This is a genomic window from Pseudomonas fuscovaginae SE-1, assembly GCF_000364705.1.
Classification (GTDB): domain Bacteria; phylum Pseudomonadota; class Gammaproteobacteria; order Pseudomonadales; family Pseudomonadaceae; genus Aquipseudomonas; species Aquipseudomonas fuscovaginae_A.
Genome location: NZ_AQOH01000312.1, coordinates 1 through 112,936, shown reverse-complemented (window position 1 = coordinate 112,936; position 112,936 = coordinate 1). Strand labels below are relative to the sequence as shown.

Below are 112,936 nucleotides of genomic sequence, written 5' to 3'. Positions count from 1 at the left end.
GGCTTCAGTCGCCTGGCCGAGTTGCTGGCCCTGTGCGTGCGCCATCGTCCGCGTTTCGCGGTGGTGCCCGATGCCACCGCTGCCCGTCGCCTGCAGGAGGATCTGCGCGTTGCCGGCCTGTCCACCGAGGTTCTGGTCGGGGAGCAGGGGTTGTGCGAGGTCGCTTCGCACCCTGAAGTCGACGCCGTGATGGCGGCGATCGTCGGGGCCGCGGGCCTGCGTCCGACCCTGGCGGCGGTCGAGGCCGGCAAGAAGATCCTGCTGGCGAACAAGGAGGCGCTGGTGATGACCGGTGCCCTGTTCATGCAGGCGGTGCGCAAGAGCGGTTCGGTGCTGTTGCCGATCGACAGTGAGCATAATGCGATCTTCCAGTGTCTGCCGGGTGATTTCGCCCGTGGGCTTGAGGCGGTAGGGGTGCGTCGGATTCTGCTGACCGCATCCGGCGGCCCGTTCCGGCAGACGCCGCTGCCCGATCTCGAGCATGTCACGCCCGATCAGGCCTGTGCCCACCCCAACTGGTCCATGGGGCGCAAGATTTCGGTCGATTCGGCCAGCATGATGAACAAGGGCCTGGAGTTGATCGAAGCCTGCTGGCTGTTCGACGCGCGCCCTGATCAGGTCGAGGTGGTGATTCATCCGCAGAGTGTGATTCACTCCCTGGTCGATTACGTCGATGGTTCGGTGCTTGCCCAGTTGGGCAATCCGGATATGCGCACACCGATCGCCAATGCATTGGCCTGGCCTGAGCGTATCGATTCCGGCGTGGCGCCGCTGGACCTGTTTTCCGTGGCCCGTCTGGACTTCCAGGCTCCGGACGAGCAGCGTTTCCCCTGCCTGCGCCTGGCGCGGGCGGCGGCGCAGGCGGGTGGCAGTGCTCCGGCGATGCTCAATGCGGCCAACGAGGTGGCTGTTGCGGCGTTTCTCGAACGGCGCATCCGCTACCTCGAGATCGCGAGTATCATCGAGGAAGTGTTGAATCTGGAACCTGTTGTCGCGGTCGATGGGCTCGACGCGGTATTCGCAGCGGATGCCAAGGCGCGGGCATTGACCGAACGGTGGTTGAGTCGCAACGGGCGCTGAGCCTGGCTGGGCGCCCTAGCGATGCGGCACTTGATAGGATTGCGGAGAAAGTAGATGAGCGCACTCTATATGATCGTCGGCACCCTGGTGGCACTCGGGGTGCTGGTCACTTTCCATGAATTCGGTCACTTCTGGGTGGCGCGTCGCTGCGGCGTCAAGGTGCTGCGTTTTTCCGTGGGCTTCGGTACGCCGCTGCTGCGCTGGCGTGATCGCCAGGGAACCGAGTTCGTCGTGGCGGCAATCCCGCTGGGCGGTTACGTGAAGATGCTCGACGAGCGCGAGGCGCCTGTCGCGCCGCACGAGCTGGACCAGGCGTTCAACCGCAAGTCGGTGCGCCAGCGTATCGCTATCGTTGCCGCCGGTCCGATCGCCAACTTCCTGCTGGCTATCAGCTTCTTCTGGGTGCTGGCGATGCTCGGCAGCCAACAGGTGCGTCCGGTCATCGGTGCTGTCGAGGCCGGCAGCATCGCCGCGAAGGCCGGTCTGGCGGCAGGGCAGGAAATCGTTTCGATCGATGGCGAGCCGACCGCCGGCTGGTCTGCGGTCAACCTGCAGCTCGTGCGTCGCCTGGGTGAGAGCGGTACGTTGCGGTTGCAGGTCCGCGAGGCGGGCTCGAGCGTCGACTCCCCGCGGGAGCTGGCGCTCGACCGCTGGTTGCAAGGTGCCGACGAGCCGGATCCGATCAAGTCCCTGGGTATCCGCCCCTGGCGCCCGGCCCTGCCGCCCTTGCTCGCCGAACTGGATCCGAAAGGCCCGGCCCAGGCTGCTGGCCTGAAGACCGGTGATCGCCTGCTGTCCTTGAATGGTGACGCGGTCAGCGACTGGCAGCAGGTGGTCGACTGGGTACGTGTGCGTCCTGATACCAAGATTGTGCTGCATGTCGAGCGTGATGGTGCTCAAATCGATGTCCCTGTAACCCTGGCATCCCGTGGTGAAGGCAAGGCCGCCACCGGCTACCTGGGCGCGGGTGTCAAGGCGGCGGATTGGCCGCCGCAGATGCTCCGTGAAGTCAGCTACGGGCCCGTCGCGGCGATCGGCGAGGGCGCCAGACGTACCTGGACCATGAGTGTCCTGACCCTGGATTCGCTGAAGAAAATGCTGTTCGGCGAGCTCTCGGTAAAAAACTTGAGCGGACCGATAACCATTGCTAAAGTGGCGGGCGCTTCAGCCCAGTCGGGCGTCGCTGATTTCCTGAATTTCCTGGCTTATCTGAGCATCAGCCTGGGGGTTCTGAATCTGCTGCCCATCCCGGTACTGGATGGGGGGCATTTGCTGTTTTATCTGATCGAGTGGGCACGTGGTCGCCCCTTGTCGGAACGAGTACAAGGTTGGGGGGTACAGATCGGTATCAGTTTGGTGGTCGGGGTCATGCTGCTTGCCCTGGTCAACGATCTGGGTCGACTGTAACGCGTCGCTAAAATTGCGAATCTGCCGCATCTTGCGGCAGTTTGTTTATTGCCAGTTGGAATAAGAAAGGACTTCATGAAACGTCTGCTGCTAACTGCGGTTCTCACCGTATTGATGATCGCCGAAGTTCACGCCGAGTCCTTCACTATCTCCGATATCCGTGTCAACGGCCTCCAGCGGGTGTCCGCCGGTAGCGTGTTCGGTGCGTTGCCGTTGAACGTCGGGGATCAAGCGGATGACCGTCGCCTGGTGGAATCCACCCGTGCGCTGTTCAAGACCGGTTTCTTCCAGGATATCCAGCTGGGACGCGACGGTAACGTCCTGGTCATCACGGTCGTTGAGCGTCCCTCGGTGGCCAGCATCGATATCGAAGGCAACAAGGCGATTTCGACTGACGACCTGATGAAAGGTCTGAAGCAGTCCGGCCTGGCCGAAGGCGAGATCTTCCAACGTGCCACCCTCGAAGGCGTGCGTAACGAGCTGCAGCGTCAGTACGTCGCCCAGGGCCGCTACTCGGCCGAGGTCGAGACCGAAGTGGTGCCTCAGCCACGCAACCGTGTCGGCCTGAAGATCAAGATCAACGAAGGTACCGTTGCCGCGATCCAGCACATCAACGTGGTGGGCAACACGGTATTCCCGGACGACGACCTGATCGACCTGTTCGAACTCAAGACCACCAACTGGCTGTCGTTCTTCAAGAACGACGACAAGTACGCCCGTGAAAAGCTGTCCGGTGACCTGGAGCGCCTGCGTTCCTACTACCTGGACCGTGGCTATATCAACATGGATATCGCCTCGACCCAGGTGTCGATCACTCCGGACAAGAAAAGCGTCTACATCACTGTCAACATCACCGAAGGCCAGAAGTACAAGGTCCGCGACGTCAAGCTCAGCGGTGACCTGAAAGTGCCCGAGGACCAGGTCAAGTCCCTGTTGCTGGTCGAGCCGGGCCAGGTGTTCTCGCGCAAGCTGATGACCACCACTTCCGAACTGATCACCCGCCGCCTGGGTAATGACGGCTACACCTTCGCCAACGTCAACGGTGTACCGACGCCGCACGACGATGACCACACCGTCGACATCACCTTCGTGGTCGACCCGGGCAAGCGTGCCTATGTGAACCGTATCAACTTCCGTGGCAACACCAAGTCCGAGGACGAAGTGCTGCGTCGGGAAATGCGTCAGATGGAGGGCGGCTGGGCCTCGACCTACCTGATCGACCAGTCCAAGACCCGTCTGGAGCGCCTGGGCTTCTTCAAGGAAGTCAACGTCGAGACACCGGCCGTGCCGGGTGTCGATGACCAGGTCGACGTGAACTACGCCGTGGAGGAGCAGGCCTCCGGTTCGATCACCGCCAGCGTCGGTTTCGCCCAGAGCGCGGGTCTGATCCTCGGTGGTTCGATCACCCAGAACAACTTCCTCGGTACCGGTAACAAGGTCAGCATCGGCCTGACCCGCAGCGAATACCAGAGCCGCTACAACTTCGGCTACGTTGATCCCTACTGGACCGCCGATGGCGTCAGCCTGGGCTACAACGTGTTCTACCGCACCACCGACTACAAGGACCTCGACGTCGACGTAGCCAGCTATGCGGTGGACAGCCTGGGTGCCGGTGTGAGCGTGGGCTACCCGATCAGCGAGACTTCCCGTCTGACCTTCGGCCTGACCGCCCAGCAGGACAAGATCAAGACCGGCCTGTACACCGTCGACGAGATCTTCAACTTCGTCAACGAGAACGGCAGCAACTACCTGAACTTCAAGGCGTCGGCCGGCTGGTCCGAGTCGACCCTGAACAAGGGCGTGCTGGCAACCCGTGGTCATTCCCAGAGCCTGACCCTGGAAACCACCACGCCGGGCAGTGACCTGTCGTTCTTCAAGCTCGATTATCGTGGCCAGGTGTTCACGCCTCTGACCGACACCTACACCATGCGCTTCCACAGCGAGCTGGGTTATGGCGACGGTTACGGCTCCACCCATGGCCTGCCGTTCTACGAGAACTACTATGCTGGTGGTTTCAACTCGGTCCGCGGCTTCAAGGACAGCACCCTCGGTCCGCGCGGTACGCCGAGCCGTGGTGTGGGCGTGACCGGTAACGTGGGTACCATCGCCGACTCGGACAACGACCCGCTGCCGTTCGGTGGCAACGTGTTGATCCAGGGTGGTGCCGAGTTGCTGTTCCCGCTGCCGTTCGTCAAGGACCAGCGCTCCCTGCGTACCTCGCTGTTCTGGGACGTGGGTAACGTGTTCGACTCCAAGTGCGAACAGGTCAAGAACACCAACGGCACGCTGTCGCAGACGCAGTGCAACGACATCAGTTTCAGCAACCTGGCCAGTTCCGTGGGTGTTGGGGTGACCTGGGTCACAGCGCTGGGTCCGTTGAGTTTTGCCTTGGCGATGCCGGTCAAGAAGCCGGATAACGCCGAAACTCAGGTGTTCCAGTTCTCCCTCGGCCAGACCTTCTAAGGCTCTGCCACCAGCTAATGACAATGGATTTTGTAGGAGTTTATCGTGCGTAAGTTGACCCAACTGGTGCTGCTGGCAAGCGTTCTGGTAGCGACCCCGGCCTTTGCCGAAATGAAAATCGCCGTGCTGAACTATCAGATGGCCCTGCTGGAATCCGACGCGGCCAAGAAGTACGCCGTGGATGCCGAGAAGAAATTCGGTCCGCAACTGACCAAGCTCAAGGCTCTGGAAAGCAGCGCCAAGGGTATCCAGGACCGTCTGGTCAGTGGTGGCGACAAGATGCAGCAAGGCGAACGCGAGCGCCTGGAGCTCGAGTTCAAGCAAAAAGCCCGTGACTTCCAGTTCCAATCCAAGGAACTGAACGAAGCCAAGGCCGTTGCCGATCGCGACATGCTCAAGCAACTGAAGCCGAAGCTGGACAGCGCTGTGGAAGAAGTCATCAAGAAAGGGGCCTACGACCTGGTGTTCGAGCGTGGCGCGGTGATCGATGTCAAGCCTCAGTACGACATCACTCGCCAGGTCATCGAGCGCATGAACCAGCTGAAGTAACCCATGACTGCGACTATCAAGCTCGGCCAGTTGGCCGAGATCCTCGGCGCCACCTTGCGTGGCTCCGAGGAGAAGGAAATCACTGGGCTGGCCACCTTGCAGGAGGCCGGCCCAGCTCAATTGAGCTTCCTGGCAAACCCCCAATACCGCAAGTACCTCGTGGACAGCCAGGCTGGCGCGGTCCTGCTCAAGGCCGCTGATGCCGAAGGCTATGCCGGCGATGCGCTGGTAGTGGCTGACCCCTATCTGGCTTATGCGCGCATTTCGCATCTGTTCGATCCGAAACCCAAGGCGGCTCCCGGTATCCATCCGAGCGCCGTGGTGGCGGAGGATGCAACGATCGACCCGACGGCCAGCATTGCCGCCTTCGTGGTGATCGAGAGCGGTGCGCGCATCGGTGCGGGCGTGACCATTGGTGCCCACTGTTTCATCGGCGCGCGTTGCGAAATCGGCGACGGTGGCTGGCTGGCTCCACGGGTGACCCTCTATCACGATGTGCGCATCGGTAAACGCGTGGTCATCCAGTCGGGCGCCGTGCTCGGTGGTGAAGGTTTCGGTTTCGCCAATGAAAAGGGTGTCTGGAACAAGATCGCGCAGATTGGTGGTGTGCTGGTCGGCGACGACGTCGAGATCGGTGTGAATACCGCCATCGATCGGGGCGCATTGGCCGATACGATCCTTGGCAATGGCGTCAAGCTCGACAACCAGATCCAGATCGCCCATAACGTCCAGGTGGGCGATCACACCGCCATGGCCGCCTGCTGCGGTATTTCCGGCAGCACCAAGATCGGCAGGCACTGCATGCTCGCCGGCGGTGTCGGGCTGGTGGGGCATATCGAGATTTGCGACAACGTGTTCCTGACTGGAATGACCATGGTGACCCACTCGATTACCGAGCCGGGCGCCTATTCTTCCGGTACGGCCATGCAGCCGGCAGCCGAGTGGCGCAAGAGCGCGGCCCGCATTCGCCAGCTCGATGACATGTCGCGACGGCTGCGGCAGTTGGAAAAACGTGTCGGGAACGTGACCCCGGACGCGCATGCTTCATCTGAAGGCTGATACCATTTCCATATCAAGTAGTCGTTAGACTGCCTCCTTGATTTGCTAGAGGGGCTCACCCTGCCGGGGTGTGCCCCCCATCTTTACTACAGGCTTCCCCACGAAATGATGGACATCAACGAGATTCGCGAATACCTGCCTCACCGTTACCCGTTCCTGCTGGTGGACCGGGTGGAGGAACTGGATTTCGAGGCCAAGAGCATTCGTGCCTACAAGAATGTCAGCATCAACGAGCCGTTCTTCAATGGTCATTTTCCGGCGCATCCGATCATGCCGGGCGTGCTGATCATCGAGGCCATGGCTCAGGCTGCCGGTATCCTGGGATTCAAGATGCTGGGAGCGAAGCCTGCCGACGGTACCCTGTACTACTTCGTCGGTTCCGACAAACTGCGCTTCCGTCAGCCTGTGGTGCCGGGGGACAAACTGGTTCTCGAAGCCAAGTTCTCCAGCCGCAAGAGCACGATCTGGAAGTTCGAGTGCCGCGCGCTGGTCGATGGCAAGCCGGTCTGCTCGGCCGAGATTACCTGTGCGGAACGGGCAGTATGAGTCTGATTGACCCTCGTGCAATCATCGATCCGACGGCCATCCTGGCCGAAGGTGTCGAGGTCGGCCCCTGGTCGATCATCGGCGCAGGTGTGGAAATCGGCGAGGGGACAGTGATCGGGCCGCATGTGATCCTCAAGGGCCCGACCCGGATCGGCAAGCACAACCGCATCTACCAGTTTTCCTCGGTAGGCGAAGATACCCCGGATCTCAAGTACAAGGGCGAGGCGACCCGCCTGGTGATTGGTGACCACAACGTCATTCGCGAAGGTGTGACGATTCACCGTGGCACCGTCCAGGACCGTTCGGAAACCACGCTGGGCGACCATAACCTGATCATGGCCTATGCTCACATCGGCCACGACAGCGTGATCGGCAACCACTGCATCCTGGTCAATAACACCGCGTTGGCCGGGCATGTGCACGTCGACGACTGGGCGATCCTCTCCGGCTACACCCTGGTGCACCAGTTCTGTCATATCGGTGCCCACAGCTTTTCCGGGATGGGCACCGCCATCGGCAAGGACGTTCCCGCCTATGTCACGGTATTCGGCAACCCGGCCGAGGCCCGCAGCATGAACTTCGAGGGCATGCGTCGTCGCGGTTTCAGCGAGGAGGCGATCCATGCCCTGCGTCGCGCCTACAAGGTGGTCTATCGCCAGGGCCTGACCGTGGAACAGGCAATTGCCGAACTGGTCGAGCCTGCCGCCCAGTACCCTGAAGTGGCGGTGTTTCTCGAGTCGATCCAGTCCTCGACTCGCGGCATTACCCGCTGATCATGGCCGGCCTGCGTATTGCGTTGGTCGCCGGCGAAGCGTCCGGCGATATTCTCGGCTCCGGCCTCATGCGTGCACTCAAGGCCCGTCATCCCGAGGTCGAGTTCATCGGCGTGGGTGGGCCATTGATGGAAGCCGAAGGGCTGGTCTCCTATTTTCCGATGGAGCGGTTGTCGGTGATGGGGCTGGTCGAGGTGCTCGGGCGTCTGCCGGAACTGCTCAAGCGCCGCAAGCTGCTGATCCAGACACTGATCGCCGAGAAACCGGACGTGTTCATCGGCATCGACGCTCCCGACTTCAACCTCAATATCGAGCTCAAGTTACGTCGTGCCGGGATCAGGACTGTGCACTACGTGAGTCCGTCCGTCTGGGCCTGGCGCCAGAAGCGGGTGCTGAAGATCCGCGAAGGCTGTGATCTGATGTTGACGCTGCTGCCGTTCGAAGCGCGCTTCTATGAAGAGAAGGGTGTGCCGGTACGATTCGTCGGCCACCCCCTGGCCGATACGATTCCGTTGGAGGCCGATCGCGCGGCTGCCCGCGCCGAGCTCGGTTTGCCGGATGGCCCGCTGGTGGCGTTGATGCCAGGCAGTCGTGGTGGTGAGGTTGGACGACTTGGCGCCTTGTTCCTCGATGCGGCCGAGCGTTTGCGCGCCACTCACCCCGGTATCCGCTTTGTCATGCCCTGTGCCAGCCCGCAGCGGCGTACCCAGGTCGAGGCGTTGCTGGTCGGCCGCGACTTGCCGTTGACCCTGCTCGACGGTCAGTCCCACAAGGCCCTGGCGGCTTGCAACGCGGTGCTGATCGCTTCCGGTACCGCGACTCTGGAGGCGCTGCTGTACAAGCGTCCGATGGTGGTTGCCTATCGCCTGGCGGCGTTGACCTTCTGGATTCTCAAGCGCCTGGTGAAAAGCCCCTACATTTCTTTGCCCAACCTGCTGGCCCAGCGCCTGTTGGTGCCCGAGTTGCTACAGGATGACGCCACGCCCGAGGCGTTGGCGAAAACCCTGTCTCCGCTGATCGAGGGCGGCCAGGAGCAGACCCGCGGTTTCGACGAGATCCACCGGACCTTGCGCCTGGATGCTTCCAACCAGGCTGCCGATGCGGTACTGGCGTTGATCGCAAAACCCGTATGAGTGATGCCAAGATGCAGATGGGACTGGATTTTTCTCTGGTGGCCGACGCCGGAGAGCTGGTGGCCGGTGTCGATGAGGTCGGCCGCGGCCCGCTCTGCGGTGCGGTGGTGACGGCGGCGGTGATCCTCGATCCCGGTCGCCCGATCCTCGGCTTGAATGACTCGAAGAAGCTGACCGAGGCCCGCCGTGAAAAGCTCTTCGACGAGATTCAGGAAAAGGCCCTGAGCTGGTGCATCGCCCGGGCCGAGGTCGAGGAAATCGACGAGCTGAACATTCTCCATGCGACCATGCTCGCCATGCAGCGGGCGGTCGAAGGGCTGCACATCCAGCCCCGCCTGGCGATGATCGACGGCAATCGCTGCCCAAGGCTGGCGATGCCGGCGGAGGCGGTGGTCAAGGGAGATAGCAAGGTGCCGGCAATTGCGGCCGCGTCGATCCTGGCCAAGGTCAGTCGCGACCGTGAAATGAGTGCTTTCGAAAAAATCTATCCCGGCTACGGTATCGGCGCTCACAAGGGCTACCCCACGCCGGTGCACCTGGAAGCCCTGAAACGCCTGGGGCCGACGCCGATCCACCGGCGCTCCTTCGCCCCCGTACGGCTGGCCTGGGAGGCCCGCGGGCGGGTTTAGTCTGCTGTTGTTTTAGCCAAGGCCCGGTACAATTCCGGGCCTTGTTGTTTTCAAAGATTTGGACAGGATCACTATGCCGGCTTCATTCGTTCATCTGCGCCTGCACACCGAGTTCTCCCTGGTCGACGGTCTGGTCCGGATCAAGCCGCTGGTCAAGGCCCTGAACGGCATGGGCATGCCCGCCGTGGCGGTGACCGACCAGAGCAACATGTGTTCCCTGGTCAAGTTCTACAAGGCCGCCATGGGGGGCGGCATCAAGCCGATCTGCGGGGTCGACCTGTGGCTGTCGAACAAGGATCCCGAAGCGCCGCTGAGTCGCATCAGCCTGCTGGCTATGAATGCCGTGGGCTACCGCAACCTCACCGAGCTGATTTCCCGCGGCTACACCGATGGCCAGCGCAACGGCCTGATCATCATTGAGCGCGAATGGGTGGCCGAGGCCGCCGAAGGCGTGATCATGCTGTCGGCGGCCAAGGAAGGCGAGATCGGCATGGCCCTGCTCGCCGGCAACCCGGAGATCGCCGAGGCCCTGGCGCTGGAGTGGATGGCGATCTTTCCGGATCGTTTTTACCTGGAAGTGCAGCGCACCAACCGCGTCAACGACGAGGAACACCTGCATGCCGCCGTGGCCCTGGCCGACAGGATCGGTGCGCCGCTGGTGGCGACCAACGACGTGCGTTTCATCAAGCAGGACGACTTCGACGCCCACGAGACCCGCGTGTGCATCGGTGAAGGCCGCGCCCTGGACGACCCGCGCCGCTCGCGCAACTACAGCGACCAGCAGTACCTGAAAAGTGCCGAGGAGATGGCCGAGCTGTTCAGCGACCTGCCCGAGGCGCTGGAAAATACCGTGGAGATTGCCAAGCGCTGCAATATCACGGTGCAGTTGGGCAAGTACTTCCTTCCCGACTTCCCGACGCCCAATGGCATGGGCATCGACGACTACCTGCGTCACGTCTCCCACGAAGGCCTGGAAGAGCGCCTGGCGGTGCTCTGGCCCAAGGACACCACGCCCGACTACGAGGAAAAGCGCCAGGTCTATCTGGACCGCCTGAAGTTCGAGCTGGATATCATCATCCAGATGGGGTTTCCCGGCTACTTCCTGATCGTTATGGACTTCATCAAGTGGGCCAAGAACAACGGCGTGCCGGTCGGCCCCGGCCGGGGCTCGGGTGCCGGTTCCCTGGTCGCCTACGTGCTGAAGATCACCGACCTCGACCCGTTGGCCTATGACCTGCTGTTCGAACGTTTCCTCAACCCGGAACGTATTTCCATGCCCGACTTCGACGTCGACTTTTGCATGGATGGCCGTGACCGGGTGATCGATTACGTGGCCGAGGCCTACGGGCGCAACGCGGTAAGCCAGATCATCACCTTCGGCACCATGGCGGCCAAGGCGGTGGTACGTGACGTGGCGCGGGTCCAGGGCAAGTCCTACGGCCTGGCCGACCGCCTGTCGAAGATGATCCCCTTCGAAGTCGGCATGACCCTGGAGAAGGCCTACGAGCAGGAAGAGATCCTGCGCGACTTCCTCAAGACCGACGAGGATGGCCGGGAAATCTGGGAGATGGCCCTCAAGCTCGAAGGCGTTACCCGTGGTACCGGCAAACACGCCGGTGGCGTGGTGATCGCGCCGACCAAGCTCACCGACTTCTCGCCGATCGCCTGTGACGAAGAGGGCGGCGGCCTGGTGACCCAGTTCGACAAGGACGATGTCGAGGCCGCCGGTCTGGTGAAGTTCGACTTCCTCGGCCTGCGGACCCTGACCATCATCAAGTGGGCGATGGAGACCATCAACCGCGAGCAGGCGAAGAACAACCTGCCCGACGTCAACATCGACTTCATCCCGCTGGATGACAAGAAGACCTACGAGCTGCTGCAGAAAGCCGAAACCACGGCGGTGTTCCAGCTTGAATCGCGTGGCATGAAGGAACTGATCAAGAAGCTCAAGCCCGACTGCCTGGAAGACCTCATCGCACTGGTGGCCCTGTTCCGTCCGGGCCCGCTGCAGTCGGGCATGGTGGACGACTTCATCAACCGCAAGCACGGCCGTGCCGAACTGGCCTATCCGCACCCGGACTACCAGTACGAGGGCCTGAAGCCGGTATTGGCGCCGACCTACGGCATCATCCTGTACCAGGAACAGGTGATGCAGATCGCCCAGGTGATGGCGGGCTACACCCTCGGTGGCGCGGACATGCTGCGCCGGGCGATGGGTAAGAAAAAGCCCGAGGAGATGGCCAAGCAGCGCGGCGGCTTCATCGAAGGTTGCGCCAACAACGGCATCGATGCCGACCTGGCGGGCAACATCTTCGACCTGGTGGAAAAATTCGCCGGCTATGGCTTCAACAAGTCGCACTCGGCCGCCTACGGTCTGGTTTCCTACCAGACCGCCTGGCTCAAGACCCACTATCCGGCGCCGTTCATGGCCGCGGTACTCTCGGCGGATATGCACAACACCGACAAGGTGGTGATCCTGATCGAGGAAGTGCGCAGCATGAAGCTGCGCCTCGATGCGCCGGACGTGAACAACTCCGACTTCAAGTTCACGGTCAACGACGATGGCCGTATCGTCTATGGCCTTGGGGCGATCAAGGGGGTGGGGGAGGGGCCGGTGGAGGCCATTGTCGAGGCCCGCGCCGAAGGCGGGCCGTTCAAGGATCTGTTCGACTTCTGCGAACGGGTCGACCTCAAGCGCATCAACAAGCGCACCCTGGACGCGCTGATCCGCAGCGGTGCGCTGGATCGCCTGGGGCCGTACTTCCATGACGAACTCAAGGCCTACCAGGCCAACATCGACCGCAACCGAGCGGTGCTGTTGTCGGCGCTGGAGGAAGCGATCAAGGCCGCCGAGCAGACCGCCCGCACGGCCGACAGCGGCCACGCCGACCTGTTCGGCGGGCTGTTCGTCGAGGAGGATGCCGATGTCTATGCCAGCCATCGCAACGCCCGCGAACTGACCCTGAAGGATCGCCTGCGGGGCGAGAAGGACACCCTGGGCCTGTACCTCACCGGTCACCCGATCGACGAATACGAAGGTGAGATCCGTCGCTTCGCCCGTCAGCGCATCATCGACCTTAAGCCGGCACGCGATACCCAGACCGTGGCCGGGATGATCATTGCCCTGCGGGTGATGAAGAACAAGAAGGGCGACAAGATGGGCTTCATCACCCTTGACGACCGCTCGGCGCGGATCGAGGCTTCGTTGTTCGCCGATGCCTTCATGTCGGCCCAGGCGCTGTTGCAGACCGATGCGATGGTGGTGGTCGAGGGTGAGGTCAGCAACGATGATTTCTCCGGCGGCCTGCGCCTGCGGGTCAAGCGCGTGATGAGCATGGAGGATGCCCGTACCAACCTGGCCGAGAGCCTGCGCCTGAAGGTCCAGGGCGCCGCGCTCAAGGTCAATGAGTTGCGCTGGCTGGGCGAGCTGCTCAAGCAGTACCGCGGCGCCTGCCCGATCACCATGGAGTACACCGGCCCCGACGCCAAGGCGCTGTTGCAACTGGGTGACGGTTGGAAAATCGACCCGGCGGATGGTCTGATTCAGGCATTGCGTGACCAGTTGGGACGAGACAACGTCTTTCTCCAATACCGTTGAGGTGGTGGCGCCATCGGTGCGCCCCGACCTTGGACTTACTTTTAATCTCGACCTGAGCGCGCCATATCCCGTAATGTAGGGCGCGATACAGATCAATCGGCCGGCCAGGCTGTGTAAAAACTACTGTGCTCGACCCAAGACGGACGCTTATGAACCCGAATTTTCTTGATTTCGAACAGCCGATCGCTGACCTGCAAGCCAAGATCGAAGAACTGCGCTTGGTCGGTAATGACAACTCGCTGAACATCGGCGATGAGATCTCCCGACTGCAGGAAAAGAGCAGCACGCTGACAGAAGATATTTTCGGCAAACTGACCAGCTGGCAGATTGCTCGTCTGGCGCGTCACCCGCGTCGCCCCTACACCCTGGACTACATCGAACATATCTTCACCGAGTTCGATGAGTTGCACGGCGATCGTCACTTCGCCGACGACGCCGCGATCGTCGGCGGCATTGCCCGCCTGGACGACCAGCCGGTAATGGTCATCGGCCACCAGAAGGGCCGCGAAGTGCGCGAGAAGGTCCGTCGCAACTTCGGCATGCCGCGTCCGGAAGGCTACCGCAAGGCCTGCCGCCTGATGGAAATGGCCGAACGCTTCAAGATGCCGATCCTGACCTTCATCGACACACCGGGCGCCTACCCGGGGATCGACGCCGAAGAGCGCAACCAGAGCGAGGCGATCGCCTGGAACCTGCGTGTCATGTCGCGGCTGAAGACCCCGATCATCGCCACCGTCATCGGCGAGGGTGGTTCCGGCGGTGCACTGGCGATTGGCGTGTGCGACCAGTTGAACATGCTGCAATACTCGACCTATGCGGTGATCTCGCCGGAAGGTTGCGCCTCGATTCTCTGGAAAACCGCCGAGAAGGCTGCGGATGCCGCCGAGGCCATGGGTATCACCGCCGAGCGCCTGAAGGGCCTGGGCATCGTCGACAAGGTCATCGCCGAGCCGCTGGGCGGCGCCCACCGTGACCCGGCGGCGGCTTCCGCCCTGATCCGTGCCGAACTCAGCTCGCAGCTGGCGATGCTGAAAAAGCTCGACAACGACACGCTGCTGGCACGTCGCTATGAGCGTCTGATGAGCTATGGTCTCTAAGTAGAGCTACCTTGGTAGCGGGCTTGCTCGCTCCTGCGCGGGACTGTAGGAGCCGAGCTTGCTCGCGAACCGCCGCAGGCGGCCATCCAGTGGGGTCGCCTCATGGATGAAATCGCCTTCGCGAGCAAGCTCTGCTCCTACAGGATCTAGGGCGTCTCAATTCATGCGTCAGTCAGATATCGATTTGCCCTCCAGGGTGCTTCAAGCCCTGGCCCCCTGGCGCAGTGCCTCTACCTGGCGGCTGGCCTTCTCCGGCGGCCTCGATTCCACCGTCCTCCTGCATCTGTTGGCCCGTCTGGGCAAAGCCGAATCTCTGCCCGAACTCAAGGCCCTGCATATCCACCATGGTTTGCAGGTCGCTGCGGACAGTTGGCCAGAGCATTGCCAGGCCATCTGCGATTCGCTGGGCGTACCGTTGCAGGTCGTGCGCGTGAGCGTCCAGTTGGGCGCCAGTCTCGAACGCGCGGCGCGGGATGCGCGCTACCTGGCGTTCGCCGGGGTGACCCAGTTGAACGATGTCCTGCTCACTGCCCAGCATCGCGACGACCAGGCCGAAACCCTGCTGTTCCGCCTGTTGCGGGGTGCCGGGGTGCGTGGCCTGGCGGCGATGCCGAGCGAGCGGGAAGTGGGTGGCGGCTATCTGGTTCGGCCATTGCTCGATGTTTCGCGCGCAGAACTCGAGCAATACGCCCGTGAGCATGGCCTGAAATGGATCGAGGATCCGTCGAACGCCGACCAGCAGTTTTCCCGTAACTACCTGCGTCACCGTGTGTTTCCAGGGCTGGCCGAGCGCTGGCCGCAGGCGGTCGGCAGCATGGTGCGCAGCGCGGCCCATCTGCGCGAGGCCCAGGAGTTGCTGGATGATCTGGCCGAAATCGACCTGGACAACGCCCAGGCCCATTCCCGCTATGACTGGCTGGGCATGCCGTCACTGGCCCTGGATGCGCTCGCCGAGTTGTCCGGGGCGCGCCAGCGCAACCTGTTGCGCCACTGGCTGGAGCCGCTGACGCAACTGCCCGACAGCGACCACTGGGCCGGCTGGGAGGACCTGCGCGATGCCGGGCCCGATGCCCGGCCCAAGTGGCGCCTGGCCGAGGGCGAGTTGCACCGGGCCGACGAGCACCTGTGGTGGCTCAGTGGTTCCTGGTTGCGTCAACCGCTGGCGGATATCGAATGGCGGGACCCGCGGCGTGGCCTGGAATTGCCAGACAACGGCGAACTGCTGATCATCGGCGAGGCGCCAGCCGGTCCGTTGCAGGTGCGCTATCGTCAGGGTGGCGAGGTACTGCACCTGCCGGATCGCGGGCATCGTGATCTCAAGCGGCTGCTCAACGAAAGTCGGGTGCCCTGGTTCGTCCGCGGCCGTTTGCCGCTGCTCTACCGGGACGGACAACTGCTGGCCGTGGCCAACCTGGCCGGGCTCGACGGGCGGGCATTCGGCGACTGGCATTTGCAATGGCAGCCACCTTCGAGCGATCAAGGTTTGAGCTGAAAGCCGCTTTCCGGTAGACTACGCTCCCTTCTTGATACAACTTCTGTTGATTCGCCTGAATGACAGCAGTTGCCGATTACCAAGCAGTCTTTGCTGGGCGATTCCAAAAAATGTGTAGCGAGCAACGTACCGGTGTTGTCACGTCCGGTCTGTCCCAACGCGGCGGTTTTTTTGAAAGATGCACTGTGATTAATGCTGGTGATCGGGGGCTTCGGCCTTCCTTCGCTTTCCCGGGCGGTTCGGACCGCTTTAACGCAGACTTCTAGGGTTTTTCATGACGCGCTATATATTCGTCACGGGCGGTGTTGTTTCTTCATTGGGGAAAGGCATTGCCTCGGCTTCATTGGCGGCCATCCTGGAGGCGCGGGGGCTGAAAGTCACCATGCTCAAGCTGGATCCGTACATCAACGTCGATCCGGGCACCATGAGCCCCTTCCAGCACGGTGAAGTGTTCGTCACCCACGATGGCGCCGAGACCGACCTGGACCTGGGTCACTACGAGCGGTTCATCCGCACCACCATGACCCAGAACAACAACTTCACCACCGGCCGCGTGTACGAGCACGTCCTGCGCAAGGAGCGCCGTGGTGACTACCTGGGTGCGACCATCCAGGTGATCCCGCACATCACCGACGAAATCAAGCGTCGCATCATCAAGGGCGCCGGCGATGCCGACGTGGCCCTGGTGGAAATCGGCGGGACCGTGGGCGACATCGAGTCGCAACCGTTCCTCGAAGCCATCCGCCAACTGCGGGTCGAAGTCGGCTCCAAGCGCGCGATGCTGATGCACCTGACCCTGGTGCCGTACATCGCCACCGCGGGCGAGACCAAGACCAAGCCGACCCAGCACTCGGTCAAGGAACTGCGCTCCATCGGCCTGCAGCCCGACGTGCTGATCTGCCGTTCCGACCATCCGGTGGACGTGTCCTCGCGTCGCAAGATCGCGCTGTTCACCAACGTCGAAGAGCGTGCGGTAATCTCTCTGGAAGACGTCGACACCATCTACAAGATCCCGGCCGTGCTGCACGCCCAGGGCCTGGATGACTTCGTCGTCGAGCGTTTCGGCCTGCAATGCAACGGTGCCGACCTGTCCGAGTGGGAAAAGGTCGTCGATGCCAAGCTCAACCCGGAGCACGAAGTCACCATCGCCATGGTCGGCAAGTACATGGAGCTGCTGGACGCCTACAAGTCGCTGATCGAAGCGATGAGCCACGCCGGCATCACCAACCGCACCAAGGTCAACCTGCGCTACATCGATTCCGAAGACATCGAGAACCAGGGCACCGGCCTGCTCGAAGGCGTCGATGCGATCCTGGTTCCGGGCGGCTTCGGCCTGCGCGGCGTGGAAGGCAAGATCACCGCCGTCCAGTACGCTCGCGAGAACAAGGTTCCGTACCTGGGGATCTGCCTGGGCATGCAGGTGGCGGTCATCGAGTTCGCCCGTAACGTGCTGGGCTGGAAAGACGCCAACTCCACCGAGTTCGACCGCAGCAGCGGCCACGCCGTGGTCGGCCTGATCACCGAGTGGGAAGACGCCTCCGGTGCCGTCGAGACCCGTACCGAAGCTTCCGACCTGGGTGGCACCATGCGCCTGGGGGCTCAGGAGTGTCTGCTCGAAGCCGGTTCCCAGGTCCATGGCTGCTACGGCAAGGACGTGATCGTCGAGCGTCATCGCCACCGCTACGAAGTGAACAACAAGCTGCTGCCGCAGATCATGGAAGCCGGCCTGAAAATCTCCGGTCGTTCCGGCGATGGTGCGCTGGTCGAAGTGGTCGAGGTGCCGGATCACCCATGGTTCGTCGCCTGCCAGTTCCACCCCGAGTTCACCTCGACCCCGCGTGACGGTCATCCGCTGTTCAGCGGCTTCGTCAAGGCGGCCCTGGCCCAACACCAGAAGAAGGCGTGAGACTGATGGCCCAGAAGATCATTCGCGTCGGCGACATCGAGATCGCCAACGACAAGCCGATGGTGCTGTTCGGTGGCATGAACGTGCTGGAAAGCCGTGACATGGCGATGCAGGTCTGCGAGGAATACGTGAAGGTTACCGAGAAACTCGGTATCCCCTACGTGTTCAAGGCCAGCTTCGACAAGGCCAACCGTTCCTCCGTGACCTCTTTCCGTGGCCCTGGCCTGGAAGAGGGCATGCGGATCTTCCAGGACATCAAGCAAGCCTTCGGCGTACCGATCATCACCGACGTCCACGAGCCGGCCCAGGCCGCCGTGGCCGCCGAGGTTTGCGACATCATCCAGTTGCCGGCCTTCCTGTCGCGCCAGACCGACCTGGTGGTCGCCATGGCCAAGACCGGGGCGGTGATCAACATCAAGAAAGCCCAGTTTCTCGCGCCCCAGGAAATGAAGCACATCCTGAACAAGTGCGTGGAAGCCGGCAACGACCAACTGATCCTCTGCGAGCGGGGTTCGAGCTTCGGCTACAACAACCTGGTGGTGGACATGCTCGGCTTCGGCATCATGAAGCAGTTCGAGTACCCGGTGTTCTTCGACGTGACCCACGCCTTGCAGATGCCAGGTGGTCGCGCCGATTCGGCCGGTGGTCGCCGCGCCCAGGTCACCGACCTGGCCAAGGCTGGCATGAGCCAGGGCCTGGCAGGGTTGTTTCTCGAGGCGCATCCGGATCCGGACAACGCCAAGTGCGACGGTCCTTGCGCCTTGCGCTTGGACAAACTGGAGCCGTTCCTGAGCCAGCTCAAGGCTCTGGATGAGTTGATTAAGAGTTTTCCGACGATAGAAACCGCTTAATCGGCAAATCTCCGGTAAAGTACCGCACGATTCAGGGCTCTGGACCAAGGTTCAGAGCCTTTTCGTCTGCAAGGCTGCCAATTTTCACACGCTTGCCGGCGAACATGGATTTCCTTCAGCTGCGTCGTTTTCGTCAACTTTGGAGTGTTTACAACAATGGCAAAAATCGTCGACATCAAAGGTCGTGAAGTTCTCGATTCCCGTGGCAACCCCACTGTGGAAGCGGACGTGCTTCTGGACAACGGCATCATCGGCAGCGCCTGCGCTCCGTCCGGTGCTTCCACCGGCTCGCGTGAAGCGCTCGAGCTGCGTGATGGCGACAAGAGCCGTTACCTGGGCAAGGGCGTTCTGAAGGCTGTTGCCAACATCAACGGCCCGATCCGTGAGCTGCTGCTGGGCAAGGACCCTGCCGACCAGAAGGCTCTGGACCACGCGATGATCGCCCTGGACGGTACCGAGAACAAGGCCAACCTGGGCGCCAACGCCATCCTCGCCGTCTCCCTGGCCGCAGCCAAGGCTGCCGCACAGGACCAGGACCTGCCGCTGTACGCGCACATTGCCAACCTGAACGGCACTCCAGGCGTCTACTCGATGCCGGTGCCGATGATGAACATCATCAACGGTGGCGAACATGCCGACAACAACGTCGACATCCAGGAATTCATGGTCCAGCCGGTTGGCGCCAAGTCCTTCTCCGAAGGCCTGCGCATGGGTACCGAGATTTTCCATCACCTCAAGGCCGTGCTGAAGGCCCGTGGCCTGAGCACCGCGGTGGGTGACGAAGGTGGTTTCGCGCCGAACCTGGCGTCCAACGAAGATGCCCTGAAAGTCATCTCCGAAGCCGTTGCCAACGCCGGCTACACCCTGGGCACCGACGTGACCCTGGCCCTGGACTGCGCCGCCAGCGAATTCTTCGAAGACGGCAAGTACAACCTGTCCGGCGAAGGCCAGGTGTTCACCGCCGAAGGTTTCGCCGACTACCTGAAGGGCCTGACCCAGCGCTACCCGATCATCTCGATCGAAGACGGCCTGGACGAGTCCGACTGGGCTGGCTGGAAGATCCTCACCGACAAGATCGGCGAGAAAACCCAGCTGGTGGGCGACGACCTGTTCGTGACCAACACCAAGATCCTGAAGGAAGGCATCGACAAGAAGATCGCCAACTCCATCCTGATCAAGTTCAACCAGATCGGCTCCCTGACCGAAACCCTGGAAGCCATCCAGATGGCCAAGGCGGCCGGCTACACCGCGGTGATCTCGCACCGTTCCGGTGAAACCGAAGATTCGACCATCGCCGACCTGGCCGTGGGTACCGCTGCCGGCCAGATCAAGACTGGCTCGCTGTGCCGCTCCGACCGCGTTTCCAAGTACAACCAACTGCTGCGTATCGAAGAGCAATTGGGTGCCAAGGCGAAATACAACGGTCGTTCCGAGTTTCGCGGTTAAGCCGTAGATGGTAAAAAGGCACCGGATTGTGTCGGAAAAATCGCTATAGTGGTTTTTTCGCAACTAATCTGATGGCTGACAATCACAGGCCTGGGTAAACCAGGCCTGTGCCGTTGGCATATGGACTTCGTCTTGGCTGTCTTTTTTACTGGGTAAACGAAATTCGATGCGCAGCCCCAACTGGTTGTTCCTTGTCTTGCTCCTGCTGCTGGCTGGCCTGCAGTACCGCCTTTGGGTGGGTAACGGGAGCCTGGCGCAGGTGGCCGACCTGACCCAACAGATTGCCGAGCAGCATGCCGAGAACGAGCGGCTGCTGGAGCGTAACCGCGTCCTCGATGCGGAAGTTCTTGAGCTGAAGAAAGGCATGGAGACCGTCGAAGAACGTGCTCGCCATGAACTGGGCATGGTCAAGGACGGTGAAACCCTTTATCAGTTGGCACAATGACTGACTCATCGCTACCGGCCTTCTGGGCCGTGATTCCTGCCGCGGGTGTCGGTGCCCGTATGGCGGCCGACCGTCCCAAGCAGTACCTGCAACTGGGCGGCCGAACCATTCTCGAACACAGCCTCGGCTGCTTTCTCGATCATCCGGGCCTCAAGGGGCTGGTGCTGAGCCTGGCGCCCGATGATCCCTACTGGCCGACCCTGGCCTGTGCCGGCGATACGCGCATCCGTCGTGTCGATGGCGGAGCCGAACGTGCCGACTCGGTACTCAACGCCTTGTTGCACCTGCATGCCCTGGGGGCGGCGGATGACGACTGGGTGCTGGTTCACGATGCGGCCCGGCCGAACCTGTCCCGTGACGACCTCGATACCCTGCTCGCCGAGCTGGCGGACGACCCGGTGGGCGGTCTGCTGGCCGTGCCGGCACGGGACACGCTCAAGCGCGTGGACAAGCGGGGGCGGGTACTGGAAACCGTTGACCGGGCGCTGATCTGGCAGGCCTATACGCCGCAGATGTTCCGCCTGGGTGCCCTGCATCGAGCCCTGGCCGACAGCCTGGTGGCCGACGCCAACATCACCGACGAGGCATCGGCGATGGAGTGGGCCGGCCAGGCGCCGCGCCTGATCGAGGGGCGTTCGGACAACATCAAGGTCACTCGTCCCGAGGACCTGGAGTGGCTGCGCCTGCGCTGGGCCAATCGGCGCTGAGCTCCTGTTCGCGGGCAAGCCCGGCTCCTACAGTACTGCGTCGTGGAAAGAGACTGGAACGATGAACTGTAGGAGCCGGGCTTGCCCGCGAAAGCGCCAGGCCTGACACCGCCAATCCCTCTTCAGGCCTGATACTCCGGCCGTTTCGCCAACCCTTCCCTGAGATAATCCACCAGCTTGCGCACTTTGGGCGACAGGTGCCGCTGTTGCGGGTACAGCGCCCACACCGCGGTATTCGGCGGCTGATGCGCTTCGAGCAGGGAAATCAGCGTGCCGTTGTGCAAATGCTCCAGCACGTAATAGTCCGGCAACTGGCACAACCCCACCCCCTGCAACGCCGCATCGAGTACCGCCTGGCCGCTGTTGCAGCGCCAGTTGCCCTGGACCCGCTGGGAAAACTCGCGGCCATCCTGTTCCAGTTGCCATATATCCGAACTGCCGATCAGGCAGTTGTGTCGGCTCAGTTCCGATAGGCTGTGGGGCCGGCCATACCGCTCGAGGTAGGAAGGGGAGGCGCACAGGTACATTCGCCGCGGCGCCAGCCGGGTCGCCACCAGTCGGGAGTCCTGCAGGCGGCCGAGGCGAATCGCCAGGTCCAGACCCTCATGCACCAGGTCCAGGGTGCGGTTGCTCAACTCGATATCCACCCGCAACTGCGGATACAGCCCCATGAATGCGGTGACCAGTGGCACGATGAAGCGCTCGCCGTAGGCCACCGCGCAGGTCATGCGCAGCATGCCCTTGGGTTCGCTGGTCAGGTCGCCCACCGCCCGCAGGGCCTCTTCGCGACCGTCCTGCAGGCGCTGGCAATGCTGCAGGAAGGTCTGGCCGGCTTCGGTCAGGGTGACCCGGCGGGTGCTGCGATAGAGCAGGCGGGTCTGCAGGCGTTCCTCCAGCCGGGCGATCTGCCGGCTGATATGCGAAGAGGACACGCCCAGGCGCTCCGCCGCCGCGGTGAACTGGCTGCATTCGGCCACGGCGACGAATTCGTCGATCCCTTCCCAGCCGTTTTCGCTCATCTGATTATCCCTGCATGGCAATAATGTTTTGCTTTCGGTCTGATTATTCACCAATGGTCGATGATTTACACTGGGGTCTTTGCCATTCACTTTTCAGGAGTTGCTGGATGATCAAGTCACGTGCCGCCGTTGCCTTCGAGGCGAAGAAGCCTCTGGAAATCGTCGAAGTCGATGTCGCCATGCCCAAGGCCGGTGAAGTGCTGCTGCGTGTCGTGGCCACCGGCGTCTGTCACACCGATGCCTACACTCTGTCCGGTGCGGATCCGGAAGGTATCTTCCCGTCCATCCTCGGCCACGAGGGTGGGGCGATTGTCGAGGCGATCGGCGAGGGCGTGACCTCGGTCGCCGTCGGCGATCACGTCATCCCGCTGTACACCCCGGAATGCGGCAAGTGCAAATTCTGCCTGTCGGGCAAGACCAACCTCTGCCAGGCGATCCGCGCCACCCAGGGCAAGGGCCTGATGCCGGACGGCACTTCGCGTTTCTCCTACAAGGGTGAGACGATTTTCCATTACATGGGCACCTCGACTTTCTCCGAGTACACCGTGCTGCCGGAAATCTCCGTGGCCAAGATCGCCAAGGAAGCGCCGCTGGAGAAGGTCTGCCTGCTGGGCTGTGGCGTCACCACCGGGATCGGTGCGGTGATCAACACCGCCAAGGTCAAGGCGGGCGACACCGTGGCGATCTTCGGTCTGGGCGGCATCGGCCTGTCGGCGGTGATCGGCGCGGTGAAGGCCAAGGCCGGTCGCATCATCGCCATCGACATCAACCCGGCCAAGTTCGAGATCGCCCGGCAACTGGGCGCCACCGACTGCGTCAATCCGAAGGATTTCGATCGCCCGATCCAGGAAGTCATCGTCGACATGACCGACGGCGGCGTGGACTTCTCCTTCGAGTGCATCGGCAATGTGCAACTGATGCGTGCGGCGCTGGAGTGCTGCCACAAGGGCTGGGGCGAGTCGGTGATCATCGGCGTGGCCGGTGCCGGCCAGGAAATCGCCACCCGTCCGTTTCAACTGGTGACCGGTCGCGTCTGGCGCGGTTCGGCATTTGGTGGCGTGCGCGGTCGCAGCGAGCTGCCGAGCTATGTCGACATGGCGCAGAAGGGCGAGATTCCGCTGGATACCTTCATCACCCACACCATGGGCCTGGAGGACATCAACAAGGCGTTCGACCTGATGCATGAAGGCAAGAGCATCCGTACCGTCATCCACTTCTGATTACCCCGCAGGGGCCGGCCTCGCAGGCCGCCCCTGCAGTGCGGAGTTGTGCTTATGTCCCTGGAAAATCTCTCTTGCCAGAAGAGCTTCGGCGGCTGGCATAAACGCTATAAACACCATTCCGATGTGCTCGGTTGCGACATGGTGTTCGCCGTCTATCTGCCGCCGCAGGCCGAGCAGGGCGTGAAGTTGCCGGTGCTGTACTGGCTGTCCGGGTTGACCTGCACCGATGAAAACTTCATGCAGAAGGCCGGCGCCCAGCGCATGGCCGCGCAACTGGGGTTGATCATTGTCGCGCCGGACACCAGTCCGCGCGGCCCCGAGGTTCCCGGCGATCCCGAGAATGCCTGGGACTTCGGCCTCGGCGCCGGTTTCTACCTGAATGCCACGCAACAGCCCTGGGCTCGCCACTACCGGATGCACGATTATGTGGTGCACGAGCTGCCAGCATTGATCGAGGCGCATTTCCCCGCTTCCGACAAGCGCGGGATCAGCGGTCACTCCATGGGCGGACATGGCGCGCTGGTCTGCGCCTTGCGCAACCCCGGGCGCTACCAGTCGCTGTCGGCCTTCGCACCGATCAGCAACCCGATGGATTGCCCGTGGGGGCAGAAGGCGTTCTCGCGTTACCTGGGCGAGGAGCGTTCACGCTGGCGCGAATGGGATGCCTGCGCGCTGATCAGCGAGGCGAGCGAGAAGCTGCCGATCCTGGTGGACCAGGGCGACCGCGACGACTTCCTGGCCAATCAGCTCAAGCCCGAGGCCCTGCAGCAGTCGGCCAGGCAGGCGGGGCATCCGCTGACCCTGCGCCTGCAGCCGGGCTACGACCACAGCTACTTCTTCATCGCCAGCTTCATCGATGATCATTTGAAGCATCACAGCGAAGCTCTTAGCGGCTAATGTCGGACAAAGCAGGTAGAATCACGCCCTGACTAAATCGGGGCGTTTTTTTATGCGTATTGGCCACGGCTATGATGTTCACCGTTTCGCCGAAGGCGACTTCATCACCCTGGGCGGCGTGCGGATCGCACACCACCACGGGCTGCTGGCCAACTCCGACGGCGACGTGCTGCTGCACGCCCTGAGTGACGCACTGCTGGGCGCGGCGGCATTGGGTGACATCGGTAAACATTTCCCCGACACCGACCCGACCTACAAGGGGGCCGACAGCCGTGTGCTTCTGCGTCATGTGGTATCGCTGCTCAAGGCCCGTGGCTGGCGGGTCGGCAACGTCGACACCACCATCGTCGCCCAGGCACCGAAAATGGCGCCACATATCGAATCGATGCGGGCGCTCATCGCCGAGGATCTTGAAGTTGAGCTGGACCAAGTGAACGTGAAAGCCACCACCACTGAAAAGCTCGGTTTCACCGGGCGCGAAGAAGGCATCGCGGTGCACGCCGTCGCCTTGTTGCTGCGCGCATGACGGAACTGGAACTGCTGGGCCCCCGCGCCCATGGCGAGGCGCTGGGCCGTGCGGTACTCAAGGCTACCGCGCAAGATTTCCAGGTCGACGAAGTGCTCGACATTCCCCTGTCCGGCGATGGCGAGCACTTGTGGTTGTGGGTGGAGAAGCGCGGCCTCAACACCGAGGAGGCCGCCCGGCGCCTGGCCAAGGCGGCTGGCGTGCCACTGCGTACGGTCAGCTATGCCGGCCTGAAGGATCGCCAGGCCCTGACGCGGCAATGGTTCAGTATCCAGTTGCCGGGCAAGGCCGATCCGGACATGACGGTCGCGCAGAACGATACCCTGCACATTCTCAAGAGCGTGCGACACAGGCGCAAGCTGCAACGCGGCGCCCATTCGGCCAATGGCTTCACCTTGCGCCTGAGCCAGCTGGAGGCCGACAAGGCTGGCCTGGAGCAACGCCTCGAACAGATCAGCCGGCTGGGCATTCCCAACTACTTCGGTACCCAGCGCTTCGGCCACCAGGGCGGCAATCTTGGCGAGGCCCGCGACTATGCGTCGCGCCAGGCCTTGCCGGAGCAGCGCAACGTGCGCTCGCGGCTGCTTTCCACCGGCCGCAGCTACCTGTTCAACCAGGTACTGGCGGCACGCGTCGCCGATGGCAGTTGGAACCGCGCCCAGGTCGGCGACCTGCTGGCCTTTACCGACAGCCGCAGCTTTTTCCCGGCCAACGAGGCTGAGTGCCATGACCCGCGCCTGGCCATTCTCGACCTGCACCCGACCGGTCCGCAGTGGGGCGAGGGGCCTTCGCCGACAACTGGTGCGACCTTCGAACTGGAACAGGCGGTTGCCGCGCGCGAGCCGCAATTGTGCCAATGGCTGGCCAAGGCGGGAATGGAACACGAACGTCGCATCCTGCGGCTGCCCATTGGCGGGCTGACGTGGCATTATCCGTCGCTGGACATTCTGCAACTGGAATTCGTCCTGCCGGCCGGATGCTTCGCCACTGTTCTGGTGCGCGAGCTGGTTGATCTGGTGCCGGCGGGACAGACGGACAGCTCATGCGTATTCTGATTTCCAACGACGACGGGGTTTTCGCCCCCGGTCTCGCCGCGCTTCATGCTGCGCTGGCGGACCATGCCGAGTGCCGGGTGATTGCCCCGGACCAGGACAGGAGTGGCACCAGCAGTGCGCTGACCCTCGATCGTCCGCTGCATCCGCACACCCAGCCCAACGGCTTCATCAGCCTGAACGGCACGCCCACCGACTGTGTGCACCTGGGCGTCAATGGCCTGCTGGGCTACGAACCGGACATGGTGGTCTCGGGTATCAACCTGGGCGCCAACCTGGGCGACGACGTGCTGTATTCCGGCACGGTCGGCGCGGCGCTGGAAGGCCGTTTCCTCGGCCAGACCTCCTTCGCCTTCTCGCTCGCCTCCCATCAGGTCGACAATCTGGCCACCGCGGCGCATTTCGCCCGTCTGCTGGTGCAGGCCCATGAAGGTCTCGATCTGCCGCCGCGCACGGTGCTCAACGTCAACGTGCCGAACCTGCCGTTGGAACACATCCGCGGTATCCGGCTGACCCGTCTGGGGCACCGGGCGCGGGCGGCGGCGCCGATCCGCGACGTCAACCCGCGGGGCAAGGCCGGGTACTGGATCGCCGCGGCCGGCGATGTCGAGGATGGCGGTCCGGGTACGGACTTCCATGCGTTGATGCAGGGTTTCGTTTCGGTCACGCCGCTGCAGTTGGATCGTACCTTCAACGATGCCTTTGTCAGCCTGGGTGGCTGGCTGGAGGGGCTGGCCTGATGGCGCGCGAAAACGATTTGTTGCGGGGCGGGATCGGCATGACCTCGCAGAGAACCCGCGAGCGCCTGATTCAGCGGCTTTACGAGGAAGGGTTGTCAAACCCCCAGGTGCTGGAGGTGATCCGCCGTACGCCGCGTCATCTGTTCGTCGATGAGGCCCTGGCCCATCGGGCCTATGAAGACACCGCGCTACCGATCGGACACAACCAGACCATTTCCCAGCCCTATATGGTGGCGCGCATGAGCGAGCTGCTGCTGGAGGCCGGGCCGCTGGACAAGGTGCTGGAGATCGGTACCGGTTCCGGCTATCAGACCGCCGTGCTGTCGCAACTGGTCGAGCGAGTGTTTTCGGTGGAGCGGATCAAGGTCCTGCAGGATCGCGCCAAGGAGCGCCTGGTCGAACTCAACCTTCGCAACGTGGTGTTCCGCTGGGGGGATGGCTGGGAAGGCTGGCCGGCACTGGCACCCTACAACGGCATCATCGTCACCGCGGTTGCCACCGATGTACCCCAGGCGTTACTCGACCAACTGGCTCCCGGCGGGCGGCTGGTGATTCCGGTAGGCTCGGGGGAGGTCCAGCAACTGATGCTGATCGTGCGTGAAGAGCATGGATTTTCCCGGCATGTTCTCGGTGCCGTCCGGTTCGTTCCCTTGCTTAACGGGCCGCTGGCCTGAATCCCGGTTGTATTTGTTCAACAAGTGCGCTGAATTCTGTTGAGTGTTATCGGTCCTAGTGTCGGAACTTGCGGGGCAGCGCCTGTTTAAAGTGTGTCGACTTTCGCTGTCGAACTGTACAAGCTGCTCGCCCATGGCAGCTTTGCTGTCCGTAAAACTCCAACGGCCAGTTATACTTGCGTCACACTAGCGCCTATTGTGGGCAGTCCATATTCATTTCAGACAACATAAAGGGAGCGGCGGGTGAGTCTCACAGTCATTCGGCAGCGTATGGGTAAAACGAGCGTTCAGCGCCTGATGATCGGTCTTGCCCTCAGTGCTTTACTGGCTGGTTGCTCCAGTGCTCCCAAGAACGGTGTACGCGTTGTCGACCGCAACGGTAATGTAACTAATTCTGTCAGCGCTGCAGCGCAGCGACCGATGACCACTACTGGTCAGCATATCGTTGTACGCGGCGATACATTGTTCTCGATCGCCTTTCGCTACGGTTGGGACTGGAAAGCCCTGGCCGCGCGCAACAATATCCAGGAGCCGTATACCATCCACGTCGGTCAGGCGATTCGCTTCGACAGCCGTTCAAGTTCAACCCCGGCGGTAGCGACTTCGACCACCAGTTCGTCATCTTCGTCGTCCAGCAGGATCACCGTCACAAGGCGTCCGGCGACGGCCGCCAGCACCTCGACAGCGACGCCAGCGCCGACCGTTGCAGCCACCGCGACCCCGCCTGCGGGGCCGGCGCCGAAGGGTTGGGCATGGCCGGCAAACGGTATTTTGATTGGAAAATTTGCTTCAAACGGTAGTTTGAATAAAGGTATTGATATCGCCGGAGATTTGGGACAGCCTGTTTTAGCTGCGTCTGATGGTTCGGTTGTATACGCCGGAAGTGGGTTACGGGGCTACGGCGAACTTGTCATCATCAAACACAGCGATACCTACGTCAGTGCTTACGGTCACAACCGCAGGCTGTTGGTTCGGGAGGGGCAGCAGGTCAAAGTCGGACAGACAATTGCCGAGATGGGATCAACTGGTACAGACCGGGTGAAACTGCACTTTGAGATTCGCCGCCAGGGTAAACCCGTAGACCCACTGCAATTCCTGCCGCGTCGTTGATCCGTTTTCCAGCCTGTTCTCATGACGTAGTGGGAACAGGTTCCAGCGTTGCCAGGGATAAAGGCGCCGCTCGAGCCTGAGGTCGAACTCACCAAAGGACTATAACAATGGCTCTCAGTAAAGAAGCGCCGGGGTTTGACATCGACGATGAGGTGCTCCTTACGGACTCCGACATTGTCATGGATATGATGCCGGAGGACGATAGTTCTCCACCCCCAGTTCGTGCCAAGACCAAAAATGCTGCCGCTCTCAAGCAGCACAAATACATTGACTACACCCGGGCCCTGGATGCGACCCAGTTGTATCTCAATGAAATCGGTTTTTCCCCCTTGTTGTCCCCGGAAGAAGAAGTCCATTTTGCGCGTCTGTCGCAAAGCGGCGATCCGGCGGGCCGCAAACGCATGATCGAGAGCAACTTGCGTCTGGTGGTGAAAATTGCCCGACGTTACGTCAACCGTGGACTTTCGCTGCTGGACCTGATCGAAGAGGGCAACCTCGGGTTGATCAGGGCGGTCGAGAAATTCGATCCGGAGCGCGGTTTCCGCTTTTCGACCTATGCCACCTGGTGGATTCGCCAGACGATCGAACGGGCGATCATGAATCAGACCCGCACCATCCGTCTGCCGATCCATGTGGTCAAGGAGCTCAACGTCTACCTGCGGGCGGCCCGCGAGTTGACACAGAAGCTCGACCACGAGCCTTCTCCCGAAGAAATCGCCAACCTGCTGGAAAAACCGGTCGGGGAGGTCAAGCGCATGCTCGGCCTGAACGAACGGGTGTCCTCGGTGGACGTTTCCCTTGGCCCGGACTCGGACAAGACCCTGCTCGATACCCTGACGGATGACCGGCCGACCGACCCCTGCGAGTTGTTGCAGGACGACGATCTGTCCCAGAGCATCGACCAGTGGCTATCGGAACTGACCGACAAGCAGCGCGAGGTGGTGGTGCGGCGTTTCGGCCTGCGCGGCCACGAGAGCAGCACGCTGGAGGACGTTGGTCTGGAGATCGGCCTGACCCGCGAACGGGTACGGCAGATTCAGGTCGAGGGCCTCAAGCGCTTGCGTGAGATCCTGGAGAAGAACGGTCTGTCGAGCGAATCGCTGTTCCAGTGACGACAGGTTGATCTTGGCCAGCCGCTTTGCAAGCGGCCTTTGGTGCATGTCTGTGGGAGCGGGCTTGCCCGCGAAGCCTTTTGCGGTGCCCTCAGGGCCCTCATCGCGGGCCTCGCTCCCACAAGGTTTCATCCAGGCTCGTCTCTGCGCGAATCCGGCCCTAGCCGAGCCGGTGTGCTCACGTGAAGGAGCTTCGAGTGAGGTACGGTTGTTTCTGATCACTTGTCCGCGCCGCTTTGCCGCCAGTCATGACTCCACCCCGGCTGGGCGATCAATCGCTCGTAGAGGGTAATGTCCGATGGGTTATCCACTTCCACCCAGCCGCCTCGAATGGCCACGGCAGCGATGGGAGTGCCGCTGGCCAGGAGGCGACTGAGCAGGTTGGTCATGTCCAGCTTGTCTATCTGTTCGGCACTCAGCCCGGCGAGCAGCTCTCTGACGTGCTGCCAGCTTTCGGGGGTGAATTTCAGCAGGCCCATGTACTGACCTTCGATCTGTTGGTGATCGTCGGTGTGCCCACCAATTGCCAGCAATTGGCCGTCGGACTGGCGAAAACGCTCGGCATCGCTCAGTGGATCGTTGAAGCGCGCCGACCATAGCGACCACCAGTCCAGGTCATAGGTGATCGCCAGGGACGCGGGTGAATTGATCAGGCTCTGGATAATATCCGGGCGGTACACGATATCGCCGTAGCACACCAGCATGGGTTCGGCCGCCAGCAAGGCGTCGGCGCGCATCAGGCTGCGGACCATGTTGCTGCTGGCCCAGTGCGGATTGTACAGGCGGCCGTGGCCGTAAGGCTCCAGAGCGTCGTGGCAATAGCCGCTGACCAGATGCACCTCGCTGACTCCGGTATGGTGCAATGCCTCGAGCTGCCACTCGAGCAGCGGTTTTCCTGCCAGTACCGTCAGCGGCTTGGGTTGTGCCGCGGTGATGCTGCCCAGGCGGGACCCGCGTCCGGCGGCGAGAATAATGGCTTTCATATCGACTCACTCAAATAACCACCGGCACAACTGCCGGTCGAGTTCGCTTAAAGAGGCTTCGCGCTCGGGATGCCACATGACCCCGGCGATTTTTTCGCTGACATGCACCAGTGCCTCGCAGGCTCCCTGCTCATCAAACGCCCATGGCCGCAATGTGGCCGGTATGGGCGTGGCAAGCTGGTTGCCGTGGAAGGAGTTGACCGAACGCGGCGCTGATGGCTGGCTCAGCCAAGGTAGATCATCCGTCGTCGGCATGAGCAGATGACGCTGTGCCACATGCACACTGCGATTGGCTTCGGCCAGTTGCCCACCAAAGAACAGATGAATCAACTGCAGCCCCCGGCAGACTCCCAGCACCGGCCACTGCCGGGCGATGCAATGGGCCAACAGTGCTTTCTCGCTGGCGTCACGCAGAGGATCGCTGCCGATATCGTCGCCACCACTGAAAATTATCCCTTCGATGCCATGAGCCTGGGCATAGGCTCCGGTTTCTTCGCCCAAATTCGGTAGCAGTTGCCAGTGATGGCCAAAGCCCAGCTCGGTAAACAGCCGATACCAATCCCTGTCCAGGCTGTCACGGAGTTCGTAGTAGCTGGCGGGTGATGATTGGCGCAGGGTGATGCCGATCTTTCTCATGGGCGATGGCTTTTCATAGTGGCCTCAAGGTCTTGTCCCGACAGTCCAGTGCGATGCGCGTGCTGCGTACCAAGCGGTTGAACAATTGCTCGCCGCAGCCAATGGCCGCCGGGATGCTGAACTCGGCACAGCGTATCGCCATGTGGGAATTGGCGCCGCCATATTGCGTGACCAGCCCGGCAATACCGCGGGTGAAGACCCAGTCATAGCCGGGGTCGGCGTTTTCGATGCATATGATGCGGCCTTGCAGAGAGATTGATGCCGGAGAGTCCTGCCTGAGCTGAATGCCCGGGGCTTCGATGGCTTTCTGGGTAATAAAATTGGGCAAGCTGCGATGCAGTGGCACGACAAAGACGTCGTCGATACCACCGATCAGATGGCCGAGCTTCAACGATATACCTTGTTCATAGCTGTTGCGTGCCTGGGTTGCACGCTCGAGCAGGACCCGGTCGAGATCGTCCATCAATGGCACACTGAGGGTCTCGAGCATGTCGTCGATCTTCAGGAATGACAGGTCTTCGCGTGCCAAGCCGACCTCGCCGCCCCAACTGACAAGCAACTGCAGGGCGTCCGACAGGTCTCGGGTAAATACCAGCTTGGCGTATTCCCGAGCCTGAATAGCCTGGCTGGCGTAGCTCAGCAATTGCTCTGTCGATATTGGCCATCCTTGTTCGTCCAGTAACTGCTGCAGCGCCCGACGCTCGTGTGGTTGCAATTGGAATGTTTCAGTCTGGGCGCTGGCGTCGAATTGTTGCACCGGATCGCTGGCGAACAGGTCATCGCGTTCGTCGTAGCGCAACGAAGTGATTTCATAGGTGCCTGGGCGCAGGTGGCCGAACTTCTCCAGGAACTGCGGCCGCGGTGCAGCCTGGTTGCAGACGGCGGCGTAGTCGCTGGTCAGTTCGGTGGTGACGGTCGCGATGGACTGCTTCCAGGCTTGCAGGCGTTCGGCGCTCAAGGCGCCGCGCCGATTGGCCGAGCGCAGCAAGGCTTCGGCTATGAAACAATGACGGGCCAGTACTGCGAACTGCAAAGTGCCGTGTTCACGACAGTCATGCAGCAGACTGTTGATGTTCTCCACAGTCGCGCTTTGCTGACCGGTACGTGAGAGTTGTTGGCTCTCTCTGGCTCGGATTTCGGCCAGCGCCTGTGACAAGGATCCCGGTCCCTGGCTGGTTATGGCGTTGTATGTCAATTCACCAAGCGAGTGACGATAGACCGCGTATTCATCCCGGGTCAGCACCTCGCCATAACGAGCAGCGAAATCGCTGTCGAAGGTGAAGTCCAGGCAGGTGGGGACGATTTCGAACTCCACTTTGTCGTGCCATTCAGGATTGGCGTGCAGCCGGGCCAGCCAGGCGTTGACCAGTTTTTCGCAGAGTGCCGGGGCAAGGCCCGCGGGCAGGAATGAATTGAAGCTGCAGCGCACGTCGATGTACGGGTGATGGCCTAGAGTCACCATCAACACATGGCGCTTCGGTGAGTAATAACCCATCAGGCTGCGTGCTTCACGCCACGTCGAATCGGTGACCAGCAGTCGATACAGTGATGCCGCCAGTGGTCGCGCAGTGGTGCCGATGATTTCCGCCGGGTTCCAGTCCGGCATGACCCCAAGCACGGTACTTGTCCCATACAGTCCATTTTGCGGAGCCAGACGCTGAGTCAGAAAGCTGCGTACATGCTGGAGTTGGCGAGCAACGCGACGTTCGATGACCGGGTGCCAGGTATTGCTCAGGGTGATGCGCCGTACTTGCAGCACATACACCTGGTGATTGCGGTCCACGGCGAATTCGATATCCAGTGGCACCTGACCACAAAGCGCCTCCAGTTCGCGACAGGCATCCAGAACCGCTTGGATTCGGGAAGAACGTACCAGCTCGCGATCGGTGTCGCGGTAGACCAGCACGGTTTTCTGAATACCGATGCCTCCGGTGATAGTGTCAGTCAGGCCGCTTTCATCATCGTAATTGAGCACGTAGTACGGAGCACCGTGCTCCAGGTCATAGGTCATGACCACGCCGCTCATCTGCAGATCCTTGAGCATTGGCTGTATCAACACCTGATTGCCATCGGTCTGGTGCCCGGCGAACGAGGCTATCACTTGTTCGACAGCCGCGCTCAGTTCTCCGGTCATCGTTGTCGAAACATTCAGGCGACTGGTGAACGCTCCGGCCATGGAACTGGCCGCGCCGTCTTCGTTTTTGGCACTGCTTCGAACGATTACGCTGCCGCCGTGCTCCATCCGGTCAATGGGGGCCAAGGCTCCGGTCGGGTCGCGTTGCCAGTCGGCGACGGTGAAGTAATGCAGTGGCAGTATCTGTGAATTGCGAAGCAAGGGTTGCAAGCGCTTGAGGGTTTCGGATTTGGTGCCGAACTCAATACTCATGGCTGTTTCTCTTGTTGGTCTACGGCGAGCAACGCTAGATGTTTGAGCAAGGGATGGATGATGAAGTAGGGCGGCGTCTGCGCCTGCGACTGCTCTTGAGTCAAGGGCTTGAGGCTGGCCGGGTCCCGGCGCCAGCCGCTCAGCACTTGTACCAGCAGATCGGCGCGGATGGTGTTGTCGTAGACGTAGTCCACATCCAGCCCGGCAGGCGGTAGCGGATAGACCTTGCGCGCCAGTACCGGGCCGGTGTCTATGGATTCATCCAGCAAGAGAGCACTGGCGGCGCACTGGCGTTGTTCAAGGATCTGATAATAGATTGTTGTACTGCCACGGTAGTCCGGCAACCAGCCTGAATGGATATGCAGCACCGGATAGCATTTGAGCAGGGCGGCAGGCACCAACTGGCCGCCGTAGCCGGAATAGACCAGCAGGCCCGGATTGGCCATTTTGACGCAGGCGAGCAAGACCGGGTCGTCCAGGGCGTCGGCCGCGCAGATTACATGAGGCCAGCCCAGGCGCTCCAGGCAAGTACTCACGTCTTCCTTGAGGTCTGGCAGAAACAGGCCATCGGCTTGCGTGGCCTGCCAGGCGCGGTTGGTGTGAGGCGTGCTGTTGGATTGGCCGTAGACCAGCACCTGATCGGGCACGATGCCTGCTGCATGCAGAGCTTGCAGATAGGTGACCGAGCGGGCTGTGCGCGCGCACAGCAAGACCAGGTCCGGTGAACTCATGTACTCAACTCCGTAATCAAATGTTGTTCGTTAGCAAGAATCCAGGCCAGGTAAGCGGCCTGGTCCTTGTCGAGCCGGGCCCTTTGCGAGATCAGGGTATCGTTGAGCTTGAGCAGGGCGTTGAGGTAATAACCGGCACTTGTCGAGCGCCAGCCATGAATCATGCATTCGGCCAGCAGCAGGTAGGGTGTCAGTGCAAGGAAGCCACTACCGGGCAGAGCCCGGTGAGGTGAGACCCGTTCATAGCCGGTGTGCAGGCGCTTGCTGACTTCGAACTTTTTCAGCAAGCGCGGCAGCCAGTATTGGCCTTGGGCATCGTCGGTCAGGGGCTTGGCGCGCAGAGTCAGGCAGATCTGTTCAAGCAGGCCGCTTACCTCGGTGACCGAAGCGCGGGCGGATGCATTCAGTGCGGGCAGTGCGGGCAAAGGCAGCTCCGCGCAGACGGCCTGGCGCGACTCACGCCAGGCCTGGACAAAAACATCGCCTTGAAACTCGGTATAGCGATAGGTCTGCGGATTGCTCAGCAGATCGCCATCGCTGTAGGGATAATTCCGGTTCATGAAGCGTACCCGCTGATCTGCAGAATCTGCGCCACATAGCCAGGCAGGTCCTCTGGCAACTGGCTGTTGTGCAACACCAGGTCCGGCGCTGCGGGTGGCCGGTACTCTATATCCATGCCGACCACGTTGACCTGTTCTCCGCGCAGGGCAGATTGATAGAGACCCTTGTCATCGCGCTCAATGAGGGTGTCGAGCGGCACGTCGACAAACACTTCCCGGTATTTGGAAAAGCGCTGGCGGTTGTCATCGCTGATGTCCTGAAACATCGAAAGAATGCAGCACACAACATCAATGCCCTGGCTGTCCAGCCAGGCGCACAAGGCTTGGATGCGCTCGGCGTTGACCCGGCGCCCCGCCAGGCTATATGCGTCAGCATGCTGATCATGGCGAAACAACGTCCTGATTTCATCGCCATCGACGAACACGGTCTGCGGCCGATTCTGTTTCAGGCTGGCGTACAGGGCTCGCCCAATCGTTGTTTTGCCAGCCCCGGACAGACCGACTAGCCAGATGACCATGGCCTTTATCCTTGTTTTAGTAAGGTTTCGATATTGCACAAAGCCATGACGGCCATCTCGGCAGAAAACCCGTAGCTGTTGACGAAATATTTATGCCGCAAACCTTGGCGAGTCTTGGCTTGAGCTGCCCATAACGACTCATCGGCGAACAGGGCGGGCAGGTTCCAGCGATCTTGTTCGTCGATATTGACGATCTCCTCGCGCAGCAGAATATCTGGCGAGTCATCACCGGTATGGGCATCTTTTTCCGCGTCTGGAACGTTCAGCAATAAAAGGTTCTTGTCCAGGTACAGCGCACCGAACGCTGTACCACCATAGTCTGCCACTACGTAGTCGGCACAGCGGAACAGGTTCAGATTGTCATAGACCGTGACGATCACCGCCGTGAAGTGATAGAGGTCGAGAATAGCCAGAACCTCGGGTTCGGCTTCTACCGATAGCGGGTGTGTCTTGACGATGACATTGTAATCGCGGCACAGAGCGGACATGGCATCGGCATAAAGCCTGATCGACGACAGCTCCATCCAGGTGGGCAACCAGAGCACGGTCTTTTTTGCCGGATCCAGGGTCAACCCCGGTGGCGATACGCCTAGCCGCGCGGGTTCGCGGAAGTACTCGTCATACCGCGGGTAGCCCATCTGGAACGTTACTGCATTGCAACATTGCTTCAGGCGCTCAGCCTGCCAAGGACCGAAACAGAGGATCAGATCGTAGTCGTTGTTCCAGTTGGAAAAGTTGTGCTTTGCCTTTCCCAGGGCGTACATGAAGCGTACACGACGATGACCGAGTACATGGATGATCGGCTGATCCATGTGGTGATACATGCTCAGGTTGGATACGACGATGTCGTAGCGGTACCCGGACGCGATCACCGTTTCGCTGTTGAAGCAGCGGTAGCCGGCAGCACTGGCCAGCGCCAGGGTGTTCGCCCGTTCGTTGTCGGTGCCGTGCAAGACAATGTCGAAGGCCTCGCTTCCCAGCAGTCGCCATACCGCCTGGTAATGGTTGAATATTTCGGCGGCGTGTATAAAAAAAGCGACTTGCGCGAAATCCTTATTTTTCATGGATTGTTTCCTGACGAGCAGAGAACTGATTCAGAGCGTCTATCACGTAGTCCTGTTGCGCTTCACCAAGGGTGGGGTAAATGGGACGTGATAGCGTGCGCTCACAGAGGCCCGCAGCGATCATGGCAGAACTCAATGCCAAGTCTGCATAAGGTCTGTGCCGGGGAATTGGCAGCGGATAGTGGATGTCGGTTTGAACGCCGTGGTGCGTCAGGCGCTTTTTGAGCGCATCACGCCCAGGGCGCTCGATCACGAACAGATGCCATCCATGGGCTGCTCGCGCAGTCCCTTTGGGCAACCTGGTCAGGGTATGGTCGATTCGGTTCGGGTAAGGCTCGGCAAGGGGCATCCGTTCTGGCATCGGCGCCAGCTGGCCGTACAGGTGTATAGGCGGCAGGCCCCGTGTCTTGCTGTGATTCATGGTTTTTTTGAGCAGCAACTGCCCGTTTTTTTGCTGGTTGTTGTCCAGGAGGCCGAGCGCGCCATGGTGACCACGTTGGCCTCCATGAAAGTCGATCCCGCTCGAACGGGTACCCAAAAACATGAAGTGTGATTTTTTTGTTTTGCCGCTACCGCCATACATGACCTCTTGGCAGTAGTACTACCCTGCGTCAAAAAAAAGCCGGATAAGTCTCGCCGTATACGCCCTGATTCAATGTGATGCAGAGATTATGCCACTTGTGCCGAGGCTGGCAGGTTCTCATAGGCCCGGTGGCTGACGTGACTCTTCTTGTTGACGCCCTGCCGGGCCTTGAGCGTGCCCACGCCGGGCAGGCATTCGCGGGTTGCCCGCGAACCGGGCCCGTGTGTCCTACGCCAGATGCAGGTGGTTGTCCCAGAGCCCCGCAGGCAAGTCCAGGGGTTTGGCTGTCAGTTCCTGCTGGCGGCAATCATAGAAGCGGCAGCGGCCCTGGCCGGAAGTGACCACGAAGCCGTCGGGCACCGCGCCTACACCGGCACAGTCGAGCAGGTGGGCATCCAGGCGCAGTTGGCCGCTGTCCAGCTCCCAGATGAAGAATCGGTTGCCTCGTGGCGCGGTCAACGCCACCAGGCGCAGCGCGCTGTGCACCGCGACGCTGGCGGTGTAGTGCCCCATCGCCTGCAACTGCTGCTCGGCGACCGGAAAGGCAGCGAAGGGTTGCCCGGGGCGCTTGATCGCGAGCAATTCGGACGGCTCGTGGGACGGCCCCATGAACTGCTGGCCGGCGACGATGGTGCCGTCGGCGGCCACCCCCAGGTGACGGATACTGTTCATCGGCTGGGCCAGGGTTTCCTTGCTCAGCAGGGTGCCGTCACGCTGCACCAGCACCAGGCTCGGCTCCATCGCATCGAGGTTCATGTCCACCCGGCTTTCGGCTTCGGTACGGATACCGCCGTTGGCGACGATCAGGGTTTCGCCATCGGGCATCCACGAGACCTGGTGCGGGCCGATGCCGTGGGTGGGAATTTCGCCTGCATGAACCAGGCGCTCACCGTCGAACCGGTAGACGCCGAGCAGACCTCGCCCCGGATCGCGGGTGTCGTTTTCGGTGGCATACAGCCAGTCGCCGCTCTTGTGGATCACCGCATGGCCGTAGAAGTGCCGATTCGGTTGCGAGACGAGGGTCTGCAGCAGGCGTCCGTCGCGCAGGTCGATCAGGTAGCTCTCCGTGCCGGGGCGGCGGGCGATGAACACCGCCAGCGGCAGCGACGGATGGTTGATGATGTCGTGGCAACGCTGGCTGACCCGGGTCGCGAAGACCTTCTGGCCGTCGAGTCGATAGCCCACGGCATAGTGTCCGCCGTCGCTGTCGTCGCGGGCAGAGAGCAGCAGCGGGCTGCTGCCTTTGTGGCGGAACAGGGTCCAGCCGCCCAGCGTGATCGCGCTGAGCAGCAGGCTACCCAAGGTCAGGACCTGGCGTCGCAGCATCATCAGTCACCGTCGTTGGCATTGAAGCCCAGTTGGATACCCAGCGCCTTGGCCAGTTCGCCTTCGTGCAGGCGATGGACGACGTTGAGGCTGTCATAGAGGTCGTTGAGCTGCTGGCGACCGGCGTCGTCACCGAGCATCTCGGTCAGCGAGCGCTGGTTGCTGGCGAACAGCTCGAGGGACGCGGCATAGGCGGCATCGATCTTGTCGGCCAACGGCTTCTGCTCGGCCGGCAGCAGGCCGCGCAGGCCCTTGTTGTCGACCCCGACCCAGACGGTGCGGGCGGCCGCCAGGCTGGCTTCCAGGCCCTGCAGCGACGACTGGCTGCGCCAGGCATCGGCCTGAAACGGTTGGGCAATGCCCTTGGCCTGGCGGCCCATCGGCGTGCCGAGCTTCTTCTTCAGGGTGTCCAGCGCGGTGACCTGGACCCGCAGCAGGTCGGCGATGGCCTCGTGGGAGTCGGCGTAGCGCTGGTTCGGGAACTTGCTCAGCTGCGCGAGCATGCCGTCGTTGCTGTTCCAGCGCGACAGGATCTCTTCGGCCAGGGTCTTCTGGCGTTCGCCGATGGCCGTCAGCAGCGGGCAGTAGCGGGCTTTCTGGGCGCTGTCAGCCATGTCGATCTTGCTGTCGAACAGGATGTATTCGTAGGCCGACAAGCCCTGGACCACCACGCTGGACTTGGCCAGGGTGGCGGCATCGATCTGCGGCTGGGCGCTGACCAGTTGCTCGACCTGGCGGCCGACCAGGTTCTTCTTGTCCGGCCAGAACTGCACCTGCCAGGAGCGGTTGCCCTCGGCCAGCGGCCCGATCAGCAACGGTTGCAGTTCGGCCCAGGCTTTCTGGGCATGGAGAAAGTCGGCGCGGGCGGTGTCCAGGCTGGCCTTGCTCTCGCAGAAGGCCAGGGCGCTGACTGCCAGTTGGCGGTCGGCTTCGACCCAGCGGTTGTAGGTCGGCAGGATCACCTGCTTGGCGATGGCCGCCGAGGTGATGGCCTGCGGGTCCTGCGGCGAGCAGGCGCCGATGGCGAGCGCGGCGAGGCTGGTGAACAATAGTTTGGGGCGGAACATGTCCAGGTCCTCTGGTTAAGGATTTCTTATAGCGAATTCAGGAAAGCCAGCAAGGCGGCGCGCTGCTCGGCATTGAACGACAGGACGCGCTGCTGTGCCGGCAGGGCTTCACCGCCGTGCCAGAGCACGGCTTCGAGCAGGTTGCGGGCACGGCCGTCATGCAGGAACCTTGTGTGACCGCTGACCGTTCCGGTCAGGCCGATGCCCCACAAAGGGGGCGTGCGCCAGTCGCTGCCGCCGGCCAGGAACTCGGTGCGGTTGTCCGCCAGCCCGGGGCCCATGTCATGCAGCAACAGATCACTGTAGGGGCGGATCACCTGGCTGGCCAGTTCCGGTTCGGCGGCTGTGGCCGAGGTGGTGAACTGCGGGGTATGGCAGCTCTGGCAGCCAGCCTGGTGGAACAGCCGCTTGCCGGCCAGTACCTGTTGCGCGCCGACGTCACGACGGGCCGGCACCGCCAGGTTGCGGGTGTAGAACAGCACCAGGCGCAGGATGTTGTCGCTGACCTCCTGTTCGCCGTCGGCGCCATTGCCGTTGGGGGCGTTGCGGCAGGCGGTCTGGGTCGTGGTGCAGTCATCGAAGGGCCGCAGTGTCGTGGTGAGGCCCATGTCACCCGAAAAGGCGTGAACGTTTTGTTGATTGAGGTTGGGTTGCCCGGCCTTCCAGCCAAAGCGGCCCAGCACCGTCTTGCCCTGGGCGTCGTCCCAGACCCGGTTCGGCCGGCCGGCGATGCCGTCACGCCGCTGAGCTTTCGCGTTGGCGAGAATCGCGTCCTCGGGGATCGCTTCCAGCAGGCCCAGGCCGATCATCGGCGGCGCGACACGGGCGGAAAAGCGCGTATCCGGGTGCATCGGGCCGTAGCCCAACTGACTGATCAGCAGGCGAGGCTTGCGCAGTTCGACTTCGGTGCCGTCCTTGAAGCGTACCGGCACGGGATCGTATTCGACACGTACCTTGCCTTCCGGCGCGACGCCGGGAATGGCCATGTCCTGCAACTGGCCGCCATAGACCGGCTCGGGCACCACGCCCTGCTGCTCGATCAACTGCGCATGGGCCGGGGCATTGGGGATCGACAGGCGCACCAGCATCGAGACGGCGTTGTCCGAGCCGGCTTCCGGTGGATGGCCGCGCCCGTCCCGGATGTGACAATTCTGGCAGGCATTGGTGTTGAACAGCGGGCCCAGGCCGTCACGGGCGGTGGTGGTCGACGGGGCGATCACCCAGGGGCTGCGAAAGAAACTGTTGCCGACACTGAAGTCCAGGCGGCGACTTGGCGAGAGATTGGCGGCCGGTGCCGAAAAGGCACTGCGATCGCTCCTGTTCACCGTGGTCTCGCCGCCGGAGCGTGCCTCGCCGGGCTCGGGCGCGGTAAAGCGCGCAGCGTCATCGCAGGCACTCAGAAGCAGAGCCAGGAGTAACGACGACAGGCGAAGCGGTGATGAAGGCATGGGCATGGAAACAGGGTTCGGGACAGGGCGCGAATCTTATCGGGCCGGGGCTGGGCAAGCGTTTGCCCAGATCAGTAAATATTGTGCTGAGCCAGTCGTTATCTGTAACGGGACCGCCCGTTCGCGGCTGGTCGGTTCGCTTGTGGCGAGTGGGCTTGCCCACGCTCGGCTGCAACGCAGCCGTAAATCGGTTATCGCGTTCTTCCTGATGCAGCGCGATCTTCGATACTGGGGCCGCGAGGCGGCCCAGCGTGGGCAAGCCCACTCACCACAGGGATATCCGTCTACAGGGCCGTCCCTCTGTTCAAGAGGGACGGCCTGGCTGGTGATCAGAACTCGTGGTCGGCGTTGTCTGGGTTCAGGTCGCTGATGCCCAGCTTGGCGGCAGCCTGTTCGATCGAACCGGTCTGCTTGACCAGCGCGGCGATGGCGTCGCGTACGATCTTGTTGCCCGCATCGTTGCCGGCGGCGATCAACTGGTCGTAGTGCTCGCCCTTGTTGGCATGGTCGACCATGACCTGGATTTTCGCTTCGGTGCTTTCCAGATCGTTCTTGAGCGCGGTATCGGCAGCCGGGTCGACCTTCGCCACCAGCGACGACAGGCTCGGGCCGGTCAGCTTGGTGCCGTCGGTGCGGGTGTACTCGCCCAAGTAGACGTTGCGGATGCCCTTGGCATCGTAGAAGTGCGAGTTGTGAGTGTTGTCGCTGAAGCAGTCCTGTTCGTCTTCCGGCGAGTTGGCTTCCAGGGACACTTTCATCCGCTCGCCCGCCAGTTCGCCGAGCGACAGGCTGCCCATGCCGAACAGCATCTTGCGCAGGCCGCTTTCGGCTGGCTCGGCTTCCAGGCTGGCGCGATAGTTGTCGGCCACGTTCGGCTTCCAGTTGCCGACCATTTCCTCCAGGTCGCTGACCAGCAGTTGGGTCACGGCCTTCAGGTAGGCGCGCCGCCGATCGTTGTGACCACCGGTGGCGCCGGCACCTTCGAGGTAGTCCGAAGCCGGACGGTTGCCCGCGCCCGGGCCGGTGCCGTTGAGGTCCTGGCCCCACAGGAGGAATTCGATGGCGTGATAGCCGGTGGCGACGTTGGCTTCGGAGCCGCCCAGTTCGTTCAGGCTGGCGAGTTTTTCCGGGGTGATCTCGGCCACGTCGATCTTGTCCTCGCCAACCTGGATCTGCTTGTTGGCGATGATGTTGGCGCTGGCACCCGGGTTGCCCAGGGTGTGCTCGTAGGAGGCGTCGACGTAGTCGATCAGGCCTTCGTCCAGCGGCCAGGCGTTCACCTGGCCTTCCCAGTCGTCGATGATGGTGTTGCCGAAGCGGAACACTTCGCTCTGCAGGTAAGGCACGCGCGCGGCGACCCAGGCGGCCTTGGCGGCCTCGAGGGTTTGCGCGTTCGGCTTGGCGAGGAACGCGTCGATGGCCTGCTGCAGGGTCTTCGCGGTGGATTCGGCATCGCTGTACACGGCGAACACCAGGTCGGCGTAGTGCGTGACCACGGCCTTGCCGGCCGCCTCGTCAACCTTGCCGGCAGCGTCGCTGGCAGGTGTGGCCGGAGCGCTGGCGGCCGGTGTCGGCGCGGCGGCTGCGGTTTTTTCCTTGTCCTTGTCGCCACAGCCGGCGAGGGCGATGGCAAGGGCCAACAGGCTGGCGGTGGCCAGAGGCATGCGAATCATGGCGGGTATCCTGCTTCGAGAGGTTGGACGAGTGCGCGCGGGGAAGCGCAAAACCGACACATAATGCGAAAGATATGCATTTTGTGTAAAGGATTAGTCTTTGAAATATTTACTAATAATCTGTTGATTGATTACCGCTGGGTATATGCGTAAGGCGGTGATTACTGGAGCATCGCCGCGTTGCTGCGCTGGGCCTGCTTGAGATAGGCGCCCAGTTCGCGGGCCGGCAGTGGCTTGCTGTAGTGATAGCCCTGGCCCTCATGACAGCCTTCGGCAATGATGTAGGCCTCCTGCTCGACGGTTTCCACGCCCTCGGCGATCACCTGCATGCCGAGGCTCTTGCCCAACTGGATGATCGCCCGGACGATGGTCGCATCGTCGTCGTCCTCCAGCAGGTCCTGGACGAAGCTCTTGTCGATCTTGATCTTGTCCAGCGGCAGGCTCTTTAGGTAGCTCAGCGACGAATAGCCGGTACCGAAGTCGTCGATGGCGATCAGCGCGCCGGAACGGCGAAGGCTCAGCAGGTGCTGGGCAGCGGTGCTGATGTCTTCCATCAGGCCGGTTTCGGTGACCTCCAGTTCGAGGCTGCGTGGCGGCAGGCGGTACATCTGCAGCAGGTTGTTGACCACCCGCGGCAGCTCGGCGTGGTGCAGTTGCACGGTGGACAGATTGACCGCCATGCGCAGGTCGCTGAAGCCCAGGTCGTGCCATTCGCGCAGTTGGCGGCAGGCCTGGTCCAGCACCCACTCGCCGATGGCGATGATCGTGCCGTTCTGTTCGGCCAGCGGGATGAACTGGTCCGGCGGGACCAGGCCGTGTTCCGGATGCTGCCAGCGGATCAATGCCTCGACGCCGACCACCCGGTGGTCGCGATAGCTGATCTGGGGCTGGTAGACCAGATAGAACTGGTTGCGGTCGAGGGCTTCGCGCAGATCCTTTTCCAGCTCGCGGCGGCGGCGCATCTCGCTGTCGACGCTGGCGATATAGAACTGATAGCGGTTGCGCGAGCGGCTCTTGGCCAGGGTCATGGTCTGTTCGGCTTTCTGCAGCAGCTTCTCGGTGCTGTCGCCATCTTCCGGAAACAGGGTGATGCCGATGGTCGCGCGCAGGCGGATTTCCTGATGGTCGAGGGCGAAGGGCGCTTCCAGGTCGTCGAGAATGCTTTGCGCCAGCTCGGCGGCCTCGTAGGGCTGTTCGATATCGGCCTGGACCAGGGAGAACTGATCGCCCCCCAGGCGTGCGAGGGCTCCGAGACGGCCGCTGTGGGCGCGCAGGCGGTCGGCCAGGGCCAGCAGCAACTGGTCGCCGGTCTGGTAGCCGAACTGTTCGTTTATGCCCTTGAAGTCGTCGAGGCCGACCACCAGCACCGCGACCCGGCGCTGCAGGCGGCCGGCGTCGATCAGGATCTTGTCCAGTTGCTGTTGCAGTTGCAGGCGGTTCGGCAGGCCGGTGAGGAAATCGTACTGGGACATGCGCAGCAGGCTGTTTTCCGCCTCGTGACGCAGGTGGGTGTTGCGCTCGATCGAGGCCAGCAACTGGTTGGCGGTATTGATCCAGATCCCCAGTTCGTTGGTTTCGTGGCCCCTGAGCAGTGGCAACTGATTCGCCGCCGGGCGATCCGGGTTGATGTTGCTCAGGTGCTCGATGATCCGCGACAGTGGTTTGGTCAATAGCCAGTGGTAGACCAGATACAGCACCAGTGCCATCAACAGGGCCCGCAATACGCCGGAGATGAAGATGATCACCGAACTGATGATGAAGCTCTGGCCATAGGTGGCGGTATCGAGGGTGATGCTCAGGTCGCCGTAGTATTCGCTGTAGGGGCCACGGCCGACCAGTTGGGTGGTGAAGGTGCGTTCCTGGCCGAGGATCAGGTCGGTAAGCCAGCGGCTGGAGGAAGTCTGCAGGTCGCGGGACTTCTCCGCGAGCATGGTTTCGTTGGGATGACCGATGGAGGCCATGCGCACGGATTGATCCTGGAACAGGCCCTCGATCACCTGCATGCCCATTTCCCGATCAAGGCTGTAGACGGCCTGGGTCGAGGGGTCGCGGAACATGTCGAGGATCCGCTGGGCGTCGCTGGCGACCGCCTGGCGGGTCTTGTAGGCGTCGAACACGATTTGCGCGCAGCTCAGTACCACGCCGACAATCAATGCCGACAACAGCACGACCCGGAGCAACTTCACCGACAAGCTGTTCTTGAGTTCCAGCTTCAAAGGGCTATTCCTTGTTCCGTGCAGGTAGCATCAAGTTGCCATGAGTATTGGCAATCCGGCCCCGGCAGTCAAAGGGACAATGTGGCGGGGGATGATCGGTACGTATGCTTGACCAAAACGCGGTTTCCGTCCCTTTGGGTTCATCAGGTACTGTGTCGGTAGGGGAGCGGTCCAACTTGAGGGCACATCCTTCAATTTAGCTGACTTGGCGCGAGTCGGCTCAGTCGTTTCGGCAATGGCGCGCAAGGCGATGGCCTTTTCGCCGGCAAGCCCGCCTACGCCTGCGATCTGTAGGCGCCGGGCTCGTCCATGAAAGCCTGCTCTCGTTGTCTGCACCCAGCCCTCAAGCCTGGTTCGCTCAGGCATTCGTCCAGGCATAAAAAAACCCGACAAGTCGGGTTTTTTTGAAGGTGGGCTTCAGTCTCAAGCGGTGAAGGTCTTGCCTTCGAACTGCTCGGCGACGAATTTCCAGTTCACCAGGTTCCAGAACGCCTCGACATACTTTGGACGCACGTTGCGGTAGTCGATGTAGTAGGCGTGTTCCCAGACGTCGCAGGTCAGCAGCGGGGTGTCGCCGCTGGTCAGCGGGTTGCCGGCGCCGATGGTGCTGGCCAGGGCCAGGGAGCCGTCAGCCTTCTTCACCAGCCAGCCCCAGCCGGAGCCGAAGGTGCCGACGGAAGTCTTGGTGAACTCTTCCTTGAACTTGTCGAACGAACCGAAGGCGGCGTTGATCGCGTCGGCCAGGGCACCGGTAGGCTGACCGCCGGCGTTTGGCGCCAGGCAGTTCCAGTAGAAGGTGTGGTTCCAGACTTGAGCGGCGTTGTTGAAGATGCCACCCGACGAAGTCTTGACGATCTCTTCCAGAGTCTTGCCTTCGAACTCGGTGCCTGGCACCAGGTTGTTCAGGTTCACGACATAGGTGTTGTGGTGCTTGTCGTGGTGGAACTCCAGGGTTTCCTTGGAGATGTGCGGCTGCAGGGCATCGTGTGCGTAGGGCAGCGGCGGCAATTCGAAAGCCATGGTTATTCTCCTAATCAGGTCAGTTGCGGGGAGCGCAAGGCCGATCACGGGCGGCCCGACAATGCGCCGTGGAGTTTTTACCCCTTGCGGCGCAGGTCTCCGATCATAGCACCGGGGTAGCGGCTTAACCACGCAACAACTGTGTGGGATAAAGGTTCCAGAGCCTTTTGTCCCGTTACCCGGCCGCAATCAGTTGCGCCGCCACGCCGAACATCATCGCCGCCACCAGCAGGTCGAGGACGCGCCAGGTTGCCGGGCGCGCCAGCCAGGGCGCCAGCCACGCAGCGCCCAGGGCCAGGGTGAAGAACCACAGCAGCGAAGCGCTGGCGGCACCGACGACGTAGGCCCCGGGTTCGCTCTGCTGGGCACCGAGGGAGCCGATCAGCAGCACGGTATCGAGGTACACATGCGGGTTGAGCAGGGTCACCGCCAGAGCGCTGAGCAGCACGGCGCGCAACGAGCGTACGCTCTGGCCCTCGCCCTGCTGCAGGCTCTGCCGCGAGCAGGCGCGGCGCAGGGCCTGGCCGCCATACCAGATCAGGAACGCGGCACCGCCCCAGCGGGCGACGGCCAGCAGCGTCGGGTTATGGGCCAGCACGGTGGCCAGGCCGAACACACCGGCCGCCACGAGGATCGCGTCACAGGCGACGCACAGCGCGGCGACCGGCAGGTGATGTTCGCGGCGCAGGCTCTGGGCCAGGACAAAGGCGTTCTGGGTACCGATCGCCATGATCAGCCCGGCGGCCACCAGCAGGCCGTTCACATAACTCTGCCACATGTTGAGGGTGCTCCTCGTTGGTGAATCCTGGCGCGCATTCTCCGGCGCTATCCTGTATAAGAAAAATCAATATTGGTGATCGCTCATTAGGAAAGCTGATGTTCGACTACAAGTTGCTTTCCGCTCTGGCCGCCGTGGTCGAGCAGGCCGGCTTCGATCGCGCGGCGCAGGTGCTGGGGTTGTCGCAGTCGGCGGTGTCGCAGCGGATCAAACTGCTTGAGGCACGGGTCGGTCAGCCGGTGCTGGTGCGGGCCACGCCGCCGAGTCCGACCGAAATCGGCCGGCGCCTGCTCAACCATGTGCAGCAGGTGCGCCTGCTCGAACGCGATCTGCAGGGCCAGCTCCCGGCGCTGGATGAGGAGGGGCAGCCGGAGCGCCTGCGCATCGCACTGAACGCCGACAGCCTGGCGACCTGGTGGGCGCAGGCGATAGGGGATTTCTGCGTCGCCAATCATCTGTTGCTGGAGCTGGTGGTGGAAGACCAGACCGTTGGCCTCAAGCGCATGCGTGCCGGCGAGGTGGCGGCCTGTCTCTGTGCCAGCGAACGCCCGGTAGCCGGTGCACGCAGCCTGCTGCTGGGCGCCATGCGCTATCGGGCGTTGGCCACACCGGCCTTCATGGACCGGCATTTCCCTGGCGGGGTCGATGTCCACTCGCTCGCTCGGGCGCCGGCGCTGGTGTTCGGTCCGGATGACCTGTTGCAACATCGCTATCTTGCCGCGCTGGGGGTAGAGGGCGGTTTCGAACATCATCTGTGCCCCTCATCCGAGGGTTTTCTACGCATGAGTGAGGCCGGCCTGGGCTGGGGCCTGGTGCCTGAATTGCAAGTCCGTGAGCATCTGGCCCATGGGCAATTGGTGGAATTGATTGTGGATCGGCCGGTCGATGTGCCGTTGTACTGGCATCATTGGCGCAACGGCGGCCAGTTGCTGGGGCGCCTCACGGAGCACCTGGCACGCTCGGCCGCACAGTGGCTGGTGCCTCTGGCGTGATCGACAGCGTTTAAGTAGCAGGCAACACGAATCAAGGTATTTGGAGACGACATGAAAATTCTGGTCACCGGCGCGAGCGGCTTTATCGGCGGGCGCTTTGCCCGTTGCGCCCTGGAGCAGGGCTATGCGGTGCGGGTCAACGGCCGCCGGGCCGAGGGCGTCGAGCATCTGGTGCGCCGGGGGGCCGAGTTCGTCCAGGGCGACCTGAGTGATCCGCAATTGGTACGCGAGCTGTGCCGGGACGTCGAGGCGGTGGTGCATTGCGCCGGTGCCGTGGGGCTGTGGGGGCGCTACCAGGAATTTCATCAGGGCAATGTGCTGGTCACCGAGAATGTCGTTGAAGCCTGTCTCAAGGAACAGGTGCGACGCCTGGTGCATCTTTCTTCTCCGTCGGTGTATTTCGACGGCCGTTCGCACCTGGGGCTGACCGAGGAGCAGGTGCCCAGGCGTTTCCGGCATCCCTACGCGGCCACCAAGTTTCTCGCCGAGCAGAAGGTCTTCGGTGCCCAGGAGTTCGGCCTGGAAGTGCTCGCCCTGCGGCCGCGTTTCGTCACCGGCGCCGGCGACATGAGCATCTTCCCGCGGCTGTTGAGGATGCAGCGCAAGGGCCGCCTGGCGATCGTCGGCAACGGCCTGAACAAGGTCGACTTCACCAGTGTGCAGAACCTCAACGAGGCACTGCTGAGTTGCCTGCAGGCCAGCGGTTCGGCGCTGGGCAAGGTCTACAACATCAGCAACGGCACGCCGGTGCCGTTGTGGGATGTGGTCAACTACGTGATGCGCCAGATGCAGGTGCCACAGGTGACGCGCTACCGTTCCTATGGCCTGGCTTACAGCGTTGCGGCGCTCAATGAGGCGGTCTGCGCGCTGTGGCCGGGGCGCCCTGAGCCGACCCTGTCGCGACTCGGGATGCAGGTGATGAACAAGGATTTCACCCTGGACATCAGCCGTGCACGGCATTATCTGGGGTACGCGCCCAAAGTCAGCCTGTGGGCCGCGCTGGACGAGTTCTGCCACTGGTGGCAGGCCCAGGAGTCGGCTGGCCGCTGAAACATTCGATAACCGATGCTGAACCGAATGCCCGGTTAAGAGTCGATCAGAGCGGCGGGCAACGGGTTTATACTCGGGCATTTCGCCATCAACCTGGTTCGGAAAGGTTCTTTCATGCGTAACGATGCCAACGACGATTTCGACGATGTACCGAGCCTTCGGGCCGATGTGGAGGATGACGACGATTTTCCGAGCACCCCCGCCGCCCGTGAGCGTACCCGGGTGGCTTCGCGCAGCACGCCGGTGGTCAAGGTCAAGGCGGCGAGCACCGGCCCGTTGTGGGCGCTGGTGGGCGCGCTGTTCTTCGCCTTCGCCGGGCTGGCCTGGTGGAGCTTCCAGCAGATTTCGCTGATGGAGCAGCAACTGGTGGCCACCCAGGAGAGCTTTGCGCGGATCAGCGAGGAAGCGGCGGGGCGCCTGCAGGCGATCTCCGGCAAGGTGGCTTCCAGCGAGTCGAGTGCCAACAGCGATACCGAGGCATTGAAGCTGCAGGTCCGGCAGCTCGAGGGCAAATTGCAGGAGCAGGATCGCCAGCAGCAGGGTGTTGCCGGCCAGCAGACCGGACTGGATCAGCGTCTGCAGAAAATGAACGCACAGACCGCGGATCTGCAGGCGGCCAACGCTCAATTGCAGGCTCAGCTCAAGAGCATGGCGACCGACCTGGCGGCGCTGAAGGCGGCCCAGTCGGATAACGGCAAGGTCGATGCCGAACTCAAGAGCCATGCGGCGGATATCGCCGCGCTGAAGAAGCAGGGCAATCCGAGTGCGGCGCTGGAGCGCCTGGAGCAGGACATGATCGTGCTCAAGAGCGAGCAGGACAATCGCCAGGCGGCTGGCCAGGGCGCGAGCACGGCGGAGTTCGATGCCTTCCGTGGCCAGGTCACGCGCAACATCAATACGCTGCAGAGCCAGATCCAGAATCTGCAACAGCAGATCAACGCGCGTCCATGAGGGGGCAGTCCAGGAGGGTGTTGTCTGTGTAGCGGCTGCTGGAGTCGTTGCCATCGCTCCTGGAAGCGTGTTTCCAAATATTGCCAAACGGCACTTCAGCAGGGTTTTACGGTCTTATAGGCATGCGTCGACGTTCCTGTCGGCGTATGCCGACCAGCGTCGCTGGCACGGCTTCTTCGCGGTCCGGGAGGCCGCCATGCATCTTCGACTTCTTCTCACGGCAAGCCTGGCTTTGACCCTCTCTGCGTGTGTGCCTTACTACGAGGACGGCGCGAGCTACTACCGTTCCGATGTTTATACGTCACCCGCGCCGGTCTACTACGATGGCGGTTCCTACTACCGTCGGGACTACTACTATGCCCCGCAACCTCGCTATTACGCGCCACAGCCACGCTACTACTCGGCACCGCGTTACTACGTCCCGTCGCCGCGGCCTTATCCGAACCGCGGCTGGGGCTACCCTTACCAGGGCTGGGGCGACCATGGCGGTGGGCGTGGCGATCACGATCACGGCGGACGTGGTCATGGCGGACGGGGGCGCTAGGCTGACGGTTGGGCGTTATCGGTTCAGTAACCCGACAAGTCCGCCAATGGATGCCGTCCTTCCCAGGCCTTGTGGAAATGCGCCTCGACCACCGCTCTCGGGACGGCTGTCACCTCCGGCCAGTGCCAGCGCGGCTGCTGGTCCTTGTCGATCAGCCTGGCGCGCACGCCTTCGCTGAATTCCGGGTGGCGGCAGCAGTTCAGGCTCATCGTGTATTCCATCTGAAACACCTCGGCCAGTGACCGGTGACGGGCCCGGGCAATCTGTTCCCAGACCAGATGTGCGGTCAGCGGGCAGCCGTCCCTGAGGTTCCGCGCCGCCTGGGCCAGCAGGCTGTCGGCGTCCTCGGCGTGTTGGACCAGTGTTTTCCAGGCGCAGCCGACGTCGGCGACGTCCAGCAGGGCGTCAATCCGTTCCCGACGCGGCAGCCACTGCGCCGCCGGACGCTGCTCGCGTGCCTGATGTTCCAGGGCCCTGAGCAGGCTGTTGAGCTGCAGTGCCGCGTGTTCCTGCCAGTTGAGCTGCAGCAGCCCATCGATCAGTTGGTCCTGCTGGTCGTCGCGCAGGATGCGATCGGCCAGCCCGAGGTCAAGTGCGTCGCGGGCGTTCATCCGGGCACCGGTCAGGCCGAGGAACAGCCCCAGCCTGCCGGGCAGCCGGGACAGGAACCAACTGCCGCCGACATCCGGATACAGACCAATGCCGATTTCCGGCATCGCCAACTGGCTGCCGGGGGTGACGATGCGGATGCTGGCGCCCTGCAACAAGCCCATCCCGCCGCCCAGTACATAACCGTGGCCCCAGCAGATCAACGGCTTGGGGTAGGTGTGCAGCGCATGATCGAGGCGATATTCCGCCGCGAAAAAGTCCGCGGCCAGCGTCGGTACTTCCCCGGGCCTGGCCCGGCAGGCTTCGGCCAGGCTGCGCACTTCGCCGCCGGCGCAGAAGGCCTTGGCGCCATTGCCGCGCAACAGTACGCAGGCCATATGCGGATCCCTGGCCCAGGCATCGAGCCGTTCATGCAGGGCGTTGATCATCGGCAGGGACAGGGCGTTGAGGGTGTGTTCGGCATTCAGGCTGGCGATGCCGATCCGGGCGCCATCGCTGCCGATGAGTTCTTCGAAAAGCAGGTTCATCGCGACCTCTGACTGCGGGTTGAATCCTCAGTATGATCCTTGTGTGGGAAACTGCCGGTAATGCGTCGGATCAATTGACAAGCGTGGTAGGCATCCCTAGTGTCCGCCCCATTGTGATTTCCGGACCCCGCCATGACCGACGACGACCGTATCAAACTCGAACCCAGCTGGAAGCAGGCGCTACGGGACGAATTCGACAAGCCCTACATGGCCGAGTTGCGCGAGTTCCTGCGCCAGGAGCATGCCGCCGGCAAGCAGATCTACCCGCCAGGCCCGCTGATCTTCAACGCGCTGAACACCACGCCGCTGGACCAGGTCAAGGTGGTCATCCTCGGTCAGGATCCCTATCACGGCCCGGGCCAGGCCCATGGCCTGTGCTTCTCGGTGCAGCCGGGCGTGCCGACGCCACCGTCGCTGGTGAACATCTACAAGGAGCTGCAGCGCGACCTGAATATCGACATTCCCAACCACGGCTACCTGCAAAGCTGGGCCGAGCAGGGGGTGTTGCTGCTCAACACCACCATGACCGTGGAACGTGGCAACGCCGCGTCCCATGCCAACCGCGGCTGGCAGTTCTTCACCGATCGGATCATCGAGGTGGTCAGCGAGCGCCAGGACAAGCTGGTGTTCCTGCTGTGGGGGGCCCATGCCCAGAGCAAGCAGAAGCTGATCGACTCGACCAAGCACCTGGTACTGAAGTCGGTGCACCCGTCGCCGCTGTCGGCCTATCGTGGTTTCCTCGGTTGCGGGCATTTCAGCCGCACCAACAAGTTCCTCGAACAGAACGGCCTGGCGCCGATCCAATGGGCCCTGCCACCGTTGTAACCTGAGCGGCGTGGCGACTTCAGGCCTGTCTGTTCCAGCGACGGAACAACGGTTCGGCCAGGAACAGCACGAACAGCAGACGCATCACCTGCATGGCGGTCACCAGCGGTACCGACAGTTGCAGGGTCTCGGCGGTCAAGCTCATTTCCGCGATGCCGCCGGGCATCATGCCCAGGGTCAGCGAGCGCAGGTCGAGCTGGCTCAGCGCGCTCAGGGCCCAGGCCGACAGGCTGGCGACCAGCATCGTCAAGGCTGTGCCGATCAGGGTGCGGCCCATGAACGACGGTGCCCGGCGGAAGAACTCGCGGTTGAAATGACAGCCCAGGCCGCTGCCGATCAGCCATTGGCCGATCTGGCTGGCGCCGTCGGGCATGCCGAGCTGCAGGTTCCAGGCGACACTCACCGTCGCGCTCACCAGCAAGGGGCCGAACAACCACGGGTTGGGTTGACGCAGCCGTTGCCAGAGCCAGGCGAGCAGGGCGCCGAGAGGGAACAGCACGGCCAGCCAGCGCCAGTCGACGATCGCGGAGCCGTGAATCGGCACGCCGTCGCCCAGCAGGTACTTGAAGGCTGCCGGTACGCACAGCACCACCACCAGCACCCGCAGACTCTGGCCGGCGGCGACCCGGCTGAGTACCGCGCCGTTGCGCGCGCCGAGGTTGACCATCTCTCCGGAACCACCCGGCATGCTCGAGAAGAACGCCGTGGCGCGGTCTTCACCGGTGCGTCGTAGCAGCCACACGCCGAGCACGCTGGACACGCTGGTGACCAGCGCGCCGAACAGGATCAGGCCGAAATGCGACAGCACCTGCTCCATCACCAGAGGGGTGAAGTGCAGGCCGATACCGATACCGACCACCCACTGGCCGGTCTTGCGCCCACCGGGAATTTCCGCGAGCTGCCAGGGCGTGAGGCAGCGGACCAGGATGATCGCCAGCAGCGAGCCGACCATCCATGGCAGCGGCCAGCCCACCTGGCTGGCGAGGTAGCCGCCAGCCAGGCCGACCAGCGGTGTTCCCCACCAGTGACGAAAAGCTCGATCAGGCATTGGCCAGGTCACGGCGTTGAGTGGAACGCTTGCGCCAGATGCGCAGCAGCGGCATTGTCAGCATGATCACGGTCAGCACCCACACGCCGATGCTGATCGGGCTGGCCCAGAGAATGTCCAGCGCGCCGTTGGAGATCGACAGCGCCCGGCGCAGGTTCGACTCCATCAGCCCGCCGAGAATGAAGCCCAGCAGTACCGGCGACAGCGGAAAATCGAGCTTGCGCAGGATGTAGCCGAAGATGCCGATGCCGATCATCAGGAACAGGTCGAAGGTGGTGGCATGCACCGCATAGACGCCGATCGCGGTAATGATCGCGATCACCGGCACCAGTGCCCAGTTCGGCACCGCGAGGATGCGGGTGAAGATGCGGATCATCGGGATGTTGAGGATCACCAGCATGACGTTGGCGATGAACAGCGAGGCGATCAGGCCCCAGACGATGTCCGGTTGCTGTTCGAACAGCAGCGGGCCGGGGGTGATGTTGTAGAGCGTCAAGGCGCCGATCATCACCGCGGTGGTGCCCGAGCCGGGTACGCCGAGGGTCAGCATCGGCACCAGGGCGCCGCAGGCCGAGGCGCCGATGGCGGTTTCCGGCGCGGCCAGGCCACGCTTGTCGCCCTGACCGAACTTGCCGCCGCTGCCGGCCAGGCGCTTCTCGGCCATGTAGGACACGGCACTGGCCAGGGTCGCCCCGGCGCCGGGCAGTACGCCCATGATGAAGCCCAGCAGGCCGCAACGGAGGTTGACCACGAACACCGAGGCCGCTTCCTTGAGGTTGAACATCATCCGTCCGGTGGCTTTCACGGCTTCCTGGCCGTGGTGGGTTTTCTCCAGCAGCAGGAGGATCTCGCTGATGGAGAACAGGCCCAGCACCAGTACGACGAACTGGATGCCGTCGGTCAGGTGGACGTTATCGCCGGTGAAACGGTACACGCCGCTGTTGGCATCGATGCCGACGCTGGACAGGAACAGCCCGATCAGCGCCGCGATGAAGGTCTTCAGCGGACGATCGCCGGCCATGCCGCCGAGGCAGACGATGGCGAACACCATCAGTACGAAGTACTCCGCCGGGCCGAAGGCGATCGCCCATTTCGCCAGCAGCGGGGCGAACAGCACCATGCCGCAGGTGGCGATGAAGGCACCGATGAACGAGCTCCATGCCGACAGTGACAGGGCAACGCCCGCCAGGCCCTGGCGGGCCATCGGGTAGCCGTCGAGGGTGGTCATCACGGTGGAGGCCTCGCCGGGAATGTTGAGCAGGATCGAGCTGATGCGGCCGCCGTACTCGCAGCCCAGGTAGACCGCCGCCAGCAGGATCAGCGCCGACTCCGGCGGCAGGCCGAGGGCGAAGGCGATCGGGATCAGCAGGGCGACGCCGTTGATCGGGCCCAGGCCCGGCAGCAGGCCGACGATGGTACCGATCAGGGTGCCACTGAGGGCGGTGACCAGGTTGTAGGGGGTGAGCGCAACGCCGAAGCCCTGGCCCAGGTAGCTGAAAGTATCCATGTCAGTTCTCCAGAACGTCGAGCAGTCCGAGGGGCAGCGGTACATCCATGGCCTTGTCGAACAACAGGTAGAGGCCGATGCTCATCAGGCTGATGATCACCGCGCTGGGCAGCCAGCGGCCGCCGTACAGGCGTGCCATCGGAATGCCGACGAGGATGCTGCTGAGGATGAAGCCCAGCGGTTCGAAGGTGCCGGCGAACACCAGCAGCAGGCCGACGCAGATGGCGATCTTGGTCAGGGTTTCGCGATCCAGTGGCGGCTCGTCTTCGCTGTGCTTGAGCGGGGTCGGGCGAAACAGCATGTAAAGCAGAGCCAGACCCATCAGGCCGAGCATCAGCAGCGGGTAGGCGCGTGGCCCCACCGGTTCGTAGGAAAAGGCGGCCTGGTAGGGCCAGGCCATCAGCGCCAGGCCGGCGCAGGCCAGCAGCAGCGCGAAGGCGAAGAGACGTTGCAAGAGCATGAGCGACTCCTGGGCCACGCCCCCGCATTACGGGGTGCGTGGCTGCGACTAGAGGACGGTGGTCACTGGATCAGGCCGAATTCCTTGGCCAGCACCTTGTACTGGGCGACCTGCTTCTTCACGTAGCTGTCCAGTTCCGGACCGGTCATGGCGAAGGGGAAAAGTTCGCGCTGGTCGCGCAGCTTGGCGAACTCCTCTGAGGTCAGCAGCTTGTCGAACGAGGATTTCCACCAGGCGTAGTCTTCGTCGCTGACCTTCGGCCCCAGGTAGAAACCGCGCACCACTGGCCAGACGATGTCGTAGCCCTGTTCGCGGGCGGTGGGGATGTTCTTCATTTCCGGCTCGTCCAGACGTTGTTCGGAGAACACCGCGAGCAGGCGCATGTCGCCGCTGAGGATATGCGGCATGGAGTCGGAGATGTCGGTGCTGCCGACCTGGATATGCCCGCCAAGCAGGGCCGTGGCGATTTCACCGCCGCCCTCGAGGGCCACGTAGCGCAGGTCGCGCGGGTTGATGCCGGCGGCCTTGGCGATCAGCGCGGTCTGCATCCAGTCCTGGCTGCCGACGGTGCCGCCGGAGCCGATCACCACGCTGCCGGGGTCCTTCTTCAGGGCCTTGACCAGGTCGTCGAGGCTCTTGTAGGGCGAGTCGCTTTTCACCGCGATCGCGCCATAGCTGGTGCCGACGGCGGCCAGCCAGCGCACGGCGCTTTCATCGAAGCGGCCGAACTTGCCCTGGGCCAGGTTCAACAGTGAGCCGCTGGACCAGGCCACCAGCGTGCCGGCATCGGCCGGGCGCTGGGCCACCACGGCGTTGTAGGCCACGGCGCCGACACCGCCGGGCATGTAGGTGACGCGCATCGGCTTGGTCAGTATTTTCTCGTTGACCAGAGCGCTTTGCGCCAGCTTGCAGGTCAGGTCGAAGCCACCGCCCGGGGAGGCCGGGGCAATGCATTCCGGACGCTTGGGTTCGGCGGCGAAGGTCTGGCCGGCCAGCAGGGCGAGGCTGGCGGCGAGGGCGAGTTTACGTAGCGACAGGTCCATTGTTCTCTCCGGGGGAGTTGTTGTTATGGGCGTATGGTTTCCACGGGGCAATAGCGTGGCGTGCGGGCGGATGCGCGCATTCGTCAGCGTGGTGCGGGAGGTCGGTCAGGAGGAAGGGAACGAAAAAAACGGGCAGGCGCAAATGCCTGAGGCTGTAGAGGCAGCATCGTGTCGGACTCCGTTATTGTTCTTGTTCTTGACGAAAACGCATCGTGGCGTTTCTCGTGGCCTTGCCATTTTCGGACAGCCGGGCGCTGCTGGCAGCGATAGGCGGAACTGTCCGTGGAGAGACTCTAGCGAGCGAACCTTTCACCAACCTTTCATCCGCCCGGCCCCGATAAACATGGGCCCGGGCGGCTAGCGGCGCTACGTTTATTGGGTAAACTCCGTGCTCGAAAGGGCGTTTGGCCGTCCCAGTCAGAGGTGGAAAATTCATGCGTGTACTCTTGGTCGAAGATCATCTGCAGTTGGCCGAAAGTGTCGCCCAGGCGCTCAAGAGTACGGGGCTGACCGTGGATGTACTGCACGACGGGGTGGCGGCGGACCTGGCTCTGGGCAGCGAGGACTATGCGGCGGCGATCCTCGATGTGGGTCTGCCGCGCATGGATGGTTTCGAAGTGCTGGCGCGGTTGCGTGCACGGGGCAAGAACCTGCCGGTCTTGATGCTGACCGCCCGCAGCGATGTGAAGGATCGGGTGCATGGCCTGAATCTGGGGGCCGATGACTACCTGGCCAAACCCTTCGAACTCACGGAACTGGAGGCACGGGTCAAGGCACTGCTGCGCCGCAGCGTGCTGGGTGGCGAACGGCAGCAGCGCTGCGGGGAACTGGTCTACGACCTCGACACCCGCCGTTTCACCCTCGGTGACCAGTTGTTGACCCTGACTTCCCGCGAACAGGCGGTGCTCGAGGCGCTGGTCGCCCGCCCGGGGCGGGTGATGAGCAAGGAGCAACTGGCGTCCCAGGTGTTCGGCCTGGACGAGGAGGCCAGCGCCGATGCCATCGAGATCTATGTGCATCGGCTGCGCAAGAAGCTCGATGGCCACGCAGTGGCCATCGTGACCTTTCGCGGCCTCGGCTACCTGCTGGAAGCCCGCGATGCATAAGCCGGGCAGCCTGCGTTGGCGCTTGCTGTGGAACCTCGCGCTGTTGCTGGTGGTGCTGATGCTCGCCAGTGGCTGGAGCGCCTACTGGAACGGCCGCGAGGCCGCCGACACCGCCTATGACCGAACACTGCTGGCTTCGGCACGCACCATCGCCGCCGGCCTCTCGCAGCGCGACGGCACCCTCAGCGCCGATGTGCCCTATGTCGCCCTCGACACTTTCGCCTACGACAGCGCCGGGCGGATCTACTACCAGGTCAACGACATTCACCAGCAGTTGATTTCCGGCTACGAGAACCTGCCAGCCCCCCCGCCCGGCACGCCGCGTACCGATGACTACCCGGCCCTGGCACGCTTCTACGATGCGCAGTATCGCGGCCAGCCGGTGCGGGTGGTGAGCCTGCTCAAGGCGGTCAGCGAGCCGAACATGAACGGCATGGCGGAGATCCGGGTGGCCGAGACCGATGAGGCGCGGGTCAACATGGCGCGCAGCCTGATGGCCGATACATTGTTGCGCCTGGGCATGCTGGCGGGGGGCGCGCTGCTGCTGGTGTGGTTCGCCGTGAGTGCCGCGCTGCGCCCGTTGGAGCGCTTGCGCACGGCGGTGGAGGAGCGTCAGTCGGATGACCTGCGGCCTCTGCCGCTGGTCGAGGTGCAGCGCGAGTTGTGGCCGCTGGTGCGTGCTCTCAACCATTTCACCGAGCGCCTGCGCCGGCAGTTCGAGCGCCAGGAACAGTTCATCGCCGACGCCGCCCATGAACTGCGTACCCCCCTGGCGGCACTGAAGGCACGCCTGGAACTGGGACTGCGGGCCTCGGATGCCAATACCTGGCGCAGTACCCTGGAAACGGCGGCCCAGGGCACCGATCGCCTGACCCATCTGGCCAACCAGCTGCTGTCGATGGCCCGGGTGGAGAATGGAGCGCGGGCGATTGCCGAAGGGGGCGCGCAGTTGCTCGACTTGAGCCAACTGGCCCGGGAACTGGGCATGGCGATGGCACCGTTGGCCCATGCCCGTGGCGTGGCGTTGGCGCTCGAGGCGGATGAACCGGTGTGGCTGCGTGGCGAGCCGACCCTGCTCAATGAACTGTTGAGCAACCTGGTGGACAACGCCTTGGCCCACACCCCGGCTGGCGGCAACGTGATCCTGCGGGTCGGTGCGCCGGCGGTGCTGGAAGTGGAGGACGATGGGCCGGGTATTCCGCTGGAGGAGCGTGACCGGGTGTTCGAGCGCTTCTATCGGCGCAACCAGCAGGGCGTGGGTTCGGGGTTGGGCCTGGCGATCGTCGGCGAGATCTGTCGCGCGCACCTGGCACAGATCAGCCTGCATGATGGCGAACAGTGCGGGCTTAAGGTGCGGGTGAGTTTCATCGCCGGTTAGGCGGGGGCGAACCAGGCATCGCCGTTCTCTAGTTGAGCATCATCCGCGCATCATTGAGCTGCTCGACCCAGGCCACATTGTCCGGGGCCAGCCCCAGTTTCCTGAAGGCCGGCAGGCTGGTCGGGTCGACATGGGCAAAGGCCTGCGTCGTGCCCTGATGGCAGAACACCGTGGCGATCTGCACCAGGTCCGGGTAATCGATGATGGCGCTGTCCCGGCCCAGATCCAGGTACTGGCTCGGCAATCTGACCAGCCGCTCCGGGAAGTCCCAGACGCGCAGCAGCTTGTCGCCCAGCACCGGGTGGATGCTGTCGATCACATGGTCCAGGCTCAGCGGGTCGGCCAGCAGTTCGTAGTGATCCTCGGCGTAGGTCAGGATCGGCAATACGCCGATCTGGTGCACCAGCCCGCCGAGAGCGGCCTGGTCCGGCTTGAGCTGGGTGAAGTCGCGGCACAGTACGTAGCAGATCCCGGCAATCTCCAGGCTCTTGCGCCAGACCTCACGCATCTTCTGTTCCACCACTTCCGAGCGGGCGTGGAAGATCTGTTCCATCACCAGGCCGATCGCCAGGTTGCTGCTGTAGTTCACTCCCAGCCGGGTGATGGCGGTATACAGGTCGGTCACTTCATGGCTGGCGCGCAGCAACGGGCTGTTGACCACCTTGATCAGGCGCGCCGACAGCGCGGTGTCGACACCGATCACCTTGCTCAAGGTACTGACGCTGATCTCCGGATCCTCGGCCGCCTCGCGAATCTTCAGGGCGACCTCCGGCAGCGTGGGCAGAACCAGGTCATCGTTATCGATGGCCGCTACCAAGTCCTGTAGGACCTTTTCCGCCAGACTGTTCATTCGTGCTCTCTACAGCGGTGCAATTTAACGCTGGATTTCGCGGTCGCGGTCCAGTTGATAAGGCAGGTCCAGCAGGGTCAGCAACGGCCCTTGCAGGTCGCCCAGGTGGACCGTGCCTTCTTCGGCCGCTTCGGCCTGCAGGACGGCCAGCAGTTCGATGCCACCCTCGGCCCTGGCCGCGATCACCACTTCACCGATCGAACTGTTGTGCGATGGCGAGAACAGCTCGCTGCCTGGTTGCGGCAGTTGTTCGCTGCTCAGCGCCAGGCGATACAGGCGACGCTTGAGCTTGCCCAGGTACTGCATGCGCGCGACGATTTCCTGGCCGGTGTAGCAGCCCTTCTTGAAGCTGACGCCGCCGACGGCCTGCAGGTTGAGCATCTGCGGGATGAACAGTTCGCGGGTCTGTGGCATGACCTGGCCGATGCCTGCACGCACCTGGCCGAGCAGCCAACTGTTGAGATCGGCCTCGCCCAGTTGGCTGGCCAATCGGGCCCGGACGTTTTCGGCCTGCTCGGCCGGTACCCAGAGTTCACTGCGCCCGGGCGATACACGCACCGCGATCAGACCGTCGGCCCTTGCCACGCTATCGCTGTCGGCAGGCAGTGGCAGGCCCAGGCCGGCCAGGCAGACGTCGGCTTCGCCGAGACCGAAACGGACCCAGCCGGTGCTTTCGTCGGTGAGCCTGGCCTTGGAGAACACCGCGTATTTCTTCAGGTCCGCCAGTTGCGGCTCGAGCAGCTCGCTGGCCATGGCCAGCAACACGCCGTCACCTTCGAGCAGGATGCGGAAGCTCGATTGCATGCGGCCTTTTTGCGTACAGCGCGCGCCGAGGCTGGCGCGGGTATCGCTGAGGTAATTGAGGTTGCAGGTCAACTGGCCTTGCAGGAACTTGCCGGCTTCGGCGCCGCGGACAGCGAGAACGCCTTCGTGGGACAGGGTGCAGAAAAAAGCGGAATCGGCCATGAGTCTTCGCAGCATGAAAAGGTCTGGTACACATCATAGAGGGGCGCCCTGGAAATGGATAGTTCGCAAAACGCCGGGCAATGCCGACCAAAGCCGACTGTGCGACGTCGATCAGGCCTGTATACTTGCGCCCAAATTCGAGGAGCGCTCCATGGTCGAAGATGTAGAACTCAATCGCCTCTATTGGCACAGCCGCCGCGGCATGCTGGAACTGGACGTGCTGCTGGTACCGTTCGTCAAGGAGGTGTACCCGCATCTCAATGACGCCGACCGCGAGTGCTATCGCAATCTGCTCGAGTGCGAGGACCAGGACATGTTCGGCTGGTTCATGGAACGTTCCGAGTCGCCGGATCCGGAACTGCAGCGCATGGTGCGCATGATCCTGGACCGTGTTCAGCCCAAGTAATCGCTTCGAATGCCGCTGGCGGGCCTCACGGCTGTTGCTGGCGGCGTATCTCGCGGCCCTGGGGCTCGCGCTGTTGTCCTGGTTCCTGCTGGTCATTCCGCTCTGGGCAAGCCTGTCCGGGGCTTTCGCCTGCCTGATGCACGCCGCCTGGGTGCTGCCGCGACAGATCCTGCTGAGCCATTCGGCGGCTTTTACCGGACTGCGTCGGGACGAGCGGGGCTGGCAGTTGTGGAGTCGGGCCGGGGGCTGGCAGCCGGTGCGGTTATGTCGCGACAGCCTGGCCTTGCCCTGGCTGGTGGTGCTGCGCTTTCGCCAGCCAGGGCATTGGCTGCCGCGCTCGCTCAGCGTGCCTCGCGACGCGCTGGCGCACGACGAGCATCGGCGCCTGCGCGTGCGGCTCAAGTTCAGCCGGCGTAGGTGGGCGGCACCAGGATAGTGTCCAGGGCCTCGGACAACTGGCCCGGATAGTCGAGGGTGTAGTGCAGGCCACGGCTCTCCTTGCGCTCCATGGCCGAGCGGATCATCAGCTCGGCCACTTGGGCCAGGTTGCGCAACTCGATCAGATCGCGACTGACCTTGTAGTTGCTGTAGAACTCGTCGATCTCGTCCAGCAGCAGGCGTACCCGGTGCTGGGCCCGTTGCAGGCGCTTGCTGGTGCGCACGATGCCCACGTAGTCCCACATGAAACGCCGCAGCTCGTCCCAGTTGTGGGCGATGATCACGTCCTCGTCGGAGTCGGTCACCTGGCTGGCATCCCAGCTCGGCAGGGCGATGGGCTGGGCGACCTGCGGCAGTTGCCGGAGGATGTCGGCGGCGGCCGAGCGGGCATACACGAAACATTCGAGCAGCGAGTTGCTGGCCATGCGGTTGGCGCCATGCAGGCCGGTGAAGCTGGTTTCGCCGATCGCATACAGGCCGGGAACGTCGGTGCGGCCCTGCTGGTCGACGAGGATGCCGCCGCAGGTGTAATGCGCCGCGGGCACCACCGGGATCGGCTGGCGGGTGATGTCGATGGAGAACGCCAGGCAGCGTTCGTACACCGTCGGAAAGTGCGTCTTGATGAAGGCTTCGGGCTTGTGGCTGATGTCCAGGTAGACGCAGTCGATCCCCAGGCGCTTCATCTCGTGGTCGATGGCCCGGGCGACGATATCCCGTGGCGCCAGCTCCGCCCGCGGGTCGAAGCGCGGCATGAAACGTTCGCCATTGGGCAGCTTCAGGTGTGCGCCTTCGCCGCGCAGGGCCTCGGTGATCAGGAAGCTCTTGGCCTGCGGATGATAGAGGCAGGTGGGGTGGAACTGGTTGAACTCCAGGTTCGCCACCCGGCAGCCCGAGCGCCAGGCCATGGCGATACCGTCGCCACAGGCACCGTCGGGGTTGCTGGTATAGAGGTAGACCTTGGCCGCGCCGCCCGAGGCCAGGACGGTGAAGCGTGCGCCGTAGGTATCGACCTCGCCGGTGCCGCGATCGAGCACGTAGGCGCCCAGGCAGCGCTCGCCGTCCAGGCCCAGGCGTTTCTCGGTGATCAGGTCGACCGCTACGCGCTGTTCCAGCAGCTCGATGTTCGGGCGTTGCCGGGCCTGCTCCAACAGGGTTCGGAAGATCGCCGCGCCGGTGGCATCGGCGGCGTGGATGATACGCCGGTGGCTGTGGCCGCCCTCGCGGGTCAGGTGGAACTCGAAGCCGCCGTCGTCGACATTGGCCTCTTCATCGCGGGTGAACGGCACGCCCTGGTCGATCAGCCATTGAATGGCCTCGCGGCTGTGCTCGACGGTGAAACGCACCGCGTCCTCATGGCACAGACCGCCGCCAGCGTTGAGGGTGTCCTCGACATGAGACTGCACCGTGTCGGTATCGTCCAGTACCGCCGCGACCCCTCCCTGGGCCCAGAAGGTCGAACCGTTGGCCAGGTCGCCCTTGCTCAGCACGGCAATGCGCAGATGGCCCGGCAGGGTCAGCGCCAGGCTCAGGCCGGCGGCGCCGCTGCCAATCACCAGCACATCGTGTTGAAAATGTTGGCTCATCTCAATCAATCCGAAAAAAAGCACCGCGCGAAAGGTGCGTTGGGCCCGGTCCAGTCAGGGCTCGGAACTTGCCACACGGCCCACTGGTAACTGCTGGGGGGGATCGGCACAATAGCCGGGCCTTCGTGGCATTGTGAAATTACTGCGGGCGGGAAGTGTGCGCCACTCCAGGCCATCGTGCATATGGTTTTGCACGGTAACACGATGATTTTTCGGCTATAACAAGGTTCATGCCGCCTTTGCCCAGGGGAACGGCACAATGCTATTACTTGCGGGTGTGTCCGGGAACTTTTAAAACGCCCCGGGCTCCATAGGCAGGTGCAAAAAGAAGGGGACAGCGTCGGTTGTCTGCGTAGTCTGAAGAAGGCTGCGCCAGCGGATTCGACGACAAGATCATTCACGCAGCCGGCCAGGGCCGTACTGCGTTTTTCGTGTGGGCCCGTTTGAAGGGTCGCAGGAAACTTGCTTGAAGGGGGAGAACTTTTGCCGACAGTCCGAGTCTATGTTTGCAAGCCTGATCGATTAGCAATGGCAGCCTCCTTCAAGTCCTATGAGGAGCATTCATGCTAACCCAGGAAGAGGATCAGCAGCTGGTCGAACGCGTGCAACGCGGCGACAGGCGGGCTTTTGATCTGCTAGTGCTGAAATACCAGCACAAAATTCTCGGGTTGATCGTGCGCTTTGTGCACGACACCCATGAAGCCCAGGATGTTGCACAGGAAGCGTTTATCAAGGCCTACCGTGCTCTGGGAAATTTCCGCGGTGACAGTGCGTTTTATACCTGGCTGTACCGCATCGCCATCAACACGGCGAAAAACTATCTGGTGTCCCGCGGTCGCAGGCCTCCAGACAGCGATGTCAGTTCCGAAGATGCCGAGTTCTACGATGGCGACCATGGCCTCAAGGATCTCGAATCGCCGGAGCGTGCGTTGCTCCGGGATGAAATCGAAGGCACCGTCCATCGAACCATCCAGCAACTGCCGGAAGATTTGCGTACAGCGTTAACTTTACGTGAATTTGACGGTCTGAGTTATGAGGACATTGCAGCCGTCATGCAATGTCCGGTGGGCACCGTGCGCTCCCGGATTTTCCGCGCTCGGGAGGCCATCGATAAAGCCCTGCAACCGTTGTTGCAGGAAACCTGAGACAGCGGCGACAGCCAAGAGAGGAACCGTCATGAGTCGTGAAGCCCTGCAGGAATCGCTGTCCGCGGTGATGGATAACGAAGCGGACGAACTGGAATTGCGTCGGGTGCTCAATGCCCTCGACGATGCCGACACCCGTGCCACCTGGTCGCGTTACCAGGTTGCCCGGGCAGTGATGCACAAGGATCTGTTGGACCCGCGCCTGGACATCGCATCGGCTGTATCGGCGGCGCTGGCTGGCGAGGACGTGCCAGCCAGGAACACCCGTGGCCCATGGCGCACCCTCGGTCGCCTGGCGGTGGCCGCTTCGGTGACCATGGCGGTCCTGGCCGGTGTGCGGTTCTATAACCAGGACGAGATTGCCGGCGCTCAACTGGCCCAGCAATCCAACCAGCCTGGTCTGGCCGCGCCGACGGCGAAGGGCCCGGCAGTATTGGCCGGCTATACTGAAGGCTCCGAGCCTACCGGGCCGATGGCCAACGGTGTGCTGCAACAAGGCCAGGCCGGTTGGGATCAGCGTCTGCCAGGCTACCTGCGCCAGCATGCACAGCAAGCTGCCTTGAAAGGTACCGAGAGTGCGCTGCCCTACGCACGTGCAGCCAGCCTGGAAACCGCCAAGTAAGGAGGATCATGCGCGCACTACCTCTTCTCACGCTTGCCCTGGCCGGTGGATTCGCTTTCACCGCCCAGGCCGACGAAGCCCAGGACTGGTTGAGCCGTCTTGGGCAAGCCGAGCAACAGCAAAGCTTCCAGGGCACCTTCGTCTACGAACGCAATGGCAGTTTCTCGACCCACAGTATCTGGCATCTGGTCCAGAACGGTCAGGTTCGCGAACGCCTGCTGCAGCTCGATGGTTCGGCGCAAGAGGTGGTACGGGTCGATGGACGCACCGAGTGCGTCAGCGGCTCGTTGGTGGCGGGGCTGGGCCAGTCGCCTGACGCCCATGCCCGCGCGCTTGATCCACAAAAGCTCAAGGCCTGGTATGACATAGCGGTCGTGGGCAAGTCCCGCGTCGCCGGCCGCCCTGCGGTCATTGTTTCCCTGACGCCTCGCGATCAGCATCGCTATGGCTTCGAATTGCACCTGGACCGCCAGACCGGATTGCCGCTGAAGTCGTTGCTGATCAACGACAAGGGCCAGTTGCTCGAACGCTTCCAGTTCACCGAGCTCAATACCAGCGATGTCCCCCAGGACAGCCAGCTGCAGGGCGGTGCCGAATGCAAGCCGGTGATCCAGGCCGGTAACCAGGCCCAGGCCAGCAAGGTGGCCCAACAGTGGCATTCCGATTGGCTGCCACCAGGCTTCGAGCTGGTGAACAGTTCCGCGCGTGTCGATCCGCAGACCAGGACCCAGGTCAGCAGCCTGATGTATGACGATGGGCTGGCGCGTTTCTCGGTTTTCCTCGAACCCCTCCACGGCGCCAACATCGCCGATACCCGCACCCAACTGGGCCCGACCGTTGCCGTCTCCCGGCGCCTGACCACCCCGTCCGGGGAGATCATGGTCACCGTCGTGGGCGAGATACCCATCGGAACAGCCGAACGTATCGCCCTGTCGATGCGCGCCGGTGATGCGCAGGCTGCCCGGCAGTAAGAGACTGAGCCATGACATCTGCCGACTCGATCCCGCGCCCACCTGCACGCCGTCCGGCAGCGGGATCGAGATGCCGAAATGTCCGGTGATCATTTTCCCTTGCAAACCAACCTGAATTTTCCTATAGGTCAGAGCCTTTTCGGCGCTGGCCTTGTTTGTTGTTCCCGGTCCGTAATCCAGGCTTAATCGTCTTTGGGTTTTATGGTACCTGTCGCTTAACCATGCTCGTTGTTCACGGGAGCCGTATGTCGATACCAAGCTTGAAGTCCTATCTGTCCATTTTCGCCACGGTCCTGCTCCTCGGGCAGGCGGTGGCGGCCCAGGCCGCGGAATTGCCCGATTTCACCCAGTTGGTGGAGCAGGCCTCGCCGGCCGTGGTGAACATCAGTACCACCCAGAAACTGCCGGACCGCAAGGTGTCGGATATCCAGGGGCTGGAAGGCCTGCCTCCGGAGATCCAGCAGTTCTTCCGCGGCTTCCCGCAACCGCGCAGCCCGAAAGGTGGCGGTCGGCAGCGTGAAGCACAGTCGCTGGGGTCGGGGTTCATCATCTCCAATGACGGTTATATCCTGACCAACAACCACGTGGTGGCCGATGCGGATGAGATCCTCGTACGCCTGGCCGACCGCAGCGAGCTCAAGGCCAAGCTGGTCGGCACCGATCCGCGTTCCGACGTGGCCCTGCTGAAGATCGACGGCAAGAACCTGCCGACCCTCAAGCTCGGCAAGTCCAAGGACCTCAAGCCCGGCCAGTGGGTAGTCGCCATCGGTTCGCCGTTCGGCTTTGACCACACCGTGACCCAGGGTATCGTCAGCGCTGTGGGCCGCAGCCTGCCGAACGAGAATTATGTGCCGTTCATCCAGACCGACGTGCCGATCAACCCGGGCAACTCCGGTGGTCCGCTGTTCAACCTCAACGGTGAAGTGGTCGGGATCAACTCGCAGATCTATACCCGCTCCGGTGGCTTCATGGGCGTCTCCTTCGCCATCCCGATCGACGTGGCCATGGATGTTTCCAACCAGTTGAAGGCCGGTGGCAAGGTCAGCCGTGGCTGGCTGGGCGTGGTCATCCAGGAGGTCAACAAGGACCTGGCCGAGTCGTTCGGCCTGGACAAGCCGGCCGGTGCGCTGGTTGCCCAGGTGCAGGATGATGGTCCGGCGGCCAAGGGCGGCCTGCAGGTCGGTGACGTGATCCTCAGCATGAATGGCCAGCCGATCGAAATGTCGGCCGACCTGCCGCACCTGGTCGGTGCACTGAAGGCGGGCGAGAAGGCCAAGCTGGAAGTGGTGCGTGAAGGCCAGCGCAAGACCATCGAGCTGACCGTCGGCGCGATTCCTGACGAAGGCAAGGAAATGGACAGCGGCAGGTCGGCCGGTGCCGAGCGCAGCAGCAACCGCCTGGGCGTTTCCGTCGCCGACCTGAGCGACGAGCAGAAGAAGGCCAACGACCTGGTCAAGGGCGGCGTGGTCATCAAGGAAGTCCAGGATGGTCCCGCGGCACTGATCGGCCTGCAGCCGGGCGATGTGATCACCCACCTGAACAACCAGGCGATCACCGATGCCAAGCAGTTCACCGAGATCGCCAAGGCCCTGCCGAAGAATCGTTCGGTGTCGATGCGTGTCCTGCGTCAGGGACGTGCCAGCTTCATCACCTTCAAGCTGGCCGAGTAACGCAATCGGCTAGCGTCTGGATGTAAAAAAGCCCGCCTCAATATGAGGCGGGCTTTTTCATGGGCGGCTGGAAAGCCTCAGCGCCGTTTGGGAATGCGTACCAACTGGCTGTCGGAGTAGATGTCGTGCCAACTGCGCTTCTGCTTGTCCAGCAGCACCCAGAGGAAACCCAGGCCGGCGAAGAGCATGGAAGGGATGGCGATGAGAAAACGCAGCAGGGCCTGCCAGAGGCTGATCGCCGAACCATCGGCGTTCTGCACGCGAATGCCCCAGACCTGCATGCCCAGGGTCTGGCCCTTGTAGGTCCAGAACTTGGCGAAGAAGCCGAACAGCACGCAGAACACCACGGTCGAGAACAGGGGGTCGCCGTCCAGGGCGCCGGAGTCCGCGAGGGTCTTGAGGCGTTGCTCGCCCATGATCGCCATCTGCGCCAGCTTGTAGATGAAGCCGGTCACGATCAACAGGGCGGTGCACAGCAGGGCGTCATAGAACATCGCGGCCAGGCGGCGACCCAGGCCGGCGGCGGGGAAATCACCCTGCGGGCTTAGTACGTGCTTCGTCATGGGGGCGTTCTCTCGAGGAAAAGGCCATTTTACGAAGCCACCCCCATAAAACCAGACCCATGGCCGCTGATGCATGAATCGCACACACAAAAAAAGCCCCTGATGTCACCATCAGGGGCTTTTCAGGCTTGAAAACCGAACTCAGTTCTCTGCGATGACTTCGTCAGCCTGCAGGCCTTTCTGGCCCTGTACGGCGATGAAGGTCACTTTCTGGCCTTCTTTCAGGCTTTTGAAGCCGCTGCCCTGAATGGCGCGGAAGTGGACGAACAGATCCGGACCGCTCTCAGGAGTGATAAAACCAAAACCTTTTTCGTCGTTAAACCACTTGACGGTACCGCTCTTACGTTCGGACATTTCTTATTTCCTTTGACGCTAAAAATTAATGACAGCCCCTTTCACTGGAAAGAGTACTGGGCTGGGTTGCAGGAAAGTAAGAGACGTCGAACGGGTTGTAGCGAACTTATAGCTACTGCCCAGGTCACGATTCCAAGCGACCCATGCAAACACAGTAGGGAAACTCTACGCCAACTGTGGGAGAAAAAACAAGCCCCCGTCCATCCCGCGATTTGAGGCCGTTTGCCGCAGTTTTCGTGGGCTGTGGCCGGGACATCCCTGACATTCAAGTATTCACTTGTGTTCGACCGTTATAAGGCAAGTTCACTTGTGAATATATGCACTGGTTTGTGGCGCCAACGTTACAAACCAGTGCACAGTTTCATTACCTTTAGTTGTTACTGTTGGTATCAACCGCGATAGTAACGTTGTGCGACAAACGGCATTTTGCTGACTTTCAGCGGGATGTGCTTGCCCCGCACGATAGCCCAGACCTGGGTACCCAGGGCGCAGTGGGCGTTGTCCACATAGCCCATGGCCAGCGGGGCGCCAAGGGTCGGGCCGAAGCCGCCGCTGCACACGCGGCCGATCACCGTACCGGCTTCGTCGACGATTTCCGCGCCTTCGCGCACCGGCGTCCGTTCCTGCGGCAGCAGGCCGACGCGCTTGCGTTGGACGCCCTGTTGCTGCTGTGCGAAGACCTGTTCCGCACCCGGGAAGCCGCCGGCACGGGCGCCATCGGCACGCCGGGCCTTGGACACGGCCCAGAGCAGGCTGGCTTCGACCGGGGTGGTCTGCTCGTTCATGTCGTGCCCGTAGAGGCACAGGCCAGCCTCCAGGCGCAGCGAATCGCGAGCGCCCAGGCCGATGGCTTCGACCTCGGTCTCGGCCAGCAGGCTGCGGGCCAGGCACTCGGCACTGGCTGCCGGCACGGAAATCTCGAAGCCGTCCTCGCCGGTGTAGCCGGAACGGCTGACGTAGCAGTCGACACCCAGCAGGCGCAATGGCGCGAACTGCATGAAGGTCATCCGGGTTACTTCCGGTGCCAGGCGGGCCAGCACGGTAACGGCAGCCGGGCCTTGCAGGGCGAGCAGGGCGCGCTCCTCGAACAGCGGCTGCACCTCGCACAGATGCCCCAGGTGCTTGCGCAGGTGGGCCAGGTCCTGCTCCTTGCAGGCGGCGTTGACCACCAGGAACAGCTCGTCGTTACCCAGGTTGGCGACCATCAGGTCGTCGAGGATGCCGCCGTTTTCGTTGGTGAACATCGCATAGCGCTGCATGCCCACCGGCAGGTCGACGATATCCACCGGCACCAGGGTTTCGAGGGCCTTGGCGGCGTCTGCGCCGACCAGGCGGATCTGGCCCATGTGCGAGACATCGAACAAGCCGGCCTGATCGCGGGTGTGCTGGTGTTCCTTCAGGACGCCCAGCGGGTACTGCACCGGCATCTCATAGCCGGCGAACGGCACCATGCGTGCCCCGAGTTGCAGGTGCAGGGCGTGCAGCGGGGTTTTCAGCAGGTTTTCGGTGGACATCTTCAACTCCTGGAAATGGCCGGAAGGCGGCTTGCGCCCGCCTCGCCGATCAGCATTCGATAATGTTTACGGCCAGACCGCCACGGGCGGTCTCCTTGTATTTGCTCTTCATGTCGGCACCGGTCTGGCGCATGGTGCGGATCACCTTGTCGAGGGAGACGAAGTGCTGGCCGTCCCCGCGCAGGGCCATGCGCACGGCATTGATGGCCTTGACCGAGCCCATCGCGTTGCGCTCGATGCAAGGTACCTGCACCAGCCCGCCGATCGGGTCGCAGGTCAGCCCGAGGTTGTGCTCCATGCCGATTTCGGCGGCGTTCTCGACCTGTTGCACGCTGCCGCCCAGTACTTCGCAGAGGGCACCGGCCGCCATCGAGCAGGCCACGCCGACTTCGCCCTGGCAGCCGACCTCGGCCCCGGAGATCGAGGCGTTTTCCTTGTAGAGGATGCCGATCGCGGCGGCGGTGAGCAGGAAGCGCACCACGCCATCCTCGTTGGCACCGGGGATGAAACGCATGTAGTAGTGCAGGACGGCGGGGATGATCCCGGCCGCGCCATTGGTCGGGGCGGTGACTACCCGGCCGCCGTTGGCGTTTTCCTCGTTGACCGCCAGGGCGTAGAGGTTGACCCAGTCCAGCACCGACAGCGCATCGCGCAGGGCCGCCTCGGGGTTCTTGCACAGTTGCCGGTGCAGGGCGGCGGCGCGGCGCTTGACCTTCAGGCCGCCTTGCAGGATGCCTTCGTTGCGACAGCCGGCGGCGACGCAGTCCTGCATCACCTGCCAGATCTTCAGCAACCCGGCGCGGGTTTCCGCCTCGGGCCGCCAGGCGCTTTCGTTGGTCAGCATGACCTGGCTGATGGACAGGCCGTAGGTGCTGCAGTGGCCCAGCAGCTCCTTGGCGCTCTTGAACGGAAAGGTCAGCGGGGTGCTGTCCTCGACGATACGGTTGGCACCGGCGGCATCTTCATCGACGACGAAGCCGCCGCCGATCGAGTAGTACTCGCGGCTGCGGATCTGGATACCGGCGCCGTCGAAGGCGCGGAAGATCATGCCGTTGGGATGGTAGGCCAACGGTTTGCGGATCATCGCCAGGTGGAGCTTTTCGCTGAATTCGATGGAGTGCTCGCCGAGCAGTTTCAGGCGGCCGCTGCCACGAATGGCTTGCAGACGGTCGGCGACGGTTTCGGTATCGACGGTGTCGGGATGCTCTCCCTCCAGCCCGAGCAACACGGCCTTGTCGCTGCCGTGGCCCTTGCCGGTGGCGCCGAGCGAGCCGTACAGCTCGACCTTGACGCACGTGGTCTGCTCCAGCAGGTTCTCGCGACGCAGGCCCTCGACGAACCGTGCGGCGGCGCGCATCGGTCCGACGGTGTGGGAGCTGGAGGGACCGATGCCGATCTTGAACAGGTCGAACACGCTCAGGGACATGATGGTTCTCCTTTTTTTCTAATAATTATAGGGGGACGGTCTGTACGCTTGTGGCGAGCGGGCTTGCCCGCGCTCGGCTGCGAAGCAGCCGTAAAACCAGCCAATGCGTTCACTCTGGTGCAACGCAATAGCCGGTTTTGGGGCGCCGCGCGCCCCAGTGGGGCAGTGCGGTGTTCCGCCAAGCCCCTCACCACAGGCAAGCCTTTGGTCACGGCAAAGGTTTAAGCGTAGTTCTCGATCGACGGGCAGGCGCAGACCAGGTTGCGATCACCGAACACGTTGTCGACGCGACCGACCGGCGGCCAGTACTTGGCTTCGACCAGCGACGCCACCGGATACACCGCCTGTTCGCGGCTGTACGGGTGCGCCCACTCGCCGACCAGCTCCGCCGCAGTGTGCGGGGCGTTCTTCAGCGGGTTGTCGTCCTTGTCCAGGCTGCCGTTCTCCACCGCGCGGATTTCCTCGCGGATACGGATCATGGCGTCGCAGAAACGGTCCAGTTCTTCCCTGGACTCACTTTCGGTCGGCTCGATCATCAGCGTGCCGGCGACCGGGAACGACATGGTCGGAGCATGGAAGCCGAAGTCGATCAGGCGCTTGGCGACGTCGTCGACGCTGATGCCGCTGCTGTCCTTCAGCGGGCGCAGGTCGAGGATGCACTCGTGGGCCACCAGGCCGTTGCTGCCGGTGTAGAGCACCGGGTAGTGCTCTTCCAGGCGCCGGGAGATGTAGTTGGCATTGAGGATGGCCAGTTGCGAGGCGCGCTTGAGACCTTCGCCACCCATCATGCGGATGTACATCCAGGTGATCGGCAGGATGCTCGCGCTGCCGAACGGTGCCGCGCAGACCGCGCCTTCCTTGCGCGCCATCACGCCATGACCGGGCAGGAACGGCGCCAGGTGCGACTTCACGCCGATCGGGCCGACACCCGGGCCGCCACCGCCGTGGGGGATGCAGAAAGTCTTGTGCAGGTTCAGGTGGGAGACGTCGCCGCCGAACTTGCCCGGCGCGCAGAGGCCGACCATCGCGTTCATGTTGGCGCCGTCGATGTACACCTGGCCGCCGTTGTCGTGGATGATGCCGCAGATTTCGCGGATGCCTTCCTCGAACACGCCGTGGGTCGACGGGTAGGTGATCATCAGCGCGGCGAGGTGCTCGCGGTGCTCGATGGCCTTGGCCCGCAGGTCCTCGATGTCGACGTTGCCACGGGCATCGCAGGCGGTGACCACCACGCGCATGCCGGCCATGTGGGCGGTGGCCGGGTTGGTGCCGTGGGCCGACGACGGGATCAGGCAGATGTCGCGACGACCTTCGCCACGGCTCTGGTGGTAGGCACGGATCGCCAGCAGGCCGGCGTACTCGCCCTGGGAGCCGGCGTTCGGCTGCAGGGACACCGCGTCATAGCCGGTGGCGGCGCAGAGCATCGCCTCCAGTTCGTCGGTCAGTCGCTGATAGCCGGCACTCTGCTCGGCCGGGGCGAACGGGTGCAGGGCGCCGAATTCGGCCCAGGTCACCGGGATCATCTCGCTGGCGGCGTTGAGCTTCATGGTGCAGGAGCCCAGCGGGATCATGGTGCGGTCCAGGGCCAGGTCCTTGTCCGCCAGCTTGCGCAGGTAGCGCATCAGCTCGGTTTCCGAGTGATAGCGGTTGAACACCGGATGGCTGAGGATCGGCGACTGGCGTACCAGGGCGGTCGGAATGCTGTCCCCGGTCGAGGCGGCGAGCGCGGCGAAGTCAGGCAGGGCCTTGTCACCGGCCAGCAGCGCCCAGAGGGTTTCGACATCGGCCTGGCCGCAGGTTTCGTCGAGCGACAGGCCCAGGCGCTCGTCATCGACCACGCGCAGGTTGATCTTCTGCTCGCGCGCCTTGGCGTGCAGGGTAGCGGTCTGGGCACCGGTCTTGAGCGTCAGGGTATCGAAGAAGCTCTCCTGCTCGACGCCCAGGCCCAGAGCGCTCAGGCCCTTGGCCAGGATCGCGGTCAGGCGGTGGGTGCGCTGGGCGATCTGTGTCAGCCCCTGGGGACCGTGGTACACGGCGTACATGCTGGCGATGTTGGCCAGCAGCACCTGGGCGGTGCAGATGTTGCTGGTGGCCTTCTCGCGACGGATGTGCTGTTCGCGGGTCTGCATCGCCAGGCGCAGGGCCGGCTTGCCGAAACGGTCTACAGAAACACCGACCAGGCGGCCGGGCATGTCGCGCTTGAACGCATCGCGGGTGGAGAAGTAGGCGGCATGCGGGCCACCGAAGCCCAGCGGGACACCAAAGCGCTGGGCGCTGCCGATGGTGACATCGGCACCAAATTCGCCCGGCGGAGTGAGCAGGGTCAGGGCCAGCAGGTCGGCGGCGACCGCGACCAGGGCATTGGCGGCGTGGAAACGCTCGGTCAACTCGCGATAGTCGAACAGGTCACCATTGCTCGCCGGGTATTGCAGCAGGGCGCCGAAGAAGGTGCTGACGTCGCTCAGTTCACGTTCGTCGCCGACCACCACGTCGATGCCCAGCGGCTCGGCACGGGTGCGCAGCACATCGAGGGTCTGCGGGTGGCAGTGCACGGAGGCGAAAAAGGCATGGCTGCCCTTGTTCTTGCTCAGACGCTTGCAGAAGGTCATGGCTTCGGCGGCGGCGGTGGCTTCATCGAGCAGCGAGGCGTTGGCGATCGGCAGGCCGGTCAGGTCGCTGATCAGGGTCTGGAAGTTCAGCAGCGCTTCCAGGCGGCCCTGGGAGATTTCCGGCTGGTAGGGGGTGTAGGCGGTGTACCAGGCCGGGTTTTCCAGCAGGTTGCGCAGGATCGGCGACGGCGTGTGGCAGTTGTAGTAGCCCTGGCCGATGTAGGTCTTGAACAGTTGGTTCTGCCCGGCGATGGCCTTGATCGACGCCAGGGCGTCGGCTTCGCTCTGGCCGGCCGGCAGGTCGAGGACACTGGTGCCCTTGATGCTGTCGGGAATCACGCTGGCACTCAGGGCTTCCAGGGAGTCGAAGCCGAGAGTGGCGAGCATGGCACGCTCGTCATCCTGGCGTGGGCCGATATGACGGCTGATGAATTCATTGGTGGTGCCGAGGTTGAGGGTCATGGCGATTCCTCAGGCCTGGGCTGCGATCAGGCGGTCGTAGGCGGCCTGATCCAGCAGTTGGCCGACGGCGGCGGCATCGGCGGGTTTGAAGCGGAAGAACCAGCCTTCGCCCAGCGGGTCTTCATTGACCAGCTCCGGGCTGTCCTCCAGCGCCGGGTTGACCTCCAGCACTTCGCCGTCCAACGGCATGTACACGCCGCTGGCGGCCTTGACCGATTCCACGGTGGCGGCTTCGGCGCCCTTGTCGTAGGCCTGCAGTTCCGGCAGTTGGACGAATACCACATCACCCAGGGCGTTCTGGGCGAACACGGTGATGCCGACCGTGACGCTGCCATCGGCTTCGCTACGCAGCCACTCGTGGTCTTCGGTAAAACGCAACTCGGACATGGAAACACTCCTCAAGGGCCAGATTCGTCTGGTGGACGCTATTGAAGGCGAGGACTTCGCCCCGCTTGAATGGGACTCCCTTAGCAAATTTGCGGCCAATCGGGTGAGAAGCTTGAAAATCAAGGGTCTGGCGAAGATTTCGGCGTATTGGCCGTGAATGGGCTGTAGTGAAATCGCTACAGTCTGGAGGGCCGAAAAAAGCGCAACAGGATCAAAGTCTTGTCAGAATGGGGAGGACAGTCGCTGTATCGAAACCGTTCCACTGTATCGCTTTCAGTACAGATGAGTGTCGCTTCTGGAGTGGTCGCAGGGGATGGTTGTTCCCGGAGGTCGGCCGCTGGCCGCCTGCTCGTGTACCCCGCAGGCCAGTGTGCAGCCAGGGACAGGGTGGCGGTTCAGGGCTTGCCGGGAATCCCGTACTTGCGCAGGCGATGGGCAATCGCCGTGTGGGAAGTCTGCAGGCGGTTGGCCAACTGGCGGGTCGACGGGTATTGGGCGTAGAGCTTTTCCAGCAGGTTGCGCTCGAAATCCTCGACCGCCTGTTCCAGGCTTTCGATCTCGCCGTCGCTTTCGCGCGCCACGGAGGTGCCGGCAATGTCCAGGTCGCCGATATCCACCAGGCTGCCCTCGCAGATCGCCGCCGCGCGGAAGATCACGTTCTGCAACTGGCGGACGTTGCCCGGCCAGCGGTTGCCCAGCAGCGCCGGGTAGGTGCCGGGGGCCAGCCGGCACACCGGGCGCTGGATCTGCGTGCAGGCCTGCTGCATGAAGTAGCGCGCCAGCAGCAGGATGTCCTGGCCGCGTTCGCGCAGCGGCGGCACCTCGACGTTGAGGACGTTGAGGCGGTAGAACAGGTCTTCGCGAAAGTGCCCTTCGCTGACCATCTTCTCCAGGTCGCGGTGGGTGGCGCTGATGATCCGCACATTGACCTTGATCTCGCGGTCGCCGCCCACCCGGCGAAAGCTGCCGTCATTGAGAAAACGCAACAGCTTGGCCTGCAGGTAGGGCGACATCTCGCCGATTTCGTCGAGAAACACCGTGCCCTGGTTCGCCAGTTCCATCAGCCCCGGCTTGCCGCCGCGCTGGGCGCCGGTGAAGGCGCCGGGGGCATAGCCGAACAGCTCGCTCTCGGCGAGGCTTTCCGGGAGCGCCGCACAGTTCAGGGCGAGAAACGGCGCGCCATGACGGGCGCTGATGGCATGGCAGGCACGTGCCACCAGTTCCTTGCCGGTACCGGTCTCGCCCTGGATCAGCAGGGGGGCATCGAGGGCCGCGACCCGCTGGGCGCGGGCCTTGAGCGTACGAATCGGCACCGACTCGCCAAGCAGCGAGTCGAAGCCCTCGGCATGGTCGTGGTGCAACGCGGACAGGCGTTCACCGATCCGGTTGGGCTGGTACAGCGTCAGCAGGGCGCCGGCATCGGTGATCGGTGTGGCATCGAGCAGCAGCGTCTGGCCGTTGACGGTGATTTCCCGTAGTGGCAGGCGAAAACCGTTCTCCAGCAGGGCATCCAGCAGACCGGGGTCGGCGAACAGCCCGGCGACGCTCTCACCCGCCGGCTCGCGCCCGTACAGGGCGACCATCGCCGGGTTGGCCAGCAGCACCACGCCCTGGCTGTCCAGCGCCAGCACTGGATCGGTCATGGCCGCGAGCAGGGCGTCGAGCTGCAGGTGCCGGCGTTGGCCGGGCAGGATGTCGACCACGGTGACCGCCTGCACGCCACGCACGCTGAACAGGGCATCGCGCAGCTCTTCCAGCACCTGCGGGCTGAGAGTCGGCGCGTCGATGTAGACGTTGGGCGGCACCATCTCCACCGCATCCAGGTTCAGGTTGCGCCCCCCGAGCAGGGCCAGGACCTCCTGGGTGATGCCGACGCGGTCGATGAAGCTGACGTGGATACGCATGGGGCGGTGTACGGTTCCGGGCGAGAAGGGCGCAATTATGCCATCTCCGTCACGGGCTTCCCACGCGCAATGCGTTGCGCGGTCGGTTGGTGATTACCGCAAGTGCTCGGGCTTCATCGGATCGCCGGACTTGACGTGCAGTTGCGCGCGTACGTCCTCGAACATCTCGTCGTAGTACTTGTGCAGGGCGATGATGTTGGCGCTCTTGGGCATGCCGTGATGCTGGGCGATGCGGGTGGCGTGGCGGGCGAAATCGAAGGCCTGGTCCTTGGCCAGGAAGAACGACTCGTCGAGCGGTTTGTCCTCGATGGTGCCGTGCAACCTGAACTGCATGCCCTGGCCCTCCTGCGGGTCCTGGGCGAGTTCATAGTCGATGCACAGGTTGTAGCTGAAGTCTTCCTTGTTCAGCGCGTGTCGTTCGATGTGCAGGTGACCGGGCTCGAACTTGGCCATGGTGGTGTCTCCTTGCAAGGCGTGAGTAGGGCAGACCATGGCCTGCCCCGAAGGTTCTCATGAATAAACGATGCCGGGCTGGGCGGTACTGACTCGGGTCCCCGCTTTACCCTGGACGATAGCCTCGATATCCGCCAGCGAGCCGATCACCGCTACCTTGCCGGTCTGCCGGGCGAACTCGCAAGCGGCCTCGACCTTCGGTCCCATGGAGCCGGCGGCGAAGCCGAGTTTCTCCAGGTCGTCGGGGTGCGCCCGTGCGATTGCCTTCCGGGTCGGCTTGCCCCAGTCGACGAACGCCGCGCTGACGTCGGTGGCGATCACCAGCAGGTCGCATTCCAGTTGCCGGGCCAGCAGCGCCGAGCACAGGTCCTTGTCGATCACCGCCTCGATGCCTTGCAGCTTGCGGTTCTCGTCATACATCGTCGGAATTCCGCCACCACCGGCGCAGATCACGATGCTGCCGTTTTCCAGCAACCACTGGATCGGACGGATCTCGAAGATGCGCTTCGGTTTCGGGCTGGCGACCACCCGACGAAACCCGTCGCCATCGGCGGCGATGTTCCAGCCTTTCTCCGCGGCCAGCCGCTCGGCCTGCTCCCGGGTATAGACCGGGCCGATGGGTTTGCTCGGCTGCTGGAAAGCCGGATCGTCGGGGTCGACTTCGACCTGGGTCAGCAGCGTGGCGAAGGGCACTTCGAAGTCCAGCAGGTTGCCCAGCTCCTGTTCTATGATGTAGCCGATCATGCCCTCGGTTTCCGCGCCCAGCACATCCAGCGGGTAGGGCGAAACCTGGGTGTAGGCCGCCGCCTGCAACGACAGCAGGCCGACCTGGGGGCCGTTGCCGTGGGCGATCACCAGTTGGTTGCCAGCATGGATTTTCGCGATCTGCTCGGCGGCGATACGGATGTTGGCGCGCTGGTTTTCCGCGGTCATGGGTTCACCACGACGCAGGAGGGCGTTGCCGCCCAGTGCTACGACGATACGCATGGTGCAGTCCTTCTCTGGTGTCTTTGTGAGGCGAGAGTCTGTGGGAACGAACTCATTCTCGGAGTCGGACTCATTTGGCTGGAGCCGGTGGTCCGGCGCTCCGGTTTATCCGCGAAGCCCTTGGTGGCCTTGAGACACTGTTCGCGGATAAATCCGGCTCTCACAGCGCATGGCTGCCCCTGGTTTGTCCCTTTGCAACGAGTCTCTTGGAGGGTCAGATATCCGCCAGTGCGGCCACCAGGATCGCCTTGATGGTGTGCATGCGGTTCTCCGCCTGTTCGAAGGCGATGTTGGCCGGCGACTCGAACACCTCCTCGGTCACTTCCACGCCATTGGCCAGGTGCGGATAGCGCGCGGCGATGTCCTTGCCGACCTTGGTCTCGCTGTTGTGGAACGCCGGCAGGCAGTGCATGAATTTCACCCGCGGATTGCCCGCGGCCTTCATCAGCCGGGTATTGACCTGGTACGGCAGCAACTGCTCGATGCGTTCGTCCCAGGCGTCCACCGGCTCGCCCATGGAGACCCAGACGTCGGTGTGGATGAAGTCCACGCCCTTGACCGCCGCCACCGGGTCTTCTGTCAGCGTGATGCGCGCGCCGCTTTCCTCGGCGAACGCCTGGCACTGGGCGATGAAGTCCTGGTGGGGCCACAGCGCCTTCGGTGCGGCTATGCGCACGTCCATCCCGAGCTTGGCGCCGATCATCAGCAGCGAGTTGCCCATGTTGTAGCGGGCATCGCCCAGGTAGGCGTAGCTGATGTCATGCAGCGGCTTGTCGCTGTGCTCGCGCATGGTCAGTACGTCGGCGATCATCTGGGTCGGGTGGAACTCGGCGGTCAGGCCGTTGAACACCGGCACGCCGGCGAACTGGGCCAACTCTTCGACGATTTCCTGTTCGAAACCGCGGTACTCGATGGCATCGAACATCCGCCCGAGGACGCGGGCGGTGTCCTTCATGCTTTCCTTGTGGCCGATCTGCGACGACACCGGGTCGATGTAGGTGACGTGGGCACCCTGGTCATGGGCCGCGACTTCGAAGGCGCAGCGGGTGCGGGTCGAGGTCTTCTCGAAGATCAGCGCGATGTTCTTGCCCTTGAGATGCGGCTGCTCGGTGCCGGTGTACTTGGCGCGCTTGAGGTCGCGGGACAGGTCGAGCAGGTAGTGCAACTCGCGGTTGGTGTGGTGCATCAAGCTCAGCAGGCTGCGGTTGCGCATGTTGAAAGCCATGTTGAATCTCCTCGTATGTCGGTAATCGGCCTGTCCCGCCCGATGGGCACCGGGCTTGCCCCAGCGGGCGACGGGAACAGGCCTCGAATATCGGTCAGTAGTCGATCGGGTCGCGGACGATCGGGCAGGTCATGCAGTGGCCGCCGCCGCGGCCGCGGCCCAGTTCGCCGGCGCTGATGGTGATGACCTCGACGCCAGCCTTGCGCAGCAGGGTGTTGGTGTAGGTGTTGCGGTCATAGCCGATCACCACGCCCGGTTCCAGGGCCACCACGTTGTTGCCGTCGTCCCACTGTTCCCGTTCGGCGGCGAAGCTGTTGCCGCCAGTCTCCACCACGCGCAGGGCCTTGAGGCCCAGGGCCTGGGCGACGGTGTCGAGGAAGCTTTTGTCCTCGCGACGGACATCGATGCCACCGGGCTTGCTCTCGTCGGGACGCAGGCTGAAAGCGACGATCTGGTTCACCACTTCCGGGAAGATGGTCACCAGGTCGCGATCGCAGAAACTGAACACGGTGTCCAGGTGCATGGCCGCACGGGACTTCGGCAGGCCGGCGACGATCACCCGTTCCACCGCCTGGTTCTTGAACAGGCTCAGCGCCAACTGACCGATGGCCTGGCGCGAGGAGCGCTCACCCATGCCGATCAGCACGACGCCGTTGCCGATCGGCATCACGTCGCCGCCCTCGAGGGTGGCGTTGCCGTGTTCCTGGTCCGGGTCGCCGTACCAGACCTGGAAGTCGGCGTTGACGAATTCCGGGTGGAACTTGTAGATGGCCGTGGCCAGCAGGGTTTCCTGGCGGCGTGCCGGCCAATACATCGGGTTGAGGGTCACCCCGCCATAGATCCAGCAGGTGGTGTCGCGGGTGAACTGGGTGTTGGGCAGCGGCGGCAGGATGAAGCTGGAATGGCCGAGGAAGTCGCGGAACATCTGGAGGGTCTTGCCGCCGAAGCTGTCGGGCAGGTCATCGGCGGACACCCCGCCGATCAGGAACTCGGCGACCTTGCGTGGCTCCAGGCTCTTGAGCCAGGCGCCGACTTCGCTGACCAGGCCGAGGCCGACCTGGTTGGCGGTGAGCTTGCGCTCGAGAATCCAGTCCAGCGCTTGCGGCTGGCCGACGATATCGGTCAGCAGGTTGTGCATCTCCAGCACGTCGATATCGTGTTCACGCATCTTGGTGACGAAATCGAAGTGATCGCGCTTGGCCTGGGCGACCCAGAGCACATCATCGAACAGCAGTTCGTCGCAGTTGTTCGGGGTCAGCCGCTGATGGGCCAGGCCGGGTGAGCACACCATCACCTTGCGCAGCTTGCCGGCTTCGGAATGAACGCCGTACTTCACTTTTTCCGTGGTCATTGCAGATCCTCCAGAAGGAACGAACAGGTGGTTACAGCGTCAGGAAGCCGTCGTGGAGACCGTAGGCGGCCAGCAGGGCGCCGGCGACCACCGCGGTGAAAATCAGCTTCTCAACGACGGTGAAGATGGGTTTGCCCAGCTCGTGCTTGGCCTTGGCGAACAGGATCGCGCCCGGCGCGTAGAGCAGGGCGGACAGCAGCAGGTACTTCACGCCGCCGGCGTACAGCAGCCAGATCGCGTAGAGCAGGGCGATGGCGGCGATGCACAGATCCTTGCGCCGTTCGCCAGGGGCGTTTTCGTAGGATTCGCCACGCACCGCCAGCAGCACCGCGTAGGCCGCCGACCACAGGTAGGGCACCAGGATCATCGAGGTGGCGAGGTAGATCAGCGACAGGTAGGTGCTGGCGGAAAACAGCGTGATGACCAGGAACACCTGAACCATCGCGTTGGTCAGCCAGAGGGCGTTGGCCGGCACATGGTTGGCGTTCTCGCGGCGCAGGAACGCCGGCATGGTATGGTCGCGGGCCGCGGCGAACATGATCTCGGCGCACAGCAGTACCCATGACAGCAGGGCGCCGAGCAACGAGATGATCAGGCCTATGCTGATCAGCAGCGCGCCCCAGTGCCCGACCACGTGCTCCAGCACGGCGGCCATGGAGGGGTTCTGCAGCTTGGCCAGTTCCGGCTGGGTCATGATCCCCAGCGACAGCACGTTGACCAGCACCAGCAACAGCAGCACGGTGATGAACCCGATGACCGTGGCCTTGCCCACGTCCGAGCGTTTTTCCGCGCGGGAAGAGAAGATGCTCGCGCCCTCGATACCGATGAACACCCAGACGGTGACCAGCATCATGTTGCGCACCTGGTTCATCACACTGCCCAGGTCCGGGTTCTTCATGCCCCAGATGTCGGCGCTGAAGATATCGAGCTTGAAGGCGAACAGTGCGATCAGTACGAACAGCAGCAGCGGCACCACCTTGGCGACGGTGGTCACCAGGTTGATGAAGGCCGCCTCGTGGATGCCGCGCAGCACCAGGAAATGTACGGCCCATAACAGCAGCGAGGCTCCGACCACCGCCGTGACAGTGTTGCCTTCACCGAAGACCGGGAAGAAGTAGCCCAGGGTGCTGAACAACAGGACGAAGTAGCCGACGTTGCCCAGCCAGGCACTGATCCAGTAGCCCCAGGCCGAGGAAAAGCCCATGTAGTCGCCGAATCCGGCCTTGGCGTAGGCATAGACCCCGCCGTCGAGATCCGGTTTGCGATTGGCCAGGGTCTGGAACACGAAGGCCAGGGTCAGCATGCCCACGGCGGTGATGGCCCAGCCGATCAGGACGGCGCCGACATCGGCACTGGCGGCCATGTTTTGTGGCAGGGAAAAGATTCCCCCGCCGATCATCGAACCCACCACCAGGGCAACCAGTGCGCCCAAACGGAGTTTTCCGGGAGACTCAGACATTTCATGACTCCAGTTCAGGAGAAGTGAGGCTTCAGGGTAGTGGGGTAGATAAAGACGGGAGGTGACTTGGATCAGGGAATGGAGGGTATTTGATCTTTCCTGGATAACTTGAGTTAATTGCGCAGGAATTCGGAATCTGATTTTAATTTATTGATTTTTAATGATTTTTTATAAGTTATCCGCGTTTTTATGGCGATGTTGATTGGGGTGTGTCGCGAATTTGAAAGTTTGTGGCGCCATGTAAGGGGGCATGGCGATTGCGGAACTTCCTTGTTCCAGGCGGTGAAATAAGCAGGAATAAAGAAGTAACGGAGATGGCCATATAATGGCCAGTCCTGAACTTACCACTTGGCCGGGTGCGTGCCCAGTTTCCCGGCTGGCAACCGCCAATGCAGTGACGTCCCCTCGATGTTCAGCGGCGGTATCAGGCGATGCGCCGGTCCCCAGGCCGTGTACTCGACCCAGGTGCTGCGGTCCCTGGAGGTCTCCCGGCGCAGGGGCTGTGTGTCGTTGCCCGGTCCCTGCTCCAGCAGCAACTTCGCCGTGCGCGCCAGCGACAGTCGGGCCGAGCCACCGCGTCCGCTGTGCAGCCGTTCGGTCAGGGCACGAATCGCCACGGCAGCCATCAGGTAGCCAGTGGCATGGTCCAGCGCCTGCACCGGCAAGGGTGTCGGGACATCCGCCTGTTTCCACTGCATGCCGGCCTGGGCGATACCGCAGCTCATCTGCACCAGGCTGTCGAAGCCACGACGGTTGCGCCACGGGCCGTTCCAGCCATAGGCGTTGAGACAGACATCGATCAAGCCCGCAGACAGTTGCCGGCGATGCGGTGCCGCGTAGCCAAGCCGCTCCAGTGCGTCGGCCCGATAGCCGTGCAGCAGGATGTCGGCTTCGCCCAGCAGCCGGTCGAATACCCGGCGGTCGGCGCTGGCCCGCAGGTCCAGGCGTGCGCAGCGCTTGCCGCGGGTGACCTCCGGCACCAGGCTCGGCTCGTCCCAGTGCGGCGGATCGATGCGCAGTACCTCGGCGCCGAGTCCCGCCAGCATGCGACTGGCCACCGGACCTGCGAGGATGCGGGTCAGGTCGAGGACCTTGATACCGGCCAGCGGCTGCTTTGCCGAGCCGGTCCAGGCGCGCGTGCGCTGATCGTCATCGATATGGCGCTGGATCAGGGCTTCGGCGTTGACCGCCAAGCCCTGGGGATGGTGTCTCCAGTCGTCCCAACTGCGCATTTCGGCGGCGCAGCCACCGCTGTCGACGATTGCCTGCTCCAGTTCGCCCTTGTTCCAGCGGGCGACGAGGTCGGCCATCGCCGCTCGGTCGCTGGCCGGCCCCAGCACCCGCTCGGCGGCGGCCCGATGATGCGGTGCGTTGGTGTGCAGGCGAATCCAGCCATCGGCGGTGGCGTAGTCACCGGCAATCGGATCCCAGGGCTCTGGCAGGTTCCAGCCGATGGGCCGCAGGGAACTGGCGAACCAGAACGAGGCCAGGCGTCGGTCGACGCTGACCCCAGGGCTTTGCCCGGTCTGCTGTCGGAGCAGTTCGGCCACCGCCTGGCCCACGGCCGCCAGGCTGGCGCTGGCCAGCTCGGTGACGGCAAAGGCCGAGGGCAGGGCGCCGGATTCGGTGAAGTCGGGAGTCGAGGCGGGTAGCGCGAGTGCGGCTTGGATGGATGTCAGCAGATCGGTCATCGAAAGGCCCTCCATGAGTAGAATCATTGCAGCGCAAATATTCGCGGCTGTCGATTTTTGCAGGCACCTTCCGACGATTGTGCGCTTGACGCGATGGTTGAGGGGGGAGTGTGTATAGGGTGTTTCAGGGCATTGGCCGGGGCTCGAGGGCCGATTCGTGGGCAAACCCTGCTCCCGCAGGAAGGCGGGGTCGACATCAGCGTGGGGCTTCGCTGCCTTTCAGGGCAATTCGGCGACCGGCAGGCGCTCGGGGCGGGACCAGATCCACAGGTTGCCGAGGGTCATCCCGGCGATGGCCAGGTAGACCGGCCACTGGTGTTCGAGCATCACCAGCATCAGCGTCGCGCACAGCAGCATGCTCACGGTGGCGCTGACCTTGGCCCGGCGGGCGATGATCTTGCCATTGCGCCAGTTGCTCAGAATCGGTCCGAACAGCCGGTGGTTCTCCAGCCAGGCACTCAGGCGCGGTGAACTGCGGGTGGCGGCCCAGGCGGCCAGCAGGATGAATTCGGTGGTGGGCAGGCCGGGCACGACGATGGCGATCAGGCCGATACCGAGGCTGACATAGGCGAGCACGCCGAACAGGAGGCGCGAGAGTTTGGAGGACGAGGGCGTTTTACGGGTCATGGTATCAATTGTGGTGCGCCGGGCGATTTGGCTCAAGCTCTGGTGCTTCATTGTGCTGTTCAAGCCTCATTCGCGGGCAAGCCCTGCTCCTACAGGTTGCAGTGTTCTTCTTTAGGAGCAGGGCTTGCCCGCGAAAAGGCCCGCGAAATCACCGAAGACCTCACAGGCAAACCCGTATCACTCAGGCCAGCTCGGGTGCCGACTCGTAGGCCTGTTCCAGCAACACGGTGAAGCGCACGAAGGCATCGATGGCCCCTTTCTCCACCGCGGCTTCCTCCTCGGCGCTGAACGCCAGGCTGTCGAGGGTCTTGATGAAGCTCTTCCAGCCTTCGGCACGGCCACCGGCCGGCTCGCCCAGGTGGCGGGCACCGAAGGTTTCGCTCAGGCCCAGGCCGACGGCGCGCTTGATCAGGAACGCCGCACCGAGCTTGGAACCTTCGGAAACGAAGATCCAGCCCAGGGCCTCGGCCTTGCTCGGATTCTTCAGGGCACCGGCCACTGGCGCCGGGACTTCGGTATCCAGGTCCGCCAGGTCGGCCTTGGCCGCGTCGGCACGGCAACGTGCCGGCAGGTCGGGGACGATGGCGATCAGTTCCGGGTCGTTGTAGAGCGCCACCAGTTCCGACTGGAACAGGTACTGGGCGACCACGAAACGGGCGAAATTGGCCTGGTTCTCGAACGGTGCGTGGGCCTTCACCAGTTGGTCGAGCTTGCCGTGCGGCTCGTGGGTGATCTGGTTCAGGCGCTGGGAGCGCAGGCTTGGGCGTTGGGTAGTGTCCTGGGAGGTCATTGCGGAGTCCTTGGGAATGAGAGGCGCTTTCAGTTACTAGACGAACAAGGAGACGCGCCACAGTAAAAAAACCTCACCCCCGCCGATTGTCGTCGTGGCGGGGGGAGGTTGCGGCCGGTCAGATGTCCCAGACCAGGTTGACCGAGAAGTTGCGGCCCGGGGCGGTCAGGCGGTCGAGGTTGGCCGGGCTGAGCACACCGGCTTCGCCGACGCCGTCGTAGCCGCGCACGTCATCCCAGTTCCAGTATTTCTTGTCGGTCAGGTTGTACAGGCCGGCGTTGACCGTCACGTCGTCGGTGACCTTGTAGAAACCGGTCAGGTCGAGCACGCCATAGCCGGGCGTCTTGAACTGCTTGCTGCTGGTCAGGCCGTCGGGGGCGTTGAAGGTGCTGTCGTCCACCCGGTCCTTGCGCTTGACCAGGGTCCAGCTCAGCAGCGCCCCGTATTTTTCCTGGTCGTAGCCCAGGCCGAACACGCCGGTGAGCGGGTTGACGCTGTTGATCGGTTCACCGCTGTCATCGTTGCGACCGTAGGCATAGGCCACAGAGCCCTGGGTGTAGAGGCCTTGCGGTGCGCCGAAGTGGTCCAGGTTCAGGCGGCCCTTGACCTCGGCGCCCTTGATGGTGGCGTGCTTGATGTTGTTGGTCTGGAACGTCAGCTCGCTGTAGCCGGGAGCCACCGCGTCTTCGTTGATGAAGTCGCGATACTTGTTGTAGAACACTGCCACGTCGAAGGAGCCGGCATCGAAGCGGCCGCGCAGGCCGGTTTCATAGCTTTTGCTTTTTTCCGGTTCCAGGTTCGGGTTGGGTTCGACGTTGTAGCCGGTGGTACCGTTCTGGAAGCGACCGTACAGCGCCTTGGCGGATGGGGTGCGGAAGCCCTCGGCGTATTGGCCGTACCAGGTGTACTGGTCGGTCAAGGCGTAGGTCAGGCCGAACTTCGGCGACACGCGGTGCCAGGTCTTGTTCGAGCCGTCGATGTCACCGCCACCCGCCGCGGTGATGGTGTTGATGAACGCCTGGGTGATGTGCGGCTTGAGCTGGGTGTAGTCATAGCGCAGGCCCGGCAGGAAGGTCCACTTGTCCCAGTTGATCTGGTCCTGGGCGAATAGCGAGTAGGTGTCGATGGTTGGATCGGGGAAGTCGCTGGATTTCGCCAGGCGATCCAGCGGGCTGTTGCCGCCGACCGTGGTGCAGCCCTGGCCTGGCACGACGCTGATCGCCAGGCACGTGCCGCTGCCGCTACGCGAACCGGTGACCTTCTGTTGCTTGAGCGTGGTGCCGTAGGTCAGCAGATGATCGGTTTCGCCGATGTTGAAGGCCTTGTCCGCCTGGGCGTCGAGCACCCACTGCTGTTCCTTGTAGACCGTGTCCCGGCTGCGCAGCACACGACGCACGAAGGGGAAGTAGTCCTCCAGGGTGCTTTCGTCGGTCTTGGCGGTCTGATAGTTCAGGCTCAGCTTAAGGCGATCGGCCATGGCGCTGTCGAGGCCGAAGCTGTTCTCGATGCCGAAGCGTTCGCGGGTGACGGTATCGTTGCCGGTACGCGAGCGGTACATGCCGACGCCCGCGCCATTGCTGAACGGCCCACCCACGGCGCTGCGCTGGTTGGTGTCGATATCGCTCTTGTAGCGCTCGTAGGTCAGCCCGAGGCGCGAGTCGTCGCTGTAGTTCCAGCCCAGCTTGGCCAGCACGTTGGTGGTGCGGTTGGTTTCCGGGTTGGCCTCGGTGCGCGTGAGGCCGGTGCCGCCGGTGTCGCCGTAGGATTCGGTTTCGCGGCCGTTGCGTTGGCTCAGGTGCAGCAGGCCATCGAAATCGCCCGTGCGGCCGGCGAAGGTGGCGGAGGTCAGCCAGCTGTTGTCGGCGGAGCTGTAGCCGGTCTTCAGGCGGGCGCCGACGTCCTGGCCGGGCTTGATGATGTCGCTCGGGTCAAGGGTGAAGTAGCTGACCGCGCCGCCGATGGCGTTGCTGCCGTAGAGCACCGAGGCCGGGCCGCGGAGGATTTCCACGCGCTTGACGATTTCCGGGTCGACGTAGTTTCGGTGGGTCTGCGCGTAGGGGCCGTTGAAGAAGCTGTCGGGGATCTCGACGCCGTCGACCTGGGTCAGGATACGGTCGCCGTCGATGCCGCGGATGTTGTAGCCGCTGATGCCGCCGCCGCGCAGGCCTGCGCCGCCCACGGAAACCCCTGGCTCGTAACGTACCAGTTGCCTGATGTTGTTGACGTTCTGCCGGTCGAGCTGCTGGCGGTCCTGCACGGTCACGGTGTTGGGCACCGAAGACACGTCCTGCTCCTGGCGGGTGGCACTGATGGTGACCTGTTGCAGGTTGAGGGTAGCGCCGCCGGCACGTCTTTCCAGAACGACGTTATTGTCGCCGAGCTTGCGGTAGCTCAGGTTGGTGCCGACCAGCAGTTGCTCCAGGGCCTTTTCCGGTGTCAGCGCACCGCGCACGCCCGGCGATGCCACGCCCTGGCCCAGCTCGGCGGGCAACCCGACCTGCCAGCCGGTCACCGCGGTGAACGCGTTCAGCGCCGACACCAGCGGCTGCTGGGCGATGGTGAAGTTGTAGTTGCCCAGGCTGCGCGTCGGTTGAGTGGCGCTGGTGGCTGCCAGTACAGGGGTCGCCTGGGCGCCGGCGAGCAGCACGGCGGCGGTGAGCAGGGACAGCGTGCACTGTTGCAGGCCGCCGCTGCGGGCCTTGGAGGTGAAACGAGTGGGCATCGATAGCGCTCCGGTATTCGAAACTTATAGTTGCGATGCGATTCGATATGAGAATCACTTGCATTGGCTATAACGAGACGAATGGTCGGTCGCTATCGAGTAAAAAAACTTTCAGTCAGTTGAGAATCACCAGTGCGGGGTATTCCGAGACCCGCGCGGAGGTAATGTGAGCGAGCGACCGGACCACGTCCAGGGGCTTGTCAAGGCGGTAGTTGCCAGTGACGGCGACCTTGGCCAGTTGCTCGTTGTTATTGACGATCCACCCCGGGTAGTAGCGGCGCAACTCGGCCAGCACCTGGCCCATCGGGCAGTTTTCGAACACCAGTCGGCCCTGCACCCAGGCCAGGTCCTTCTGGGCATCGAGTTTTTCCGGACGACTGAAACCATGGGGCCCGATCCGCACGCTGCTGCCGGCGGACAGGCGCAGGCGGGCGCTGTCGTCACGGGTGCGCAGGTCGACATCGCCGCGCTGGACCTGCACCTGCGCCTCACCGTCCAGGTAGCGTACGGCGAAGGCGGTGTCGCGGACGCTGGCCTGGACCGGGCCGGCCTCGATCTCCAGCGGATGCTCGCGCTGGCCGGACACCTCGAAGAAGGCCTCGCCCTTGTACAGGCGGGCCAGGTGCTGCTGGGCGGTGAAACGGCTGGAGAACGCCGAGTTGGTGTTGAGCAGGACCTTCGAGCCGTCTTCCAGTTGCAGGTGCTGGCGCTCGCCGGCCACGGTCAGGTGGTCGGCCTGCAGGCGCAGTGGCAGGTTGCCGTAGGTGCCGATGGCGATCAGCAGCACCGCGGCGGTCGCCAGGGGCTTCCAGTGCGGGCGCAGGCGTCGCAACAGGGGGGCGCGCCGGCGGGTGTTCGCCTGCAACGCCTGGGCGGCGGCGATCACCGGCTGCGCATTCCAGGCGCTGCTGGCTCGGGCATAGGCCTGGGCATGGGCCGGGTCGGCGGCGAGCCAGGTATCGAATTCGGCACGCTGGCTGGCTGTCGGGCATTCCATCGCGATCAGCCAGTCCAGCGCCTGGTCCATGGCGTCGTCTGGCAACACTCGCCGGGCGGCTTCGGGAGGTGGCAGGTTGTGGCTGTCCGTCACGGGTGTTCCTCGGCAATCGCTGTCACGGTCTGGGTCGGTGATTCGCTTTTTCGGAGTGGGCAGATCTTATGGGGCCTGGGCTTGGCGGCAAGCTTAAGGGGGATCCAGGCGTTCGGCCACTCCAATACAGATGGCCATGATCAGCTTGAGGTCCTTTTGCACGGTGCTCAGGGACACTTCCAGGCGTTCGGCGATCTCCTGGTAGCTGTAGCCGTGCAGGCGGCTGAGGATGAAGATCTGCTGCTGGCGGGCAGTCAGTTGACCCAGGCTCACGCTCAGGCGCTCCAGCAGTTGTTCGGCATGGGTGGCGTCCTCCGGGAGACTCAGCGGGGCGGCGACACTTTCCACCACCTCCAGCGGCACATCCTCCATCAGCGTACGCGACTGGATGCGCCGCGCGCGCAGATGGTCGAGCGCGAGGTTGCGGGCGGTCTGGAACACGAAGGGTTCGAGATGATCGATGGAGCGTTCACTCAGGGCACGGGTGACCCGCAGGTAGGTCTCCTGCAACAGATCCTCGGCGGTGCTGGGGTTCTGCACCATGCGTTGCAGCGTACGCAGCAACGTGAGCCGCTGGGTGAGGAAGACCTGATTGAACTGGGATTGCGTCACGACGGCACCTGAGCGGATTTATGTAATGATAATATTTATCATTTATATTCACGGTCAAGGGCCCGTTTTTCTGTCGTCAGGCAAGGGGTACTGTTGTCTGGTGGCAGGTGTATCTGACACATGCCGTGTGAGGTATCTGTATGGCTGAAAATTGCTTTATTAATGCTTAAGATGGACTTCGAGTGTCTGGAGTGCACCTGTTCCAAATTTTCGGGGGCGGCTTGGCGATGAAGACGTTACTTCTGGTCTGGGCGTTTTTTAGTGTCTTTTCCCTGGTTTCCTGTCCTATTTTTTTTAAAAAACTACTCGGGCGTAAATATGAAAGTCATGGGGGGGATCAGTTCTCAGAATGGCAGACCGCTGGAGGTTCTCCATGAGATAAGAAACAGGCAGCCGACCCAGGGAGAGGAATGGGACGTAGAAAGAATAAAAGATGCCCTGCATCTCGACGAATATCCACGTGAGCTGCCTGAAAGGCCAGATCCAAAGGCTTTGGCTGACATGGCGGCGTTTGTGAACAACACGCGTATTCACTATTCCGGGAACTGTGCGGTGCTCGCTGCGGCCTTCCATTATAATGCTATCAATCGGCTGAATATTCTGAGTGTGGAAAATACGAGTTCTCCCTTTGTCGGCTTTGAAAGCCAGGTTGTTCACGAGGTTGTATTTGGCAAGCGATTGAAAGGCTCTTGTTGTCTTCACTCCTTGCGGGAGGTGACTGAGGAAATTCTCCGGCGATATGAGGTCGATGGGGAGATGTTCTTTATCGTTGCCGTTGAAGACTATTATGTGGGCTTTCTCGAAGTCGGGCATGACTTCAATGCCGTTGTCCTGCTGGATGATGACGCAAAGCCCTGCGTGCAGTTTGTCGATACCTGGAAAACATCCGATACCATGCCCTCCACCGACAGGCTGACCGACAGGTTTCCAGCCAACAGCCATTTTTATGTCTACTCCTGACACTCGGGGCAGGCCTTCGAGAGCAGCGACCCGGTTGACCCTGCACCGCTCCGGACGTTCTTTTTTGGTTGTCTGGCGGTGTAAGCCTTTACTTACGCTTTGCGTAAGCGATCAAGGATGAATAGCGCTGCAGATTGTCGAGAGATCTGTTTAACCAATTGAAATTAAAGTGTTTTTTAAATCAGCTAATGGGCCCGAAAACTCCCCGTGTGCCGTTGGGGCCCCTTGCGGGCGATCTGAAAGTCATTAATATCAGCCCTGTGTCGACGGATAGACACGGCGATCATGGAGGATCGCTGAGAGGAACATCGCAGGATGCGATTCATCAGGATGATGAAAGGGAAAAAAGGGACTAGGGAAAAAATGTGGGCGGGTTACACCGCCCCTTTTTTTTGCCTATAGAAAAGTGCCGGCCCCGGCACTGAAATGCAAAAAGGCCCTATAAGGGGCCTTTTTCGGAAACACACCGGATCTCAGCGTTCGAGATCCTTGATCTTGCCCTTGACGCCATCCCACTCCTCGGCGTCCGGCAGCGGATCCTTCTTCTCGGTGATGTTCGGCCAGATTTCGGCGAGCTCGACGTTCAATTGAATGAACTCTTGCATTTCCTCCGGTACCTCATCTTCGGAGAAGATGGCCACGGCAGGGCATTCCGGCTCGCACAGTGCGCAATCGATGCACTCATCCGGGTGAATCACCAGGAAGTTCGGGCCTTCGTAAAAGCAGTCCACCGGACAGACTTCTACGCAGTCGGTGTACTTGCACTTGATGCAGTTGTCGGTGACGACGAAGGTCATTTCTAATTTTCTCCTCAGGCGGCGGCGGCGAAAACCCTGTCAGGACGGGCTCGCTGGGCTTGGGAGTGGCTCTGCGAACCAGGCTAATAGCCCGCAGCTTCCCAAGCCGCGCGAGATTCTAGCAGCTTGCGGCCGTCTGCGTTAGATCCGTGTCTTCAATGAGTAGAGCATTTCCAGTGCACGGCGCGGTGTCAGGTCGTCCAGGTCGAGCTTGGCCAGTTCGTCCAGCACCGGGTGGGGCAGGCTGGCGAACATATCGCTCTGTTGCGGTACCGCTGGCTTGCCGGGCTTGGTCACCGGGGTCTCATGGGGCAGGCTGGTGGTCTCCAGGCGGCTCAGGTGCTCGCGGGCACGACGGATCACGTCGCCCGGTACGCCGGCCAATTGCGCCACCGCCAGGCCATAGCTCTGGCTCGCCGGGCCGGGCAGCACGTGGTGCAGGAAGACGATCCGCTCATTATGCTCGGTGGCGTTCAGGTGCACGTTCGCCACCAGCGGTTCGCTCTCCGGCAGCACGGTCAGCTCGAAATAGTGGGTGGCGAACAGCGTGTAGGCCCGCAGGTGCGCCAGGCGCTCGGCGGCGGCCCAGGCCAGGGACAGGCCGTCGAAGGTACTGGTGCCACGACCGACCTCGTCCATCAGCACCAGGCTGCGCTCGGTGGCGTTGTGCAGGATGTTGGCGGTTTCGCTCATTTCCACCATGAAGGTCGAACGGCCACCGGCCAGGTCGTCGCTGGAGCCGATCCGGGTGAAGATCCGGTCCACCGGCGACAGCTCGCAACTGGCGGCGGGCACGTAGCTGCCGATGTGAGCCAGCAATACGATCAGTGCGGTCTGGCGCATGTAGGTGGATTTACCGCCCATGTTCGGGCCGGTGATCACCAGCATGCGGGTGTTGTCATCGAGGGCCAGATCGTTGGCGACGAACGGTGTGGTCAGCACCTGCTCGACCACCGGGTGACGCCCCTGGTTCATGCGCATGCACGGTTCGTCGACGAACCGTGGGCAGTTCAGGTCCAGGTTCAGCGCGCGTTCGGCGAGGTTGCTCAGCACATCCAGCTCCGCCAGCGCGGCGGCGGTGTCCTGCAGCGGTGCCAGCTCGCCGATGAGGGTTTCCAGCAGCGCTTCGTAGAGCATTTTCTCCCGGGCCAGCGCGCGGCTCTTGGCGGACAGCGCCTTGTCTTCGAACTCCTTGAGCTCCGGGGTGATGAAGCGTTCGGCACCCTTGAGGGTCTGGCGCCGGATGTAGTCGGCCGGCGCCGATTCGGCCTGCTTGCTCGGCAGTTCGATGAAATAGCCGTGCACGCGGTTGTAGCCGACCTTGAGGTTGGCCAGGCCCGTGCGGGCCTTTTCCCGGGCTTCGAGGTCGATCAGGAACTGTCCGGCGTTTTCGCTGATCGACAGCAGTTCGTCCAGTTCGGCGTCGTAGCCGGTCTTCAGCACGCCGCCGTCGCGGATCACCGCCGGCGGGTTGTCGATGATCGCGCGCTCCAGCAGGATCGCCAGTTCCGGATAGGTACGTGCGGTGGCGGCCAGTTGCTTGAGGTGCGGAGCTTCCAGTTCGAGCATCGCGTCCTGCAGTTGTGGCAGGGCGCCGAGGGCATCGCGCAGGCGCGCCAGGTCGCGGGGACGGGCGTTGCGCAGGCCGATCCGCGCCAGAATCCGCTCGATGTCGCCGATTTCCTTGAGCTGCGGTTGCAGCCGCTCGAAGCGGTAGCCCTCCAGCAGGCAGCCGATGGAGGCCTGGCGCGCGCTGAGGATCTTCAGGTCGCGCAGCGGACGGTTCAGCCAGCGGGTCAGCAGGCGGCTGCCCATGGCGGTCTGGCAACGGTCGACCACCGATTGCAGGGTGTTGTCGCGACCGCCAGCGAGGTTGATGTCCAGCTCCAGGTTGCGGCGGGTGGCGGCATCGAGCACCACGGTGTCGTCCAGGCGTTCATGGCGCAGGCTGCGCAGGTGCGGCAGGGCGGTACGCTGGGTTTCCTTGGCGTAGGCCAGCAGGCAGCCGGCGGCGCCGATGGCCAGAGTCAGGGTTTCGCAGCCGAAGCCCTTGAGGTCCTGTACGGCGAATTGCTGGCAGAGGCTTTTATGTGCCGAGTCGCGCTCGAAATCCCACGGTGCGCGACGGCGGGTGCCACGGCGCTTCTCCGCCGGCAGGCCTTGTGGCCAGTCGTCGGGGATCAGCAGCTCCACCGGATTGATCCGCTCCAGCTCGGCCAGCAGGTTTTCCCAGCCCTTGATCTCCAGCACGCTGAAGTTGCCGCTGGTGATGTCCAGCACCGCCAGGCCGAACAGCCGCTCGTCGCCGAGCACGGCGGCGATCAGGTTGTCGCGGCGCTCGTCGAGCAGGGCTTCGTCACTGATGGTGCCGGGGGTGATGATCCGCACCACCTGGCGTTCCACCGGCCCCTTGCTGGTCGCCGGGTCGCCGATCTGCTCGCAGATCACCACCGATTCACCGAGTTTCACCAGCTTGGCCAGGTAGCCTTCGAGCGAGTGAAACGGAATCCCGCACATCGGAATGGATTGTCCGGCCGACTGCCCGCGAGCGGTCAGGGTGATGTCCAGCAGCTTGGCGGCCTTCTTCGCGTCTTCGTAGAAAATCTCGTAGAAGTCGCCCATGCGGTAGAACATCAGCTGATCGGGATGCTGGTTCTTCAGGCGCCAGTATTGCTGCATCATCGGGGTGTGCGCGGACAGATCGGAAATTGGCTTATTCATCAGTGGGATAGGTGATAGCTTGAAAAATGGATGGGCAAAAATGGGCATTTGCCTTGCGATGGGCGCAAGGTTAACACGGGCGCTTGGCGCTCCGCAGGTATGGCTTTTTGCTGCTGATGCGTCACTTATGCATTAAATATGCAAATTAGCATTTGCTATTCAAGCAAAGCCCAATCAATATGCGCGTTATGCAAATACGCAACGTTTCTACCGTCCTACGAGCACTGCTCGATCGTCACGGGATCTCCCCCACGGAGCTTCACCGGCGTACCGGCGTGCCCCAATCCACCTTGTCGCGCATACTCAGCGGAAAGATCGTCGACCCTTCGGACAAGCACATCTCGAAGATCGCCGAGTATTTCCAGGTGAGTACCGACCAGTTGCGCGGCCGTGCCGATATCGGCGCCGCCCGCGACCCGGAGCAGGGCCCGCTTCACTCTGAACTCAAGGATATAAGCCTGTGGGACGACGACACCCCCGTCGAGGAAGACGAGGTGTCCGTGCCCTTTCTTCGCGAGGTTGAATTGGCTGCTGGATCAGGAAGATTCGTCATCGAGGAAAGCGAGAAGGCCAGCCTGCGCTTCGGCAAGCGCAGCCTGCGCCACAACGGCGTGCAGTTCGACCAGGCCAAGTGCGTGACCGTGCGCGGCAACAGCATGTTGCCCGTGCTGCGCGACGGCGCGACGGTCGGGGTCAACGCCGGCAAGAGCGCCATCGGCGACATCGTCGACGGCGATCTCTACGCGATCAACCACAACGGCCAACTGCGGGTGAAGCAGCTCTATCGCCTGCCCACCGGCATCCGCCTGCGCAGCTTCAACCGCGACGAGCACCCGGATGAGGACTACACCTTCCAGGAGATCCAGGAAGAGCAGATCACCATCCTCGGCCACGTCTTCTGGTGGGGCATGTACGCCCGTTAGTCCCCTCTGATTCAGAAAAAACCCACAGCGATGTGGGTTTTTTTTCGCCCGGAAAAAAGACCAACCCCTTGATCGACGCGGCCTCCATGCGTTTGTGCATTTGGCGTGCAAAAATAAATGCATTTATGCATTGACTGTATATGCATCCATGCATATTCTTTGTCTCAAGCCGGCCGGAAAGGCCAGCCAAGGGCAGCGATGCCAGGGGGTGTCCCCGAAGCTCTTTAGTCGTACCGCTTCAAAGAACAGGCAGCGATGAACCGGCCTTGACGGTTCAGAGGGTTGGCAACTGACCCGGGTGTGCAGCGTAAAGCACCGTAAGCAGTTATCCGGCGGGCAGGGGCCGCGGTCGGAAGAACAATTTGAATCGATCCGTACCGCGCCAGTAGCGCCGAAGGATCGGGCGTCCGAATCGCGTCTCCCTCGCTCGCCCGAAAGGCGTGCGGGGCCGGAGCGGGCGCCGGCATTACCAAAGGGCCTGGCAGATCCGGGCCTTTTGGAATGCCCAGGGAACATGGGCTTCCACGAGAACCTTTCATCTTGAACGACAAGCCAAACCATCAACGGCCAGTGAGTGGCCATTTTCATTAACAGGAGGCGTGACATGACAAGCGAGCAACAAGCGTTGGCGGACATGCCTATCTGGCTGGTCATCGTGCTGGCCGTGATCGGCGGGGTATCCGGCGAAATGTGGCGCGCCGACAAGGAGGGCGCCCGCGGCTGGCCGCTGTTGCGGCGCCTGGCACTGCGTTCCGGCGCCTGCATGGTCTGCGGCGTCTCGACCATCATGCTGCTGTACGCCGCCGGCGTGTCGATCTGGACCGCCGGCGCCTTTGGCTGCCTGACCGCCATGGCTGGCGCGGATGTTGCCATCGGCCTTTACGAGCGCTGGGCGGCCAGGCGTATCGGTGTCGATGAGCCGGTTGTACGCAGCTCTCAATCGGATCAGCCGTGATATCGCAACAGGAACCGCACATGAACCTTATCGATAGCCCGGCAATGCTGTTCTCCTGCATCAAGAACGTGATCAAGGCCGCCTACCCGCAGCTAAGAGTCGGCACCCGTCGCGACTTCGACGGTGTGGTGGTGCCTGCCTGGGTGCTGATCGGCATCGATGGCGACAGTGCTGGCGTTCGTGCCGGCGATGGCCGTCGCGCCCATGATTTCAGCCTGTCGCTACAGACGGTGGTATCCACCCAGGAGATGGATGCGACCTTGTCGGCCTGCAACCTGGCCAGTCAGTTGATCGACCTTGTCATCGATAACCGCTGGGGAGCGGTAGGGCAGTGTGAGTTGCCGACCGCTATCCAGGGCGCGCCTTCGACGCTTGTCGTTGCCGACCAGGTCTATGGCGGCTGGACGATCACCTTCAACCAGACCCTCTACCTGGGCCAGCCCCTGCTGGATGACCCGACCGGTATTCCGAGGTTTGCCCGGAGCTGGGAGGTGACCAATCTCGACGACCCCGATCAATACACGCCGCTTCCCTAGCAAGCGGCGAAGGAGCCCCCGATGTTCGATGCACTGCTACGCATGCAACTGAGCCCGATCATCGAGCGCCTGGCCGAAATGGAAGCGGAAATCGACGACCTGCATCGGCGGGCCGAGAGTTTCTGCCGTATCGGCGTATGCGTCTCGGTGGATGCGCCGAGCAACACCTGCAAGGTCAGCCACGGCGACCTGCTGACCCCGGCGATCCGTTTCTTCAATCCCAGCGCTGGCGAACAGAGCGAGTCGCGTATCCCTTCGGTGGGTGAGCAATGCCTGCTGCTGAACTATGGCGCAGGCGAGGGCGGCAGCCAGTCGGTGGCGTTGTTCGGCATCAACAGTGATCGCTTTCCGCCTGTTGCGGCCACGGCCAACCTGACGCGCCGACTGCACAAGGACGGTACCGAGAGCCGCTACGACGACAGCGCCCATGTCCTCGACTGGAAAAACGGCGGAACCGCCTTCCGCGGTAGCCGTGAAGTCGTCGAGTTGACCCTGGGGCCTGCACGTCTGGCGCTGACCCCGCAGTCCATCGAACTGAAGCTGGGGGCGGTGGGGTTGACCCTTGATGCCGCCGGCGCTCATCTGCTCGGCCCGTTGGTGGATCACCAGGGTCGGGTCATCAGCACCGCATGAGGAGCCCACCTTGATCGGAGTCGACAGAAACAGCGGAGCCACGGTCGACGACTGGCTTCAATTCGTGCAACGCGCCACCCGTGCGCTGACCACGCCCCTGGGGACCCGCCAGAAGCGGCCTTCCTACGGTTCGCAGATTCCCGAGTTGCTGGGGCGGAACCTCGGCGACGACCTGCTGCTGCTGGCCCAGAGCCACGCGGCGCAGGCGTTCTACAACCAGGCCAACGGTATTGGCGACTTCGTCCCGCAGGTCATCGTCGCCAGCCGTCAGGGCGCCGGCTTGCTGCTGCGTTTCGCCGGGACCTGGAAGAACCGTCAACAGACATTCGAGGTAGTCACATGAGCATGCTGATCCCTGGGCAGAACCAACTGGCGGAGCCGGAGATCGTCAATGTCGACGTGTTCGAGGACTTGCTTGCCGAGTTCAAGACCTTTGTCATCGAGTACGTCAGTGCCCGCTCCCCCGACAGTGCGGCCAAGCTGAAAGTCAGCCTTGAGAATGAAAGCGAGTTGCTGACCATGGCCCTCGAGGCCTTCTGCGTGCGCCTGCAGAGCCATGAGCGCAAGTACAACGCCCGCATCAGGCAGATGCTGGCCTGGTGGGCCACCGGCAGCAACCTCGATGCGCGTCTGGCGGACATGGGGCTGGAGCGGCAGTTGCTGGACCCGGGTGACCCGACGGCATTCCCGCCGGTACCCCCCCTCCATGAAAGTGATGACGATGCCCGCCTGCGTTACTACCTGGCGCCCCATGCTCCGGCGGCGGGGTCGCGCATGCAGTATCGTCGTGAGGTGTTCACGCTGGGCGAGCGGCCCACGGTCAAGGTGCAAGGCACTTCACCAGGCGTGGTGGCGGTCACCTACACCTTCGACCCGGATGGCTATGCCGCGCAGGTCAAGGACGGCAACGGTCGGCGTACCGCGCCTGGCGAGGTGATGGTCACCGTGTTGGGACGTAGCGGCGATGGTACGCCGTCGGCCGAATTGCTCGAACGGGTGCGCAGTCATTTCTCCCGGCCCGATGTCAGGCCGGAGACGGATCTGGTGAGCGTCCAGGGCGCCGAGATCAAGGACTACAGGATCCGCGTGGTGGCCAGGATCAATGGTGGACCCGATTCGGGGCTCACCCAACTGGCGGCGGTCCGTCAATTGAAGGCTTATGCCGAGGCCTGCCACCGGCTGGAGGGGCGCGTCGAGCCGAGCTGGATCGACTATACCCTGCACAGTGCCGGCGCGGTGCAGGTCGAGATTCTCGAACCGCGTGAGCCCATCGTCACCACGGCGTTCCAGGCGCCCTATTGCACGGGTGTCGAGGTTGAGGTGTTGACGCTATGACGGAAGAAAAAGCCTCCGCCAGCCTGTTGCCCGCCAACAGCTCGCCCTTGGAAAAGGCCCTCGACCTGGCCTTCGGCGAACTGCTCGAGCGCATCGTCCCGCCTTTTCCCGAACTGATGAATCCGTTGCAGACACCCGTCGGGTTCCTGCCCTATCTGGGTGCGGACCGAGGTGTCAGTGAGTGGGATGCGCAAGCCAGCGAGACCGAAAAACGCCTGACGGTTTCTCTCTCCTGGCAGATCCAGCGCCAGGCTGGTGTACGCAAGGCGTTGAGTCATGCGGTGGAATCGCTGGGCTTCACGCCGAACATCTACGCATGGTACGAGCAGCATCCCCGAGGTACTCCGTACACCTTCGACGTGCAGGCAATCATTGGGCGCACCTGGTCGAGCGGTGATCACAACCGCTTGATTCGCCGTATCAACGCGGCAAAAAGCGAGCGTGACCTGGGCACCATCACCATCGTGCATGAAACCCGTGGGGGCGTGCAGGTCGCTGCTGCTGTCGACAGCCCGCTCAGTGTCCACGACGACAGCCTCGAAGGCGTGTTGCCTGACCTGAGGCTGCGAGCGGCGCTGGGTATCGGCAGTGGCACTCATCAGCCATTCGGCGACGGCGAGCTTTTCCTCAGTGCGGTACTGCCTTGAGTTGATGGGCAGACGCGATCGACGGGGCCGGTGCCCCTTCCTACATACGACAACTTCAAGGCGCAGCCATGACACAAGACATTACGCGCCTGGTTCGCTTCACTTCCGCCGGCCTGGCTGAAGTGCTGCAGGCAAGAAACCAGGGCTTGAAAGGCAGCATCACCCACATTGGCGCCGGGACCGCGCGCTATGACCCGAACGGTAGCGAGACCGCCCTGCGCGACGAGCGTCAGCGGGTGGCGATCATCGACTACGAGGACCTGGGTGCCCAACAACTTCGTATGGCCGCGCTGTTCGATGGCCCTGACGAATATGAAATCGGCGAGTTCGGCTTCTACCTCGCCAGCGGCACCTTGCTGGCGGTGTATTCGGAGGCGGGCACCTTGCTGACCTACAAGGCGGCGGCGGCCCGTGTGCTGCAAAAATTCACGCTGGATATATCCGCTCTTCCACGAAACAGTGTGACGGTAGTTGTCGGGTCTGAAAACCTCAACATCTTGATGGTGGAAGAGTTGGCGACTCTTTCTGCTGCAAGTGTCGATAGTATGGCGCGACAGCTTGGGCTCTTGTTTCGAGTTATGGAAATTGAAAAGCGAGCGGTGTCATCCTGAAAGTTATTCGATTAACATAAGGAAAATATATTTTGAGTACTGAACAGCAAATTGCCTCGTTGGTGAGCGCAGCGAATAATCTGACCAATACGGTTAATAGTAAGATAGGTGATATCGATAATGCTCTGACAGCTGCACGTCAGTCCTATGAACATCAGCTTGATGATCTCAAGAATCGGTTGCCGCGGTTGTTGGCAACCAAGAATTTTATCCTGGCGCCGAATGCAGCGGGAACGATGATTGATGGTTGGGGTGTTCACCAGGATATCACTGTAACCAAATTGCGCAGTATTACAACCACATCCCAGGCGACAGGGAGGCCTGCACCGGATGTTGAATTTCTGCTCAAGGTCCAGGCAGATGTGCGTGAACAGTTCCCCGACTTTGATATCCGTGCATCCGATTATTGGCGGACACCCGCTCATGTCTGGCAGATGAAATGGAGCATTGCTTCCGCCAGCCCCTATCTTGCTTTCCCCTATGCTTCAGACAGTGCCGTTTCCGCTGGTGCTGCAGCCGTGCCACAGAACTCCTACCTGACGATTGGTGCCTTTGTGCGAGTGTTGGAAGGCGGTGTGTCGGGCGCTTGGGCGGTCGGGACAGAGATCGGTAAGTGGCGTTGGTGCTCCTCGATCATCGTTCCTACAAAGATCTTTGGTGTTTACTACCACCTGCATCCTATGCGTACCTCTCCCACTGGCGTTCTTGAAGTCATGCTGGCAGGTGCCTGCACAGGTGTTGTGACGCACCCTGGAGATTGGGGAACAATGTTGGCGATGAGTTCGTAAGGTTAAGGAGTTTTCATGAAGCCCATTTTTCAAACACCTTCTCTTCACCCCATTATCAAATGGGAGTTGATCCGGGAAGCGCGTGATGTTGATCTTGCATCAAGCGACTATGCCTTGATGGCCGATTATCCGTTGGCTGACAGCGAGCGAGTTGCATTGACTGCCTATCGCCAGCATTTGCGTGATATTCCAGACCAGGGAGATAACCCAGACGATATCGTCTGGCCTGAAAAGCCCGTATTCCTGAAGTAATACACCGCCGCGAAAGCGGTTTTTTTTCGCCTGCACACAGCCCCGACCCCGGGGCTTTCGTGTTTTGCGTCTGGAGAAATTCGCAAATGTCCAACCGCCAGAAATACACCGTCATCGTGCCGTTCCCCACCGGGGGCGGGCACTGGTCGAGCGTCGGCCAGGAGCTTGAGCTGCTCGATGTCGAGGCCAGTGCGCTGCGTAGCGCCGGGCGCCTGGAGCTGTCCAGCGTCCTGGCCCAGAACACCCAACCGGCCAAGAAGGCCGCCACCCGGAAGGTAGAATAACCATGGCTGAGGTTTTGAACTTCGAGCACAACGGCATCACCGTCAATGCCACCGAATCGCCGGAGGCCATGGGTGGCCTGGGCGACAACGTCATCGGCCTGGTCGGCACCGCGCCGAACGCCAGCGCCCTGCTGCCGCGCAACACCCCGCTGCGGCTGAACAGCTTCACCACCCAGGCACAGCTGGACCCCACCGGCGCCGAAGCCGGCACCCTGTTCCAGGCGGTGTACCAGATCCTGAAAGTGGTCAAGGTACCGGTCTACGTGGTCATCGTCGAAGAGGGCGCGACCCCAGCCGATACCCTGAACAACGTGATCGGCGGCGAAGATCCGGCCACCGGCCGCAAGCTGGGCCTGGCTGCCCTGGGCAGCGTCCCCGAGGACCTGACCATCATCGGTGCGCCGGGCTTCACCGGCTCCAAGGCCGTTGCCGGCGAGTTCGCCGCCTTCGGCAAGCGCATCAAGGCCCGCGTGGTGCTCGATGGCAAGGATGCCCCGGTCGCCGACCAGGTGGCCTACAGCAAGGAACTGGGCGGTGCCGAGCTGGGCTTCGACCGTTGCCTGCTGGTGCACAACCTGCCGGCCGTCTACTCCAAGGCGGCGAAGAAGAACGTGTTCCTGGCACCGTCGAGCCTGGCCATCGCCGCCTTGGCCAAGGTCAAGCAGTGGGAAAGCCCGGGCAACCAGGTGACCTTCGCCGAGGACGTGTCCCGCGTCGTCGAATACAACATTCTCGACACCTCCACCGAGGGCGACCTGCTCAACCGCTACGGTGTCAGCTACTACGCCCGCACCGTGCTCGGCGGCTTCTCCCTGCTGGGCAACCGCTCGGTCACCGGCAAGTTCATCAGCTACGTCGGCCTGGAGGATGCCATCAGCCGCAAGCTGGTCAAGGCCGGCCAGAAAGCCATGGCGCGCAACCTCACCAAGTCCTTCATGGAACAGGAGGTCAAGCGCATCAACGACTGGCTGCAGACCCTGGTGGCCGACGAAACCATCCCGGGCGGCAGCGTCTACCTGCATCCCGAGCTGAACAGCGTCGAGAAGTACAAGAACGGCACCTGGTTCGTGGTTATCGACTACGGCCGCTACGCCCCGAACGAGCACATGGTTTACCAGCTCAACGCCCGCGATGAAATCATCGAACAGTTCCTGGAGGACGTCCTCTAATGTTTACCAACCGCGTAAGACAGGCCATTGCGGCCACCCTCCAAGGCCTGCCGCTGTCGGCCACCGTGGAAACGTTCAGCCCGCCGAAGATCGAGTTCGAGATGGAGACCATGCAAGGCGGGCGCTTCATCGGCGAGGAGATGGCCAAGAGCGGCAAGCCGCTGACCGCCAAGCTGGAGCTGCAGGGCGCTGGCCCCGAGCTGATGCTGGCACTGGGCGTGACCGTGGGCGAGGACATCCTGCTCAATGTCCGCGAGGCGGGCCAGGACCAGGATGGCAACACCTACTTCGTCTACCACACCGTTGGCGGCAAGCTGAAATCCCTCGAGGAAGGCACCCTGAAAATGGGCGACAAGCCCAAGACCACCCTCGAGTTTTCCTGCCGTACCTACAACCGCCTGGAAAACGGCGTCCCGGTGATCGATGTCGATGTGCGCACGCAGAAGTTCGTGCTCAACGGCGTGGACATCCTGGGCAGTGCACGCCGTGCCGTGCTGATGCCCTGAGCCGCTCTTCGCGGCTTTCCATCGGCTGCCGCGACCCGCTCCATGGCGTCGCAGGCGGCCCCATCCGTCTTCGAGGAGTTCACTACATGTCCTGGATGCCCCCCAAGCATCGCCTGCTGTCACCGATTACCGCCGATGACGGTTCGCAGATCGAGCAGATCCAGCTCAAGCCTTTGTTCTATGCGGCGCAGAAGGAAGCCCTGGCGCGTGCCGGCGAAGATGAAGACGATCAGTTCTTCGAACTGGCCAAGCTCGCGACCGGCCTTTCGGACAAGGTGCTCGACCAGCTCAAGCGTCCGGATTACGTGAGCATCGCCCAGTACGTGCACGACATGTCTACGCGTCCGACGCGTTACTTCCTGGAGCAGGCCGCTGAGCTGCGGGACGCTGACCTGGACAACGGCCCGGACCAGATACCGTTGCTGCAACCTCTGGACCTGGGCGGACGTAGCGTCAGTTCGCTGACCCTGGAGATGCCCGCACTGAGGGCGACCAAGGTCATGAAGACGCTGAAGACGGCCAAGGAACGGGCCGAGTTCATCACCGCCCATTGCACCGGCTTGATGATTCCGGACCTGGCCCATCTCACCGTGCCTGACTGGACCCAGTTGCAGGTGCGTATCGACGATTTTTTAAACAAACCGGCGGCCTTCTTTCAGAGCGCGACATCGAGGTAATCCTCGATATCGTGCCGCTCGTCTACCTGGCGAGCGAGGCGGAGATCCTCGAATGGGACGCCGCGAAGGCGTTGCGCCGCTACGACATAGCGGTGGCACGCCTGGGGTTGAAAGAGGAGTAGCGCCGGATGGCACAAGATAGCATTGCCTGGTTGCCCAACCCCTGGGCCAGGCTCGATCCGTCACTCGGTACCCAGATGGCGCTGTTGACCGCCGAACAACGGCAGTTGCGCACGGCGATCGAGTCGCTGAATACCTCGCTGATCGCCTCCCGTGCGCTACCGGCGCCGACGGCCGCTGCGGGCAAAACCGCATCGGGTGATGAGCGCAAGCCACCACACGTGCTGCAGTCGGCGATCTCGCTGGACACGGCAATGGCCGACCTGGCCGTGGTGATGAAGCTTGAGCGCACCGAGCGTGAAGCCCTGTCGCAAGCCAATCTGAAGATGGCCAGCGAGCGTCCTTTGGCCGCCAGGGGCATCAGCGCCGTGGACCTGGCGAAGGTGGAACGGGGCGCGGTTACGGCGGGTATCGGCAAGGCGCTGGACGATCCCGGCGAGCGGCGCGAAGCCGTGCTGAGTTTTACTCGAGATGCCGCGCTTATGGCCTCGGCGTTTCGTATCGATGCCGAACAGTCCGGCGAACTGATGGCCGGTTGGCGCACCGATTTGAAACTCAATCAGGCTCAGGTGCGGGATCTGGCGGATGCGTCGAGCCTGCTGGCGCAGAAGTTCGGGGTCATGCCGACGGATATCGGCGCGGTCGTTCGCCAAGCGGGTAGCGTCACTGCCGAGGCCGGTTTCTCAGCAGAACAGACGGCGGCGTTTTCGGCCGTGCTTTTGCAGGCCGGCCTGAACAAGGAGCAGGCGACCGGGAGCTTGAAGACACTCGGCGCTGCCCTGGGCCCTCAGGCCTCCCTGGAGCAGCAGGCCGCGTTTGCCGAGCTCGGGTTGGATCGCAACGGGTTGTCCGAGGCGATGAAGCACGATGCGGTGGCTGCGACGGCCTCCCTGCTCGTGGCCCTGGGCAACGTTGCTGCCGACAGGCAGGGCGGTTTGGCCAAAAGCCTGTTCGGCAATGACGAGCAACTGCTTCCGCTGCTTAAGGATCCGGCACCGTTGCAGACGGCGTTTGCCCAGGTTGCCGACAAGGGGCGTTATGCGAGTTCCGTACTGGGGGACAAGAGTGCCCTGAACCAGGCGGCTGAGCAGGGTGGGGATTCCTTGTCGGGCCACTGGAGCCAGTTCTCGGCGAGCCTGGGTCGCTTCTCCACGACGCTGGGCAATGCCTTTGCGCCTGTGGTTGAAGGGGTGTTGGTACCGCTGGGAGAGCTGGTCAACGGCTTGAGTGGATTGGCCGAAAGCATGCCCAAGCTGGCGGTGGCGGCGACTGCCGCCGTCGTTGCCTTGACGGCTGTGGGGCTAAAGGCCCTGGCCGGGGCGATGCTCGCCAATGGTCTGGAGACAGCGGCGGCGGCGATCAATCGGCGTATCGGCAGACAGTTGCGGCCCGAAAGGAAGGGCAAGGGCGGTTCGTCCGGGCAGCGTTCTCGCCGTCCGAACCGACGCAACCGCCGGAGCAAAGGCGGCCCCAAGGTCCGTAATGCCACGATCAGATCCCCGAAGAAACCTCGAAACCAGTCCCAGGGCAAACTCGATATCAAGGTTCAGAAAAAGACGCAGCCCAACCGAAAAGTGGCTCCGCCTCCGGATTCACGGCGTAAGCCGCCGACCGGTCCGGCCAGGGGCACCTCACTGACGCTGGGGTTTGCCGGGACGCGCCCGATCAACACACTCTCACCGACACCCGGTGGGCGCCGCAGGGCCGCAACCCGCTCCTTGCGTGGTCGCCTGCCGGGCCCCCTGCGAGTGATGGATGCCGGCATGCAGGTATTCGACGCGGTACGCGATGGCGATACCAGATCGATGCTCAGCGGCGTTGGCGCGGCCGGTGGCGGTTGGGCCGGCGCCTCTGCCGGTGCGTCGGCGGGCGCTGCTCTCGGCACGCTGATTTTTCCAGGTATCGGCACGGCCATTGGCGGTGCCTTGGGCGGCGTGCTCGGAGGCATAGCCGGCAGCGATCTCGGCTCATGGCTGGGCGACAAGCTGGGTGACAGGATCAGTGCTCCTGGCGACCGCTTGCCGGTGCCGGTGGCGGTCAGCAGTGAGCTGACCACCAAGCCTGCGGACAACCGCCAGGTCACTTTTGCCCCGGTGATCCAGATCAACGGCCTGGACCAGGCCACTGCCCGACAGTTGGCCGATACCGTGATGCAACAAATGCAGGCGCAATTCGTGCCGATGATGTTGGCCGACCCCCTTGCCGCACGGCGCGGTACGGCCCTGACCGATGGAGGTGACTGATGCGACAGCAGATGGCGTTGGGCGATTTCATCTTTGGCCTTTCCAGGGATTTCGCCTACAGCACACTGGTACGCAGTACCGCTGGCGGCTGGGTCGAGCTGGACATCCTGCAGAGCAAACCGAAGTCCAGCCAGACCGGGCCCGGCCTGGAGAGCCTGACCATTACTGGCAAGGCCATGGGTGCCGTCGGCATGGAGCGGCTCGATCAACTGCGGGCCTTGCAGGCCCGTGCCGTGCCCTTGCCGCTGGTCGATGGTATCGGCCGCAATTGGGGGCTCTGGCGAATCGACAGTGTGTCGGAAACCCAGGGTCAGATCATCGACGATGGCACGGCCATGGTCGTCGACTGGACGGTGCAACTGAAGGAGTTCGTCAATGCGTAGGGCACGAAGCCTGGCCGGTGACTCGGTGAATCTGCTGCTGTATCGCGAGCAGGGACGTTGCGATGATGTCATGGAGGAAGCGCTCTGGCGCCTCAATCCATGCCTTGCCGAATACGGTCCGGTACTGCCGGCCGGTGTCTGGGTGACCCTGCCGGAAGTCGAGGCGCGAACCCCGAGTGTCGCGCCGGTATCGACCTGGGATTGAGGAGCCTGCCATGAGCCTGGGATTCACCCCCGAGGTGCAACTGTATGGCGTCAATGCCGCGTTGCTCAACGAACGGCTGATCGATTGGGAATACACCGATGCCGCGGGCATCGAGTCTGACCAACTCAAGCTGACCGTGGATATCGAAGGCCTGACAGGGCTGCCCAGCCTGGGCGGCAAGGTGGGGCTGCGCATCGGCTACCGCGAGTCCGGCCTGGTCGACAAGGGCGAATTCATTGTCACCCGGCGTACGCCCATGCTGTTTCCGTTGCGCCTGATCCTCCTGGCGACCGCGGCACCGTTCAAGGTCGCCGATGAAACCGGCTTCAGGGCTCGCCGCAGTGCCAGCCACGGGCCGACGACCCTGGGTGCGCTGTTTCGGCAACTGACCTCCCGCCACGGTTTCTCGCCGCGGGTGGCACCGGAGCTGGAGGGGATCCGCATCACTCATGTGGACCAGTCCAATGAAACCGACATGGGCTTTCTCACCCGGATCGCCCGCCGTTTCGACGCGGTCACCAAGCCGGTGAACGAATTGTATGTGCTGGCTCGGCGTGGCCAGGTCAAGTCGCTGTCCGGTAAACAGTTGCAGGACGTCGTTCTCTCGGTGACCCGCGACAACCGTCCGGGCGATCCGGCCTTCATTGCCGCCACCCTGGACGACAGCAGCCGTGGCAAGTACCAGGGCTGCCAGACGACCTGGTGGGATGCGGCGGCCGGACGTGAACGTGTGGTCGAGACCGGCATCAAGCCCTTCAAGAAACTTCGCCAGCGCTATCCCTCCGAGGATGAAGCACGGGCGGCCGGCGAAGGCGAGGTGCGGCGCATGGAGCGTGAGGCGCTGAAGTTGCGTATCGACTGCCCCGGTAATCCGGCGCTGGCGGCCGAGGGGCTGGTGTCGCTGGACAGCAGTTGGCCGGACTTCATGCAGGGCCGCTGGTCCATCGACAAGGTGATCGCCAGTGGCAACCGCACCAATAGCTACCGCTGCAGCATTTCCGCCAGTTGCCTGGACCGTTAGCGGGCTCCAGTGCCTTCGTCCGGGGCCACAGGTAACTCGCCCGGCCTGTGTTGTACCTTCCATTCGAATTGGAATCTTCCCATGAACATCACCCCCATCATCACGCAACTGCGTGCTGAATGCCCCAGCCTTGCCCAGCACATTTCCACCGGCCTCGACCTGGACCTGCTGCAAGGCAATACCTCGCTGCCCACCCCGTCAGCCTTCATCACCCTTCGTTGCGATCTGGCCGCCGAGAACACCGCGCAGAACGTCTCCCGGCAGACCGTCCGCGACCGCCTGGAACTGACTCTGGTGCTCGACGCCAGCAACGGCCAGGCCCCTTTCGATCAACTCCACAGCCTGCGCGCCGAACTCTGGCGGGCATTGGTGGGGTTCAAGCCCGACACCTTCTACACGCCGCTCCAATACGGCGGCGGCCGGCTGGTGTCGATCAACGCCACTCGCTTGCTTTATCGCCTGCGTTTCTTCGCCGAGTTCCAACTGGGGCGCAACCACGCCACCGACCCGGCGGAAACCTGGCATGAGCGTGAACTGGACGGCTTGCCGTCCTTTACCGGGGTGACGGTGCGGGTCGATGCCATCGACCCCGCCGACCCCAATCTGCACCGCCCAGGCCCCGACGGGCGCCTGGAGCTGGCCTTTTCAGGAAACGTAAAACCATGACCCAACGCATCACTGTAGTACCGGCCGCCGGCCGTGCCGTACCGGACCCGGAGGCTGGCGACCTGCTCCCGGCCACCGGCCGCGAAGTGGCTGACAGCGCCTGGTGGCGCCGCCGTCAGGCCGATGGCGATATCACCCTTTCCGCCGTGCAAGCGGCACAACCACAGGAAGCCCAATAATGGCTATCGGATTCAGCAACATCCCATCGGACCTGCGTGTTCCGCTGTTCTACGCCGAGATGGACAACTCGGCGGCCAATAGCGCGTCGTCGACCCTGCGTCGACTGATCGTCGCCCAGGTCAACGACAACGCCACCAGCCCGGAAATCGGCAGCCTGGTGCTGGTCTCCAGCGTCGCCCTGGCCAAGAGCATCGGCGGTCAGGGCTCGATGCTCGCCGCCATGTACGACACCTGGCGCAAGGCCGACCCGGTCGGCGAGATCTGGTGCCTGCCATTGCGCAACACCACCGGCGCCATCGCCAAGGCCGACCTGAAACTGACCGGCACCGCCACCGAAAGCGGCGTGCTCAACCTGTATGTCGGTGGTGTCCGTGTGCAGACCGCCGTGGTCAGCGGCCAGACCGCCGCCCAGATCGCCACCACCCTGGCGCTGCAAGTGAACGCTGCCGCCGACCTGCCAGTCAGTGCCGTGGCCACCGATGGCACCGTCACCCTGAGCTGCAAATGGACCGGTGACAGCGGCAACGACATCAGCCTGCAGTTCAACCGCCTGGGCAAGAGCAATGGCGAGGAAACCCCGGCCGGCCTGACCATCGTCAGCGCGAAGATGGCCGGTGGCGCCGGTATCCCGGACCAGGTCGCGGCCCTCGCGGCGCTGGGCGACGAGCCGTTCGAGTTCATCTGCCAGCCCTGGTCCGACGTGGCCTCGCTGAACGCCTGGCAGGCGGCGATGGATGACAGCGTCGGTCGCTGGTCCTGGTCCAAGCAACTGTTTGGTCATGTCTACACCGCCAAGCGTGGCACCGTCGGCACCCTGGTGGCTGCTGGCCAGGCCCGCAACGACCAGCACGTCACCGTGCTGGCGATGGAGCAGGGCGTGCCACAACCCGTCTGGGTCCAGGCCGCCGCACTGGCGGCGCGTACCTCGGTGTTCATCTCGGCCGACGCCAGCCGTCCGACCCAGAGCGGCAGCCTGCCGGGTATCGAGCCGGCCGCGGCCAGCGAGCGTTTCACCCTGACCGAGCGCCAGTCGCTGCTCAGCTACGGTATCGCCACCGCCTATTACGAAGGCGGCTACGTGCGCATCCAGCGGGCGATCACCACCTACCAGAAGAACGCCTACGGTCAGGCGGACAACTCCTACCTGGACAGCGAGACCATGCACCAGTCGGCCTACATCGTGCGCCGCCTGCAAAGCGTGATCACCAGCAAGTACGGCCGCCACAAGCTGGCCGCCGACGGCACCCGCTTCGGCGCCGGCCAGCCGATCGTCACCCCGAGCACCATCCGCGGTGAGCTGATCGCCCAGTACGCCAAGCTCGAACTGGAAGGCCACGTGGAAAACGCCGAACTGTTCGCCGAACACCTGATCGTCGAACGCGACAGCCAGGACCCGAGTCGGGTCAACGTGCTGTTCCCGCCTGACTACGTCAACGGGCTGCGCGTGTTCGCGCTGCTCAACCAGTTCCGTCTGCAGTACGACGCGGCCGCCTGAATCGGATTCTGAGTCGACTGTAAAAACGGAGTCCTGCGAGTGGCCTGTTTCAAGGTGAGAGAACAGGTCGTTTGCATCCTTATCGGCAATTCCAATTTGATAGGTCAAAAAATGACTGTATTGAAGAAGTACCTGCGTCAATGCCTGCTTTCGACAGTTGTCCTGGGAGCGGCAGGCTCCGCTTCCGCCGCCAATCTGCTGGTTAATGGCAGTTTCGAATCGCCGGGCTGCGCGGTCAGTTGCGTGCTGGACACGCCTGAAAAAGCCAACTTCATCACGGGTTGGACAACCTTTCTGTCCGGTGCCGAGTATTTCAACATGGCGGCTTCCATTCCGTACGGCGTCGCTGCCGATGGTGCGGTGATCGTGGACCTGGCCAACTATATCTATCAGAACGGTGGTGGCATCCAGCAGAACTTTGCGACGGTCGTGGGAGCCAGGTACCGGCTGAAGTTCAGTGCCGGTAATGTCGTGTACGGCGGTCGCTCGGGTAGTGGCGTGATTCAGGTCAAGGTGGCTGGTCAGAACGTCACCTTCAACACGCCGGTCGCCACTTCGTCGACCGTGGTATGGGACGTCATTACCTATGACTTCACGGCGACTACGCCGCAAACCACGTTGGCTTTTTCCAACGAACAGAATCCCTACAGCAACTACGCCTTCATCGATAACGTGAGTGTCGAGAGCATTCCATAAGTCTGCCTCGATTCTCACTCGTCAATTCCAGCCCGCCATCGAGCGGGCTTATTTTTTGGAGATACATCATGGGTCAACTGATTGCGGGCACCTGCTACGTCAAAGTGGACGGCGCTCAACTGACCATCAACGGCGGCTGCGAGGCACCGCTGATGGCCGTCAAACGGGAAACGGTGGTACCGGGTTTCTACAAGGAAACCGACATCGCGCCCTCCTTCAAGGTCACCGCGCTGCACACCGCGGACTTCCCGCTCAAGCAACTGATCGCCGGTTCCGACATGACCGTCACCTGCGAGTTCAGCAACGGCAAGGTCTACGTCCTGGCCGGTGCCTACCTGGTCGAGGAGCCGGTCATCAAGGGTGACGACGCGGCCATCGAACTGAAATTCGAAGGCATCAAGGGGACCTGGCAATGAGCGAGCCGATGAAGCTGCAGGTGCCCATCGAAGCCCACGGCGCGACCCTCGACGAACTCACCCTGCGCCGCCCGACAGTGCAGGAAGTGCGGGCGATCAAGGCGCTGCCGTACAAGATCGACAAGAGCGAAGAAGTCAGCCTCGACATGGATGTCGCGGCCAAGTACATCGCGGTCTGCGCCGGCATCCCGCCGTCGTCGGTCAACCAGCTGGACCTGTCCGACCTCAATACCTTGAGCTGGGCGGTGGCCGGTTTTTTCATGAGTGCGGCATCGCAGCCATCGGCGAACTGATTGCGGTCGCCTATGACCTGGCCTGGTTCTGGAAGGTCGACCCCGAACAGATGATGGCAAGGCCACTGGATGTGCTCCGGGAGTCCCTGGAGCACGCGCAACGGATCAATGCGATGCAGCAGGTGGAGTGATGGCCAGAAAAAAACAGTCGTTTTTAAATGCTAAGCAAGCCGAAAGTCTCATCGCAGCGAAGATGGCTGCGATGGGGGAAAAGAAGAATACCGAGGCAAAGGAGACGGGTATTCGTCTCCACGCCAGCAAGCTCAAGAAGGATCTTGAAGAGAGCGGGCTGGACAAGTTGAACCTGAAGGGCGGCGGTTTGCTGACGCCCTTCACCAATGGGCTCAAGGCTGCGATCAAGGAGCAGGATCGGCTGGCCCAGGCGGCAGTGGTGCGTAAGGCGCCGAAGCTGCCCACTGTTCCGAAGGTAGCAGTGCCACCCAGGCCGCTCGTTGCTCACAAGGCCGTCACACACAAGGCTCCGGTGACGCCGAAGGTGCCAAAGGCGGATTTGGAAACGACTTCGCAGCACCTGGCGAAGCTCGAAAAGGCATTCGACAAGATTACGCTGAAAATCGGCCAGGCGCTGTTGCCGGCATTCGATGGCATTGTTACCGCGCTGATTCCCCTGGCAACCAGCTTTGGGCAATTCGTGGCCAACAACCCGGCGTTGGTGCAGGCACTGGCTGCCGGGGCGTTGGCGTTTACGGTAATTACCGGGGCGGCCATCGGTTTGGCGACGGTGATGGGGGTGTTGGCATCGCCCATTGGGTTGGTTGCTGCGGCTGTTGCCGGGGCTGTGGTAATTATCATGTTGGCGTGGAAGCCATTGATGGGCCTGATGAGCGGGTTCTCGGGGCTCATGAGCAAGGCCGTGCTGTGGACCCGTGACAGCTCCAGGGCGATGGGTGCTGGCATATCCAGTGGCTGGAAGAGCGCCAGCGCCAGCACCGGCAAGTTTCTCGACGAACTCAAGACGAAGTCGGCGGCGGCCTGGGCGGATGTCAAAAGCGGCTTTCTCGACAAAGCGGCGGAAATCAGTCAGCGCGTCGGCAAACTGTGGGGTGAACTCAAGACCTGGTTCGCCAGTTTGTCACCACTGGAGTACCTGAAAGGACTCTGGGGCGGTATCAGCAACTACTTTTCAGGACTGTGGAGCGGCGTCGTCGATGGCGTCGTTCAGTTCCTGGCGAGCATCAAGACGACCTTCGATGCCTGGTCACCACTGCTGTACCTGAGTGGGATCTGGGACGGAGTCAGGGGATATTTCGAAGGGCTGTGGAGTGGTGTCCGCGATGGTGTGCTTCAGTTCTGGGACAGTCTGAAGGCAATCTTCGCGGCCTGGTCGCCGGTGACCGTCTTCGAGACGTTCTGGACCGGTTTGACTTCCCTGATGGGTAATCTGACAGGAGGACTGGAAGCCCTGGCGGCGCCGGTACGCCACTTCATGAACACGTTGTTCGGTGGCGATCCCCTGGAGATCCTGAGGGCCAGGTTTGACGCGCTGCCCAAATTCTTCTCCTCCCTGCTGGAAAGGCTGAGGCCCTTCGTCCAGCCGATCAGGGACCTGATCAGCAGTGTGGTAGGGGCAGTCAGCCGCTTCTTTGGCGGTGCTGATGAATCGGCGGGTCATTTCTCGACGACGGACTCTGATGTCACCCGAAGCAGCGCGTTGCTGCCTGGGGGCCTGACGCAGAATGCCAATCTGCTCCTGCGACAAGCCGCCACCAACAACCGCACCCAACTCGAAGGCGGCCTGACCGTGCGTTTCGAAAACGCGCCGCAGGGCCTGCGTGTCGACCAACCCCAGACCAACCAGCCGGGCCTGAGCCTGACGCCTGCCGTCGGCTACCGCTCGCTTTCCCTTGGAGGTGCCTATGGCGACTAACTGGCGGGATCGCCTGTTGCCGGCGTCGTTTCGCGGCGTGCCGTTCTGGGTCGACCAGGCGAAGACCCCGGTCGGCCAGAAAGGCCAGTTGCATGA

At 62.7% G+C, this 112,936-nt stretch carries 110 protein-coding genes (1 of these 110 cut by a window edge); 66 read left to right on the top strand and 44 right to left on the bottom strand.

The genetic code is table 11. The features are described 5' to 3' along the window. The 17 genes from ispC to ispD form a co-directional block, all read left to right on the top strand. A protein-coding gene (gene ispC, locus K675_RS0125355) for a 1-deoxy-D-xylulose-5-phosphate reductoisomerase (protein WP_017906270.1) crosses the window boundary here: on the top strand, positions 1 to 1,080 show its 3' portion. The gene continues 111 nt to the left of window position 1, outside the view; 1,080 of the gene's 1,191 nt are visible here — the last part of the coding sequence; its start codon lies off the left edge, out of view; it ends in the stop codon at positions 1,078 to 1,080. Positions 1,081 to 1,134: 54 nt separating this feature from the next. Next, on the top strand, positions 1,135 to 2,487 hold the full coding sequence (gene rseP / locus K675_RS0125350) for a sigma E protease regulator RseP (protein ID WP_017906269.1): 1,353 nt from the start codon (positions 1,135 to 1,137) through the stop codon (positions 2,485 to 2,487). 75 nt (positions 2,488 to 2,562) lie between these two features. Next, positions 2,563 to 4,950: an outer membrane protein assembly factor BamA gene (gene bamA, locus K675_RS0125345; protein WP_026145528.1), complete on the top strand. Its 2,388-nt coding sequence runs from the start codon at positions 2,563 to 2,565 to the stop codon at positions 4,948 to 4,950. Between the two features lie 45 nt (positions 4,951 to 4,995). Continuing rightward, positions 4,996 to 5,499: an OmpH family outer membrane protein gene (locus K675_RS0125340; protein WP_017906267.1), complete on the top strand. Its 504-nt coding sequence runs from the start codon at positions 4,996 to 4,998 to the stop codon at positions 5,497 to 5,499. Between the two features lie 3 nt (positions 5,500 to 5,502). Continuing rightward, on the top strand, positions 5,503 to 6,558 hold the full coding sequence (gene lpxD, locus K675_RS0125335) for a UDP-3-O-(3-hydroxymyristoyl)glucosamine N-acyltransferase (protein WP_017906266.1): 1,056 nt from the start codon (positions 5,503 to 5,505) through the stop codon (positions 6,556 to 6,558). A gap of 105 nt (positions 6,559 to 6,663) precedes the next feature. Next, positions 6,664 to 7,104 carry a 3-hydroxyacyl-ACP dehydratase FabZ gene (fabZ, locus tag K675_RS0125330; RefSeq protein ID WP_017906265.1) on the top strand — a complete coding sequence of 147 codons (441 nt, stop codon included), beginning with the start codon at positions 6,664 to 6,666 and terminating at the stop codon, positions 7,102 to 7,104. Then, entirely contained in the window at positions 7,101 to 7,877 is a 777-nt protein-coding gene (lpxA, locus tag K675_RS0125325; protein ID WP_017906264.1) for an acyl-ACP--UDP-N-acetylglucosamine O-acyltransferase, read from the top strand. The genes fabZ and lpxA overlap by 4 nt, the downstream gene beginning before the upstream one ends. Before the next feature lie 2 nt (positions 7,878 to 7,879). Next, positions 7,880 to 9,010 carry a lipid-A-disaccharide synthase gene (gene lpxB, locus K675_RS0125320; RefSeq protein WP_017906263.1) on the top strand — a complete coding sequence of 377 codons (1,131 nt, stop codon included), beginning with the start codon at positions 7,880 to 7,882 and terminating at the stop codon, positions 9,008 to 9,010. Positions 9,011 to 9,021: 11 nt separating this feature from the next. Beyond that, positions 9,022 to 9,639 (top strand): ribonuclease HII, encoded by a 618-nt coding sequence (rnhB, locus tag K675_RS0125315; RefSeq protein WP_037007183.1) that lies wholly within the window; start codon positions 9,022 to 9,024, stop codon positions 9,637 to 9,639. Between the two features lie 73 nt (positions 9,640 to 9,712). Continuing rightward, a complete protein-coding gene (gene dnaE / locus K675_RS0125310) occupies positions 9,713 to 13,237 on the top strand; it encodes a DNA polymerase III subunit alpha (RefSeq protein ID WP_017906261.1) in 3,525 nt (1,174 codons plus the stop codon). Between the two features lie 149 nt (positions 13,238 to 13,386). Continuing rightward, a complete protein-coding gene (locus K675_RS0125305; RefSeq protein ID WP_017906260.1) occupies positions 13,387 to 14,334 on the top strand; it encodes an acetyl-CoA carboxylase carboxyltransferase subunit alpha in 948 nt (315 codons plus the stop codon). A gap of 163 nt (positions 14,335 to 14,497) precedes the next feature. Next, on the top strand, positions 14,498 to 15,826 hold the full coding sequence (tilS, locus tag K675_RS0125300) for a tRNA lysidine(34) synthetase TilS (protein ID WP_017906259.1): 1,329 nt from the start codon (positions 14,498 to 14,500) through the stop codon (positions 15,824 to 15,826). Positions 15,827 to 16,100: 274 nt separating this feature from the next. Further along, positions 16,101 to 17,732: a CTP synthase gene (locus K675_RS0125295; protein ID WP_026145527.1), complete on the top strand. Its 1,632-nt coding sequence runs from the start codon at positions 16,101 to 16,103 to the stop codon at positions 17,730 to 17,732. A 5-nt stretch (positions 17,733 to 17,737) separates the two neighbouring features. Beyond that, positions 17,738 to 18,583 (top strand): 3-deoxy-8-phosphooctulonate synthase, encoded by an 846-nt coding sequence (gene kdsA / locus K675_RS0125290; RefSeq protein WP_017906257.1) that lies wholly within the window; start codon positions 17,738 to 17,740, stop codon positions 18,581 to 18,583. Between the two features lie 156 nt (positions 18,584 to 18,739). Beyond that, positions 18,740 to 20,029 carry a phosphopyruvate hydratase gene (eno, locus tag K675_RS0125285; protein WP_017906256.1) on the top strand — a complete coding sequence of 430 codons (1,290 nt, stop codon included), beginning with the start codon at positions 18,740 to 18,742 and terminating at the stop codon, positions 20,027 to 20,029. Between the two features lie 166 nt (positions 20,030 to 20,195). Next, positions 20,196 to 20,474: a cell division protein FtsB gene (gene ftsB / locus K675_RS0125280; protein WP_017906255.1), complete on the top strand. Its 279-nt coding sequence runs from the start codon at positions 20,196 to 20,198 to the stop codon at positions 20,472 to 20,474. Then, positions 20,471 to 21,181: a 2-C-methyl-D-erythritol 4-phosphate cytidylyltransferase gene (gene ispD, locus K675_RS0125275; RefSeq protein ID WP_017906254.1), complete on the top strand. Its 711-nt coding sequence runs from the start codon at positions 20,471 to 20,473 to the stop codon at positions 21,179 to 21,181. The genes ftsB and ispD overlap by 4 nt, the downstream gene beginning before the upstream one ends. Positions 21,182 to 21,303: 122 nt before the next feature. Here ispD and K675_RS0125270 read toward each other — a convergent pair whose 3' ends face one another. Further along, positions 21,304 to 22,200 (bottom strand): LysR substrate-binding domain-containing protein, encoded by an 897-nt coding sequence (locus K675_RS0125270; protein ID WP_017906253.1) that lies wholly within the window; start codon positions 22,198 to 22,200, stop codon positions 21,304 to 21,306. Positions 22,201 to 22,307: 107 nt separating this feature from the next. Here K675_RS0125270 and K675_RS0125265 point away from each other — a divergent pair, with 107 nt between their 5' ends. The 8 genes from K675_RS0125265 to rpoS all read left to right on the top strand — a co-directional run bounded on the left by K675_RS0125265 (position 22,308) and on the right by rpoS (position 29,534). Next, positions 22,308 to 23,420 (top strand): S-(hydroxymethyl)glutathione dehydrogenase/class III alcohol dehydrogenase, encoded by a 1,113-nt coding sequence (locus tag K675_RS0125265; protein ID WP_017906252.1) that lies wholly within the window; start codon positions 22,308 to 22,310, stop codon positions 23,418 to 23,420. Positions 23,421 to 23,468: 48 nt separating this feature from the next. Next, on the top strand, positions 23,469 to 24,320 hold the full coding sequence (gene fghA / locus K675_RS0125260; RefSeq protein ID WP_198291679.1) for an S-formylglutathione hydrolase: 852 nt from the start codon (positions 23,469 to 23,471) through the stop codon (positions 24,318 to 24,320). Positions 24,321 to 24,372: 52 nt separating this feature from the next. Continuing rightward, positions 24,373 to 24,846 carry a 2-C-methyl-D-erythritol 2,4-cyclodiphosphate synthase gene (gene ispF / locus K675_RS0125255; protein WP_017906250.1) on the top strand — a complete coding sequence of 158 codons (474 nt, stop codon included), beginning with the start codon at positions 24,373 to 24,375 and terminating at the stop codon, positions 24,844 to 24,846. Further along, a complete protein-coding gene (gene truD, locus K675_RS0125250) occupies positions 24,843 to 25,901 on the top strand; it encodes a tRNA pseudouridine(13) synthase TruD (protein ID WP_017906249.1) in 1,059 nt (352 codons plus the stop codon). The genes ispF and truD overlap by 4 nt, the downstream gene beginning before the upstream one ends. Next, positions 25,889 to 26,638 carry a 5'/3'-nucleotidase SurE gene (surE, locus tag K675_RS0125245; protein ID WP_017906248.1) on the top strand — a complete coding sequence of 250 codons (750 nt, stop codon included), beginning with the start codon at positions 25,889 to 25,891 and terminating at the stop codon, positions 26,636 to 26,638. Before truD ends, surE begins: the two co-directional genes overlap by 13 nt. A gap of 38 nt (positions 26,639 to 26,676) precedes the next feature. Beyond that, entirely contained in the window at positions 26,677 to 27,312 is a 636-nt protein-coding gene (locus K675_RS0125240; protein WP_193394187.1) for a protein-L-isoaspartate(D-aspartate) O-methyltransferase, read from the top strand. 243 nt (positions 27,313 to 27,555) lie between these two features. Further along, entirely contained in the window at positions 27,556 to 28,422 is an 867-nt protein-coding gene (locus K675_RS32555) for a peptidoglycan DD-metalloendopeptidase family protein (protein WP_037007172.1), read from the top strand. 107 nt (positions 28,423 to 28,529) lie between these two features. Then, on the top strand, positions 28,530 to 29,534 hold the full coding sequence (gene rpoS, locus K675_RS0125230) for an RNA polymerase sigma factor RpoS (protein ID WP_017906245.1): 1,005 nt from the start codon (positions 28,530 to 28,532) through the stop codon (positions 29,532 to 29,534). A gap of 218 nt (positions 29,535 to 29,752) precedes the next feature. Here the strand turns inward: rpoS and K675_RS0125225 are convergent, their stop codons facing one another. The 15 genes from K675_RS0125225 to K675_RS0125155 form a co-directional block, all read right to left on the bottom strand. Then, a complete protein-coding gene (locus K675_RS0125225) occupies positions 29,753 to 30,517 on the bottom strand; it encodes a phosphocholine cytidylyltransferase family protein (RefSeq protein ID WP_017906244.1) in 765 nt (254 codons plus the stop codon). Between the two features lie 6 nt (positions 30,518 to 30,523). Continuing rightward, positions 30,524 to 31,153, bottom strand: a complete 630-nt coding sequence (locus tag K675_RS0125220; RefSeq protein WP_017906243.1) for a gamma-glutamyl-gamma-aminobutyrate hydrolase family protein — start codon at positions 31,151 to 31,153, stop codon at positions 30,524 to 30,526. 13 nt (positions 31,154 to 31,166) lie between these two features. Next, the gene (locus K675_RS0125215; protein WP_017906242.1) at positions 31,167 to 33,539 is read right to left on the bottom strand and encodes a PEP-utilizing enzyme; all 2,373 of its coding nucleotides are present in this window, start codon (positions 33,537 to 33,539) and stop codon (positions 31,167 to 31,169) included. Then, positions 33,536 to 34,270: a formyltransferase family protein gene (locus K675_RS0125210; RefSeq protein WP_017906241.1), complete on the bottom strand. Its 735-nt coding sequence runs from the start codon at positions 34,268 to 34,270 to the stop codon at positions 33,536 to 33,538. Before K675_RS0125210 ends, K675_RS0125215 begins: the two co-directional genes overlap by 4 nt. Beyond that, a complete protein-coding gene (locus K675_RS0125205; RefSeq protein WP_017906240.1) occupies positions 34,267 to 34,830 on the bottom strand; it encodes a hypothetical protein in 564 nt (187 codons plus the stop codon). The genes K675_RS0125210 and K675_RS0125205 overlap by 4 nt, the downstream gene beginning before the upstream one ends. Beyond that, positions 34,827 to 35,348, bottom strand: a complete 522-nt coding sequence (locus tag K675_RS0125200) for an adenylyl-sulfate kinase (RefSeq protein ID WP_017906239.1) — start codon at positions 35,346 to 35,348, stop codon at positions 34,827 to 34,829. Before K675_RS0125200 ends, K675_RS0125205 begins: the two co-directional genes overlap by 4 nt. Before the next feature lie 5 nt (positions 35,349 to 35,353). Next, on the bottom strand, positions 35,354 to 36,412 hold the full coding sequence (locus K675_RS0125195) for a CDP-glycerol glycerophosphotransferase family protein (protein WP_017906238.1): 1,059 nt from the start codon (positions 36,410 to 36,412) through the stop codon (positions 35,354 to 35,356). Continuing rightward, positions 36,402 to 36,995, bottom strand: coding sequence for a DegT/DnrJ/EryC1/StrS family aminotransferase (locus tag K675_RS32550; protein ID WP_080635400.1), 594 nt, complete (start codon positions 36,993 to 36,995; stop codon positions 36,402 to 36,404). Before K675_RS32550 ends, K675_RS0125195 begins: the two co-directional genes overlap by 11 nt. Positions 36,996 to 37,223: 228 nt before the next feature. Then, the gene (locus K675_RS0125185) at positions 37,224 to 38,321 is read right to left on the bottom strand and encodes a DUF1513 domain-containing protein (protein ID WP_026145525.1); all 1,098 of its coding nucleotides are present in this window, start codon (positions 38,319 to 38,321) and stop codon (positions 37,224 to 37,226) included. Positions 38,322 to 38,323: 2 nt separating this feature from the next. Next, a complete protein-coding gene (locus K675_RS0125180) occupies positions 38,324 to 39,388 on the bottom strand; it encodes an imelysin family protein (protein ID WP_017906235.1) in 1,065 nt (354 codons plus the stop codon). 26 nt (positions 39,389 to 39,414) lie between these two features. After that, positions 39,415 to 40,836, bottom strand: a complete 1,422-nt coding sequence (locus tag K675_RS0125175) for a di-heme oxidoredictase family protein (RefSeq protein WP_017906234.1) — start codon at positions 40,834 to 40,836, stop codon at positions 39,415 to 39,417. Positions 40,837 to 41,165: 329 nt separating this feature from the next. Next, positions 41,166 to 42,509, bottom strand: a complete 1,344-nt coding sequence (locus K675_RS0125170; RefSeq protein ID WP_017906233.1) for an imelysin family protein — start codon at positions 42,507 to 42,509, stop codon at positions 41,166 to 41,168. Positions 42,510 to 42,670: 161 nt separating this feature from the next. Then, entirely contained in the window at positions 42,671 to 44,725 is a 2,055-nt protein-coding gene (locus K675_RS0125165; RefSeq protein WP_017906232.1) for a putative bifunctional diguanylate cyclase/phosphodiesterase, read from the bottom strand. A gap of 423 nt (positions 44,726 to 45,148) precedes the next feature. Beyond that, positions 45,149 to 45,745 carry a superoxide dismutase gene (locus K675_RS0125160; RefSeq protein ID WP_017906231.1) on the bottom strand — a complete coding sequence of 199 codons (597 nt, stop codon included), beginning with the start codon at positions 45,743 to 45,745 and terminating at the stop codon, positions 45,149 to 45,151. A 175-nt stretch (positions 45,746 to 45,920) separates the two neighbouring features. Then, entirely contained in the window at positions 45,921 to 46,523 is a 603-nt protein-coding gene (locus K675_RS0125155) for a LysE/ArgO family amino acid transporter (RefSeq protein WP_017906230.1), read from the bottom strand. Between the two features lie 98 nt (positions 46,524 to 46,621). On the opposite strand from K675_RS0125155, the gene K675_RS0125150 reads away from it, so the two are divergent. The 4 genes from K675_RS0125150 to K675_RS32545 all read left to right on the top strand — a co-directional run bounded on the left by K675_RS0125150 (position 46,622) and on the right by K675_RS32545 (position 50,060). Then, entirely contained in the window at positions 46,622 to 47,515 is an 894-nt protein-coding gene (locus K675_RS0125150; protein ID WP_017906229.1) for a LysR family transcriptional regulator ArgP, read from the top strand. 51 nt (positions 47,516 to 47,566) lie between these two features. Beyond that, complete coding sequence (locus K675_RS0125145; RefSeq protein WP_017906228.1) at positions 47,567 to 48,565, top strand: NAD-dependent epimerase/dehydratase family protein; 999 nt, start codon at positions 47,567 to 47,569, stop codon at positions 48,563 to 48,565. 114 nt (positions 48,566 to 48,679) lie between these two features. Next, entirely contained in the window at positions 48,680 to 49,516 is an 837-nt protein-coding gene (locus tag K675_RS0125140; RefSeq protein WP_017906227.1) for a hypothetical protein, read from the top strand. A 196-nt stretch (positions 49,517 to 49,712) separates the two neighbouring features. Next, the gene (locus tag K675_RS32545; protein WP_080635399.1) at positions 49,713 to 50,060 is read left to right on the top strand and encodes a hypothetical protein; all 348 of its coding nucleotides are present in this window, start codon (positions 49,713 to 49,715) and stop codon (positions 50,058 to 50,060) included. Between the two features lie 23 nt (positions 50,061 to 50,083). Here the strand turns inward: K675_RS32545 and K675_RS0125135 are convergent, their stop codons facing one another. Beyond that, positions 50,084 to 51,196, bottom strand: a complete 1,113-nt coding sequence (locus K675_RS0125135) for an enoyl-CoA hydratase/isomerase family protein (protein ID WP_017906226.1) — start codon at positions 51,194 to 51,196, stop codon at positions 50,084 to 50,086. A gap of 132 nt (positions 51,197 to 51,328) precedes the next feature. Between K675_RS0125135 and ung the strand changes: the two genes are divergently transcribed. Further along, the gene (ung, locus tag K675_RS0125130) at positions 51,329 to 52,021 is read left to right on the top strand and encodes a uracil-DNA glycosylase (RefSeq protein ID WP_017906225.1); all 693 of its coding nucleotides are present in this window, start codon (positions 51,329 to 51,331) and stop codon (positions 52,019 to 52,021) included. Between the two features lie 19 nt (positions 52,022 to 52,040). Here the strand turns inward: ung and K675_RS0125125 are convergent, their stop codons facing one another. The 4 genes from K675_RS0125125 to K675_RS0125110 all read right to left on the bottom strand — a co-directional run bounded on the left by K675_RS0125125 (position 52,041) and on the right by K675_RS0125110 (position 56,079). Next, positions 52,041 to 53,069 (bottom strand): AbrB family transcriptional regulator, encoded by a 1,029-nt coding sequence (locus K675_RS0125125; RefSeq protein WP_017906224.1) that lies wholly within the window; start codon positions 53,067 to 53,069, stop codon positions 52,041 to 52,043. Continuing rightward, the gene (locus K675_RS0125120; RefSeq protein ID WP_017906223.1) at positions 53,062 to 54,576 is read right to left on the bottom strand and encodes a tripartite tricarboxylate transporter permease; all 1,515 of its coding nucleotides are present in this window, start codon (positions 54,574 to 54,576) and stop codon (positions 53,062 to 53,064) included. The genes K675_RS0125125 and K675_RS0125120 overlap by 8 nt, the downstream gene beginning before the upstream one ends. Before the next feature lies 1 nt (position 54,577). Next, positions 54,578 to 55,036: a tripartite tricarboxylate transporter TctB family protein gene (locus K675_RS0125115; protein WP_017906222.1), complete on the bottom strand. Its 459-nt coding sequence runs from the start codon at positions 55,034 to 55,036 to the stop codon at positions 54,578 to 54,580. A gap of 62 nt (positions 55,037 to 55,098) precedes the next feature. Continuing rightward, positions 55,099 to 56,079 (bottom strand): Bug family tripartite tricarboxylate transporter substrate binding protein, encoded by a 981-nt coding sequence (locus K675_RS0125110; RefSeq protein ID WP_017906221.1) that lies wholly within the window; start codon positions 56,077 to 56,079, stop codon positions 55,099 to 55,101. 434 nt (positions 56,080 to 56,513) lie between these two features. Between K675_RS0125110 and K675_RS0125105 the strand changes: the two genes are divergently transcribed. Together K675_RS0125105 and K675_RS0125100 are read left to right on the top strand one after the other, a co-directional pair. After that, positions 56,514 to 57,185 (top strand): response regulator, encoded by a 672-nt coding sequence (locus tag K675_RS0125105; RefSeq protein WP_017906220.1) that lies wholly within the window; start codon positions 56,514 to 56,516, stop codon positions 57,183 to 57,185. After that, positions 57,178 to 58,563 carry a sensor histidine kinase gene (locus tag K675_RS0125100; protein WP_017906219.1) on the top strand — a complete coding sequence of 462 codons (1,386 nt, stop codon included), beginning with the start codon at positions 57,178 to 57,180 and terminating at the stop codon, positions 58,561 to 58,563. Before K675_RS0125105 ends, K675_RS0125100 begins: the two co-directional genes overlap by 8 nt. 28 nt (positions 58,564 to 58,591) lie before the next feature. Here K675_RS0125100 and K675_RS0125095 read toward each other — a convergent pair whose 3' ends face one another. Then, the gene (locus tag K675_RS0125095) at positions 58,592 to 59,413 is read right to left on the bottom strand and encodes an HDOD domain-containing protein (RefSeq protein ID WP_017906218.1); all 822 of its coding nucleotides are present in this window, start codon (positions 59,411 to 59,413) and stop codon (positions 58,592 to 58,594) included. Between the two features lie 24 nt (positions 59,414 to 59,437). After that, positions 59,438 to 60,379, bottom strand: coding sequence for a YgfZ/GcvT domain-containing protein (locus K675_RS0125090; protein WP_017906217.1), 942 nt, complete (start codon positions 60,377 to 60,379; stop codon positions 59,438 to 59,440). A 151-nt stretch (positions 60,380 to 60,530) separates the two neighbouring features. Here K675_RS0125090 and K675_RS0125085 point away from each other — a divergent pair, with 151 nt between their 5' ends. Together K675_RS0125085 and K675_RS0125080 are read left to right on the top strand one after the other, a co-directional pair. Continuing rightward, on the top strand, positions 60,531 to 60,785 hold the full coding sequence (locus K675_RS0125085; protein WP_017906216.1) for a succinate dehydrogenase assembly factor 2: 255 nt from the start codon (positions 60,531 to 60,533) through the stop codon (positions 60,783 to 60,785). Then, positions 60,769 to 61,221 (top strand): protein YgfX, encoded by a 453-nt coding sequence (locus K675_RS0125080; RefSeq protein ID WP_017906215.1) that lies wholly within the window; start codon positions 60,769 to 60,771, stop codon positions 61,219 to 61,221. The genes K675_RS0125085 and K675_RS0125080 overlap by 17 nt, the downstream gene beginning before the upstream one ends. Here K675_RS0125080 and nadB read toward each other — a convergent pair. Then, entirely contained in the window at positions 61,190 to 62,806 is a 1,617-nt protein-coding gene (gene nadB, locus K675_RS0125075) for an L-aspartate oxidase (RefSeq protein ID WP_017906214.1), read from the bottom strand. The two genes, K675_RS0125080 and nadB, sit on opposite strands and share 32 nt — an antisense overlap. A 563-nt stretch (positions 62,807 to 63,369) precedes the next feature. Between nadB and rpoE the strand changes: the two genes are divergently transcribed. From rpoE to K675_RS0125055, 4 genes are all read left to right on the top strand, one after another. Further along, a complete protein-coding gene (rpoE, locus tag K675_RS0125070; RefSeq protein ID WP_010452874.1) occupies positions 63,370 to 63,951 on the top strand; it encodes an RNA polymerase sigma factor RpoE in 582 nt (193 codons plus the stop codon). A gap of 31 nt (positions 63,952 to 63,982) precedes the next feature. Then, on the top strand, positions 63,983 to 64,573 hold the full coding sequence (locus K675_RS0125065; protein WP_017906213.1) for a sigma-E factor negative regulatory protein: 591 nt from the start codon (positions 63,983 to 63,985) through the stop codon (positions 64,571 to 64,573). Positions 64,574 to 64,581: 8 nt separating this feature from the next. Continuing rightward, complete coding sequence (locus K675_RS0125060; RefSeq protein WP_017906212.1) at positions 64,582 to 65,544, top strand: MucB/RseB C-terminal domain-containing protein; 963 nt, start codon at positions 64,582 to 64,584, stop codon at positions 65,542 to 65,544. 251 nt (positions 65,545 to 65,795) lie between these two features. Then, positions 65,796 to 67,214 (top strand): DegQ family serine endoprotease, encoded by a 1,419-nt coding sequence (locus K675_RS0125055; RefSeq protein ID WP_420066348.1) that lies wholly within the window; start codon positions 65,796 to 65,798, stop codon positions 67,212 to 67,214. Between the two features lie 77 nt (positions 67,215 to 67,291). Here K675_RS0125055 and K675_RS0125050 read toward each other — a convergent pair whose 3' ends face one another. From K675_RS0125050 to gcvH, 6 genes are all read right to left on the bottom strand, one after another. Beyond that, positions 67,292 to 67,777 (bottom strand): RDD family protein, encoded by a 486-nt coding sequence (locus K675_RS0125050; RefSeq protein WP_017906210.1) that lies wholly within the window; start codon positions 67,775 to 67,777, stop codon positions 67,292 to 67,294. A gap of 141 nt (positions 67,778 to 67,918) precedes the next feature. After that, a complete protein-coding gene (locus K675_RS0125045; RefSeq protein WP_017906209.1) occupies positions 67,919 to 68,131 on the bottom strand; it encodes a cold-shock protein in 213 nt (70 codons plus the stop codon). 389 nt (positions 68,132 to 68,520) lie between these two features. Beyond that, positions 68,521 to 69,645, bottom strand: coding sequence for a glycine cleavage system aminomethyltransferase GcvT (gcvT, locus tag K675_RS0125040; protein ID WP_017906208.1), 1,125 nt, complete (start codon positions 69,643 to 69,645; stop codon positions 68,521 to 68,523). 49 nt (positions 69,646 to 69,694) lie between these two features. After that, on the bottom strand, positions 69,695 to 71,071 hold the full coding sequence (locus tag K675_RS0125035) for an L-serine ammonia-lyase (protein ID WP_017906207.1): 1,377 nt from the start codon (positions 71,069 to 71,071) through the stop codon (positions 69,695 to 69,697). Between the two features lie 221 nt (positions 71,072 to 71,292). Then, a complete protein-coding gene (gene gcvP, locus K675_RS0125030; RefSeq protein WP_017906206.1) occupies positions 71,293 to 74,142 on the bottom strand; it encodes an aminomethyl-transferring glycine dehydrogenase in 2,850 nt (949 codons plus the stop codon). A gap of 9 nt (positions 74,143 to 74,151) precedes the next feature. Then, the gene (gene gcvH, locus K675_RS0125025) at positions 74,152 to 74,529 is read right to left on the bottom strand and encodes a glycine cleavage system protein GcvH (RefSeq protein WP_017906205.1); all 378 of its coding nucleotides are present in this window, start codon (positions 74,527 to 74,529) and stop codon (positions 74,152 to 74,154) included. Between gcvH and K675_RS33195 the strand changes: the two genes are divergently transcribed. Continuing rightward, on the top strand, positions 74,528 to 74,686 hold the full coding sequence (locus K675_RS33195) for a hypothetical protein (RefSeq protein ID WP_017906204.1): 159 nt from the start codon (positions 74,528 to 74,530) through the stop codon (positions 74,684 to 74,686). The genes gcvH and K675_RS33195 overlap by 2 nt on opposite strands. A 238-nt stretch (positions 74,687 to 74,924) precedes the next feature. Here K675_RS33195 and K675_RS0125015 read toward each other — a convergent pair whose 3' ends face one another. The 12 genes from K675_RS0125015 to K675_RS0124960 all read right to left on the bottom strand — a co-directional run bounded on the left by K675_RS0125015 (position 74,925) and on the right by K675_RS0124960 (position 89,440). After that, a complete protein-coding gene (locus K675_RS0125015; protein WP_017906203.1) occupies positions 74,925 to 76,433 on the bottom strand; it encodes a sigma-54-dependent transcriptional regulator in 1,509 nt (502 codons plus the stop codon). Between the two features lie 93 nt (positions 76,434 to 76,526). Then, the gene (locus tag K675_RS0125010) at positions 76,527 to 76,886 is read right to left on the bottom strand and encodes a DUF5064 family protein (RefSeq protein ID WP_017906202.1); all 360 of its coding nucleotides are present in this window, start codon (positions 76,884 to 76,886) and stop codon (positions 76,527 to 76,529) included. Positions 76,887 to 76,943: 57 nt separating this feature from the next. Further along, positions 76,944 to 77,873 carry a carbamate kinase gene (arcC, locus tag K675_RS0125005; RefSeq protein WP_017906201.1) on the bottom strand — a complete coding sequence of 310 codons (930 nt, stop codon included), beginning with the start codon at positions 77,871 to 77,873 and terminating at the stop codon, positions 76,944 to 76,946. Between the two features lie 214 nt (positions 77,874 to 78,087). Beyond that, a complete protein-coding gene (locus tag K675_RS0125000) occupies positions 78,088 to 79,098 on the bottom strand; it encodes an ornithine carbamoyltransferase (protein ID WP_017906200.1) in 1,011 nt (336 codons plus the stop codon). A 94-nt stretch (positions 79,099 to 79,192) separates the two neighbouring features. After that, positions 79,193 to 80,449: an arginine deiminase gene (gene arcA / locus K675_RS0124995; protein ID WP_017906199.1), complete on the bottom strand. Its 1,257-nt coding sequence runs from the start codon at positions 80,447 to 80,449 to the stop codon at positions 79,193 to 79,195. A 31-nt stretch (positions 80,450 to 80,480) separates the two neighbouring features. Continuing rightward, positions 80,481 to 81,908: an arginine-ornithine antiporter gene (gene arcD / locus K675_RS0124990; RefSeq protein WP_026145523.1), complete on the bottom strand. Its 1,428-nt coding sequence runs from the start codon at positions 81,906 to 81,908 to the stop codon at positions 80,481 to 80,483. A 341-nt stretch (positions 81,909 to 82,249) separates the two neighbouring features. Continuing rightward, entirely contained in the window at positions 82,250 to 83,599 is a 1,350-nt protein-coding gene (locus tag K675_RS0124985; protein ID WP_026145522.1) for a CoA transferase, read from the bottom strand. Positions 83,600 to 83,818: 219 nt separating this feature from the next. Continuing rightward, the gene (locus K675_RS0124980; RefSeq protein ID WP_026145521.1) at positions 83,819 to 84,226 is read right to left on the bottom strand and encodes a YbaN family protein; all 408 of its coding nucleotides are present in this window, start codon (positions 84,224 to 84,226) and stop codon (positions 83,819 to 83,821) included. A gap of 181 nt (positions 84,227 to 84,407) precedes the next feature. Next, entirely contained in the window at positions 84,408 to 85,016 is a 609-nt protein-coding gene (locus tag K675_RS0124975; protein ID WP_017906195.1) for a biliverdin-producing heme oxygenase, read from the bottom strand. 118 nt (positions 85,017 to 85,134) lie between these two features. Beyond that, a complete protein-coding gene (locus tag K675_RS0124970) occupies positions 85,135 to 87,738 on the bottom strand; it encodes a TonB-dependent receptor (protein ID WP_017906194.1) in 2,604 nt (867 codons plus the stop codon). Positions 87,739 to 87,853: 115 nt separating this feature from the next. Continuing rightward, positions 87,854 to 88,828 (bottom strand): FecR family protein, encoded by a 975-nt coding sequence (locus K675_RS0124965; RefSeq protein WP_017906193.1) that lies wholly within the window; start codon positions 88,826 to 88,828, stop codon positions 87,854 to 87,856. A gap of 93 nt (positions 88,829 to 88,921) precedes the next feature. Beyond that, positions 88,922 to 89,440, bottom strand: coding sequence for an RNA polymerase sigma factor (locus K675_RS0124960; protein ID WP_017906192.1), 519 nt, complete (start codon positions 89,438 to 89,440; stop codon positions 88,922 to 88,924). 318 nt (positions 89,441 to 89,758) lie between these two features. Between K675_RS0124960 and K675_RS33190 the strand changes: the two genes are divergently transcribed. After that, a complete protein-coding gene (locus tag K675_RS33190; RefSeq protein WP_157383989.1) occupies positions 89,759 to 90,400 on the top strand; it encodes a T3SS effector cysteine hydrolase SpvD family protein in 642 nt (213 codons plus the stop codon). Positions 90,401 to 90,873: 473 nt separating this feature from the next. Here the strand turns inward: K675_RS33190 and fdxA are convergent, their stop codons facing one another. Further along, the gene (fdxA, locus tag K675_RS0124950) at positions 90,874 to 91,197 is read right to left on the bottom strand and encodes a ferredoxin FdxA (protein WP_011059555.1); all 324 of its coding nucleotides are present in this window, start codon (positions 91,195 to 91,197) and stop codon (positions 90,874 to 90,876) included. A gap of 141 nt (positions 91,198 to 91,338) precedes the next feature. Beyond that, the gene (gene mutS, locus K675_RS0124945; RefSeq protein WP_198291680.1) at positions 91,339 to 93,906 is read right to left on the bottom strand and encodes a DNA mismatch repair protein MutS; all 2,568 of its coding nucleotides are present in this window, start codon (positions 93,904 to 93,906) and stop codon (positions 91,339 to 91,341) included. A gap of 191 nt (positions 93,907 to 94,097) precedes the next feature. Between mutS and K675_RS0124940 the strand changes: the two genes are divergently transcribed. From K675_RS0124940 to K675_RS33185, 26 genes are all read left to right on the top strand, one after another. Further along, a complete protein-coding gene (locus K675_RS0124940) occupies positions 94,098 to 94,841 on the top strand; it encodes a LexA family transcriptional regulator (RefSeq protein WP_080635398.1) in 744 nt (247 codons plus the stop codon). A 604-nt stretch (positions 94,842 to 95,445) separates the two neighbouring features. Then, positions 95,446 to 95,796 (top strand): phage holin family protein, encoded by a 351-nt coding sequence (locus K675_RS0124935; RefSeq protein WP_017906188.1) that lies wholly within the window; start codon positions 95,446 to 95,448, stop codon positions 95,794 to 95,796. Between the two features lie 20 nt (positions 95,797 to 95,816). Further along, positions 95,817 to 96,332: a hypothetical protein gene (locus K675_RS0124930; RefSeq protein ID WP_017906187.1), complete on the top strand. Its 516-nt coding sequence runs from the start codon at positions 95,817 to 95,819 to the stop codon at positions 96,330 to 96,332. A 21-nt stretch (positions 96,333 to 96,353) separates the two neighbouring features. Further along, positions 96,354 to 96,965 (top strand): phage baseplate assembly protein V, encoded by a 612-nt coding sequence (locus tag K675_RS0124925; protein WP_017906186.1) that lies wholly within the window; start codon positions 96,354 to 96,356, stop codon positions 96,963 to 96,965. A gap of 10 nt (positions 96,966 to 96,975) precedes the next feature. Continuing rightward, positions 96,976 to 97,308, top strand: coding sequence for a phage baseplate protein (locus K675_RS0124920; protein WP_017906185.1), 333 nt, complete (start codon positions 96,976 to 96,978; stop codon positions 97,306 to 97,308). Next, positions 97,305 to 98,300 carry a baseplate J/gp47 family protein gene (locus tag K675_RS0124915; protein ID WP_017906184.1) on the top strand — a complete coding sequence of 332 codons (996 nt, stop codon included), beginning with the start codon at positions 97,305 to 97,307 and terminating at the stop codon, positions 98,298 to 98,300. Before K675_RS0124920 ends, K675_RS0124915 begins: the two co-directional genes overlap by 4 nt. Continuing rightward, the gene (locus tag K675_RS0124910) at positions 98,297 to 98,947 is read left to right on the top strand and encodes a phage tail protein I (protein WP_017906183.1); all 651 of its coding nucleotides are present in this window, start codon (positions 98,297 to 98,299) and stop codon (positions 98,945 to 98,947) included. The genes K675_RS0124915 and K675_RS0124910 overlap by 4 nt, the downstream gene beginning before the upstream one ends. Before the next feature lie 68 nt (positions 98,948 to 99,015). Further along, on the top strand, positions 99,016 to 99,558 hold the full coding sequence (locus K675_RS0124905) for a tail fiber protein (RefSeq protein ID WP_017906182.1): 543 nt from the start codon (positions 99,016 to 99,018) through the stop codon (positions 99,556 to 99,558). 32 nt (positions 99,559 to 99,590) lie between these two features. Continuing rightward, entirely contained in the window at positions 99,591 to 100,346 is a 756-nt protein-coding gene (locus K675_RS0124900) for a hypothetical protein (protein ID WP_017906181.1), read from the top strand. A gap of 15 nt (positions 100,347 to 100,361) precedes the next feature. Continuing rightward, positions 100,362 to 100,598: a tail fiber assembly protein gene (locus K675_RS0124895; protein ID WP_017906180.1), complete on the top strand. Its 237-nt coding sequence runs from the start codon at positions 100,362 to 100,364 to the stop codon at positions 100,596 to 100,598. Between the two features lie 86 nt (positions 100,599 to 100,684). After that, positions 100,685 to 100,882: a hypothetical protein gene (locus tag K675_RS0124890; protein WP_017906179.1), complete on the top strand. Its 198-nt coding sequence runs from the start codon at positions 100,685 to 100,687 to the stop codon at positions 100,880 to 100,882. Positions 100,883 to 100,884: 2 nt separating this feature from the next. Then, complete coding sequence (locus K675_RS0124885) at positions 100,885 to 102,051, top strand: tail protein (protein WP_017906178.1); 1,167 nt, start codon at positions 100,885 to 100,887, stop codon at positions 102,049 to 102,051. Continuing rightward, positions 102,051 to 102,557 carry a phage major tail tube protein gene (locus tag K675_RS0124880; RefSeq protein ID WP_017906177.1) on the top strand — a complete coding sequence of 169 codons (507 nt, stop codon included), beginning with the start codon at positions 102,051 to 102,053 and terminating at the stop codon, positions 102,555 to 102,557. Before K675_RS0124885 ends, K675_RS0124880 begins: the two co-directional genes overlap by 1 nt. A gap of 86 nt (positions 102,558 to 102,643) precedes the next feature. Beyond that, complete coding sequence (locus tag K675_RS0124875; protein WP_017906176.1) at positions 102,644 to 103,234, top strand: phage tail assembly protein; 591 nt, start codon at positions 102,644 to 102,646, stop codon at positions 103,232 to 103,234. A 128-nt stretch (positions 103,235 to 103,362) separates the two neighbouring features. Continuing rightward, positions 103,363 to 105,597 (top strand): phage tail tape measure protein, encoded by a 2,235-nt coding sequence (locus K675_RS0124865; RefSeq protein WP_017906174.1) that lies wholly within the window; start codon positions 103,363 to 103,365, stop codon positions 105,595 to 105,597. Beyond that, positions 105,597 to 105,980: a phage tail protein gene (locus tag K675_RS0124860; RefSeq protein ID WP_017906173.1), complete on the top strand. Its 384-nt coding sequence runs from the start codon at positions 105,597 to 105,599 to the stop codon at positions 105,978 to 105,980. Before K675_RS0124865 ends, K675_RS0124860 begins: the two co-directional genes overlap by 1 nt. Beyond that, positions 105,973 to 106,185: a tail protein X gene (locus tag K675_RS0124855; RefSeq protein WP_017906172.1), complete on the top strand. Its 213-nt coding sequence runs from the start codon at positions 105,973 to 105,975 to the stop codon at positions 106,183 to 106,185. The genes K675_RS0124860 and K675_RS0124855 overlap by 8 nt, the downstream gene beginning before the upstream one ends. A 10-nt stretch (positions 106,186 to 106,195) precedes the next feature. Next, positions 106,196 to 107,206, top strand: a complete 1,011-nt coding sequence (locus K675_RS0124850) for a hypothetical protein (RefSeq protein WP_017906171.1) — start codon at positions 106,196 to 106,198, stop codon at positions 107,204 to 107,206. A gap of 81 nt (positions 107,207 to 107,287) precedes the next feature. Beyond that, entirely contained in the window at positions 107,288 to 107,872 is a 585-nt protein-coding gene (locus tag K675_RS0124845) for a phage tail terminator protein (protein ID WP_017906170.1), read from the top strand. Then, positions 107,869 to 108,051 carry a DUF2635 domain-containing protein gene (locus K675_RS0124840; protein ID WP_017906169.1) on the top strand — a complete coding sequence of 61 codons (183 nt, stop codon included), beginning with the start codon at positions 107,869 to 107,871 and terminating at the stop codon, positions 108,049 to 108,051. The genes K675_RS0124845 and K675_RS0124840 overlap by 4 nt, the downstream gene beginning before the upstream one ends. Continuing rightward, positions 108,051 to 109,547, top strand: a complete 1,497-nt coding sequence (locus tag K675_RS0124835) for a phage tail sheath subtilisin-like domain-containing protein (protein WP_017906168.1) — start codon at positions 108,051 to 108,053, stop codon at positions 109,545 to 109,547. Before K675_RS0124840 ends, K675_RS0124835 begins: the two co-directional genes overlap by 1 nt. 111 nt (positions 109,548 to 109,658) lie before the next feature. Then, complete coding sequence (locus K675_RS0124830; RefSeq protein WP_026145518.1) at positions 109,659 to 110,243, top strand: DUF642 domain-containing protein; 585 nt, start codon at positions 109,659 to 109,661, stop codon at positions 110,241 to 110,243. Positions 110,244 to 110,311: 68 nt separating this feature from the next. Continuing rightward, positions 110,312 to 110,659 (top strand): phage tail tube protein, encoded by a 348-nt coding sequence (locus K675_RS0124825; protein ID WP_010451233.1) that lies wholly within the window; start codon positions 110,312 to 110,314, stop codon positions 110,657 to 110,659. Next, positions 110,656 to 110,952, top strand: coding sequence for a phage tail assembly protein (locus tag K675_RS0124820; protein ID WP_026007905.1), 297 nt, complete (start codon positions 110,656 to 110,658; stop codon positions 110,950 to 110,952). Before K675_RS0124825 ends, K675_RS0124820 begins: the two co-directional genes overlap by 4 nt. 130 nt (positions 110,953 to 111,082) lie before the next feature. Next, positions 111,083 to 112,840 (top strand): hypothetical protein, encoded by a 1,758-nt coding sequence (locus tag K675_RS31920; RefSeq protein WP_157383988.1) that lies wholly within the window; start codon positions 111,083 to 111,085, stop codon positions 112,838 to 112,840. After that, positions 112,830 to 112,936 (top strand): DNA circularization N-terminal domain-containing protein (locus K675_RS33185; RefSeq protein ID WP_157383987.1); only part of this gene is annotated, 107 nt, incomplete at its 3' end. The genes K675_RS31920 and K675_RS33185, both read left to right, overlap by 11 nt.

Coding starts and splice junctions, on each gene's coding strand:
- rseP (WP_017906269.1), top strand. CDS start 1,135: ATGAGCGCACTCTATATGATCGTCGGCACCCTGGTGGCACTCGGGGTG.
- bamA (WP_026145528.1), top strand. CDS start 2,563: ATGAAACGTCTGCTGCTAACTGCGGTTCTCACCGTATTGATGATCGCC.
- lpxD (WP_017906266.1), top strand. CDS start 5,503: ATGACTGCGACTATCAAGCTCGGCCAGTTGGCCGAGATCCTCGGCGCC.
- fabZ (WP_017906265.1), top strand. CDS start 6,664: ATGATGGACATCAACGAGATTCGCGAATACCTGCCTCACCGTTACCCG.
- lpxA (WP_017906264.1), top strand. CDS start 7,101: ATGAGTCTGATTGACCCTCGTGCAATCATCGATCCGACGGCCATCCTG.
- lpxB (WP_017906263.1), top strand. CDS start 7,880: ATGGCCGGCCTGCGTATTGCGTTGGTCGCCGGCGAAGCGTCCGGCGAT.
- rnhB (WP_037007183.1), top strand. CDS start 9,022: ATGCAGATGGGACTGGATTTTTCTCTGGTGGCCGACGCCGGAGAGCTG.
- dnaE (WP_017906261.1), top strand. CDS start 9,713: ATGCCGGCTTCATTCGTTCATCTGCGCCTGCACACCGAGTTCTCCCTG.
- K675_RS0125305 (WP_017906260.1), top strand. CDS start 13,387: ATGAACCCGAATTTTCTTGATTTCGAACAGCCGATCGCTGACCTGCAA.
- tilS (WP_017906259.1), top strand. CDS start 14,498: ATGCGTCAGTCAGATATCGATTTGCCCTCCAGGGTGCTTCAAGCCCTG.
- K675_RS0125295 (WP_026145527.1), top strand. CDS start 16,101: ATGACGCGCTATATATTCGTCACGGGCGGTGTTGTTTCTTCATTGGGG.
- kdsA (WP_017906257.1), top strand. CDS start 17,738: ATGGCCCAGAAGATCATTCGCGTCGGCGACATCGAGATCGCCAACGAC.
- eno (WP_017906256.1), top strand. CDS start 18,740: ATGGCAAAAATCGTCGACATCAAAGGTCGTGAAGTTCTCGATTCCCGT.
- ftsB (WP_017906255.1), top strand. CDS start 20,196: ATGCGCAGCCCCAACTGGTTGTTCCTTGTCTTGCTCCTGCTGCTGGCT.
- ispD (WP_017906254.1), top strand. CDS start 20,471: ATGACTGACTCATCGCTACCGGCCTTCTGGGCCGTGATTCCTGCCGCG.
- K675_RS0125270 (WP_017906253.1), bottom strand. CDS start 22,200: ATGAGCGAAAACGGCTGGGAAGGGATCGACGAATTCGTCGCCGTGGCC.
- K675_RS0125265 (WP_017906252.1), top strand. CDS start 22,308: ATGATCAAGTCACGTGCCGCCGTTGCCTTCGAGGCGAAGAAGCCTCTG.
- ispF (WP_017906250.1), top strand. CDS start 24,373: ATGCGTATTGGCCACGGCTATGATGTTCACCGTTTCGCCGAAGGCGAC.
- truD (WP_017906249.1), top strand. CDS start 24,843: ATGACGGAACTGGAACTGCTGGGCCCCCGCGCCCATGGCGAGGCGCTG.
- surE (WP_017906248.1), top strand. CDS start 25,889: ATGCGTATTCTGATTTCCAACGACGACGGGGTTTTCGCCCCCGGTCTC.
- K675_RS0125240 (WP_193394187.1), top strand. CDS start 26,677: ATGACCTCGCAGAGAACCCGCGAGCGCCTGATTCAGCGGCTTTACGAG.
- rpoS (WP_017906245.1), top strand. CDS start 28,530: ATGGCTCTCAGTAAAGAAGCGCCGGGGTTTGACATCGACGATGAGGTG.
- K675_RS0125225 (WP_017906244.1), bottom strand. CDS start 30,517: ATGAAAGCCATTATTCTCGCCGCCGGACGCGGGTCCCGCCTGGGCAGC.
- K675_RS0125220 (WP_017906243.1), bottom strand. CDS start 31,153: ATGAGAAAGATCGGCATCACCCTGCGCCAATCATCACCCGCCAGCTAC.
- K675_RS0125215 (WP_017906242.1), bottom strand. CDS start 33,539: ATGAGTATTGAGTTCGGCACCAAATCCGAAACCCTCAAGCGCTTGCAA.
- K675_RS0125210 (WP_017906241.1), bottom strand. CDS start 34,270: ATGAGTTCACCGGACCTGGTCTTGCTGTGCGCGCGCACAGCCCGCTCG.
- K675_RS0125205 (WP_017906240.1), bottom strand. CDS start 34,830: ATGAACCGGAATTATCCCTACAGCGATGGCGATCTGCTGAGCAATCCG.
- K675_RS0125200 (WP_017906239.1), bottom strand. CDS start 35,348: ATGGTCATCTGGCTAGTCGGTCTGTCCGGGGCTGGCAAAACAACGATT.
- K675_RS0125195 (WP_017906238.1), bottom strand. CDS start 36,412: ATGAAAAATAAGGATTTCGCGCAAGTCGCTTTTTTTATACACGCCGCC.
- K675_RS32550 (WP_080635400.1), bottom strand. CDS start 36,995: ATGTATGGCGGTAGCGGCAAAACAAAAAAATCACACTTCATGTTTTTG.
- K675_RS0125185 (WP_026145525.1), bottom strand. CDS start 38,321: ATGCTGCGACGCCAGGTCCTGACCTTGGGTAGCCTGCTGCTCAGCGCG.
- K675_RS0125180 (WP_017906235.1), bottom strand. CDS start 39,388: ATGTTCCGCCCCAAACTATTGTTCACCAGCCTCGCCGCGCTCGCCATC.
- K675_RS0125175 (WP_017906234.1), bottom strand. CDS start 40,836: ATGCCTTCATCACCGCTTCGCCTGTCGTCGTTACTCCTGGCTCTGCTT.
- K675_RS0125170 (WP_017906233.1), bottom strand. CDS start 42,509: ATGATTCGCATGCCTCTGGCCACCGCCAGCCTGTTGGCCCTTGCCATC.
- K675_RS0125160 (WP_017906231.1), bottom strand. CDS start 45,745: ATGGCTTTCGAATTGCCGCCGCTGCCCTACGCACACGATGCCCTGCAG.
- K675_RS0125155 (WP_017906230.1), bottom strand. CDS start 46,523: ATGTGGCAGAGTTATGTGAACGGCCTGCTGGTGGCCGCCGGGCTGATC.
- K675_RS0125150 (WP_017906229.1), top strand. CDS start 46,622: ATGTTCGACTACAAGTTGCTTTCCGCTCTGGCCGCCGTGGTCGAGCAG.
- K675_RS0125145 (WP_017906228.1), top strand. CDS start 47,567: ATGAAAATTCTGGTCACCGGCGCGAGCGGCTTTATCGGCGGGCGCTTT.
- K675_RS0125140 (WP_017906227.1), top strand. CDS start 48,680: ATGCGTAACGATGCCAACGACGATTTCGACGATGTACCGAGCCTTCGG.
- K675_RS32545 (WP_080635399.1), top strand. CDS start 49,713: ATGCATCTTCGACTTCTTCTCACGGCAAGCCTGGCTTTGACCCTCTCT.
- K675_RS0125135 (WP_017906226.1), bottom strand. CDS start 51,196: ATGAACCTGCTTTTCGAAGAACTCATCGGCAGCGATGGCGCCCGGATC.
- ung (WP_017906225.1), top strand. CDS start 51,329: ATGACCGACGACGACCGTATCAAACTCGAACCCAGCTGGAAGCAGGCG.
- K675_RS0125125 (WP_017906224.1), bottom strand. CDS start 53,069: ATGCCTGATCGAGCTTTTCGTCACTGGTGGGGAACACCGCTGGTCGGC.
- K675_RS0125120 (WP_017906223.1), bottom strand. CDS start 54,576: ATGGATACTTTCAGCTACCTGGGCCAGGGCTTCGGCGTTGCGCTCACC.
- K675_RS0125115 (WP_017906222.1), bottom strand. CDS start 55,036: ATGCTCTTGCAACGTCTCTTCGCCTTCGCGCTGCTGCTGGCCTGCGCC.
- K675_RS0125110 (WP_017906221.1), bottom strand. CDS start 56,079: ATGGACCTGTCGCTACGTAAACTCGCCCTCGCCGCCAGCCTCGCCCTG.
- K675_RS0125105 (WP_017906220.1), top strand. CDS start 56,514: ATGCGTGTACTCTTGGTCGAAGATCATCTGCAGTTGGCCGAAAGTGTC.
- K675_RS0125100 (WP_017906219.1), top strand. CDS start 57,178: ATGCATAAGCCGGGCAGCCTGCGTTGGCGCTTGCTGTGGAACCTCGCG.
- K675_RS0125095 (WP_017906218.1), bottom strand. CDS start 59,413: ATGAACAGTCTGGCGGAAAAGGTCCTACAGGACTTGGTAGCGGCCATC.
- K675_RS0125090 (WP_017906217.1), bottom strand. CDS start 60,379: ATGGCCGATTCCGCTTTTTTCTGCACCCTGTCCCACGAAGGCGTTCTC.
- K675_RS0125085 (WP_017906216.1), top strand. CDS start 60,531: ATGGTCGAAGATGTAGAACTCAATCGCCTCTATTGGCACAGCCGCCGC.
- nadB (WP_017906214.1), bottom strand. CDS start 62,806: ATGAGCCAACATTTTCAACACGATGTGCTGGTGATTGGCAGCGGCGCC.
- rpoE (WP_010452874.1), top strand. CDS start 63,370: ATGCTAACCCAGGAAGAGGATCAGCAGCTGGTCGAACGCGTGCAACGC.
- K675_RS0125065 (WP_017906213.1), top strand. CDS start 63,983: ATGAGTCGTGAAGCCCTGCAGGAATCGCTGTCCGCGGTGATGGATAAC.
- K675_RS0125060 (WP_017906212.1), top strand. CDS start 64,582: ATGCGCGCACTACCTCTTCTCACGCTTGCCCTGGCCGGTGGATTCGCT.
- K675_RS0125050 (WP_017906210.1), bottom strand. CDS start 67,777: ATGACGAAGCACGTACTAAGCCCGCAGGGTGATTTCCCCGCCGCCGGC.
- K675_RS0125045 (WP_017906209.1), bottom strand. CDS start 68,131: ATGTCCGAACGTAAGAGCGGTACCGTCAAGTGGTTTAACGACGAAAAA.
- gcvT (WP_017906208.1), bottom strand. CDS start 69,645: ATGTCCACCGAAAACCTGCTGAAAACCCCGCTGCACGCCCTGCACCTG.
- K675_RS0125035 (WP_017906207.1), bottom strand. CDS start 71,071: ATGTCCCTGAGCGTGTTCGACCTGTTCAAGATCGGCATCGGTCCCTCC.
- gcvP (WP_017906206.1), bottom strand. CDS start 74,142: ATGACCCTCAACCTCGGCACCACCAATGAATTCATCAGCCGTCATATC.
- K675_RS33195 (WP_017906204.1), top strand. CDS start 74,528: ATGGAAACACTCCTCAAGGGCCAGATTCGTCTGGTGGACGCTATTGAA.
- gcvH (WP_017906205.1), bottom strand. CDS start 74,529: ATGTCCGAGTTGCGTTTTACCGAAGACCACGAGTGGCTGCGTAGCGAA.
- K675_RS0125015 (WP_017906203.1), bottom strand. CDS start 76,433: ATGCGTATCCACGTCAGCTTCATCGACCGCGTCGGCATCACCCAGGAG.
- K675_RS0125010 (WP_017906202.1), bottom strand. CDS start 76,886: ATGGCCAAGTTCGAGCCCGGTCACCTGCACATCGAACGACACGCGCTG.
- arcC (WP_017906201.1), bottom strand. CDS start 77,873: ATGCGTATCGTCGTAGCACTGGGCGGCAACGCCCTCCTGCGTCGTGGT.
- K675_RS0125000 (WP_017906200.1), bottom strand. CDS start 79,098: ATGGCTTTCAACATGCGCAACCGCAGCCTGCTGAGCTTGATGCACCAC.
- arcA (WP_017906199.1), bottom strand. CDS start 80,449: ATGACCACGGAAAAAGTGAAGTACGGCGTTCATTCCGAAGCCGGCAAG.
- arcD (WP_026145523.1), bottom strand. CDS start 81,908: ATGTCTGAGTCTCCCGGAAAACTCCGTTTGGGCGCACTGGTTGCCCTG.
- K675_RS0124985 (WP_026145522.1), bottom strand. CDS start 83,599: ATGACCGATCTGCTGACATCCATCCAAGCCGCACTCGCGCTACCCGCC.
- K675_RS0124980 (WP_026145521.1), bottom strand. CDS start 84,226: ATGACCCGTAAAACGCCCTCGTCCTCCAAACTCTCGCGCCTCCTGTTC.
- K675_RS0124975 (WP_017906195.1), bottom strand. CDS start 85,016: ATGACCTCCCAGGACACTACCCAACGCCCAAGCCTGCGCTCCCAGCGC.
- K675_RS0124970 (WP_017906194.1), bottom strand. CDS start 87,738: ATGCCCACTCGTTTCACCTCCAAGGCCCGCAGCGGCGGCCTGCAACAG.
- K675_RS33190 (WP_157383989.1), top strand. CDS start 89,759: ATGAAAGTCATGGGGGGGATCAGTTCTCAGAATGGCAGACCGCTGGAG.
- fdxA (WP_011059555.1), bottom strand. CDS start 91,197: ATGACCTTCGTCGTCACCGACAACTGCATCAAGTGCAAGTACACCGAC.
- K675_RS0124940 (WP_080635398.1), top strand. CDS start 94,098: ATGCGCGTTATGCAAATACGCAACGTTTCTACCGTCCTACGAGCACTG.
- K675_RS0124935 (WP_017906188.1), top strand. CDS start 95,446: ATGACAAGCGAGCAACAAGCGTTGGCGGACATGCCTATCTGGCTGGTC.
- K675_RS0124930 (WP_017906187.1), top strand. CDS start 95,817: ATGAACCTTATCGATAGCCCGGCAATGCTGTTCTCCTGCATCAAGAAC.
- K675_RS0124925 (WP_017906186.1), top strand. CDS start 96,354: ATGTTCGATGCACTGCTACGCATGCAACTGAGCCCGATCATCGAGCGC.
- K675_RS0124915 (WP_017906184.1), top strand. CDS start 97,305: ATGAGCATGCTGATCCCTGGGCAGAACCAACTGGCGGAGCCGGAGATC.
- K675_RS0124910 (WP_017906183.1), top strand. CDS start 98,297: ATGACGGAAGAAAAAGCCTCCGCCAGCCTGTTGCCCGCCAACAGCTCG.
- K675_RS0124905 (WP_017906182.1), top strand. CDS start 99,016: ATGACACAAGACATTACGCGCCTGGTTCGCTTCACTTCCGCCGGCCTG.
- K675_RS0124895 (WP_017906180.1), top strand. CDS start 100,362: ATGAAGCCCATTTTTCAAACACCTTCTCTTCACCCCATTATCAAATGG.
- K675_RS0124890 (WP_017906179.1), top strand. CDS start 100,685: ATGTCCAACCGCCAGAAATACACCGTCATCGTGCCGTTCCCCACCGGG.
- K675_RS0124885 (WP_017906178.1), top strand. CDS start 100,885: ATGGCTGAGGTTTTGAACTTCGAGCACAACGGCATCACCGTCAATGCC.
- K675_RS0124880 (WP_017906177.1), top strand. CDS start 102,051: ATGTTTACCAACCGCGTAAGACAGGCCATTGCGGCCACCCTCCAAGGC.
- K675_RS0124875 (WP_017906176.1), top strand. CDS start 102,644: ATGTCCTGGATGCCCCCCAAGCATCGCCTGCTGTCACCGATTACCGCC.
- K675_RS0124865 (WP_017906174.1), top strand. CDS start 103,363: ATGGCACAAGATAGCATTGCCTGGTTGCCCAACCCCTGGGCCAGGCTC.
- K675_RS0124860 (WP_017906173.1), top strand. CDS start 105,597: ATGCGACAGCAGATGGCGTTGGGCGATTTCATCTTTGGCCTTTCCAGG.
- K675_RS0124855 (WP_017906172.1), top strand. CDS start 105,973: ATGCGTAGGGCACGAAGCCTGGCCGGTGACTCGGTGAATCTGCTGCTG.
- K675_RS0124850 (WP_017906171.1), top strand. CDS start 106,196: ATGAGCCTGGGATTCACCCCCGAGGTGCAACTGTATGGCGTCAATGCC.
- K675_RS0124845 (WP_017906170.1), top strand. CDS start 107,288: ATGAACATCACCCCCATCATCACGCAACTGCGTGCTGAATGCCCCAGC.
- K675_RS0124840 (WP_017906169.1), top strand. CDS start 107,869: ATGACCCAACGCATCACTGTAGTACCGGCCGCCGGCCGTGCCGTACCG.
- K675_RS0124835 (WP_017906168.1), top strand. CDS start 108,051: ATGGCTATCGGATTCAGCAACATCCCATCGGACCTGCGTGTTCCGCTG.
- K675_RS0124830 (WP_026145518.1), top strand. CDS start 109,659: ATGACTGTATTGAAGAAGTACCTGCGTCAATGCCTGCTTTCGACAGTT.
- K675_RS0124825 (WP_010451233.1), top strand. CDS start 110,312: ATGGGTCAACTGATTGCGGGCACCTGCTACGTCAAAGTGGACGGCGCT.
- K675_RS0124820 (WP_026007905.1), top strand. CDS start 110,656: ATGAGCGAGCCGATGAAGCTGCAGGTGCCCATCGAAGCCCACGGCGCG.
- K675_RS31920 (WP_157383988.1), top strand. CDS start 111,083: ATGGCCAGAAAAAAACAGTCGTTTTTAAATGCTAAGCAAGCCGAAAGT.